This window comes from Microbacterium sp. LMI1x-1-1.1, from assembly GCF_040676205.1.
Classification (GTDB): domain Bacteria; phylum Actinomycetota; class Actinomycetes; order Actinomycetales; family Microbacteriaceae; genus Microbacterium; species Microbacterium aquilitoris.
The window spans coordinates 1,273,981-1,386,229 of the sequence record NZ_JBEGHM010000001.1 but is presented as its reverse complement, the minus strand read 5'-3'; the positions used below and the strand labels follow the sequence as shown (position 1 = coordinate 1,386,229).

The 112,249-nt window shown below is 70.2% G+C and carries 99 protein-coding genes, 3 tRNA genes and 1 other RNA gene (2 of these 103 running past the window's edge); 39 read left to right on the top strand and 64 right to left on the bottom strand.

Going from position 1 to position 112,249, the window contains the following annotated elements; translation table 11 throughout:
- Positions 1–718, top strand: the end of a protein-coding gene (locus tag MRBLMI1x_RS06740; protein WP_363457453.1) for a tripartite tricarboxylate transporter permease. Its footprint begins 812 nt before the window's first position; only the last 718 of its 1,530 coding nucleotides appear in the window; the start codon falls outside the window, past its left edge; it ends in the stop codon at positions 716–718.
- A gap of 56 nt (positions 719–774) precedes the next feature.
- Here MRBLMI1x_RS06740 and MRBLMI1x_RS06735 read toward each other — a convergent pair whose 3' ends face one another.
- The 5 genes from MRBLMI1x_RS06735 to MRBLMI1x_RS06715 form a co-directional block, all read right to left on the bottom strand.
- Positions 775–1,698 carry an SDR family oxidoreductase gene (locus MRBLMI1x_RS06735; protein ID WP_018187066.1) on the bottom strand — a complete coding sequence of 308 codons (924 nt, stop codon included), beginning with the start codon at positions 1,696–1,698 and terminating at the stop codon, positions 775–777.
- 17 nt (positions 1,699–1,715) lie between these two features.
- Positions 1,716–3,527 carry a glycoside hydrolase family 15 protein gene (locus MRBLMI1x_RS06730; protein ID WP_363457449.1) on the bottom strand — a complete coding sequence of 604 codons (1,812 nt, stop codon included), beginning with the start codon at positions 3,525–3,527 and terminating at the stop codon, positions 1,716–1,718.
- An 80-nt stretch (positions 3,528–3,607) separates the two neighbouring features.
- On the bottom strand, positions 3,608–4,795 hold the full coding sequence (locus MRBLMI1x_RS06725; protein WP_363457446.1) for a glycosyltransferase: 1,188 nt from the start codon (positions 4,793–4,795) through the stop codon (positions 3,608–3,610).
- A gap of 62 nt (positions 4,796–4,857) precedes the next feature.
- Positions 4,858–5,553, bottom strand: coding sequence for a DUF2510 domain-containing protein (locus MRBLMI1x_RS06720; protein WP_363457443.1), 696 nt, complete (start codon positions 5,551–5,553; stop codon positions 4,858–4,860).
- Positions 5,550–6,167, bottom strand: a complete 618-nt coding sequence (locus tag MRBLMI1x_RS06715) for an isochorismatase family protein (protein ID WP_363457440.1) — start codon at positions 6,165–6,167, stop codon at positions 5,550–5,552. The genes MRBLMI1x_RS06720 and MRBLMI1x_RS06715 overlap by 4 nt, the downstream gene beginning before the upstream one ends.
- 63 nt (positions 6,168–6,230) lie before the next feature.
- Between MRBLMI1x_RS06715 and MRBLMI1x_RS06710 the strand changes: the two genes are divergently transcribed.
- Complete coding sequence (locus MRBLMI1x_RS06710) at positions 6,231–6,620, top strand: DUF3054 domain-containing protein (protein ID WP_018187062.1); 390 nt, start codon at positions 6,231–6,233, stop codon at positions 6,618–6,620.
- Between the two features lie 9 nt (positions 6,621–6,629).
- Here MRBLMI1x_RS06710 and MRBLMI1x_RS06705 read toward each other — a convergent pair whose 3' ends face one another.
- The 12 genes from MRBLMI1x_RS06705 to MRBLMI1x_RS06650 all read right to left on the bottom strand — a co-directional run bounded on the left by MRBLMI1x_RS06705 (position 6,630) and on the right by MRBLMI1x_RS06650 (position 18,343).
- The gene (locus MRBLMI1x_RS06705; protein WP_363457437.1) at positions 6,630–8,864 is read right to left on the bottom strand and encodes an MMPL family transporter; all 2,235 of its coding nucleotides are present in this window, start codon (positions 8,862–8,864) and stop codon (positions 6,630–6,632) included.
- A gap of 36 nt (positions 8,865–8,900) precedes the next feature.
- Entirely contained in the window at positions 8,901–9,290 is a 390-nt protein-coding gene (locus MRBLMI1x_RS06700; protein WP_363457434.1) for a hypothetical protein, read from the bottom strand.
- Between the two features lie 17 nt (positions 9,291–9,307).
- A tRNA-Thr gene (locus MRBLMI1x_RS06695) sits at positions 9,308–9,383 on the bottom strand.
- Between the two features lie 68 nt (positions 9,384–9,451).
- A complete protein-coding gene (locus tag MRBLMI1x_RS06690; protein ID WP_363457431.1) occupies positions 9,452–11,005 on the bottom strand; it encodes an alpha/beta hydrolase in 1,554 nt (517 codons plus the stop codon).
- On the bottom strand, positions 11,002–12,156 hold the full coding sequence (locus tag MRBLMI1x_RS06685) for a DNA polymerase III subunit delta' (RefSeq protein ID WP_018187058.1): 1,155 nt from the start codon (positions 12,154–12,156) through the stop codon (positions 11,002–11,004). The genes MRBLMI1x_RS06690 and MRBLMI1x_RS06685 overlap by 4 nt, the downstream gene beginning before the upstream one ends.
- A gap of 30 nt (positions 12,157–12,186) precedes the next feature.
- Complete coding sequence (gene tmk / locus MRBLMI1x_RS06680) at positions 12,187–12,822, bottom strand: dTMP kinase (RefSeq protein WP_363457428.1); 636 nt, start codon at positions 12,820–12,822, stop codon at positions 12,187–12,189.
- Positions 12,819–15,482, bottom strand: coding sequence for a type I DNA topoisomerase (gene topA, locus MRBLMI1x_RS06675; RefSeq protein WP_363457425.1), 2,664 nt, complete (start codon positions 15,480–15,482; stop codon positions 12,819–12,821). Before topA ends, tmk begins: the two co-directional genes overlap by 4 nt.
- A 77-nt stretch (positions 15,483–15,559) precedes the next feature.
- A complete protein-coding gene (locus tag MRBLMI1x_RS06670; protein ID WP_363457422.1) occupies positions 15,560–15,886 on the bottom strand; it encodes an Rv3654c family TadE-like protein in 327 nt (108 codons plus the stop codon).
- Positions 15,886–16,224 carry a TadE family type IV pilus minor pilin gene (locus MRBLMI1x_RS06665; protein WP_414685566.1) on the bottom strand — a complete coding sequence of 113 codons (339 nt, stop codon included), beginning with the start codon at positions 16,222–16,224 and terminating at the stop codon, positions 15,886–15,888. The genes MRBLMI1x_RS06670 and MRBLMI1x_RS06665 overlap by 1 nt, the downstream gene beginning before the upstream one ends.
- The gene (locus tag MRBLMI1x_RS06660; protein ID WP_018187053.1) at positions 16,221–16,424 is read right to left on the bottom strand and encodes a DUF4244 domain-containing protein; all 204 of its coding nucleotides are present in this window, start codon (positions 16,422–16,424) and stop codon (positions 16,221–16,223) included. The genes MRBLMI1x_RS06665 and MRBLMI1x_RS06660 overlap by 4 nt, the downstream gene beginning before the upstream one ends.
- 39 nt (positions 16,425–16,463) lie before the next feature.
- Positions 16,464–17,357, bottom strand: coding sequence for a type II secretion system F family protein (locus MRBLMI1x_RS06655; protein WP_363457415.1), 894 nt, complete (start codon positions 17,355–17,357; stop codon positions 16,464–16,466).
- Entirely contained in the window at positions 17,354–18,343 is a 990-nt protein-coding gene (locus tag MRBLMI1x_RS06650) for a TadA family conjugal transfer-associated ATPase (protein WP_020098194.1), read from the bottom strand. The genes MRBLMI1x_RS06655 and MRBLMI1x_RS06650 overlap by 4 nt, the downstream gene beginning before the upstream one ends.
- 368 nt (positions 18,344–18,711) lie before the next feature.
- Here MRBLMI1x_RS06650 and acs point away from each other — a divergent pair, with 368 nt between their 5' ends.
- Positions 18,712–20,682: an acetate--CoA ligase gene (gene acs / locus MRBLMI1x_RS06645; RefSeq protein WP_363457412.1), complete on the top strand. Its 1,971-nt coding sequence runs from the start codon at positions 18,712–18,714 to the stop codon at positions 20,680–20,682.
- Positions 20,683–20,688: 6 nt separating this feature from the next.
- Here acs and MRBLMI1x_RS06640 read toward each other — a convergent pair whose 3' ends face one another.
- The 3 genes from MRBLMI1x_RS06640 to MRBLMI1x_RS06630 all read right to left on the bottom strand — a co-directional run bounded on the left by MRBLMI1x_RS06640 (position 20,689) and on the right by MRBLMI1x_RS06630 (position 22,426).
- Entirely contained in the window at positions 20,689–21,666 is a 978-nt protein-coding gene (locus MRBLMI1x_RS06640; protein WP_363457409.1) for a nuclear transport factor 2 family protein, read from the bottom strand.
- A 74-nt stretch (positions 21,667–21,740) separates the two neighbouring features.
- On the bottom strand, positions 21,741–22,208 hold the full coding sequence (locus MRBLMI1x_RS06635; protein ID WP_116228306.1) for a RidA family protein: 468 nt from the start codon (positions 22,206–22,208) through the stop codon (positions 21,741–21,743).
- Positions 22,208–22,426 carry a DUF4177 domain-containing protein gene (locus tag MRBLMI1x_RS06630; RefSeq protein ID WP_018187046.1) on the bottom strand — a complete coding sequence of 73 codons (219 nt, stop codon included), beginning with the start codon at positions 22,424–22,426 and terminating at the stop codon, positions 22,208–22,210. Before MRBLMI1x_RS06630 ends, MRBLMI1x_RS06635 begins: the two co-directional genes overlap by 1 nt.
- Before the next feature lie 97 nt (positions 22,427–22,523).
- On the opposite strand from MRBLMI1x_RS06630, the gene MRBLMI1x_RS06625 reads away from it, so the two are divergent.
- The 4 genes from MRBLMI1x_RS06625 (at position 22,524) to MRBLMI1x_RS06610 (ending at position 27,051) form a co-directional block, all read left to right on the top strand.
- Complete coding sequence (locus MRBLMI1x_RS06625; RefSeq protein ID WP_363457405.1) at positions 22,524–25,163, top strand: transglycosylase domain-containing protein; 2,640 nt, start codon at positions 22,524–22,526, stop codon at positions 25,161–25,163.
- Positions 25,160–26,119, top strand: coding sequence for a metallophosphoesterase (locus MRBLMI1x_RS06620; protein WP_363457402.1), 960 nt, complete (start codon positions 25,160–25,162; stop codon positions 26,117–26,119). The genes MRBLMI1x_RS06625 and MRBLMI1x_RS06620 overlap by 4 nt, the downstream gene beginning before the upstream one ends.
- A gap of 16 nt (positions 26,120–26,135) precedes the next feature.
- Positions 26,136–26,209 (top strand) — tRNA-Pro (locus MRBLMI1x_RS06615).
- A gap of 86 nt (positions 26,210–26,295) precedes the next feature.
- Entirely contained in the window at positions 26,296–27,051 is a 756-nt protein-coding gene (locus MRBLMI1x_RS06610; RefSeq protein ID WP_363457399.1) for an HAD-IIB family hydrolase, read from the top strand.
- A gap of 3 nt (positions 27,052–27,054) precedes the next feature.
- Here the strand turns inward: MRBLMI1x_RS06610 and MRBLMI1x_RS06605 are convergent, their stop codons facing one another.
- The 4 genes from MRBLMI1x_RS06605 to sigJ form a co-directional block, all read right to left on the bottom strand.
- Positions 27,055–27,693, bottom strand: coding sequence for a thymidine kinase (locus MRBLMI1x_RS06605; RefSeq protein WP_018187042.1), 639 nt, complete (start codon positions 27,691–27,693; stop codon positions 27,055–27,057).
- A 9-nt stretch (positions 27,694–27,702) separates the two neighbouring features.
- On the bottom strand, positions 27,703–29,253 hold the full coding sequence (locus MRBLMI1x_RS06600) for a malate:quinone oxidoreductase (RefSeq protein ID WP_336123275.1): 1,551 nt from the start codon (positions 29,251–29,253) through the stop codon (positions 27,703–27,705).
- Between the two features lie 132 nt (positions 29,254–29,385).
- On the bottom strand, positions 29,386–30,456 hold the full coding sequence (locus tag MRBLMI1x_RS06595) for an aspartate-semialdehyde dehydrogenase (protein ID WP_018187040.1): 1,071 nt from the start codon (positions 30,454–30,456) through the stop codon (positions 29,386–29,388).
- A gap of 123 nt (positions 30,457–30,579) precedes the next feature.
- On the bottom strand, positions 30,580–31,485 hold the full coding sequence (gene sigJ / locus MRBLMI1x_RS06590) for an RNA polymerase sigma factor SigJ (RefSeq protein ID WP_256335362.1): 906 nt from the start codon (positions 31,483–31,485) through the stop codon (positions 30,580–30,582).
- A gap of 52 nt (positions 31,486–31,537) precedes the next feature.
- Between sigJ and MRBLMI1x_RS06585 the strand changes: the two genes are divergently transcribed.
- A complete protein-coding gene (locus tag MRBLMI1x_RS06585; RefSeq protein ID WP_020098185.1) occupies positions 31,538–32,281 on the top strand; it encodes an SDR family oxidoreductase in 744 nt (247 codons plus the stop codon).
- 4 nt (positions 32,282–32,285) lie between these two features.
- On the opposite strand, the gene MRBLMI1x_RS06580 is transcribed toward MRBLMI1x_RS06585, so the two are convergent.
- A complete protein-coding gene (locus MRBLMI1x_RS06580) occupies positions 32,286–33,572 on the bottom strand; it encodes an aspartate kinase (RefSeq protein WP_018187037.1) in 1,287 nt (428 codons plus the stop codon).
- A gap of 132 nt (positions 33,573–33,704) precedes the next feature.
- Here MRBLMI1x_RS06580 and MRBLMI1x_RS06575 point away from each other — a divergent pair, with 132 nt between their 5' ends.
- The gene (locus tag MRBLMI1x_RS06575; RefSeq protein ID WP_020098184.1) at positions 33,705–35,096 is read left to right on the top strand and encodes a threonine/serine ThrE exporter family protein; all 1,392 of its coding nucleotides are present in this window, start codon (positions 33,705–33,707) and stop codon (positions 35,094–35,096) included.
- A 19-nt stretch (positions 35,097–35,115) separates the two neighbouring features.
- The gene (locus MRBLMI1x_RS06570) at positions 35,116–35,514 is read left to right on the top strand and encodes a DMP19 family protein (protein WP_116228298.1); all 399 of its coding nucleotides are present in this window, start codon (positions 35,116–35,118) and stop codon (positions 35,512–35,514) included.
- Positions 35,515–35,516: 2 nt separating this feature from the next.
- On the opposite strand, the gene recR is transcribed toward MRBLMI1x_RS06570, so the two are convergent.
- Genes recR through MRBLMI1x_RS06550 form a run of 4 tightly spaced genes read right to left on the bottom strand, consistent with a single transcriptional unit; the run spans position 35,517 to position 40,689 of the window.
- On the bottom strand, positions 35,517–36,110 hold the full coding sequence (recR, locus tag MRBLMI1x_RS06565; RefSeq protein ID WP_018187034.1) for a recombination mediator RecR: 594 nt from the start codon (positions 36,108–36,110) through the stop codon (positions 35,517–35,519).
- Between the two features lie 3 nt (positions 36,111–36,113).
- A complete protein-coding gene (locus MRBLMI1x_RS06560) occupies positions 36,114–38,231 on the bottom strand; it encodes a DNA polymerase III subunit gamma and tau (protein WP_363457389.1) in 2,118 nt (705 codons plus the stop codon).
- Positions 38,228–39,190 (bottom strand): asparaginase, encoded by a 963-nt coding sequence (locus MRBLMI1x_RS06555; protein WP_363457386.1) that lies wholly within the window; start codon positions 39,188–39,190, stop codon positions 38,228–38,230. The genes MRBLMI1x_RS06560 and MRBLMI1x_RS06555 overlap by 4 nt, the downstream gene beginning before the upstream one ends.
- Positions 39,187–40,689 carry an amino acid permease gene (locus MRBLMI1x_RS06550; protein WP_018187031.1) on the bottom strand — a complete coding sequence of 501 codons (1,503 nt, stop codon included), beginning with the start codon at positions 40,687–40,689 and terminating at the stop codon, positions 39,187–39,189. The genes MRBLMI1x_RS06555 and MRBLMI1x_RS06550 overlap by 4 nt, the downstream gene beginning before the upstream one ends.
- Positions 40,690–40,865: 176 nt before the next feature.
- Here MRBLMI1x_RS06550 and MRBLMI1x_RS06545 point away from each other — a divergent pair, with 176 nt between their 5' ends.
- Positions 40,866–42,263, top strand: a complete 1,398-nt coding sequence (locus MRBLMI1x_RS06545) for an aspartate ammonia-lyase (protein WP_363457383.1) — start codon at positions 40,866–40,868, stop codon at positions 42,261–42,263.
- Here MRBLMI1x_RS06545 and MRBLMI1x_RS06540 read toward each other — a convergent pair.
- Positions 42,229–42,942 carry a FadR/GntR family transcriptional regulator gene (locus MRBLMI1x_RS06540; protein WP_363457380.1) on the bottom strand — a complete coding sequence of 238 codons (714 nt, stop codon included), beginning with the start codon at positions 42,940–42,942 and terminating at the stop codon, positions 42,229–42,231. The two genes, MRBLMI1x_RS06545 and MRBLMI1x_RS06540, sit on opposite strands and share 35 nt — an antisense overlap.
- 91 nt (positions 42,943–43,033) lie before the next feature.
- On the opposite strand from MRBLMI1x_RS06540, the gene MRBLMI1x_RS06535 reads away from it, so the two are divergent.
- On the top strand, positions 43,034–44,143 hold the full coding sequence (locus tag MRBLMI1x_RS06535; protein WP_363457377.1) for an NAD(P)-binding domain-containing protein: 1,110 nt from the start codon (positions 43,034–43,036) through the stop codon (positions 44,141–44,143).
- A gap of 2 nt (positions 44,144–44,145) precedes the next feature.
- Here MRBLMI1x_RS06535 and MRBLMI1x_RS06530 read toward each other — a convergent pair whose 3' ends face one another.
- The 5 genes from MRBLMI1x_RS06530 to ffs all read right to left on the bottom strand — a co-directional run bounded on the left by MRBLMI1x_RS06530 (position 44,146) and on the right by ffs (position 51,098).
- A complete protein-coding gene (locus tag MRBLMI1x_RS06530) occupies positions 44,146–46,752 on the bottom strand; it encodes a glycoside hydrolase family 65 protein (protein WP_363457374.1) in 2,607 nt (868 codons plus the stop codon).
- 71 nt (positions 46,753–46,823) lie between these two features.
- Complete coding sequence (locus tag MRBLMI1x_RS06525) at positions 46,824–47,546, bottom strand: HAD family hydrolase (RefSeq protein ID WP_363457842.1); 723 nt, start codon at positions 47,544–47,546, stop codon at positions 46,824–46,826.
- Positions 47,547–47,568: 22 nt separating this feature from the next.
- Positions 47,569–48,792, bottom strand: a complete 1,224-nt coding sequence (locus MRBLMI1x_RS06520; protein WP_363457371.1) for an acetate/propionate family kinase — start codon at positions 48,790–48,792, stop codon at positions 47,569–47,571.
- Positions 48,789–50,927, bottom strand: a complete 2,139-nt coding sequence (gene pta, locus MRBLMI1x_RS06515) for a phosphate acetyltransferase (protein WP_116228292.1) — start codon at positions 50,925–50,927, stop codon at positions 48,789–48,791. Before pta ends, MRBLMI1x_RS06520 begins: the two co-directional genes overlap by 4 nt.
- A 74-nt stretch (positions 50,928–51,001) precedes the next feature.
- Positions 51,002–51,098: signal recognition particle sRNA small type (gene ffs / locus MRBLMI1x_RS06510), an RNA gene on the bottom strand.
- Between the two features lie 91 nt (positions 51,099–51,189).
- Here ffs and MRBLMI1x_RS06505 point away from each other — a divergent pair.
- Genes MRBLMI1x_RS06505 through MRBLMI1x_RS06495 form a run of 3 tightly spaced genes read left to right on the top strand, consistent with a single transcriptional unit; the run spans position 51,190 to position 55,715 of the window.
- Complete coding sequence (locus MRBLMI1x_RS06505; protein ID WP_363457368.1) at positions 51,190–52,221, top strand: AAA family ATPase; 1,032 nt, start codon at positions 51,190–51,192, stop codon at positions 52,219–52,221.
- A gap of 13 nt (positions 52,222–52,234) precedes the next feature.
- Positions 52,235–53,482, top strand: a complete 1,248-nt coding sequence (locus MRBLMI1x_RS06500; RefSeq protein ID WP_363457365.1) for a DUF58 domain-containing protein — start codon at positions 52,235–52,237, stop codon at positions 53,480–53,482.
- The gene (locus MRBLMI1x_RS06495; protein WP_018187021.1) at positions 53,472–55,715 is read left to right on the top strand and encodes a transglutaminaseTgpA domain-containing protein; all 2,244 of its coding nucleotides are present in this window, start codon (positions 53,472–53,474) and stop codon (positions 55,713–55,715) included. Before MRBLMI1x_RS06500 ends, MRBLMI1x_RS06495 begins: the two co-directional genes overlap by 11 nt.
- Positions 55,716–55,793: 78 nt before the next feature.
- Here MRBLMI1x_RS06495 and MRBLMI1x_RS06490 read toward each other — a convergent pair.
- From MRBLMI1x_RS06490 to MRBLMI1x_RS06480, 3 genes are all read right to left on the bottom strand, one after another.
- Positions 55,794–55,882: transfer RNA gene (locus MRBLMI1x_RS06490), tRNA-Ser, on the bottom strand.
- Positions 55,883–55,954: 72 nt separating this feature from the next.
- Complete coding sequence (locus MRBLMI1x_RS06485) at positions 55,955–56,731, bottom strand: isocitrate lyase/PEP mutase family protein (protein WP_018187020.1); 777 nt, start codon at positions 56,729–56,731, stop codon at positions 55,955–55,957.
- A 73-nt stretch (positions 56,732–56,804) separates the two neighbouring features.
- Entirely contained in the window at positions 56,805–57,251 is a 447-nt protein-coding gene (locus tag MRBLMI1x_RS06480; RefSeq protein WP_020098170.1) for an SRPBCC family protein, read from the bottom strand.
- Positions 57,252–57,396: 145 nt separating this feature from the next.
- Between MRBLMI1x_RS06480 and MRBLMI1x_RS06475 the strand changes: the two genes are divergently transcribed.
- Positions 57,397–58,194 carry a hypothetical protein gene (locus MRBLMI1x_RS06475; protein ID WP_363457360.1) on the top strand — a complete coding sequence of 266 codons (798 nt, stop codon included), beginning with the start codon at positions 57,397–57,399 and terminating at the stop codon, positions 58,192–58,194.
- A gap of 4 nt (positions 58,195–58,198) precedes the next feature.
- Here the strand turns inward: MRBLMI1x_RS06475 and MRBLMI1x_RS06470 are convergent, their stop codons facing one another.
- The gene (locus MRBLMI1x_RS06470) at positions 58,199–58,717 is read right to left on the bottom strand and encodes a GNAT family N-acetyltransferase (RefSeq protein ID WP_363457357.1); all 519 of its coding nucleotides are present in this window, start codon (positions 58,715–58,717) and stop codon (positions 58,199–58,201) included.
- 148 nt (positions 58,718–58,865) lie between these two features.
- On the opposite strand from MRBLMI1x_RS06470, the gene MRBLMI1x_RS06465 reads away from it, so the two are divergent.
- The 5 genes from MRBLMI1x_RS06465 to MRBLMI1x_RS06445 all read left to right on the top strand — a co-directional run bounded on the left by MRBLMI1x_RS06465 (position 58,866) and on the right by MRBLMI1x_RS06445 (position 66,375).
- Positions 58,866–60,044, top strand: coding sequence for an ROK family transcriptional regulator (locus MRBLMI1x_RS06465; RefSeq protein ID WP_020098167.1), 1,179 nt, complete (start codon positions 58,866–58,868; stop codon positions 60,042–60,044).
- A 109-nt stretch (positions 60,045–60,153) separates the two neighbouring features.
- A complete protein-coding gene (locus MRBLMI1x_RS06460) occupies positions 60,154–61,515 on the top strand; it encodes an extracellular solute-binding protein (protein WP_363457354.1) in 1,362 nt (453 codons plus the stop codon).
- Between the two features lie 4 nt (positions 61,516–61,519).
- The gene (locus MRBLMI1x_RS06455; RefSeq protein ID WP_018187014.1) at positions 61,520–62,464 is read left to right on the top strand and encodes a carbohydrate ABC transporter permease; all 945 of its coding nucleotides are present in this window, start codon (positions 61,520–61,522) and stop codon (positions 62,462–62,464) included.
- Entirely contained in the window at positions 62,461–63,336 is an 876-nt protein-coding gene (locus MRBLMI1x_RS06450; protein WP_363457350.1) for a carbohydrate ABC transporter permease, read from the top strand. Before MRBLMI1x_RS06455 ends, MRBLMI1x_RS06450 begins: the two co-directional genes overlap by 4 nt.
- Positions 63,337–63,381: 45 nt before the next feature.
- Complete coding sequence (locus tag MRBLMI1x_RS06445; protein WP_363457347.1) at positions 63,382–66,375, top strand: alpha-mannosidase; 2,994 nt, start codon at positions 63,382–63,384, stop codon at positions 66,373–66,375.
- A gap of 6 nt (positions 66,376–66,381) precedes the next feature.
- Here the strand turns inward: MRBLMI1x_RS06445 and MRBLMI1x_RS06440 are convergent, their stop codons facing one another.
- Genes MRBLMI1x_RS06440 through MRBLMI1x_RS06425 form a run of 4 tightly spaced genes read right to left on the bottom strand, consistent with a single transcriptional unit; the run spans position 66,382 to position 69,610 of the window.
- Positions 66,382–67,461, bottom strand: a complete 1,080-nt coding sequence (locus tag MRBLMI1x_RS06440; protein ID WP_363457344.1) for a DNA glycosylase AlkZ-like family protein — start codon at positions 67,459–67,461, stop codon at positions 66,382–66,384.
- Between the two features lie 32 nt (positions 67,462–67,493).
- Positions 67,494–68,225: a sulfurtransferase gene (locus MRBLMI1x_RS06435; protein ID WP_116228283.1), complete on the bottom strand. Its 732-nt coding sequence runs from the start codon at positions 68,223–68,225 to the stop codon at positions 67,494–67,496.
- A gap of 41 nt (positions 68,226–68,266) precedes the next feature.
- A complete protein-coding gene (locus MRBLMI1x_RS06430; protein ID WP_363457340.1) occupies positions 68,267–69,205 on the bottom strand; it encodes an aldo/keto reductase in 939 nt (312 codons plus the stop codon).
- Between the two features lie 42 nt (positions 69,206–69,247).
- Entirely contained in the window at positions 69,248–69,610 is a 363-nt protein-coding gene (locus MRBLMI1x_RS06425; RefSeq protein WP_363457337.1) for a winged helix-turn-helix transcriptional regulator, read from the bottom strand.
- Positions 69,611–69,718: 108 nt separating this feature from the next.
- On the opposite strand from MRBLMI1x_RS06425, the gene MRBLMI1x_RS06420 reads away from it, so the two are divergent.
- The 3 genes from MRBLMI1x_RS06420 to MRBLMI1x_RS06410 all read left to right on the top strand — a co-directional run bounded on the left by MRBLMI1x_RS06420 (position 69,719) and on the right by MRBLMI1x_RS06410 (position 72,580).
- Positions 69,719–70,579, top strand: coding sequence for an SDR family oxidoreductase (locus MRBLMI1x_RS06420; protein WP_363457334.1), 861 nt, complete (start codon positions 69,719–69,721; stop codon positions 70,577–70,579).
- A 76-nt stretch (positions 70,580–70,655) separates the two neighbouring features.
- A complete protein-coding gene (locus tag MRBLMI1x_RS06415; RefSeq protein ID WP_363457331.1) occupies positions 70,656–71,696 on the top strand; it encodes an LLM class flavin-dependent oxidoreductase in 1,041 nt (346 codons plus the stop codon).
- A gap of 41 nt (positions 71,697–71,737) precedes the next feature.
- A complete protein-coding gene (locus MRBLMI1x_RS06410; protein WP_363457328.1) occupies positions 71,738–72,580 on the top strand; it encodes an alpha/beta fold hydrolase in 843 nt (280 codons plus the stop codon).
- Here MRBLMI1x_RS06410 and MRBLMI1x_RS06405 read toward each other — a convergent pair.
- From MRBLMI1x_RS06405 to MRBLMI1x_RS06385, 5 genes are read right to left on the bottom strand one after another with little or no spacing between them, the layout of a single operon-like run.
- The gene (locus MRBLMI1x_RS06405) at positions 72,547–73,392 is read right to left on the bottom strand and encodes a siderophore-interacting protein (protein ID WP_363457325.1); all 846 of its coding nucleotides are present in this window, start codon (positions 73,390–73,392) and stop codon (positions 72,547–72,549) included. The genes MRBLMI1x_RS06410 and MRBLMI1x_RS06405 overlap by 34 nt on opposite strands.
- On the bottom strand, positions 73,389–74,204 hold the full coding sequence (locus tag MRBLMI1x_RS06400; RefSeq protein WP_363457322.1) for an ABC transporter ATP-binding protein: 816 nt from the start codon (positions 74,202–74,204) through the stop codon (positions 73,389–73,391). The genes MRBLMI1x_RS06405 and MRBLMI1x_RS06400 overlap by 4 nt, the downstream gene beginning before the upstream one ends.
- Positions 74,197–75,243: a FecCD family ABC transporter permease gene (locus MRBLMI1x_RS06395; protein WP_018187002.1), complete on the bottom strand. Its 1,047-nt coding sequence runs from the start codon at positions 75,241–75,243 to the stop codon at positions 74,197–74,199. The genes MRBLMI1x_RS06400 and MRBLMI1x_RS06395 overlap by 8 nt, the downstream gene beginning before the upstream one ends.
- Complete coding sequence (locus MRBLMI1x_RS06390) at positions 75,243–76,247, bottom strand: FecCD family ABC transporter permease (protein WP_363457318.1); 1,005 nt, start codon at positions 76,245–76,247, stop codon at positions 75,243–75,245. The genes MRBLMI1x_RS06395 and MRBLMI1x_RS06390 overlap by 1 nt, the downstream gene beginning before the upstream one ends.
- A complete protein-coding gene (locus tag MRBLMI1x_RS06385; RefSeq protein WP_363457315.1) occupies positions 76,244–77,161 on the bottom strand; it encodes an iron-siderophore ABC transporter substrate-binding protein in 918 nt (305 codons plus the stop codon). The genes MRBLMI1x_RS06390 and MRBLMI1x_RS06385 overlap by 4 nt, the downstream gene beginning before the upstream one ends.
- A 117-nt stretch (positions 77,162–77,278) precedes the next feature.
- On the opposite strand from MRBLMI1x_RS06385, the gene MRBLMI1x_RS06380 reads away from it, so the two are divergent.
- A complete protein-coding gene (locus tag MRBLMI1x_RS06380) occupies positions 77,279–78,103 on the top strand; it encodes an HAD-IIA family hydrolase (protein ID WP_018186999.1) in 825 nt (274 codons plus the stop codon).
- A 24-nt stretch (positions 78,104–78,127) separates the two neighbouring features.
- On the opposite strand, the gene MRBLMI1x_RS06375 is transcribed toward MRBLMI1x_RS06380, so the two are convergent.
- Positions 78,128–78,625 (bottom strand): DUF427 domain-containing protein, encoded by a 498-nt coding sequence (locus tag MRBLMI1x_RS06375; RefSeq protein ID WP_363457311.1) that lies wholly within the window; start codon positions 78,623–78,625, stop codon positions 78,128–78,130.
- A 73-nt stretch (positions 78,626–78,698) separates the two neighbouring features.
- On the opposite strand from MRBLMI1x_RS06375, the gene MRBLMI1x_RS06370 reads away from it, so the two are divergent.
- On the top strand, positions 78,699–79,322 hold the full coding sequence (locus tag MRBLMI1x_RS06370) for a helix-turn-helix transcriptional regulator (protein WP_018186997.1): 624 nt from the start codon (positions 78,699–78,701) through the stop codon (positions 79,320–79,322).
- Between the two features lies 1 nt (position 79,323).
- On the opposite strand, the gene MRBLMI1x_RS06365 is transcribed toward MRBLMI1x_RS06370, so the two are convergent.
- Positions 79,324–81,435: a serine hydrolase gene (locus MRBLMI1x_RS06365; protein WP_363457308.1), complete on the bottom strand. Its 2,112-nt coding sequence runs from the start codon at positions 81,433–81,435 to the stop codon at positions 79,324–79,326.
- A gap of 190 nt (positions 81,436–81,625) precedes the next feature.
- Between MRBLMI1x_RS06365 and MRBLMI1x_RS06360 the strand changes: the two genes are divergently transcribed.
- Genes MRBLMI1x_RS06360 through cydC form a run of 4 tightly spaced genes read left to right on the top strand, consistent with a single transcriptional unit; the run spans position 81,626 to position 87,416 of the window.
- Positions 81,626–83,053: a cytochrome ubiquinol oxidase subunit I gene (locus MRBLMI1x_RS06360; RefSeq protein WP_018186994.1), complete on the top strand. Its 1,428-nt coding sequence runs from the start codon at positions 81,626–81,628 to the stop codon at positions 83,051–83,053.
- A gap of 9 nt (positions 83,054–83,062) precedes the next feature.
- Positions 83,063–84,097 carry a cytochrome d ubiquinol oxidase subunit II gene (gene cydB, locus MRBLMI1x_RS06355; RefSeq protein ID WP_363457304.1) on the top strand — a complete coding sequence of 345 codons (1,035 nt, stop codon included), beginning with the start codon at positions 83,063–83,065 and terminating at the stop codon, positions 84,095–84,097.
- 20 nt (positions 84,098–84,117) lie between these two features.
- Positions 84,118–85,755, top strand: coding sequence for a thiol reductant ABC exporter subunit CydD (gene cydD, locus MRBLMI1x_RS06350; RefSeq protein WP_363457301.1), 1,638 nt, complete (start codon positions 84,118–84,120; stop codon positions 85,753–85,755).
- Positions 85,752–87,416 carry a thiol reductant ABC exporter subunit CydC gene (cydC, locus tag MRBLMI1x_RS06345; RefSeq protein WP_363457298.1) on the top strand — a complete coding sequence of 555 codons (1,665 nt, stop codon included), beginning with the start codon at positions 85,752–85,754 and terminating at the stop codon, positions 87,414–87,416. Before cydD ends, cydC begins: the two co-directional genes overlap by 4 nt.
- 18 nt (positions 87,417–87,434) lie before the next feature.
- On the opposite strand, the gene MRBLMI1x_RS06340 is transcribed toward cydC, so the two are convergent.
- Positions 87,435–88,973, bottom strand: a complete 1,539-nt coding sequence (locus tag MRBLMI1x_RS06340) for an SDR family oxidoreductase (protein ID WP_363457295.1) — start codon at positions 88,971–88,973, stop codon at positions 87,435–87,437.
- A gap of 190 nt (positions 88,974–89,163) precedes the next feature.
- On the opposite strand from MRBLMI1x_RS06340, the gene MRBLMI1x_RS06335 reads away from it, so the two are divergent.
- A complete protein-coding gene (locus MRBLMI1x_RS06335; protein WP_363457292.1) occupies positions 89,164–90,594 on the top strand; it encodes an MFS transporter in 1,431 nt (476 codons plus the stop codon).
- Here MRBLMI1x_RS06335 and MRBLMI1x_RS06330 read toward each other — a convergent pair.
- The 3 genes from MRBLMI1x_RS06330 to MRBLMI1x_RS06320 are packed head-to-tail and all read right to left on the bottom strand — an operon-like array spanning position 90,589 to position 93,759.
- A complete protein-coding gene (locus MRBLMI1x_RS06330; RefSeq protein ID WP_363457289.1) occupies positions 90,589–91,194 on the bottom strand; it encodes a GNAT family N-acetyltransferase in 606 nt (201 codons plus the stop codon). The genes MRBLMI1x_RS06335 and MRBLMI1x_RS06330 overlap by 6 nt on opposite strands.
- The gene (locus MRBLMI1x_RS06325) at positions 91,191–93,098 is read right to left on the bottom strand and encodes a helicase HerA-like domain-containing protein (RefSeq protein ID WP_363457286.1); all 1,908 of its coding nucleotides are present in this window, start codon (positions 93,096–93,098) and stop codon (positions 91,191–91,193) included. The genes MRBLMI1x_RS06330 and MRBLMI1x_RS06325 overlap by 4 nt, the downstream gene beginning before the upstream one ends.
- A gap of 4 nt (positions 93,099–93,102) precedes the next feature.
- On the bottom strand, positions 93,103–93,759 hold the full coding sequence (locus MRBLMI1x_RS06320; RefSeq protein WP_018186986.1) for a phosphatase PAP2 family protein: 657 nt from the start codon (positions 93,757–93,759) through the stop codon (positions 93,103–93,105).
- Between the two features lie 179 nt (positions 93,760–93,938).
- On the opposite strand from MRBLMI1x_RS06320, the gene MRBLMI1x_RS06315 reads away from it, so the two are divergent.
- Positions 93,939–94,649: a DUF3105 domain-containing protein gene (locus tag MRBLMI1x_RS06315; protein ID WP_363457282.1), complete on the top strand. Its 711-nt coding sequence runs from the start codon at positions 93,939–93,941 to the stop codon at positions 94,647–94,649.
- On the top strand, positions 94,646–95,329 hold the full coding sequence (locus MRBLMI1x_RS06310; RefSeq protein ID WP_363457279.1) for a DUF305 domain-containing protein: 684 nt from the start codon (positions 94,646–94,648) through the stop codon (positions 95,327–95,329). The genes MRBLMI1x_RS06315 and MRBLMI1x_RS06310 overlap by 4 nt, the downstream gene beginning before the upstream one ends.
- 67 nt (positions 95,330–95,396) lie before the next feature.
- Here the strand turns inward: MRBLMI1x_RS06310 and MRBLMI1x_RS06305 are convergent, their stop codons facing one another.
- The 3 genes from MRBLMI1x_RS06305 to MRBLMI1x_RS06295 all read right to left on the bottom strand — a co-directional run bounded on the left by MRBLMI1x_RS06305 (position 95,397) and on the right by MRBLMI1x_RS06295 (position 99,141).
- A complete protein-coding gene (locus tag MRBLMI1x_RS06305; protein WP_018186983.1) occupies positions 95,397–96,368 on the bottom strand; it encodes a carbohydrate ABC transporter permease in 972 nt (323 codons plus the stop codon).
- Positions 96,368–97,705, bottom strand: a complete 1,338-nt coding sequence (locus tag MRBLMI1x_RS06300; protein ID WP_018186982.1) for a carbohydrate ABC transporter permease — start codon at positions 97,703–97,705, stop codon at positions 96,368–96,370. Before MRBLMI1x_RS06300 ends, MRBLMI1x_RS06305 begins: the two co-directional genes overlap by 1 nt.
- 110 nt (positions 97,706–97,815) lie before the next feature.
- Complete coding sequence (locus MRBLMI1x_RS06295) at positions 97,816–99,141, bottom strand: ABC transporter substrate-binding protein (protein ID WP_026302873.1); 1,326 nt, start codon at positions 99,139–99,141, stop codon at positions 97,816–97,818.
- 266 nt (positions 99,142–99,407) lie between these two features.
- On the opposite strand from MRBLMI1x_RS06295, the gene MRBLMI1x_RS06290 reads away from it, so the two are divergent.
- Positions 99,408–100,463: a LacI family DNA-binding transcriptional regulator gene (locus MRBLMI1x_RS06290; protein WP_363457274.1), complete on the top strand. Its 1,056-nt coding sequence runs from the start codon at positions 99,408–99,410 to the stop codon at positions 100,461–100,463.
- Between the two features lie 79 nt (positions 100,464–100,542).
- Here MRBLMI1x_RS06290 and rplL read toward each other — a convergent pair whose 3' ends face one another.
- The 7 genes from rplL to MRBLMI1x_RS06255 form a co-directional block, all read right to left on the bottom strand.
- Positions 100,543–100,923, bottom strand: coding sequence for a 50S ribosomal protein L7/L12 (rplL, locus tag MRBLMI1x_RS06285; protein WP_018186979.1), 381 nt, complete (start codon positions 100,921–100,923; stop codon positions 100,543–100,545).
- Positions 100,924–100,973: 50 nt separating this feature from the next.
- Positions 100,974–101,462 (bottom strand): 50S ribosomal protein L10, encoded by a 489-nt coding sequence (rplJ, locus tag MRBLMI1x_RS06280; protein WP_018186978.1) that lies wholly within the window; start codon positions 101,460–101,462, stop codon positions 100,974–100,976.
- 316 nt (positions 101,463–101,778) lie between these two features.
- A complete protein-coding gene (locus MRBLMI1x_RS06275; protein ID WP_363457269.1) occupies positions 101,779–102,120 on the bottom strand; it encodes a hypothetical protein in 342 nt (113 codons plus the stop codon).
- Positions 102,099–102,797, bottom strand: a complete 699-nt coding sequence (locus tag MRBLMI1x_RS06270; protein WP_363457266.1) for a hypothetical protein — start codon at positions 102,795–102,797, stop codon at positions 102,099–102,101. Before MRBLMI1x_RS06270 ends, MRBLMI1x_RS06275 begins: the two co-directional genes overlap by 22 nt.
- A gap of 198 nt (positions 102,798–102,995) precedes the next feature.
- The gene (locus tag MRBLMI1x_RS06265) at positions 102,996–104,000 is read right to left on the bottom strand and encodes a sugar phosphate isomerase/epimerase family protein (protein ID WP_363457263.1); all 1,005 of its coding nucleotides are present in this window, start codon (positions 103,998–104,000) and stop codon (positions 102,996–102,998) included.
- 36 nt (positions 104,001–104,036) lie between these two features.
- Positions 104,037–105,182: a Gfo/Idh/MocA family protein gene (locus MRBLMI1x_RS06260; RefSeq protein WP_018186975.1), complete on the bottom strand. Its 1,146-nt coding sequence runs from the start codon at positions 105,180–105,182 to the stop codon at positions 104,037–104,039.
- Between the two features lie 81 nt (positions 105,183–105,263).
- A complete protein-coding gene (locus MRBLMI1x_RS06255; RefSeq protein WP_018186974.1) occupies positions 105,264–106,310 on the bottom strand; it encodes a substrate-binding domain-containing protein in 1,047 nt (348 codons plus the stop codon).
- 320 nt (positions 106,311–106,630) lie between these two features.
- On the opposite strand from MRBLMI1x_RS06255, the gene MRBLMI1x_RS06250 reads away from it, so the two are divergent.
- The 5 genes from MRBLMI1x_RS06250 to MRBLMI1x_RS06230 all read left to right on the top strand — a co-directional run.
- Positions 106,631–108,106 (top strand): sugar ABC transporter ATP-binding protein, encoded by a 1,476-nt coding sequence (locus MRBLMI1x_RS06250; RefSeq protein WP_020098132.1) that lies wholly within the window; start codon positions 106,631–106,633, stop codon positions 108,104–108,106.
- Entirely contained in the window at positions 108,103–109,170 is a 1,068-nt protein-coding gene (locus MRBLMI1x_RS06245) for an ABC transporter permease (protein WP_116228255.1), read from the top strand. Before MRBLMI1x_RS06250 ends, MRBLMI1x_RS06245 begins: the two co-directional genes overlap by 4 nt.
- Before the next feature lie 116 nt (positions 109,171–109,286).
- Positions 109,287–110,465, top strand: a complete 1,179-nt coding sequence (locus MRBLMI1x_RS06240; RefSeq protein ID WP_363457257.1) for an ROK family transcriptional regulator — start codon at positions 109,287–109,289, stop codon at positions 110,463–110,465.
- Positions 110,466–110,532: 67 nt separating this feature from the next.
- A complete protein-coding gene (locus tag MRBLMI1x_RS06235; protein ID WP_020098129.1) occupies positions 110,533–111,210 on the top strand; it encodes a YqaJ viral recombinase family protein in 678 nt (225 codons plus the stop codon).
- A gap of 143 nt (positions 111,211–111,353) precedes the next feature.
- On the top strand, positions 111,354–112,249 hold the 5' portion of the coding sequence (locus MRBLMI1x_RS06230; protein ID WP_363457253.1) for an MDR family MFS transporter. Its footprint extends 790 nt past the window's final position; only the first 896 of its 1,686 coding nucleotides appear in the window; the start codon lies at positions 111,354–111,356; the stop codon falls past the right edge of the window.

Sequence of the window (112,249 nt, the reverse complement as noted above, 5' to 3'; positions counted from 1 at the left end):
TGGGTCGGAGATCCCGACCTTCCTGGCCTACGGCCTCGAGAAGCGACTCGACAAGCGCCGCAAGAACCCCATGTTCGGCAAGGGTGCGATCCGGGGGCTCGCCGCGCCCGAGGCCGCCGGCAACTCGACGACCGGCATGGCGATGGGCGCCCTGCTGGCTCTCGGCCTGCCGATCTCGGCGACCGCGGCGATCATGCTCGCGGCCTTCCGCCAGTACGGCCTGCAGCCCGGTCCGCTCCTGTTCGACCGCGCTCCCGAGCTCGTCTGGGCCCTGCTGGCGAGTTTCTTCATCGCGATGGTGGTCCTTCTCATCCTGAACCTGCCGTTCGCGATGCTCTGGGCGAAGCTCCTGCTGATCCCCCGCCCCTACCTCTACGCCGGCATCACGCTGTTCTGCGGGCTCGGCATCTACGCCACGTCGGGCTCGACGTTCGACCTCGTGATGCTGCTCGGTATCGGGCTGCTCGGCTTCCTGATGCGGGCGCTCGACTTCCCGCTCGCGCCGCTCATCATCGGCATGGTGCTGGGGCCGCTGGCCGAGACGAGCCTTCGGGACGCCGCGATGAGCGCCAACGGCGACTTCTCGGTGCTCGTGCAAGGACCCATCTCGATCACGCTCTACGCGCTGCTCGCCGCGGTCCTGGTGTTCTCGATCCGCGGCAAGGTCGTCGCGCGTAAGCGCGCCAAGGCCGCGGCGAAGGAGCTCGTCGACGCCTGATCCGAACATGACGAAGGCCCCGGTGCGTGTGCGCCGGGGCCTTCGTCATGCGATCGTCAGGGCGTCGGCATCCCGCCGTTGACGTTGAGCGTCTCACCGAGCACGTAGCTCGACTCCGCCGACGCGAGGAACACATACGCCGGGGCGAGCTCGGCGGGCTGGCCCATGCGTCCGAGCGGAGTGTCCTCGCCGAACTGCTCGAGCTTTTCGGGCGGCTGCCCGTCGGTCACCTGCAGCGGCGTCCAGATCGGACCGGGAGCCACCGCGTTGACGCGGATGCCCTTCGGCGCGAGCTGCTGGGCCAGGGCCTTCGTGAACGCGTTGATCGTCGCCTTGGTCGAGGCGTAGTCGACGAGCGTCTCCGACGGGGAGTACGCCTGGATCGACGTCGTGTTGATGATCGTCGACCCCGCAGGCAGGTGCGGCAGTGCCGCCTTCGTGATCCAGAACATCGCGTCGACGTTCGTCGAGAACGTGTCGTCGAACTGCTGGTCGTCGAGCGTGGTCAGATCCTTGTTGTAGATCTGCTTCCCGCCGTTGTTGACGACGATGTCGAGTCCGCCGAGCGCCTCGACGGTCTTCGAGACGAGCTCGACGCAGTAGTCCTTCTGCTTCAGGTCGCCGGGGAAGGTGAGGACGGTGGCGCCGGCCTCACGGAGGATGCCGGCGATGCGCTGCGCGTCCTCCTCCTCTTCCGGCAGGTACGACAGCGCGACGTCGGCGCCCTCGCGGGCGAAGGCGATCGCCGTGGCCGCGCCGATGCCCGAGTCGCCGCCCGTGATGAGCGCCTTCCGACCCGTGAGGCGGCCGGTGCCGCGGTAGCTCTCCTCACCGAGGTCCGCCTTCGGCGCGAGATCCGCGTCGAGGCCGGGCTCCTCCTGGTGGCCCTTGCGAGGTTCGATCTCCGAGTAGAGCTCCACCGGATTCGTGAACGTGTACTGGTCGCGTGCCATCGTGCTCTCCTTCTTCGTGGTGGTCATAGTGGTCGTGATGGTCGTCAGCGGGCGTCGGCGTCGTCGCCGACCAGATCGCGGATCGTGAGTGCCGCGCGGATGAGCGCGAGGTGGCTGAGTGCCTGCGGCAGGTTGCCGAGGAACGCGCCGTCGTCGGGGTCGATCATCTCGGCGAACATGCCGACGTCGTTCCCCGCAGCGACGAGCTCGTTCATCGCCGCGATGCCCTCGTCGTGCCGGCCGACGCAGACGAGCGCGGCCGCCCGCCAGAACGAGCACGCGACGAACGTCGCCTCCTCGTCGCGCATCCCGGTGTAGCGGAACAGGTGCGGTCCTTCGCCGAGTTCTCCCGTCAGCGCGTCGATCGTGCGCGACATCCGCTCGCCCCGGTCGAACCCGCTGAGCGAGTGGAGCAGGACGGACGCGTCGAGGTCGCGGCTGCCCTGCGCCATGACGTAGGCCCCGCGGGATTCCGACCACCCGTGCTCGTCGACCCAGGCGCGCACGAGAGATGCCTCGGCCGCCCACCGCTCGCTGCTCCCGGGGATCTGGCCGAGCTCCGCGAGGGCGACGGCGTCGTTGAGAGCCTGCCAGCATCCCATCTTCGACGAGGTGTAGTGGCGTTCCTCGGGGAGCTCCCACATGCCGGAATCGGGGTTCCGCCACGCGTCGCACACCTTGTCGGCGTACATCGACAGCATGCGGCCGGTCTCGACGTCGAGCGCGTTCCCCGCCTCGACGTAGGCGCGGCAGATGGCGAACAGGTCGCCGTACACGCCGAGCTGGACCTGCTCGCGGGCGGGGTTGCCCGTGACGACCGGGCCGACGCCGCGCCACCCGGGCACGTCGTACTCGGTGACGTGCCCGTCGAGCTCGCCGTCGAGGGTGTACATAACGTGGAGCTCAGGCCCGTGTCGGCGGATCGTGCGCAACAGCCAGGAGATCGCCGCGTGGGTCTCCTCCCGCAGCCCGAAGCCGATGAGGGCATCGACGGTGTATGCCAGGTCGCGCACCCAGGCGAGCCGGTAGTCCCAGTTCTTCCCGCCCGTGAGGTCCTCTGGGAGGGACGTCGTCGCAGCGGCCGCGATCGCGCCGGTGGGACTGTGGATGAGCATCTTGAGCATGAGGGCGCTCCGCTGCACGTCGCGCGCCCAGGGCCCCTCGTACGAGAACTCGCGCGACCAGGCGCGCCACGCCTCGATCGTCCGGTCGATCCCGCGGTCCACGTTGTCCGGGTCGGGGAAGTGGATGGGCTCGTCGTGCGTGCCGACGATGATCAGCAGGTGGCGGCTGCCCTCGGCGGTCGTGAAGCCGCCCGCCAACCCCGTCGCGATGCCGTCCGCCGACGCCGCGGGCTCCGGACCGTAGTCGCGTCCGGTCACGCCGATCGTCGTGAGCCCCGACCGCAGGATGCTGCGATCGTTCGCGCGGTCGTGCCAGGGCGCGGCGGTCTTCAGCGAGGTGCCGGGCTGCACGCGCCAGCGGAACGCGATCTCGCCCGTGACCCCGTCGACGCGGCGGGCGAGCTCGGCCCACGGCAGCCGTCCCGCGACACCCGTCACGAGAGCGTCGGTGACGGTGGCCGTGCCCGACGCGGTCGTGAACGTCGTGACGAGCACGTTGGTGCGCGGCAGGTACCGCCGCCGCACCTGGTACTCCTCGACGGGTTCGAGCTCGATGCAGCCGCCGGCGTCATCGTCCAGCAGCCGCCCGAAGATGGGCAGGTCGTCGATGCCGGGGATCGGCATCCAATCGATCTGTCCGCGGAGCCCGATCAGCGCGATCGTCCGACCGTCGCCGATCGGTGCGTAGCTGCGCAGGTCCTGGCCGGGGCCAATGTCGTCGAGGGATGCCACTGCTCGAGTCTCGCTGGGGCCGCGAAGGATGGGATGCCGGTTGACACCCCGTCGACGATGTGTGACGGGAGCTGGGGACGTCAGGCCGCCGCTTCGGCGCGCTCGGCGAGACCGTCGATCGCACCGCGGTACTCGTCGAGCATGCGGTCCGCCCCCATGCGCGGACGCGCCGCCAGCGCGGCCGCGCGATAGTCCGGCCGGCGCGCGATGACCCTCGTCCACGCGGACGCGATCGCCTGCGCGTCGTGCGACGTGACGAGTCCGATGCCCGCCACCACCTGGGCGGAGTCCCCCACTGCCGTCGTGACCGGGGTCGCTCCGCTCGCGGCGCCTTCGATCAGGCAGAGCGGCGACGCTTCGCCGAACGCACTCGTCAGTGCGACGATGTCGGCCGCGCGGTAGACGCGGGGCATGTCGTCGCGGATCCCCAGCAGGTGGACGCGCTCGGCAGGAGCCCCCGCCTCCGCGATCGCCGCCGTCAGGGCGGCGTTGTCGGCGGTCATCCCCGCGCCGCACATGACGTACTGAGCGCGGCTGTCCCGCGCCGCGTGTGCACCGACGGCGCGGAGGAAGAGCCCGGGGTCCTTCATCGCGTCGAAGCGTGCGGCGAGGAGGATCACGGGGACGTTCGGCGCGATGCCGAGACGGGTGCGCAGCGGCATCCGCTCATGGGGCTTCGGGCGGTAGCGAGCCAGGTCGATGCCGTTCGGGATCACGAACCTCTCCACGGACGGCGGCGTGAAGCGGGCGTAGGCGTCGCTCGTCGATTCGGCGCACGAGATGGTCGAGGTGAGGCGACCGGATGCCGCCAGCTCCCCCAGCCAGCGCATGGCGGGGCCCGAGTGGGTCGGGTCGGACCTGTGGAGGCACGCGGCGATCGGGACATCGGGAAGGAGACCGCGGGCGTCGAGGGCGAGGAGGAGCCCAAGCGGCTGCTCCTTGAGCGTCAGAATCACGTCGGCGCGGGAGACGACGGCGGCCGCGACGTCGAGCTCGGCGTCCGAGAAGCTCTCGGGGTCCGGCGGGAGGGCGCCCGCTTCGCGCCCGAGGTCGGACACCTCGATGCCCGCCTCGCGCAGCCACCGGTACCTCGGGTCGTCGCTCATCGGCTGCAGCGCACCCTCGCGGCGGGCCTGCGACGCGATCGAGAGGACCGCGTGCTCGTGCGATCCGTCGAGGTGGAGACCGGTGATGACGTTCGTGTGCAGCACCCGCGCACCACCGGCGAACAGGCCTTCGTACAGCGACAGGACGCGAGGACGGCTCATCCCCCCATGCTCAGGGGATGCCGTGCGGAGCCGATGAACCCCAGATGTCCATCACGTGAAGTTCAGCGCGACGTGGTGACCGCGACCCACGCCGCCTCTGAGAACCCTGCGATCCACACGGCGAACACGACGAGGCCGACGACCGTGACGGCGGCCCACGTCCACAACGGTGCGAGACCGCCGCCCGTGCGGCGGTGCACGACGACGGTGCGCCCGACGACGTAGACCCCCAGGGTGAGGACGAACGCGAGCGCCGCCCACCCCCACGCGAAGGGCGCATCGATGCCGCGGCCGCGCAGAGCGCGGTGGTCGAGGCACGCGAAGAGGACGGCGGCCGCGACGAGGACGACGTCGATCACGACGAGGAGGGCGAGAGCGGCGGCGATCCAGCCCGCGGGGGTGAGCCCGCCAGACGGACCCCCGAGCCGCACGATCGTCCGGGCGTCGAGGAACACCCCGGTGTACAGGGGCAGAGCGGATGCCGCGATGGCGAGCCAGATCCAGACGGTGCTGCTCGACGGGGTTCCGCTCCGGGCGGCACCGGCGGGAGCTGACCGGGGCGTCGCGGCGGGGGCGGCGGGCGCGGCTGATTCTGCCGGCTGTGCCGACGGTGCCGGCGGCGTCGTGATGGCCGGGGCGGCATCGGGCGCGGGGGTCGGCGCGACCGTGTCGGCAGCCCAGTCGGAGCCGTCCCACCACCGCAGCTGTCCGGGCTCCCCCGGATCGGCGTACCAGCCCGCGGGCGCCTGACGGCTCACCGCTCGCCCTCACCGACGTCGGCGGCGGGGCGGTCGCCGTCGCCGGTTGCCACGAGCTCCGCGCCGGCGTGGGCGAGCTCCGCCAGGGCCGCCTGGCTCGGCGCGGGCGCGACGCCGGCGATCAGGTCCGTGAGGATCCGCACGCGCCGGCCGTGCGCGATCGCATCGAGGGCCGACGCGCGCACGCAATGGTCGGTCGCGATGCCGGCGACATCTACCTCGACGACGCCGTGGGCGGTCAGGATGTCGGCGACCGTCTCACCGGCATCCGTCACGCCCTCGAAGAGCGAATAGGCGGGGATCCCCTGCCCCTTCTTCACGTGGTGGGTGACGGCGGAGGTGTCGAGGCCGGGGTCGTAGTCCGCGCCGGGCGTCCCGGCGACGCAGTGGACCGGCCACGAGTCGACGTAGTCGGGACTCGTCGAGAAATGCCCGCCGTTGTCTCCGTCACGGTCGTGCCAGTCGCGCGAGGCGACGACCACGTCGTACTCCTCGGCGTGTCGCGCCAGGTGGGCCGTGATCGCGGCGGCCACCGCGTCACCGCCGTCGACTCCCAGGGCCCCGCCCTCGGTGAAGTCGTTCTGCACATCGACGATGAACAGCGCTCGGGTCATGACTCGAGGGTACGACCAGTTGAGCGCGACGAGGACGGCGGATGCCGCGACTACCCTGGCGGCATGGACTCCCCCGCCCGCCAGACCACCACGACCGGCGGGATCCTCGCCGCATTCGGGATCGACGCCGTCCTCGTGACGGTCTTCGCCGCGATCGGTCGCGCCAGCCATGATGAGGCGGCGTTCGCAGGGCTGGCGACGACGGCGGGGCCCTTCCTGCTCGCGCTGATCGTCGGGTGGCTGGGCGTGCTGGCGTGGCGCGCGCCGCTGGCGGTGCGGCGCACCGGCATCCCGCTGTGGATCGTCACCGTCGCCGGCGGCATGCTCCTGCGGGTGTTGACCGGTCAGGGGGTGCAGGTGGCCTTCGTCATCGTCGCGGCATCCGTCCTGCTCCTGATGCTCGTGGGCTGGCGCGCCGTCGCCGCACTCATCGTGCGGCGACGCGCCCGCTGACCCCGCGCGTCAGGGCTCGAGCGTCCGCCGGTACTCGGCGCGCGACATCTCCTCGGTGACGGGTGGCTCCGGCGTCTCGTCGACGCCCGAGCGCGCGAGCTTCGAGGGCCACCAGATGGTCCTGCCGATGTCGTACGCGAGGGCGGGGACGAGGAGGGAGCGCACGATGAACGTGTCGAGCAGAACCCCGAAGGCGACGATGAAGGCGAGCTGCACGAGGAACAGGATCTGGATGACGCCGAGGGCGGCGAACGTCGCGGCCAGCACGAGCCCCGCCGAGGTGATGACCCCGCCCGTGGCGACCAGACCGCGGAGGATGCCGCGGCGCGTCCCGTGTCGGACCGACTCCTCCCGCACCCGCGACATCAGGAAGATGTTGTAGTCGATGCCGAGCGCCACGAGGAAGACGAAGCCGTAGAGGGGCACGGCCGGGTCTCCGCCGGGGAAGCCGAAGACCTCGGTGAAGACGAGCGCGCTGACACCGAGGGCGGCGGCGAACGACACGATGACGCTGAGGATCAGCAGGACCGGCGCGAGGATCGACCGCAGCAGGAGCATGAGGATCAGCAGCACCACCACGAGGATCACGGGGATGATCACCGTCCGGTCGCGGATCGACGTGTCGTTGGTGTCGAGGTCGACGGCGGTGGTGCCTCCCACGACCGCGTCGAGCGTGCTCCCGGCGACCGCGTCGCGGAGGTCCCGCACGGTCTGCTCCGCCGCGAGCGAGTCCGCCGCGTCCGAGAGCGTCGCGACGAGCATCACGTCGCCGCCGTCGACGGTGGCCGTCGGCGCCGGAGCCCCGGGCGGGCCCTGCGCCGTGAGCACGAGCTCGCCGTCCTCGACGGTGGCGTCCGCCTGCCCGGCGGGAGCGTCCGCCGACACGACACCGACCGACTCGACCCCGTCCTGATCCGCGACGAGTTCGGCGGCATCCGGAGCCTCCGCCTCGGGGACGATCACGTACAGCGGACTGCCCGATCCCGCCGGGAAGTGTTCGGCGAGCACCGCCTGACCGTCTCGCGCCTGCGACGCCCCGAGGACCAGCTCGCTCGCCGGAACGCCGTCCGCCTTCAACTGTGTGACGCCGACGGATGCCGCCAGCAGCACCACGGTCGAGACGATCCACACGATCCGCGCGCGGCGCGCGACGAACCGAGCGAGACGTGCCCACAGGCCGCGCGCGGGCTGCGTCAGGTCGATCGGGAGCTCGGTCATGCCCGCCTTGGGGATGAACGGCCAGAAGGCCGCACGTCCGACGAGGGCGAGCAGAGCGGGGAGGAAGGTGAGCGCCGAGAGCATCGCGAACGCGATGCCGATCGAGGCGATGGGCCCGAGTGCGCGGTTGCTCGCGAGGTCGCTGAGCAGCAGGCACAGGAGGCCCGCGATGACGGTACCGCCCGAGGCGAGGATGGGCTCGACCGATCCCCGCCAGGCTGCGGTCGCGGCATCCCATCTCCTCCGGCCCTCCCCGATGGCCTCGCGGAAGCGGGCGACGTAGAGCAGCGCATAGTCGGTGGCGGCGCCGATCACGAGGATGAACAGGATGCCCTGCACCTGCCCGTTGAGGACGACGATGCCTGCCTTGGCGAGCCACCACACGCTCAGCAGCGCCACGCAGAGGGCGAACACCGAGGTCAGCAGCACGAGGAGCGGAAGAAGCGGCGATCGGTAGACGATGACGAGGATGACGAACACCGCGCCGAGGGCGACCAGCAGCAGGAGCCCGTCGATCCCGGTGAAGCCCGTGGCGAGGTCGGCGGTGAAGCCCGCAGGCCCGGTGACCCACGCTCTGACGCCGTCGGGCGCATCGGCGGCGACCAGCTCGCGGACCTCGCCCACGATGTCGGTCACCTCGCCGCCGGAGTCGATCGAGACCACCACCTGCGCCGCCTCGCCGTCTTCGGACGGGATCGCCGGTGAGACCTCCTGGACGCCCGTCAGATCCGCGATCCGGTCGGCGATCGTCTGGACGGCGTCGAGCTGAGGCCCGTCGAGAGCGCGGCCGGCATCGAACACGACGAGCGCCGGGATGGCGTCCCCGCCGAGGAAATCGCCCAGACGCTCCTGCACCTGCGTCGACTCCGCGCTCTGCGGCAGGAAGCTCGATTGGTCGTTCGTCGAGACCTCGTCGACCTTGCCGAAGTACGGTCCGCCGAGCGACCCTCCGGCCAGCCAGATGACGACGAGGACGAGCGGAAGCGCGATGCGCAGCCATCGCGAGGGCGTCGATGCAGGAGACATATACCTAGATTAGCTAGATATACGCTTTTTCAGCAATCAGGACCGAACGAAGAACACGATGATGGATGCCACGGTGGCGGCGATCCCGAGGGTCGCGCCGCCGAGGGCGAGACCCGTGAGAATGTTCAGCGCGGGCGGGCGCCGGGTGAACCGCATCCGGTCGTGCCATCCGTGGCGGTACCAGATCTTCGCCGTGTGGTCGGCCCCGATGCGGCTGCGATCGGACTCGTCGAGAGGAGCCGAGTTGACGTCTCCCTCGCTGTCGATCCAGCGGAGCGTCCGTCCGTCCTCGTCGAGATAGGCCTCGGCCGCGAGCCAACTCCCGTCGGAGGCCCACACGACCACGGCGACGATTCCGAGGACGACGGCAGCGCCGAATCCCACCCAGGTGAAGATCTCGAGAATCGCATCGAGGGCTTGTGTCACCCGTGTGTCCTCTGTTCTGGAGCCACCTAAGGGAATCGAACCCTTGACCTATTCATTACGAGTGAATCGCTCTGCCGTCTGAGCTAAGGTGGCGCGCTTCGCTCGCGCGTTGCACGATCATCGATCCTACAGGGTCTGAAGCGATGCTGCGAACGCAGGGATCAACCGGCCTCGCAGCGCACGTCACCGTCGGGCACCGTGCCCTCGTCGAAGTACGCGACGACCGTGTCGTCGATGCAGGCGTTGCCCTTGTTGAAACCGGTGTGCCCCTCCCCCACACGGGTGAGCAGGATGCCGGAGCTCAGCTGCTTCGCGAGCGCAGCCGACCACTCGTACGGCGTCGCGGGGTCGTTCGTCGTCCCGATCACGAGGATCGGCGCGGCACCGTCGGCGTGGATCTCGTTCCGGGTCCCGGTCGGCGGGTACGGCCAGGCGTCGCAGAGGTCGACGTCCGACGTCCAGTACGGCGCGAAGGTCGGCGCGTCCTTCGCCACCTCCGCGTTCGCCGCCGCGACGACGTCGTCGGAGTCCGGCGGGTAGTCCATGCAGTTGTAGGCCGAGAAGGCCTCGGTGGAGTTGTCGAGGTACCGCCCGTCGTAGCGGTTGTAGTACCGGTCGACGAGCTCGAACATCTCGTCGGCGTCACCCTGCAGGACCGCGGCGAGGGCCGATGAGAGCGTGCTCCAGTTCCCCTCGCTGTAGAGCGCCGACACGATGCCCATCACGAGGGCGTCCGAACCGAGCTTCCGTCCATCGGTCGCCGTCAGCGGTGCGGCGTCGACGGCGGCCAGTGCGTCGGAGAGCTGCTGCTGGGCGTTCGCGACCGGTCCGTCGAACGGGCAGTCGGATCCCTCGATGCAATTCTTCAAGAAGGCGTCGAGGGCGGACTGGAAGCCGACGGCCTGCCGCGCCCCGACGACCGCGCCGGGGATGGAGGGGTCCAGACCGCCGTCGAGGACGACGCGACCGACGTTCTCGGGGAACAGCTCAGCGTAGGTCGCGCCGAGGAACGACCCGTAGGAGTACCCGAGGTAGGCGAGCTTCTCATCGCCGAGGACCCCGCGCAGCAGGTCGAGGTCCCGGGCGGCGTTCTGAGTCGTGACGTAGGGCAGCAGGCCGTCGCTGTTGACGTCGCAGGCGCGGGCGAAGGACCCGGCCGACGCGCGCTGCTCGGCGGATCGCTCCGGCGTACCCCGGGGGGCCGCCGGGATGTCGAAGAGGTAGTGGTCCATGGCCGTGGCGTCGAAGCAGCGCACGGGCGTCGACCGTCCGACGCCTCGCGGGTCGAACCCAACGACGTCGTAGCTGTCCAGCAGATCGCTGCCGACGGCGAACTCTGCCGCCTGCTGGACCAGGTCGACACCGCTCGCTCCGGGGCCGCCGGGGTTCACGAACAGCGATCCCTTCGACGTCCCGCCCGAGGCGAGGCGCACGATGATGGACAGCTGGATGTCGCCGCCGTCCGCGTCCGTCCAGTCCCGGGGAGCCGTCACGGAGGCGCAGTAATAGTCACCCTCGCCGATCCCCCGGCACTTCTCCCAGTCGACCTTCTGCCCGTAGTACTCCTCGAAGCCGGCCGGAGCCCCCTGCGTGATCGGGGTCCGGTCGGGACCGGGGCGAGCGGGAGCGGTGGGCGTGCACGCCGCGAGCAGTGCCGCGACCGCCCCGGTGGCGAGGAGAACGGATGCCGCACGGCACCAGAACCCGCGGGTCACTGCGGGCGCCCCGTCGCGACCGTGATGAGCATGCTCTCGAGGGCGAGTGCAGGGGCGGCGTTGCCCTGCAGGTTCGTGCGTGTCAGCGCGATGGCGTCGAGCACCGTCAGGGTGTGCTGCGGTGTCCAGGCGGCGGCCATGGCGTCGATCTCCGGTGTCAGTTCGCGGTTGATGAGGTCGGTGTCCCGACCGAACTGGCGCATGAGGGTGTCGCGATAGAGGGATTCGAGATCGGTGAGCACCCGATCGATCCCGTCGCGCAGGCTGCGCGTGGCGCGCCGCTTCTGCTCGTCCTCCAATGCGCTCACCTGGCTCCGGACGGCGGGGGGGACGGCGCCTCCGGGCGCGACCCCCAACGTCCGCAGGAGGGCCTCGCGCTCCCCCTCGTCACGGGTCGCCGTCAGCGCCTTGGCGTCATCGGTCGCGGACTGAACGATCGAGGCGGCCACCTCGACGGCGTCGCCGACCCCGCGCACGCGGAGGACTCCCCGGAGGGTTCGATCGCGACGCTCGCGGGACGCGGCATCCGTCGCCAGCCGCTGCGCCATGCCGATGTGGCGCTGGGCGAGCCGCGCGGACTGCTCCGCGATCGCCTCGTCGACGCCTGTGCGCTGGACGATCAGCCGCGCGACGTCGGCGACGTCGGGCTCGCGCAGCCGAAGGATGCGCACCCGCGAGCGGATCGTGGGGAGGAGGTCGGCGTCGCTCGGCGCGCAGAGGATCCAGACGGTCTGCTCGGGCGGCTCTTCGAGGGCCTTGAGGAGGACGTTGCTCGTGCGCTCGACCATGCGGTCGGCGTCTTCCATGACCATGACGCGGTACCGGCCGAGGGAGGGCGAGAAGTACGAGCGCTCGACGAGCGAGCGGGCGTCCTTGATCGAGATGATGACGCCTTCGGTGCGGAGCGCCGCCAGGTCGGGGTGCGTGCGCGCCATGACCTGGCGCATCGCGTTCTCGTCGCCGGGCTCGGCGATGAGCGCCGCGGCGAAGGCGTAGGCGAGGGTCGAGCGGCCCGATCCGGGCGGGCCGGTGATGAGCCACGCGTGGGCCAGCTGCGACGGATCGGATGCCGCGGCCCGCAGCTGAGCGACGGCCTCGTCCTGGCCCCAGACCTCGCCCCACGGGAGCGTGTCGACGGTGGTGGAGGTCATGCGGTTCAGCCTACGAGGTGCCGGCGACGCTCAGGACGAGGGTGTGGACAGCCGCTCGGACACCCGCGTCCGGATGGCGTCGGCGATCTCGTCGATCGGCTGCGTGGCGTCGACGACGAGGAAGCGCTTCGGCTCGGCATCCGCCAACGCGAGGAAGGCGGCGCGGACCCGCTCGTGGAACGCGCTCTTCTCGGCTTCGAGTCGGTCGAAGGGCTTGTCGGCGGCATCCAATCGTTCCCGCGCGGTCGCCGGGTCGACGTCGAGGAGGACGGTGACGTCGGGCAGCGCACCTTCGGCGGCCCACAGCGACAGGTCGCGGATCTCGCCGCCGTCCAGCACCCTTCCGGCACCCTGGTAGGCGACGGAGCTGTCGAGGTAGCGGTCCTGGATGACGACCTCGCCGCGCTCGAGCGCGGGCCGCACGAGCGTCGCGACGTGGTGCGCCCGGTCGGCCGCGTAGAGGAGTGCTTCGGCGCGCGGGGCGATGTCGCCGCGGTGGTGCAGCACGATGTCGCGGATGAGCACGCCGACCTCGGTGCCGCCGGGTTCGCGTGTGCAGACGACGCTGCGACCCTGCTCACGGAGCCACCGCTCCAGCAGGGTCGCCTGCGTCGTCTTACCCGAGCCGTCGCCACCTTCGAGGGTGATCCAGAGCCCGGAGGTCACTTCTTCTTCGCCGCCGGCTTGCGTGCGGCGGGCTTGCGGGTCGTGCGCTTGGGCGCCGGCCCCTTCGCCCGCTTCTCGGCCAGCATCTGCACGGCGACCTCGAAGGTGATGTCGTCCGCCGTCTGCCCACGCGGGATCGTGACGTTGGTGGTCCCGTCGGTGACGTAGGCGCCGAAGCGGCCGTCCTTGATGCGGATCGGCTTGCCGCTGACCGGATCGGCCTCGAACTCCTTGATGGAGGTAGCGGCGCGGTTCGCGTACTTGGGCTGCGAGTAGATCTCGAGGGCCTGCTCGAGCGTGATGTCGAAGATCATGTCCTCGCTGGCGATGCTCCGCGAGTCGGTGCCCTTCTTGATGTAGGGACCGTACGGGCCGTTCTGCGCCGTGATGACGGTGCCCGACTCGGGGTCGGTGCCGACTTCGCGCGGAAGCGACAGGAGCTTCAGCGCCGTCTCGAGATCGATCGTCTCGGGCGACATGCTCTTGAACAGTGACGCGCGCTTGGGCTTGGGTGCGACGACCTTCTTCGCACCGCGCTTGGGCTTGACCTCCTCGGCCGGCGCCTCCTCTTCGGGGAGGACCTCTTCGAGGTAGGGGCCGAAGCGGCCGTCCTTGATGACGACGTCGCGCCCGTTCTCGGGGTTCTGTCCGAGGACGCGGTCGCCGCCGACCGGCGCGTCGATCAGCTCTCGCGCCTTCTCCGGGGTGAGCTCATCGGGCGCGAGATCCTCGGGCACGTTGATGCGGCGCGGGGTCTCGGGGTCATCGCCCGGCACCTCGAGGTACGGCCCGTACCGACCGAACCGCAGGACCGCGACGTCGCCGATCTTCGTCGAGTTGATCTCGCGTGCGTCGATGTCGCCGAGGTTGTCGACGATGTTGCGCAGACCCACGTGGTCCTTCGAACCGAAGTAGAACTCGCGCAGCCACGCGGCGCGGTTCTGTTCTCCGCGGGCGATGGAGTCGAGGTCGTCCTCGAGCGCGGCCGTGAAGTCGTAGTCGACGAGGTCGGCGAAGTGCTCTTCCAGCAGGCGCACGATGCTGAAGGCGAGCCAGCTGGGCACGAGTGCCTGGCCGCGCTTGGACACGTACCCGCGGTCGAGGATCACGTCGATGATGCTCGCGAAGGTCGACGGACGACCGATGCCGTGCTCCTCGAGCGCCTTCACGAGCGATGCCTCGGTGTAGCGCGGCTTGGGGCTCGTCGCGTGCCCCTTCGGCTCGACGTCGGTCAGCGTCAGAGCATCGCCGACGGCGAGCGACGGCAGCGACTGGTCGTCGGCGCGGTCGTTGTCGCTGCGCTTCTCGTCGCGGCCCTCTTCGTAGGCCTCGAGGAACCCCTTGAAGGTGTAGACGGTGCCGGATGCCGTGAACGTCGCCGTCTTGCCGGCGGCATCCGCGTCGATCGTCACGGTCGTGGTCTCGTACTTCGCGTCGGCCATCTGGCTGGCGACTGTGCGCTTCCAGATGAGCTCGTACAGGCGGAGTTCGTCGCGGTCGAGGCCGGAGGTGACCTCCTTGGGCGTCCGGAAGGTGTCACCCGAGGGACGGATCGCCTCGTGTGCCTCCTGCGCGTTCTTGGCGTTGTTGCGGTAGCTGCGCGGGTTCGCGGGCACGGCCTTGTCGCCGTAGAGCGCGACCGCCTGGGTGCGCGCAGCGGTGACCGCCTGCGCCGACAGAGCGGTCGAGTCGGTGCGCATGTAGGTGATGTAGCCCTTCTCGTAGAGCCGCTGCGCGACGCCCATGGCGTGCTTGGCGCTCATCGAGAGCTTGCGACCGGCCTCCTGCTGGAGGGTCGAGGTCGTGAACGGCGGCTTCGGGCTGCGCGTGCCGGGCTTGGCCTCGACGCTGACGACGGATGCCGCGCCCGACGCCTCGAGCGCTGCCGCCAGCTCGCGCGCCTGGTCCTCGGTGAGGACGACGACGGCCTTCTTCAGCGAGCCGGTGTCGTCGAAGTCGGTGCCGCGGGCCAGCGGTGCGCCGTCGAGACGGGCGAGCCGGATGGCGAAGGCATCCGATCCCTTGACGGCGGTGGAGTCGACGTCCCAGTACGAGGCGGAGACGAACGCCATGCGCTCGCGTTCCCGCTCGACGACCATGCGGGTGGCGGCGGACTGGACGCGGCCGGCGCTCGTGCCCTGGCCGACCTTGCGGCGGGTGACGTCGGAGACGTCCCAGCCGTAGAGGCGGTCGAGGATGCGTCGGGTCTCCTGGGCATCCACGAGGGCGTGGTCGAGCTCACGGGTGTTCTTCACCGCGGCCTGGATGGCGTCCTTCGTGATCTCGTGGAAGACCATCCGCTTGACGGGGACCTTGGGCTTCAGGGTCTCGAGGAGGTGCCATGCAATGGCTTCGCCCTCGCGGTCCTCATCAGTGGCGAGGAGGAGTTCGTCGGCGTTCTTCAGGGCTCGCTTGAGCTCGGTGACCGTCTTCTTGCCGCGGTCGCTCTCCACATAAAGAGGAGTGAAGTCGTTCTCGATGTCGATGGAGTACTTCCCGACGGAGGTCTTCTTCAGATCCGCGGGGATGTCCTTCTTGTCGGCGAGGTCGCGGATGTGTCCGACCGAACTCATGACTTCGTAACCGTCACCCAGGTATCCCTGGATCGAGCGCATCTTCGTCGGAGACTCGACGATGACGAGCTTCTTGCCCTGTGCCACGTGGCGTCCTTTCTTCGTTGCACACCATACACACCGAGTTGTCAAGAGCGCGCTGAGAGCCCCGCCGTCCCGAGCCCTCAGGGCGACCCGGGTGGTGGCCCCGCGCGGGCACGCGCCCGCGCGTTCAGGGGGCCGACGTCGATCGAGACCTCCACGGTCGCGATGAGTCCGTCGATCCGACACGCGGTGAGCGACGCGCCGTTCCTCGCCGCGACGTCAGCCGCACTCACGCACGGTTCTCCCGGCACGAGTCCCGACGCCGTGTCTGCGGCGGCGAGGGCCGCGGCGTCGGCCGCTCCCGCCGCCCGCGCCGAGGATGCCGCGGCCGCTCCGGCGGCGACGAAGCCGACGGCCAGGGTGGCCGTGACCGCCAGGACCCCGACGGTCGTCGCAGCGCCCGCCATCAGTCGATCTCCGGGGCGGCGAGCGCGCACGAGGATGCGCGGAGGTCGGGCAATGGCAGCGGCACTCCCGGCGCGGCGGAGAGGTCCGCGCACACGAGATCACCCTCGCGGCGAATCGTGACGGCCGCGCCCGAGGCGAGGGCGGATGCCGCAGCCCGCACCCGCTCGGCGGGCTCCTCGCGGGCGGCGTACCGCGCAGCCTGGGCCGCGGCGTGCTCCAGCCGCACCTGCCGAGCCCCCACCGACAACGCGGAGACCGCCAGAACGATGACGAGGACGACGGCGGGGACCGTCACGGCGAACTCCGCCGCAACCGATCCCCGCTCGTCCCGCCTCATGAGACGGTGAGGGCGCGCCGGACCAGGTCGGTGAGGATGCCGCGCACCTCGTCCGAGCGCATGATGATCACCAGCAGCCCGGCGAAGGCGACGGCCGCCATCGTCGCGATGGCGTACTCCGCTGTCGCGGCGCCGGACTCGTCGGCGAACAGGTCGGCCGCGCGGCGGCGGGTCAGGGTGGGCAGGTCGTGGGATGTCATGATCTCCTCCGGTGTTTTGGGTGATGGGCACGTCTGGGCTCACAGCGTGAGCGGGGTCGAGGTGAGGACCGAGAGCAGCATCGGACCGACGCCGAGCAGCAGGAACGCCGGCAGGGTGCACACTCCGAGCGGAAGCAGGAGCCGTCCAGAGAGGGATGCCGCCCGCAGCCGCCCGTCGGTGCGCGCCGCCTGGCGGCGGGACGCGGCATCCGCTCGCAGCAGTTCGACGGCGGGCGCGCCCGCGGATCGGGAGAGGGCGAGGACAGAGGTGGTCCCAGCGGTGGGTTCGAGACCCGAGGCCGCCGCGACGACCTCGAGCGCCCGCGGGATCGAGACGCCGCCCGACAGGGCGATCGCAATCACCTCGGCATCGAGTCCGGGGATCTCGTCACCGGGCTGCGCCCGTGCGACCAGTGCACGCGTCCACCGATGGGTGAGGAACATGAGCAGTCCCCCCGCGACGAGGCACACGGCGCCCGGCGGGGTGGCCAGGACTGAGAACGGGTCGAACCCCAGGGCGGCGCCGAGGCCGAGGGCCACGAGAGGGAGCCACGAGATGAGCCGCGCGGTCGTCTGCGGTTCGGCGAGAGCGGTGCGGACGTCGTCGCGCGCCTGATGAGCGTCGCGGAGCGCCTCGGCGAGACCTCGGAGACTCATCGCCAGCGGGGCTCCGACGACCGTCGCCACCTGCCAGGCGACGCCGATCTGCTGCCACATGCCGCCGCGCTCGGCGAGGGCGGATGCGGCTGATCCCCCGGCATCCAGTCGTTCGCACACCGCCGCGGCCGTCTCGTCACCGGCGTGGGCGAGGTGGCGCCAGGCGGCGGCCGGCGCGATGCCGGCCTGCAGGAGGACGGCGAGGCGCTGGACGACGCCGGCGACCCCCGCTGCGTCGGACGCAGCGCTGGCCTGGGCGGCTTTCCGCGCGTTCATGCGACGGCCTCGATGCCGAGGCGGTCGTCGCGCACGACGGGGCGCGCGATCCCCGTCACGCGGCGCACTCCGTCGCGTCCGCGCTCGATGTGGACGACGGCTCCGATCGCGCTGGCCGTCTGGCGCGCGAGCGCTCGATCATCCATCCCGGCGAGCGCACCCAACGCCTCCAGGCGGGCCGGGACCTCGGCGAGCCCGCTCGCATGCACCGTCCCCGCGCCGCCGTCGTGACCGGTGTTCAAGGCGGTGAGGAGCTCGCGGACCTCCTCACCCCGGCACTCACCCACCACGAGTCGGTCGGGCCGCATCCGCAGGGCTTCGCGCAACAGACGCCCGAGCGCGATCGCCCCGACGCCTTCGAGGTTGGCCTGCCGGGCTTCGAGACGCACGTGGTGCGGGTGGGCGATCCGGAGCTCCGCGACATCCTCGATCGTGACAATCCGCTCCGACACGGGAACGCGTCCGAGCAGTGCGGCGAGCAGCGTCGTCTTCCCGGCGCCGGTGGCTCCCGTGACGAGGACGTTGGCACGCTGGTCGACGAGCCGTTCGAGTCGGGCGCCCATCGCCGCGTCGAACGCGCCGCGGCGACCGAGGTCGTCGAGATCGGGCATTCCGGTACCCGGGAGGCGGATCGAGATCGTCGCCCCCGTGCACGAGATGGGCGGCAGGACCGCGTGGACCCGCACGCCGTGCTCCCAACGCACGTCCGCACAGGGCGTCGCGTCGTCGAGGTGGCGGCCCCCGAGCGCGATGAGCCCGACGGCGAGCTCACGCACGGCTTCTTCATCGAGCGCCCAGTCCGGGATGCGCTCCGGTCCGCCGCCCCGGTCGACGTAGAGGCCGTCGGTGCCGTTGACGAAGACGTCCGTGACGCCGGGGTCGGCGAGGTACCGGCGCAACGGTGCGACCACCGGATGCCGCGGCACCGGTCGCGGCATCGCGGCGACTCCGGTGCCTCGAGGGGCGGCGATGAACGGATGCGGCATGCCCGGAACGCTAGGCGGACGCCTCCGGCCCCGGACCTTCGACGTCGCCGGGCGTGGACGGAACGACGGTGTGAACGCGTGTGCAGAAAGCGACGACCGCGACCGTGAGGGAAAAGAGAAGGGCGGCACCCATTGGGGGAAAGGGTGCCGCCCACGCAACCGCGCTTCAGGGGGGATCAGCGCGATCGCGAAACCGAATCGATGTTCGGGCGATAACGATCTTACGCTCATCCTGGCTGGGATTGTGCCGCACACATGCCCAGCGCGCCGCACCCACTATCGGCGGTAGTCGCGCTCCTTGAGCCGAACCTAGAGTTGCCGCATCGCCGCACGAGGCCAACGACGGCCTGCACGCAAAGGAGCGCCGCATGAGCAGCCAGATCGACCACCTCCTGAACGAGACCCGACGGTTCGCGCCGTCCGCGGACTTCGCTGCCGCAGCGAATGCGCATGCGGACCTCTACGAGGCCGCCGCGGATCGCGAGGCGTTCTGGGCGGAGCAGGCCCGCAACCTCCACTGGCACACTCCCTTCACGCGCACGCTCGACTGGTCGAACCCGCCCTTCGCGACCTGGTTCGAGGACGGCGAACTCAACGTGGCGTACAACTGCCTCGACCGCCACGTCGAGGCGGGCCTCGGCGACCGTGTCGCCCTGCTGTGGGAGGGTGAGCCCGGCGACGAGCGTCGCGTCACCTACGCCGAGCTCACGGACGAGGTGAAGCGTCTGGCCAACGTGCTGACCGACCTCGGCATCGACGCCGGCGACCGGGTCGCCATCTACCTGCCGATGATCCCCGAAGCCGTCGCCGCCATGCTGGCCGTCGCGCGCATCGGCGCCATCCACTCCGTCGTCTTCGGCGGGTTCTCGGCCGACAGCCTGCGCTCCCGGATCGACGACGCCGGCGCGAAGCTCGTCATCACGAGCGACGGCGGGTACCGCAAAGGCAAGGCATCCCCACTCAAGCCGGCCGTCGACCAGGCACTCGGCGACCGCGGACACGGACCGCAGGAGACCGTCGAGCACGTCCTCGTCGTCAAGCGCACCGGCACCGAGGTGAACTGGGAGGACGGACGCGACCTGTGGTGGCACGATCTCGTGCCGGCGGCATCCGCTGATCATGTCGCGCAGCCGTTCCCGGCGGAGAACCCCCTCTTCATCCTCTACACCTCGGGGACGACGGGGAAGCCGAAGGGCATCCTGCACACGAGCGGCGGCTACCTCACGCAGGCGGCGTTCACGAACAAGGTCGTCCACGACCTGCACCCCGAGACCGACGTCTACTGGTGCACCGCCGACATCGGGTGGATCACGGGACACACGTACGTCACGTACGGTCCGCTCGCCAACGGCGCGACGCAGGTGATCTACGAGGGCACCCCCGACACCCCGCATCCGGGTCGATGGTGGGAGATCGTGGCGAAGTACGGGGTGACGATCCTCTACACGGCGCCCACCGCCATCCGCTCCTTCATGAAACTCGGCAGGAGCATCCCCGAGCAACACGATCTGTCGTCGTTGCGCCTGCTCGGCAGCGTCGGCGAACCCATCAACCCCGAGGCGTGGATGTGGTACCGCCACGTCATCGGCGGGGATCGGACGCCCATCGTCGACACCTGGTGGCAGACCGAGACGGGCGCGATTATGGTGTCGGCGCTGCCCGGGGTGACCGAGACCAAGCCGGGCAGCGCGCAGGTGCCGCTTCCCGGCATCGGCCTCGACGTCGTCGACGATCAGGGCCAGGAGGTCGGCAACGGCAACGGCGGGCTGCTCGTGCTGACCGAACCCTGGCCGAGCATGCTGCGCGGCATCTGGGGCGACCCGGACCGCTTCAAGGAGACCTACTGGGACAAGTTCGCCGACAAGGGCTACTACTTCGCCGGTGACGGGGCGCGCCTCGACGAGGACGGCGACGTCTGGTTCCTCGGTCGCGTGGACGACGTCATGAACGTGTCGGGCCACCGCCTCTCGACGACCGAGATCGAATCCGCCCTCGTCGGCAACGAGGCCGTCGCCGAGGCGGCCGTCGTCGGAGCCTCTGACGAGACGACCGGGCAGGCGGTCGTCGCGTTCTGCGTCATCAAGGAGTCGTACATGAAGGCGAACTCCCTCGACGGGCTCGTCGACACGCTCCGCGCGTGGGTGGGCGACCAGATCGGTCCGATCGCGCGTCCGCGCGACGTCTACATCGTGACCGAGCTCCCCAAGACCCGCAGCGGCAAGATCATGCGCCGACTGCTGCGCGACGTCGCGGAAGGACGCGAGGTCGGCGACACGACGACCCTCGCCGACACCATGGTGATGTCCACGATCAAGGGGCAGGTGACGAAGAAGGACTGACCGCGCTCACCCCGCCGTGGCGGCGGGGACGACATCCCAGTGCTCGCGGATCAGTCCTCCGTCGACGCGGAAGATGTCGAGCGCGGTGTAGGGATCACCGGGCGTGGCTCCGACGGCCTGCGACAGCGTCCACACGAGGTCGCCGTCCGCCAGCGACACGGTCGACTCCGTGGGCGGGAAGGACGCACCCCCGCTGAAGAACTGCTTGAGGGCGGCCGTCCCGTTCGGGGCGACGGGATTGTGCTGCAGGTAGTTCGGATCGAACGCACGGTCGAGGATGCTGACGTCGCGGTCCTTGAACAGCGTGTCGTACGCGTCGATAGCGGACACCCGATTCTTCTCCTCCTGCGTCTCGGTGGGTGCCGGCGACGGCGTGGCGGGCTTGTAGAGATCGCTGAACATCGAGTTCGTGTTGCCGCTGGCGGCCTTGCCCTGCGTGACGGGTTGCTCGAAGGCCCAGCGCTCGACGATCTTGCCGCCGGCCAGACGGAAGACGTCGGCGGCCGCGAGCCCGGTGCGCTCATCGTCAGGGTCCGCGGTGATCTGATAGTGGACCGCGACCAGATCGCCGTCCGCGGCCGTGTGCTTGATGACGACCTGTGCGCCGGGAACGCTCTTGTGCGCCGCGGCGAACTGGGCGAGCAGGCCCGCGGGCCCCGTTTCGGCGTTCCCGCCGTGGGTCACGGCGTCCTTCGCGACGCTCACGGCAGCGGCAGCCTGAGCCTCCGCCGAGTCGGGGTCGGCGAAAGCCGCGGAGAAGAGCCGCGTGACCGCGGCCAGGTTGGTCCCCTCGGTCGCGGGGTCATCGCGGTCCGCCCGCGCACCGCCTGCGGTCGCGGATGCCGCCTGAGCGGAGGGTCCGACGTGGGGTGTGCCCGCAGCGGCCGCAGGTCCTCCTGCGGCGCACCCGGTCAGCAGAGCGGCACCGGTGAAGACGGCGGCCGTGCGGAGGAGAAGGGACGACGCGACGCGTGAGCTGGTCATGGCGACAGCGTGACGCGGGCGTCTGAGTGCACGTTCCCGACGAGGTATCAGCTCGCTGGGAAGATGCACTCGGTTCAAGAAAGCGAGAAGACGACCTCGACCTCGACGGGGCTGTCGATGGGCAGAGCCGCCACACCGACGGCGGAGCGGGCGTGTCGACCCGCGTCGCCGAAGATCTCACCGAGCACGGTGCTCGCTCCGTTGATGACGGCGGGGTGACCGGTGAACTCCGGTGCGGATGCCACGAACCCCGTCACCTTCACGACGCCGGTCAGCCGGTCGACACCGCCGACCGCGGCGGCCGCGGCGGCGATTGCGTTCAGCGCGCACTGGCGCGCGAGCGAAGCGGCCTCGTCCGCGGACACGTACCCCTCGCCGTCGCCCACCTTGCCCGTCGCGGGCATCGCGCCATCGACCATGGGGAGCTGACCGGACGTGTAGACGAGGTCGCCGTGGACCTTGGCCGGGATGTACGCGGCAAGCGGCGGGACGACGGAGCCCAGCTCGATACCCAGCTCGGCGAGGCGTGCGGTGACCGACATCAGCCCTGACCGAACTGACGAGCGGCCACAGCCGCGGCATCCAGTCCCGCGTTGGCGGAGCCGTCGCCGCCCGAGGGACGCTTGAAGTAACCGACGAGACCGCCTTCGGGGCCGGTCACCACCTGAACGAGCTCCCAGCCCTGCTTGCCCCAGTTGTTGAGGATCGCCGCGGTGTTGTGGATGAGCAGCGGCGTGGTCATGTACTCCCACGTGGTCATTCGGGTCTCCCGGAGGTCGTGACTCGCGCGCCCGGACGGGCTCGACACAGGGACGGTCACCAAGGCATCGCCCAGCAATCTCCCTTACGATCAGCCTATGCCCCACTCGAAACGTACGGCCACCGGTGTGCTCGGAGGCCTGATGGGCCTCGTCGGCTTGAGCACCGTTGCGGGTCTCCTCGTCACGGCAACGATCACCCCGGCGATCGCGGTGTCCGGGTATGCGGCGTCGAGCGCGATCGAGATGTTCGACAAGATGCCGAGCTACCTCAAGATCGAGAAGCTCATGCTTCCGACGACGATCTACGCCAAGAACGACGACGGCAAGGACGTCAAGCTCACCGAGTTCTACGACCAGAACCGCATCCCGGTGACGTTCGATCAGGTCGCCCCGGTCATGTACGACGCGATCCTCTCGAGTGAGGACAAGAACTTCTACACGCACGGCGGCATCGACCTGCTGGGCACGCTCAGCGCGCTGGCGCGCAACGCGAGCTCGGGATCAAACCGCGGTGGCTCCTCGATCACGCAGCAGTACGTCAAGAACGTCCTCCAGCAGTCGTGCGAGGCGGAAGCCGTGGGCGCTGAGCAGGTTCGCGCGTGCTACGAGGAGTCGACGGCGAACAAGGGCACGCAGGGCTACCAGCGCAAAATCCAGGAGATGCGTTACGCGATCCAGCTGGAGAAGGAGTACTCGAAGGACGAGATCCTGATCGGGTACCTCAACATCGCGCACTTCGGTGGCACCGTCTACGGCATCGGCGCCGCGGCTCGCCACTACTTCGACACGACGCCCGACAAGCTCACGGTCGCTCAGGCGGCCGTCATCGCCGGCATGGTGCAGGAGCCGAACACGCTCCGCATCGACAAGCCGGGCGGCACGCTCACTGCGAAGGACGGCTCCCCTGTCAACGGCGAGGCCGACGGCTACCGCCTGACGAAGATCCGACAGGACTACGTCCTCAACCGCCTGCTGAAAGACAACAAGATCACGAAGGCTGAGCACGACGAGGCCATCAAGGCCCCGATCACCCCGAAGCTGACGTCACGTCCCCAGGGCTGCTCGGAGGCGAAGGGCGAGGAGTTCTTCTGCGCCTACGTCACCTCGATCATCCGGACCGACCCGGCCTTCGGTGAGACGAAGGAGGACCGGCTCGCGGCGCTTCGTCGTGGTGGTCTCAGCGTCTACACGACGCTCGACACCTCTCTCCAGTCGGCCGCGAACAAGGCCATCTCCGTCGTTCCCGGAAGCGTCTCGTACATGAACCTCGGCGCATCAGGTGTGCAGGTGGAGGTCGGAACCGGCCGCGTCCTGTCGATGGTGCAGAACCGTCCGTGGAGCGACCAGGCGGACGACAAGACAACGACCCAGGTCAACTACAACGTCCCCGTCAAGAACGGTGGCGGCAGCCACTCGGCGGGTTCGACCTACAAGGTGTTCAGTCTCATCAACTGGATGCAGCAGGGCCACTCTGTCAACGAGGTACTCAACGGACGCGTCGGCGAGAAGACAGTGCTGACCGGCTGTGAGGGGGGTACGCAGGAAGTCAAGACCGGTGAGGGCAAGGGCGCGATCGGAAACTTCGAGGGGAACCGTGGTTACACCGGGACGGTCGCCCGATTCACAAAGGACTCGCTGAACTCCGGCTTCCTCACGATGGCTGAGAAGATCTCCGTCTGCAGCACCAACCGCGTCGCCGGAGACCTCGGAGTCACCCTCGGCGACGGAAAGCCGCTGGATCAGTTCAACAACCCCTACGACGTCCTCGGGTCGCAGGCCGTCGCCCCGATCGACATGGCGAACGCCTATGCGGCGATCGCCTCGAACGGCACCCTGTGCGCCGCGAAGGCCATCGATCGCGTGGTCGACGCCAACGGCGATGAGCGTCCGATCCCTGACACGAAGTGCGAGCGCAAGATCAGCGAAGACGTGGCTGCCACGGCCGCATACGTGCTGCAAAGCGTGATGAGCGCCAGCGGCACCGGAAGTGGTGCGCGGACGTTCGACGGAGTACCGATCTTCGGAAAGACGGGCATCCACCAGTTCCTGCACACGTGGATGATCGGCTCCAGCACGAAGGTGACGACAGCGGTCTGGGTCGGCAACGTGGCGGGAGACGAGCGTCTCGAGAACCACTATGAAAGCGGCTACCGCCTGTCCCGCATCCGTAACTCCATCTGGCCCGCCATGCAGCGCGCCGCCAACTCGGAGTTCGGCGGCGGCGAGTTCCCGAAGCCGGCGAGCGAACTGACCAAACGTTCGTACGCGGATCTGCCGAGTGTCGTCGGACTGGACGTCGACGCCGCTCGCCAGCGGATCGAGGACGCCGGCTTCAGCGTCAGCGTCGGCGACCCGGTGCCGTCTCCCGAGGCCGAGGGCACGATCGTCGAGCAGTCGCCCGGCGCCGGTCGTGTCGTGTCGGGAACGACCGTCACGATCAGCCCGAGTGACGGCAAGGGCGTCGTCGTCCCCGGCGTCAGCGGCAACCCGAAGGACGCCACCGCTGCGCTGAACGCAGCCGGGTTCTCGAACGTCACGCTGAGTTGTACCGACGACCCGGGCGCGCCGACGCAGGGCGTGGTGACCGGAACGGATCCCGCCGCCGGCGAAACCGTCGCACGAGACGCCGCCATCACCCTCAACTACCAGGCCAAGGCCTGCGACGGCGGGGGCGGAAACGACGGCCCGGGCAACGGTAACGGCAACGGCGGCCCCGGCAACGGCAACGGTCCGTGAGGCCCGCCGCACAGACCGCCCTCACTGCGCTCGGCGCGGTGGGGGCGGTCGGCGTCGCCGCCGGCGTCTGGGGCGTCGGCATCGAGCGCTACCTCTTCACGCTCCGCCGCCATGACCTCCACGTCCTGCCGCCGGGCAGCCCGTCGGTGACCGTCCTCCACCTGTCCGACGCGCACATGGCGCCGTGGCAGCACCGCAAGCAACGCTGGATCGCAGAGATCGCCGACACGGTGCAGCCCGACCTGGTGATCAACACGGGCGACAACCTCGGTCATCAGGACGGGCTTGGCGGCATCCGTGCGGCCTTCGCCCCCCTGCGCGGCGTGCCGGGCTTCTTCGTCCACGGGTCGAACGACAAGATCGCCCCGAGCGCCCGCAACCCCTTCAAGTACTTCGAGGGACCGTCGACGCACGTCGAATTCACGCCCTCGCTCGACACCGACGCGCTCGACGACTTCCTCACCGGACTCGGCGAGACACTGATCGACAACACGGCCGCCAGCATCCGTGTCGGCGGAGTCCGGATCAATGCGCTCGGCGTTGACGACGCCCACCGCGAGCTCGACGACCTCGACGCGGCATCGGCCGCCTTCCGCGCGCTCGGTGACGACGCGAGCGTCCGCCTCGGGGTAACGCACGCGCCCTACCAGCGGGTGCTCAACGCGTTCACGGATGCCGGTGCCGACCTGATCCTCGCCGGGCACACGCACGGCGGTCAGGTCCGCATCCCGTTCGCGAAGAAGGCCCTCGTCTCGAACTGCGACATCCCCCTCGATCAGGCCCGCGGCCTGACGCGGTGGTCGCACGATGGACGGACGGTGCCGCTCAACGTGAGCGCGGGTCTGGGCCATTCGATCTACGCCCCGGTGCGCTTCGGGTGCCGGCCAGAGGCATCCGTCCTGGTCCTCCGCGCCCGACGCGCCGACGATTCGCCCGAGGGGCGGTCGGCAGGGTAAGCTTGGAGGGTTGCCACGGGGTGTGGCGCAGCTTGGTAGCGCGCGTCGTTCGGGACGACGAGGCCGCAGGTTCAAATCCTGTCACCCCGACCGCAGAGAGGCTCCGCCGGATACCGGCGGGGCCTTTCGCATCCCTCCCCGGAGGGGCCATCTCACCTCCCTCGAAACGGAGCATCATGACCTCTCCCCGCCTCGTCGCGTTCGACCTCGACGACACGCTCGCTCCGTCGAAGACGGCCATCGATCCGCGCATGGGCGACCTGCTCCTGCGTCTCGCGGAGCGCGTCGAGGTGGCGATCATCTCGGGCGGTCAGTTGCAGCAGTTCCATACCCAGGTGGTCGACCGGCTCCCCGAGACGGATGCCGCGACCCTCGACCGTCTGCACCTCATGCCCACGTGCGGCACGCAGTACTACCGCCTCACGACGGACGGCATCGAGACGGTCTACGCGCTCTCCCTGACCGACGACGAGAAGTCCCGCGCCCTCGCCGCGGTCGAGGAAGAAGCGACGCGCCTCGGCCTCTGGGAGAGCGAGACCTGGGGTCCGATCCTCGAGGACCGGGGCTCGCAGATCACCTTCTCGGCGCTCGGTCAGTCCGCTCCCCTGGACGCCAAGACGGCGTGGGACCCCACCGGCGAGAAGAAGAACACCCTGCGCGACGCCGTGGCCGCCCGCATCCCGGACCTCGAAGTCCGTTCCGGCGGCTCGACGTCGGTCGACATCACGCACCGCGGTATCGACAAGGCCTACGGCATGCGCAAACTCGCGGAGCAGACCGGCATCCCCCTCGAGGACATGCTCTTCGTGGGCGACCGCCTCGACGAGCACGGCAACGACTACCCCGTCCTGGCCATGGGTGTGACCTGTCACGCCGTGGAGGGCTGGGAGGACACCGCCGCGTTCCTCGACGAGCTGATCCCGACCCTCTAGGCCTCAGCGCAGGCGTCCGCCCGATTCGCGCAGGTAGCAGCGCGCGCACATCGACTCGTACGTGACCCGGTCGGGCGACAGCTCGTCGATCGCGACCTGGTCGCCGTCGAAGACGAAGCGCCCGCTGACCAGGCGCGCGTTGAAGAGCGCCTTGCTGCCGCAGCGGCAGATCGTCTTGAGCTCTTCGAGGCTGTGCGCGAGTTCCATGAGTCGCGCCGACCCCGGGAAGGCCCGGGTCTGGAAGTCCGTGCGGATGCCGTAGGCGAGCACCGGGATTCCGTCGCTCACCGCGACCCGCAGGAGGTCGTCGATCTGCTCGGGCTGGAGGAACTGCGCCTCGTCCACGAGCAGGCAGGCCACGTCGGTGCGGACGTCGGGCACGAGAGCCGCCTCGGCCTCGCGCTGCACGCGACGGCGGTGCTCGGCGAACAGCTCGCGGGCGTCGTCGTCCGGACCGATGAGGAAGTCGACCGTGCGCTCGACGCCGAGCCGGCTCGAGATCTGGTCGGCACCCTTGGTGTCGATCTCGGGCTTCGCGAGAAGGACGTGCTGGCCGCGCTCCTCGTAGTTGAACGCCGCCTGCAACAGGGCCGTCGACTTACCCGAGTTCATCGCGCCGTAGCGGAAGTACAGCTTCGCCACGGGCGCGACTCAGACGTTGATCTGCAGCGCGGCTGCCGTCTTCTGCAGCACCACGTGAGCGGTGTCAGGAGCACTGTTGAGCGTCTGACCGTACGTCGGAATCAGCTCCTTCAACGTCGGCTCCCACGCGGCGAGGCGGTCAGGGAAGCAGGTCTTCAGAAGACCGAGCATGATCGACGCACCGGTGGAGGCACCCGGGGACGCACCCAGGAGGCCCGCGATCGAGCCGTCGGCGGAGCTGACGACCTCGGTGCCGAACTGCAGCACGCCGCCCTTCTTCGGGTCCTTCTTCATCACCTGCGCGCGCTGGCCGGCCTGCAGCAGCTCCCAGTCCTCGTCGCGCGCGCTCGGCATGAAGTCGCGGAGGGAGTCGACCTTCTTGCCGTGACCCTTCAACAGCTCGCTGACGAGGTACTTGATGAGGCCGGGATTGTCGATGGCGACCTTGAGCATCGGGAGGATGTTGCCCGGGCGCACCTGGGCGACGATGTCCGTCATCCGGCCGTTCTTCAGGAACTTCGGGCTGAACGTGGCGAACGGACCGAACAGGAGGGATGCCTCACCGTCGACGACGCGGGTGTCGAGGTGGGGGACAGACATGGGGGGCGCGCCGACGGAGGCCTGCGAGTAGACCTTCGCCTTGTGCTGCGCGACGAGCTCGGGCTTCGAGGTCTTCAGCCACTGGCCGCCGATCGGGAACACGCCGTAGCCCGAGATCTCGGGGATGCCGGAGCGCTGCAGGAGCTTGATGGCCCAGCCGCCCGCACCCACGAAAACGAACCGCGCCCGCACCTTCCCGGGGGTCCGGCCGACCGTCTGGCGGTAGGTGACCTCCCACGTGCCGTCTTTCTGGCGCTTGAGGTTCCGTACCTCTCGGTTGGTCTCGACATCCACGCCGGAGGCGGCGAGGTGCTCGAAGAGCTGGCGGGTGAGCGAGCCGAAGTCGACGTCGGTGCCCGCGGGGACGCGGGTGGCCGCGAACGGCTCGCCCTTGCGACGCTTCTGCATGAGCAGCGGCGCCCACTCGTTGATGACGCGCGAGTCCTCGGAGTACTCGATGCCGGCGAACAGAGGCTGCTCCTTGAGCACCTCGTAGCGCTTCTTGAGGAACGCGACATCCTTCTCGCCGCGGACGAAGGTCATGTGCGGCGTCGCGTTGATGAAGGTGGACGGCTCGTCGAGGACGCCGCGCTCGATGAGCGCGCTCCACAGCTGACGCGACTGCTGGAACTGCTCGTTGATGCCGATCGCCTTCGAGGGATCGATCGTGCCGTCGGAGGACTCGGGCGTGTAGTTCAGCTCGCAGAGGGCGGCGTGGCCCGTCCCCGCGTTGTTCCACGCGTTGGAGGACTCCTGCGCGACCTCGGAGAGGCGCTCGAAGACGCCGATCTTCCAGTCCGGCTCGAGCTGCTGCAGCAGGGTGCCGAGGGTGGCGCTCATGATGCCGCCGCCGATGAGCAGCGCGTCGTACGTCTCCGTCGGACTCACTGCGGCGGGGCTGGTCGCCGCGGCGTTCTCTGCGGCGTGATCGTCTGCTCCGGGATTGTCAGTCACGGTCATCCAGTCTACGTCGCCGCTACGGTCCGGGTCGCCGCTCGCCGCCGGTCGAGGCGGCAGGAAAGCGTGTTCTTTCCCCTGATGAAAGGCGGATGCCGGGCGCCCGACCGCGCGCGGCGGGACCCGGCATCCGTCTCAGACGCGGGCGGCCAGGTCGGCGGCGACGAGCTCGGCGATCTGGACCGCGTTGAGCGCGGCGCCCTTGCGGAGGTTGTCGTTGCTGATGAAGAGCACGAGACCCTTGCCCTCGGGCGCGGACTGGTCGGCGCGGATGCGTCCGACGAGGCTCGGGTCGGCTCCGGCCGCCGCGAGCGGGGTCGGGACGTCGGCGAGGGCGACACCCGCGGCATCCGCGAGGACCTCACGGGCACGGTCGGGCGTGATGTCCTCGGCGAACTCGGCGTGGATCGAGAGCGAGTGGCCCGTGAACACGGGGACGCGCACGCACGTGCCGGCGACACGGAGGTCGGGGAGCTCGAGGATCTTGCGGCTCTCGTTGCGGAGCTTCTTCTCCTCGTCGGTCTCGTTGTCGCCGTCCTCGACGAGGTTGCCGGCGAACGGGATGACGTTGAACGCGATGGGGGCGACGTACTTCTCCGGTGCCGGGAAGTCCACGGCGGAACCGTCGTGGACCAGGCCGATCGCCCCGCCCTGAGCGACGACCGACTCGACCTGGCCGAGGAGCTCCTCGGCGCCGGCGAGGCCGGAGCCCGAGACCGCCTGGTACGTGCTGACGGTGAGCCGGACGAGGCCCGCCTCGACGTGCAGCGGCTTCAGGACGGGCATCGCCGCCATCGTCGTGCAGTTCGGGTTGGCGATGATGCCCTTGGGCAGGTCGTGGATCGCGTGCGGGTTGACCTCGCTGACGACGAGCGGCACCTCGGGGTCCATGCGCCAGGCGCTCGAGTTGTCGATGACGACCGCGCCGGCCTCCGCGAAGCGGGGAGCGTGGGCGCGCGATCCGGTCGCCCCCGCCGAGAAGAGGGCGATCTGGATGCCGCTGGGGTCCGCCGTGGCGACGTCCTCGACGAGGATCTCCCGGCCGTCGACCACGATCGTGGAGCCCGCCGAACGTGCCGTCGCGAACAGACGCAGCTCGCGGATCGGGAAGGCGCGGTCGACGAGGATGTCGCGCATCACCGTCCCGACCTGGCCGGTGGCGCCGACGACGGCGACGGAGAATCCCGATTCGGAGAAGACGGTCATGGTGCGGTTCCTCGAGGGTGCGGCGCCGCGCGACGGGACGTCGCGGCAGGGCGCAGGAGAGCGGGTTCCGGCGATTCTACCGGCGCACCGGGTACCGCGATCCGCATGTGTCGCCGCGGGACGTCACACCCACGCGCTGAGCTTCTCGGGGTTCCGCATCATCCAGACATCGGTGATCCGCTCACCGTCGGTGGCGAAGGTGACGGCGGCGACGATGACGCCGTCGACCCGGATCGCATAACCGAGCCCGTCTCCGGTGATGGCCGGTTCGTAGGTCGCGGTCGGCTGCTTCGCCGCGAGCCCGAGAAGGAAGCGCGCGACGTGGTCTGCCCCGCGGACCGGCCGCCGCGCGGCGGACACGATCCCGCCACCGTCGGAAACCAGGACGACGTCGGGCGCGAGCACACGGACGAGGGCGTCGAGACTCCCGCTCGCACTCGCCGCCGCGAAGGCTGCGATCAGTTCGTCGTGACGACTCCGCGGGACGCCGGCCCCCGCGCGGCGTCCGACGTGACGACGAGCGGATGCCGCCAGCTGGCGGCACGCGGCCGCGGACCTCCCCAGCACCCCGGCGATCTCGGCGAACGGCACCGCGAACACCTCGTGCAGCACGAACGCCACGCGCTCGGCGGGGGTGAGCGTCTCCAGCACCAACAGCAGCGCCGTGGACACTTCCTCCGCCCCGACGACGACGGCGGCGGGGTCGCCGCTCGCCGTGCCGACCGGAATCGTCTCGGGCAGCCACTCCCCCACGTACGTCTCATGCCGGACTCGCGCGGAGCCGAGGACATCGAGACAGATCCGCCCCGTCACGCGCATGAGCCAGCCGCCGGGGTTCTCGATGGCCTCGCGCTCGCCCGCGTCCAACCGGAGCCACCGGACGTAGGCCTCCTGCGCCGCGTCCTCGGCGTCGGCCAACGTCCCGAGCATGCGGTAGGCGGCGGCGACGAGCGTACGGCGGTAGGCGTCCACGTCGCCGATCCGGCGGGTCGCGGCATCCGTCATGACGATCTCCGTCCCGGGCCTCACATTCGCGGAGGCTGCGTCGTCACCACAGTGACACACCTTCGGAAGGGACGACATGAAGATCGCAGTGGCAGGCGGGACCGGCACAGTGGGACGACTCGTGGTGGAGCGGGCACGGGAGGTGGGGCACGACGTCGCCGTCCTCTCGCGTGCCGCGGGGGTGGACCTGCGGGACCGCGCAGCCGTCGAGCGCACACTGGCGGGGGCGGATGCGCTCATCGACGTGGCGAGCGTCGGCACGACCAGCGCGGCAACGGCGACGGAGTTCTTCTCCGCGGCATCCCGCGCCCTTCTCCACGCGGCGGCGCGCACCGGGGTCGAACACGCGGTACTGCTGTCGATCGTCGGCATCGACCGGAATCCGAACGGGTATTACGCCGGCAAGGTCCTGCAGGAGCGCTTGTTCAAGGAGAGCGCGGTGCCGTGGAGCATCCTGCGGGCGACGCAGTTCCACGAGTTCGCAGGGCAGGTCGCCTCGCAGGCCCGTCTCGGGCCCGTGCAGCTGGCACCGCGGGCGCGAGCGCAACCGGTGGCCGCGGCGGCGGTCGCCGCGCGGCTCGTCGACCTCGCGGTCGCGGGCCCGCAGGGGCGGGTACCGGACCTCGCCGGTCCCCGCGAGGAACGCCTGGACCGGATGATCCGGGCCTGGATTCGCCGGGACGGATCTCGGCGGCTCGTCGTCCCGGTGAGCATCCCGGGCGCTCAGATGCGCGGCATGCGCGAGGGCCTCGCCCTGCCGGGACCGGGCGCCACCATCGCCGGGCCGAGCTTCGACGAGTGGCTCGACTCTCAGCGCTGACGCGTCAGCGACCGGTGCCGGCGTGGACGACGGCTTCGGTGTCGCCGTCGAGTCCGTAGGCGGTGTGCACGACGCGCGCCGCCTCGGCGAGGTCATCGCCTCGGACGACGACCGAGATGCGGATCTCCGAGGTCGAGATCATCTCGATGTTGACGCCCGTCGTCGACAAGGCCTCGAACAGCGTCGCCGAGACGCCCGAGTGCGTACGCATGCCGGCGCCCACGACCGAGAGCTTGCCGATCTGGTCGTCGTGGACGAGCTTGTCGAAGCCGACCGCGCTCTGCTCGACCGAGAGCGCGCGCAGCGCCGTCGACGCCTCGGCCTTGGGGAGAGTGAAGGAGATGTCGGTGCGGCCGGTCGCGGCAGCCGACACGTTCTGCACGATCATGTCGACGTTCGCGCCGGACTTGGCGACGATCTTGAAGATGTCGGCGGCCTTGCCGGGGACGTCCGGGACGCCGACGACGGTGATCTTGGCCTGGCTGAGGTCGGTGGCGACACCGGTGACGATGGGCTCTTCCATCTCTTCTCCCTCTTCGTGGTCGGGGGCGGTCATCCCCGCACCGAGAACATAGGTGCCGATGCCCGAACTGAAGGTCGAGCGGGCGTGAATCATGACGCCGTGGCGGCGGGCGAACTCGACGGCGCGGATGTAGAGCACCTTCGCCCCGTTCGCGGCCAGCTCGAGCATCTCCTCGGACGTGACGGTCGCGAGCTTGCGTGCCTTCGGCACGACGCGGGGGTCAGCCGTGAAAATGCCGTCGACGTCGCTGTAGATCTCGCAGACGTCGGCGTTCAGCGCGGCGGCGAGGGCGACGGCGGTCGTGTCGGACCCGCCGCGGCCGAGCGTCGTGATGTCGCGGGTGTCGCGACTGAACCCCTGGAAGCCCGCGACGATGACGATGGCTCCCTCGTCGAGCGCCTCGCGGACGCGAACCGGAGTGACGTCGACGATGCGCGCGGCTCCGTGGGAGCTGTCGGTGATCATCCCGGCCTGGCTGCCGGTGAACGAGCGCGCCTCGAAGCCCATCGAGTTGATCGCCATCGCCAGCAGCGCCATCGAGATCCGCTCGCCGCTGGAGAGCAGCATGTCGAGCTCGCGCGGCGCCGGCAGGGGCGAGACCTGGGAGGCCAGGTCGAGCAGCTCGTCGGTCGTGTCGCCCATCGCGCTGACGGCGACGACGACGTCGTGACCGGCACGTCGGGCGTCGACGATCCGCTTCGCGACGCGGCGGATGCTCTCGGCGTCGGCGACGGACGAACCGCCGTACTTCTGGACGATCAGGGCCATGTCGGATACTCCCGGGTGGATGCCGGGCGCAGCCGGCGGGCGGTGACGCACGCCCGCTCCCATCCTAGGGAGGACGACGTACGCGCTCGGCCATGTGACGCCCGCCGGAGCACCTCATTTAGGCTGGATGCCATGGGACGACGCCAGTTCTTCACGTCGCTGCAGGCGCTCGTCCGGTCCCCCGAGAACTCGGCGCCGCACACCGAGATGCTGCCGGTGATCGACGACGCCTTCGCTGTCGGAGTCCTCGATCTCAGCATCCGCATCGGGGAGTCGATGCTCGCCTCGGGGGCGCCCGCGAGCGAGGTCACCCTCACGATCGTGCGGGTCGCCGGCGTCTACGGACTCGACCCGGTCCACGTCGATGTCAGCTACAACTCGATCACCGTCGCGCACCACCGGAGCGGCGCCGACAAGCCGATCACGCTCATGCGCGTCGTCCGCAGCCAGGCCCCCGATCACGCCCGCCTGCAGCGACTGCAGGCCCTCGTCACCCAGATCAGGGGCGGGATGCCGGTCGAGGCCGCCCGCGCCGAGTTCCGCATCGTGCGCCGCACGCCCTTCGCCTACCACCCGCCCGTCATCATCGCCGCGCAGGCGCTCCTCGCGGTCGGCGTGGCGGTGATGTTCGGCGCCAACTGGCTCGTCATCCTCCTCTCCTTCATCGCCGCAGGAGGTGCCGCGATCACGCAGTTCCTCCTCGGCCGGGTCCACGTTCCCTTCTTCTTCAGCCAGGTCGCCGGCGCGTTCGTCCTGACGCTCATCGCCGCCGTCGCTCCGAGCCTCGAGGCGACGGGGTGGCCGGTCGCGCAGGACATCAAACCGACGGTGATCGTCGCGTCGGGCATCGTGCTGATGCTCGCGGGGCTCACCGTGGTGGGCGCCGCGCAGGACGCGATCGACGGTTTCGCCCTGACGGCGACGGGCCGCATCCTCGAGCTCATGACGCAGACCCTGGGCGTCGTCCTCGGCATCCTCGCGGGACTCGAGACCGCCCGGGTGGTCGGAGCCGGGATGGACGTCCCCAACGACTCGCTGCCGTTCGGCCCCCTTCCGCTGCAGTTCGTCGGCGCGGCTCTCATCGCCGTCTCCGTCACGATCTACAACGGAGCAGGACTGCGCGTCGTCGCGGTCAGCGTGGGCCTCAGCGTCGTCGCCTGGGCGGGGTACACCGCGGCATCCGGTCTCGGCTTCGAGACGGCGGCCGCCAGCGGCGTCGGCGCCTTCGCGGGGAGCCTCGTCGGCATTCTCGCGGCCTACCGGCTGCACGTGCCGTCGGTCGCGATCACGACGGCGGCGATCCTCCCCATGGTCCCCGGAGCCGCCGTCTTCCGCGGTCTCCTCGGCGTCGTCGAATCGGGCAGCAGCACCGCCCTGCTCCTGTCGGGGTTCACGACCCTCGCGTCGGCAGCGACGGTGGGGATCGCCCTCGCGGTCGGCGCATCGCTCGGCATCTACGTCGGTCAGCCGCTGCGCGCCTCGCTCGGCACCGTGATCCGTGCCCGGGCACGTGAGCGCTCCTGACCTCCCCTAGGCTCGCCGCATGAGCTCTGCGAGTGACGAGATCTGGAACCGTGCCGTCGACCTCGACGAGCCCATCTCCCTGCCCGGCGACCTCGCCGTCCGAAGGGTCCTCACCTTCCACGCTACGGTCCAGGGCAGCGGCTTCTGGAACGCGATCGAAGCGCACTCCGCAGATGAGGAGTTCCCGCTCGACGCCGTGGCCGAGGGCTACCGCACGCTGGGTCTCGAGCCGACCGCCGAAGCCGTCGACCGCGCCGCAGCCGAGTACGACGAAACCGCGGGCATCGGCGACGACGATGCGTGGCGCGAAGCCGAGGAGCGCGTCACCGAGGAGTACCGCATCGAGGACGAGGACATCGCAGCCGCCGTCGAGCGTACGCTCGCGCAGGAGCCGGAGCTGTTCGCCCCGACCGACTGAGCTCAGACCGCGCGGCGACCCTCGAACGCACGACCGAGGGTGACCTCGTCGGCGTACTCGAGGTCACCGCCGACCGGAAGACCCGATGCAAGCCGGGTGACGCTGATCTCGAGCGTCCGAAGCAGGCGACTGAGGTACGTCGCCGTCGCTTCGCCTTCGAGGTTGGGGTTGGTCGCGAGGATGACCTCGGTCACCGTGCCGTCGGCGAGTCGCTGCATGAGCTGCGCGATCCGCAGATCGTCGGGGCCGATGCCCGCCATCGGACTGATCGAGCCGCCGAGCACGTGATACAGCCCGTGGAACTCACGGGTGCGCTCGATCGCCGAGACGTCCTTGGCGTCCTCGACGACGCAGATGAAGGTGCGGTCGCGGCGCGGGTCGCGGCAGATCGAGCACTGGGTCTGCTCGGAGACGTTGCCGCAGATCTCGCAGAACCGCACCCGTTCGCGGAGCTCGGACAACAGCTGCGCCAGTCGGGACACGTCGAAGGACGGGGTCTGCAGGATGTGGAACGCGATGCGCTGCGCCGACTTCGGTCCGATGCCGGGGAGGCGTCCGAACTCGTCGATCAGGTCTTGGACGATGCCGTCGTACATGGGTCAGTTGAACCTCGTCGGAGGGGTGTACGGCTCTTCTCGGACGAAGCGCGCACCCAGGAGCTGGCGGACGGCGGCCTCGCCGACCCTCTCGATCCCTCCGGGACGGGGTCCGCGGGGCGGTTCCGGCGCGAGCCGGGGAGGCGGCGTCCGCACGGGGACCGGCGCGTCGGCGTCCACGGGAGGCGGCACGTCGTCCTCGTCGTCGTCGGTCGGCGCCTCGGCGGGAAGGACATCGCCCTCGCGCTCCACGGTGAGCGTACGGACCGGCGACGGTGCGGCATCCTCGGGCTCGTCGTCCACGGGGAACTGGGCGGACGGAGCGCCGTCGTCGGTGGGAATCGGGGCGACCGCCCACTCGGTGACGGGCGCTGCCGCAGCCGGCGCGGACCGGGGCGCCGAGGCGGGACGGGATGACGCGGCAGGGGTGACCCCGTACCCGCCCTCAGGTGCGTCGGGCTCGGGGGGCACGTCGGGACCGACGCCCCCGGGCGGGGGCGGGGTCGGATCGGTGTCGTGACGGGTGAGGTACTTCACCCGCACGCCGAGCACCGACAGGATCGCGGTGCGAAGATCTTCGCTCGGCCCCTTGCCCGCGGAGAGCTTTTTGAACGATTGCACGTCGGAGTGGCTCTGGAACGAGAGGGTCAGGATATCGCCCTCGGCGTACGCGACCGGGCGCGAGGCCGTCGCGATCATCCACGAGGTGCGACTGATGTCCTCGAGCCGGCGGAGGATCTCGGGCCAGGAGTCGCGGATCTGCTCGAACGTGACGGGCCCGGTGGGCACCGCCGGCTCGGGAGCGGCGGCGGGCGCGGGCGACGCGGGTTCGGCGACAGCGGAGGACGCGGGAGCCTGCGCGACGGCCGGAGCGGGTGCCGTGGCCGGCGCGTGGGCGACGGCTGGTGCCTGCGCAACGGGAGGTGCCGCGACGGGAGGTGCCGTGGCGGGAGGGGGTGACTGCGCCGGAGCCGCCGCCTGCACCGGTGCAGCGGGAACGGGCGCTGCGTGAGCCCCGGCATCCGTCGCCGCGAGGACGCGCGCGACGAGGAGCTCCAATTGCAGGCGGGGCGAGGTCGTACCCGTCATGTCGTCGAGGGCCGTCACCACGAGATCGGCGATCCGCGAGAGCCGATCGGTGCCGAAGGCCGCCGCCTGGCGGGCCATGCGCTCAAGCTCGTCGACCGGCACGCCGCGCAGCACGGCGCGGGCGCCCTCGCCGGTCGCGGCCACGATGATGAGGTCGCGCAGGCGCTCGAGCAGGTCGTCGACGAAGCGTCGCGGATCCTGCCCCGTCTGCACGACACGGTCGACGGCGCCGAACGCGGCCGCGGCGTCATGGGACGAGAAGGCGTCGACGACCTCGTCGAGAAGCTCGGCGTGCGTGTATCCGAGCAGCGCGACGGCACGCTCGTAGCCGACGGCACCGTCCTCGGACCCGGCGATGAGCTGATCGAGCAGCGACAGCGTGTCACGCGGCGACCCGCCGCCCGCACGGACGACGAGGGGCAGGACGCCCGGCTCGACCGAGACGCCCTCGGTCTGGCAGAGCTGCTCGACGTACTCGAGCATCGCGGCAGGCGCGACGAGGCGGAACGGGTAGTGGTGGGTGCGCGAGCGGATCGTCCCGATGACCTTCTCGGGCTCGGTCGTCGCGAAGATGAACTTGACGTGCGCGGGCGGCTCCTCGACGAGCTTGAGCAGCGCGTTGAAGCCCTGCGCCGTGACCATGTGGGCCTCGTCGAGGATGAAGATCTTGAAGCGGTCGCGGGCGGGCGCGAACACCGCGCGCTCGCGCAGATCGCGGGCGTCGTCGACGCCGTTGTGGGATGCCGCGTCGATCTCGACGACGTCGAGGGAGCCGCCCCCGCCGCGGCTGAGCTCGACGCACGAGTCGCATGTGCCGCACGGGGTGTCGGTGGGGCCCTGCGCGCAGTTGAGGCAGCGCGCGAGGATGCGCGCCGACGTCGTCTTGCCGCAGCCGCGCGGACCCGAGAAGAGGTAGGCGTGACCGACGCGGTCGCTGCGGAGCGCCGTCATGAGGGGCTCGGTCACCTGGCTCTGCCCGATCATCTCGCCGAAGGTCTCCGGGCGATAGCGGCGGTACAGAGCGGTGGTCACCACAACAGACTACGGCGTGGCACCGACATCCGATCCGGCGCCCGCCCGTCGACCGCGGCGGCGATCGCGTCGCGGTCGGCACCCGCGGCCAGCATCGCGGCCAGGAGGATGCGCGCCTGACCCGGCCGGAGGGTCGGCGAGTGCACGGCGCCCGCTGCGGCGAGGTCGGCTCCGCCTCCTCCCCCGCCGTACGACGGGACGAGCACCCCCCGCGGCACGCGGCTCGACACGATGACCGGGATGCCGCCCGCCACCGCATCGCGGACCGCCGCCACGACCGTGGGGGTCGTGTTCCCCGACCCGAGCGCTTCGAGGACGATCCCGTGGGCGCCGGCGGCGAGGCTCGCCCGCAGGTGCACGTCGTCGGCACCCGGCGGGAGCGCGACGACGTCGACCCGGAGCCCGGAGACGTCGCCCGTCGCGTGCGGCGGCGCCCCGGCATCCCGCCGTGCGTAGCCGAAGGCGTCGGCGCGGTCGGTGGTCAGCTTCGACAGCCCCCACGTCGAGAGGATGCGGCCGCCGAAAGCCACCCACACGCCGGGGACCGCGGCCCGGGTCGCCGCCAACGCGACCCGGATGTTGTCGGGGCCGTCGGACGCGGGGTCGTCGGCGGTGAACTGGGCGCCGGTGAAGACGACGGGGATGCGCGGGGCGCCGACCTGGATCGCCGCCAGGAGCGAGGTCTCCTCCAGGGAGTCCGTCCCGTGCAGGACCAGGACGCCACGCACCGCGTCGTCGGCGACGGCGTCGGTCACCGCGTCGACGATCAGCTGCATGTCCGCGAGGGTGAACGTCGCCGAGTCCGCGGCGAGCGCGTCGACGAACCGGACGTCGTCATCGGGGGCGAACCCGTGGAGGAGAGCGCCCCCGCCGAGGACGGGAGCGCTCGATCCGTCCGGCGACCGGCGGCTCGCGATGGTGCCGCCGGTCGCGATGACGACCAGGTGCTGTGCGCTCACGCGCCGCTCTCGTCGGTGCGCTGCAGCGCGGCGAGGGTGCCGGTCTGCTCGGCCGCCAGCATCCGGATGCGGTCGCGCAGCAGGAACCATCCCCCGATGAGCGCCGGCACGATGACGATGAGCGAGCCCACGGTGAACGTCCCGATCGGGAAGTCCAGCGCCATGAGGACGATGACCGAGACGAGGAACACGAGCGTGATCCATCCCGTGTAGGGCGCCCCCGGCATCCGGAACGAGGGGCGTTCCATCACTCCGGCCCGCGCCAATCGCTGGAGCTTGATCTGGCAGAGGATGATGACGCCCCAGGCGCTGATGATGCCGAGCGCCGACACGTTCAGGGCGATCTCGAACGCCTGGGAGGGCACGACCGCGTTCAGGACGACCCCGAGCAGGGTCACGGCCGCGGTGACCGCGATGCCCATGTAGGGGACGCCGGCGCGGTTCATGCGCATGAGGGGCGCGGGAGCCGAGCCCGTCACGGCCATCGAGTGGAGGATCCGGCCGGTGGAGTACAGCCCGGCGTTCAGCGACGAGACGACGGCGGTGAGGACGACGAGGTTCATGATGACGTCGGCGCCCTCCACTCCGATCGAGCCGAAGAAGGTCACGAAGGGGCTCTCCCCCGACTTGTAGCTAGTGAACGGCATGAGGAGCGTGAACAGCAGCACCGAGCCGACGTAGAAGACCGCGAGGCGGAACACGACGGCGCGGATCGCCTTCGGCATGATGGTGCGCGCGTTCTCGGTCTCGCCGGCGGCCGTGCCGACGAGTTCGATCGACGCGTAGGCGAAGACGACGCCCTGCACCACGATGAGGGCGGGCAGGATGCCGTTGGGGAAGACTCCGCCGTTGTCCGCGATCAGGTGGAAACCGGGGGTCGTCCCCGCGACGGGCGTACCGGTGACGACGAAGAAGATGCCGACGACGAGGAAGGTCACGAGCGCGGCGACCTTGATGATCGCGAACCAGAACTCCAGCTCGCCGAACACCTTCACCGACAGGAGGTTCATGGCGAGGACGAGGACCAGCGCGACGAGGGCGAAGACCCACTGCGGGATGCCGGCGAACGCTGGCACGTACTGCTTGAAGAAGTTCATGTAGAGCGCGACGGCGGTGACGTCGGCTACCGAGGTCATGGCCCAGTTGAGCCAGTACATCCAGCCGGCGGCGAACGCCATCTTCTCGCCGTAGAACTCGCGGGCGTACGAGACGAACGACCCCGTCGACGGGCGGTGGAGGATCAGCTCGCCGAGCGCGCGCATCACGAGGAACGCGAAGACGGCGCAGACCGCGTAGACGAGGACGAGTGCGGGGCCCGCCGTCGCGAGCCGGCCGCCGGCCCCCATGAACAGGCCCGTGCCGATCGCGCCGCCGATGGCGATCATCTGGATCTGACGCGGCCGGAGGCCCTTGTGGAAGCCCGCGCCCTCGGCCTGCGCGATCGAGGCCGTGCGGAGCATCGCGGCATCCGTCTTCGGGGAGGTCGACTCCGTCGTCATGGGTTCTCGCTTTCGTTGCCGCGCGGCGCCGTCGCCGTTCGGTATGTGATATCTGCCTTACAGGTTTGGGAACACTGAACACCCGGGACGGCGGATTCGTCAAGTTCTCGTCGTGAAGAATGTCTAATCTGTCTGATAGGTTTGCGGCGTTCGGCCACCTCGAGGAAGAGAGCGACATGACGACGACGCGCACCGAGCACGACCTTCTGGGCCCTGCGGAGATCCCTGCAGACGCGTACTGGGGGGTTCACACTTCGCGGGCCCGCGACAACTTCCCCGTGACGGGCGTTCCCATCGGCACCTACCCGTTCCTGCTGCGAGGGCTCGCCTTCGTCAAGGAGGCGGCCGCGCTCGCCAACCGCGACCTGGGCCTGCTCGACACCGCTCGCGCCGACGCCATCGCGGCAGCCTGCCGCGAGATCCGGGGCGGCGCCCTCGCGGACCAGTTCGTCGTCGACGTGATCCAGGGCGGCGCCGGGACCTCGACGAACATGAACGCGAACGAGGTCATCGCCAACCGCGCCCTCGAGCTCCTGGGTCACGCGAAGGGCGAGTACGCGTACCTGCATCCCAACGACCACGTGAACCTGAGCCAGTCGACCAACGACGCCTACCCCACGGCGATCGACGTCGCCCTCGTCGAAGGCGTCGACGGACTGGATGCCGCGATGGGCGTCCTCCACGACGCGTTCGCGGCCAAAGCCGCCGAGTTCGGCGGCTACGTGAAGATCGGCCGCACGCAGCTGCAGGATGCCGTGCCGATGACGCTCGGGCAGGAGTTCGGTGCGTTCGCGGTCATGCTCGACGAGGACCGCCTGCGCCTTCGCGAATCGGCCCGGCTGCTGCTCGAGGTCAACCTCGGCGCGACGGCCATCGGCACGGGACTCAACGCGCCGGCCGGCTACGGACCGCTCGCCGTCTCGCACCTCGCCGCGCTCACCGGGCGCCCGTTCACCCCCGCGACCGACCTGATCGAGGCCACCCAGGATCCCGGCGCCTTCGTGCACCTGTCGGGCATGCTCAAGCGCATCGCGGTCAAGCTCTCCAAGACGTGCAACGACCTGCGGCTGCTGTCGTCGGGGCCGCGCGCCGGCCTCGGCGAGATCACCCTCCCCGCCCTCCAGGCGGGCTCGAGCATCATGCCGGGCAAGGTGAACCCCGTCATCCCCGAGATGGTGACGCAGGTCGCGTACACGGTGATCGCCGACGACCTCGCCGTCACCCTCGCCGCAGAGGCAGGCCAGCTGCAGCTCAACGCCTTCGAGCCCGTGATCGTCCGGGCCCTCTCGCAGACCATCGCGCACCTGACCGCCGCGTGCCGTCTGCTCGCCGAGCGGTGCGTCAGCGGCATCCAGGCCCGTCCCGACGTCATGGCCGCGCGCGTGACCGAGTCGATCGGACTCGCGACCGCGCTGAACCCGCTCATCGGTTACCGCGCGGCGACCGAGGTCGCCGGCGAGGCGCTGCGCTCGGGACGTTCGGTTCCCGAGGTCGTCCTCGAACGGGGACTCCTCGACCCGGCCGCGCTCGCGGCGGCGCTCAGTCCCGAGAAGCTGGTTCCGACAGCGGGCTGACGACGCGCTCGACGGCACCGAGGTGCGCGCGCATGGCCTCGCGCGCCTCGATCGCCGAGCCGATGCCGATGGCTTCGGCGATGGCGCGGTGCTCGCGCGAGGACGGCTCGCGGCGGTGGGCGATGAGGTTCACGACGCCCGACTGGTGGCTGAGGGCGTCACGGATGTCGCCGACGGCGCGGGCGAAGACCGCATTGCCGGATGCCTCGGCCACGAGCACGTGGAAGCGCGAGTCCAGCTCGACCCACTCCCCCGGGTCGGTGGTCGCGTCCATGCGGTCGCAGAGCGCGACGAGGTCGGCGCGCTGCTGGTCGGTCCGGCGTTCCGCCGCGAGACCCGCCGCCGGCACCTCGATGTGAGGACGTGCCTCGCTGAGATCGCGCGGCGAGAAGTCGCCGTAGCCGAGCGAGAATGCGGGGCGGTCGGAGGCGACGTAGGTTCCGCTCCCGGTGCGCGTGCGGGTGAGTCCGAGCGCCTGCAGCGAGCGGAGGGCTTCGCGCACGCTCGGGCGGCTGACGCCGTACTGCTCGGCGAGCGCGGCCTCGGAGGGCAGCCGCTCGCCGACCGCGAGCCGACCGGCGACGATGTCCTCGCGGAGCCCGTCGAAGACCCCGTCGGCGGCGCGGGCACCGACCGACGCCGAGCTCATCGAGCTCCCCCGGTCTGCCTCGTCACGCATGCCATCCGGTCAGCCTAACGGGCGCGCCGTCGGGGCGGCCCGGGCGACCGCGAGGGGGAACAGCGCGGGCACCGCGCGCGTTGCAGCGGGCATGCCCCCCACCCCCGTCGACGTCCTCGTCATCGGCGCGGGCCAGGCGGGGCTGAGCGCCGCGTACCACCTGCGCCGCCGCGGGTTCGTCCCGCTCCGCGACGCCGCCGCCGACGGCTCCCCCACCTTCCTCGTCGTCGACGCCGACGCCGATCCCGGTGGCGCCTGGCAGCACCGGTGGCCCACCCTCCTCATGGGGACGGTCAACGGCATCCACGAACTGCCGGGCTACGCTGTGCCGCCCGCCGATCCGGAGGCCCCCAGCCGCGAGGTGCTGCCCGCCTACTTCGCCGCCTACGAGGACCGGTACGACCTGCGGGTGCGGCGGCCCGTCCTCGTCCGCGCCGTCCGACGCCCGGACGACGACCCGCACGGACCGCTGACGATCGAGGCGGAGGATGCCGGGACGCCCGTCTCGTGGTCGGCGCGGTACGTCATCAACGCGACCGGCACGTGGCGGAAGCCCTTCTGGCCGACCTACCCCGGACAGGGATCGTTCGCAGGACGACAGCTGCACGTCCACGACTACCGTTCCGCCGAGGAGTTCCGGGGCCGACGGGTCGTCATCGTGGGCGCCGGGGTCTCGGCGATCCAGTTGCTCGACGAGATCTCGCGGGTGACCGACACCTTCTGGGTCTCGCGCGCCGAGCCGCAGTGGGACGCGACGGGCTTCGACACGGCCGCCCGCATCCAGGCCATCGCGGGTGTCGAGGAGCGCGTGCGGCAGGGCCTCCCGCCGGGGAGCGTCGTGTCGGTCACCGGAGCCCACTGGTCGCCGTGGGCGCAGGCGGCGAAGGACCGCGGGGCTCTGGTGTGGCATCCGATGTTCACCGCTGTCGAACCGGACGGGGTGCGGATGCCGGACGGCACCCTCGAGCCCGCGGAGGTCATCCTGTGGGCCACCGGGTTCCGGGCCGACATCGCCCACCTCGCCCCGCTCGGGCTGCGCACCGCCGCCGGAGGCGTCCGGGTGCGCGACACCCGCGCGATCGACGAGCCGCGCCTCTTCCTCATCGGCTACGGCCCGTCGCAGTCGACGGTCGGCGCCAATCGGGCCGGACGCGAGGCCGTCCGCGCCATCTTCCGCGAGCGGGTGGCCGCGGGGGTCTGAGGTCAGACCCTCGCGGTCACGTCGCCCGCGTCGATCGCGAGGATCTGCTGCGTCCGGGTGTCGGGTTCGCCCGCGGCATCCGTGTTCTCGGAGTCGGCCGTCACGATGGGGATCGTTCCGGTGTGGACGGGGACGGAGGTGGCGGCGGTCGCATCGGGCACCGATGCCGACAGCAGCGTGCCGTCCTCACGGAGCTGCTCGCCGATCTGCTTCAGCGTCGGACGACCCGCGATGACGGGGCCCTGGCCCTGCAGCGGCACCGTGACCGTCTCGCCGCCCGCGACCGTGTAGCCGGCGCCGCGGACCGTGAACGAGACCCCCGGTCCGTCGCCCGCTGAGACGACCATCTCGTCGCGGCGGACGGTGATCTGCAGGCGGGTGCCGTGCCAGTGCAGCGTGTACGACAGCGACGGCCAATCCGCCGGCAGACGCGGGTCGAAGCTCAGCGCACCGCGGTGGTCGCGCATCCCGCCGAACCCGGCGACGAGGGCCGTCCACACGCCGCCGGCCGAGGCCACGTGCACGCCATCGGACGCGTTGCTGTGCAGGTCGCCGAGATCGACGAAGGCGGATTCGCGGAAGTACTCCAGCGCGAGGTCCTGGTACCCCACCTCGGCGGCGAGGATCGCCTGGACGACCGCGGACAGCGTCGAATCCCCCGTCGTCAGTGCGTCGTAGTACTCGAAGTCGGCGAGCTTCTCAGCAGGGGTGAACTGGTTGCCCTGCAGGTACAGCGCGAGCACGACGTCGGCCTGCTTGAGCACCTGGTACCGGTAGATCACGAGCGGGTGGAAGTGCAGCAGCAGCGGGCGCTGCTCCTCGGGGGTGTTCTCGAGGTCCCACACCTCGCGCTCGAGGAAGACCGCGTCCTGCGGGTGGATGCCGAGGGCTTCGCTGTACGGGATGTGCATGGCTTCGCCGGCGCTCTGCCAGGCGGCCGGCTCCGCCTCGTCGAGGTCGAGCCGCTCCGCCATCGCCCGATAGGACTCGGGCTGGTCGATCGCCATCTCGCGGACGACCCTGGCCGCGTACCGGAGGTTGTAGCGGGCCATGACGTTCGTGAACAGGTTGTCGTTGACGACGGTCGTGTACTCGTCGGGACCCGTCACGCCGTGGATGTGGAAGCTCTCGGGGTCACCGGTCTCGGTGAACCGCCAGAAGCCGAGCGTCGCCCACAGGCGCGCGGTCTCGACGAGGATGTCGACGCCCTCCCGGTAGAGGAAGTCGGTGTCGCCGGTGGCGCGGACGTACTTGCCGAGGGCGAAGGCGATGTCGGCGTTGATGTGGTACTGCGCGGTCCCGGCGGCGTAGTAGGCGGACGCCTCTTCGCCATTGATGGTGCGCCAGGGGAACAGCGCTCCCGCCTCGTTCAGCTGGCCGGCGCGCTTCCGCGCAGCGGGGAGCATGAGGTACCGCATCCGCAGCGCGTTCCGCGCCCAGAGCGGAGTCGTGTAGGCGAGGAAGGGCAGGACGTAGACCTCGGTGTCCCAGAAGTAGTGGCCGCTGTAGCCCGATCCCGTGACGCCCTTGGCGGGCACGCCGAGCGAGTCCGCCCGGGCGGCCGCCTGTGCGAGCTGGTACAGGCACCAGCGCGTCGCCTGCTGGAGGTCGTCGTGGCCCTCGATGACCACGTCCGAGCGCTCCCAGAACGCCGAGATCCAGGCCTCCTGGCGATCGAAGAGGTTCTGGATGCCCTCGTGCTCGACCCGGTCGAGGGTGCGACGGGCTCGCTCGACCAGTTCCCGCGCGGGGACGCCGCGGGACGTGTGGTACGCCACGGCCTTCGTGATCGTGACGGGCACCCCCTGGCGCGCCTGCACCCGGAAGACGTTCTTGGCGATGTCGGGCTCGACGAGGGAGCGGGACGAGTACTCGTTGTCGGTCTCGACGAGGTGGTCGGCGACGACGGCCACCGTCATGCCCGATTCGCTCACCTTGTAGGACAGCGCGGCGCGGTCGCCGTCCTGCCAGTAGTCCTCGGGCTGCAGCACGCGGTCCTGGAAGCCGTCGGCCTTGCGCGGGTCGAAGCCGGCCGAGGCCTGCTTTCCCAGGCCTCCGCCGCCGTAGACGTCCTGACCGTCCTGCCGGTTGATCAGCTGACAGCTGACGGTGACGGGCGCGTCGGCGTTGAGGACGGTGACCGAGATCCGCATGACGGCGACGTGCCGCTCCTCGAACGAGACCAGCCGCTCGTAGTCGATCACGACGTCCTTGCCGCTCGGTGTCATCCATCGGATGTGGCGGGTGAGGACGCCCCGGCGCATGTCGAGGGCGCGCTCGTACTCCCGGAGGTCGGCGATGTCGAGCGAGAGGGGCTCGTCGTCGACGTAGACGCGCATGACCTTGCTGTCGGGCGCGTTGATGATCGTCTGACCGACCTCGGCGAACCCGAACGCGCGCTCGGCGTGGCGGATCGGGAAGACCTCGTGGAAGCCGTTGAGGAAGGTGCCGTGCTCGTGGGCGTGGCGGCCTTCGGGGTGGTTGCCGCGCAGACCCAGGTAGCCGTTCCCCTCGGCGAAGAGGGTCTCGGTGACGCCGGGGTCGTCCAGCGAGAACGACGTCTCGACGAGACGCCACGGGTCCACGGGGAAGCGCTGACGATCGATCATGAAGGGTCCTTCTTCGGGTGGCAGGACGAGAAGCGGGGGGGGTGCCGGTGGCGCGGGCGCGCCGGGGCGGATCAGACGAAGACGGCGAGGTCGTCGACGACGACGTGAGCGCCGGCCTCGCGCAGGGCGGCTTCCCCTGCGCCGCGGTCGACACCCACCACGAGACCGTACCCGGCCGCGGCGGCCGAGCGCACGCCGGAGTGCGCGTCCTCGACGGCGGCGCTGTGCCGAGGGTCGACGCCGAGCATCTCGGCCGCGCGGGCGAAGACGTCGGGGGCGGGCTTGGAGTCCAGGTGCTCGGCCTCGGCGACGACGCCGTCCATGACGACCGGGAAGCGGTCGATGATGCCGGCGGCGGTGAGGACCTCGCGGGCGTTCTTCGAGCTGGAGACCACCGCGATCGGGACGCCGGCTGCCTGCAGCTTCTCGACGAGGGCGAGCGAGCCCGGGTAGGCGGCGATGCCGTCGGCGCGGAGGACCCGCTCGAAGACGACGTTCTTGCGGTTGCCGATCCCGCACACGGTGTCGGCGGACGGGTCGTCGGAGGGATTGCCCCAGGGGACCTCGACGTCGCGGGAGCGCAGCAGGCTCGCGACGCCGTCGTAGCGCTTCTTGCCGTCGAGGTGCTCGAAGTAGTCGCCCTCGGCGTAGGCCGGTTCTATGCCCCAGGCCGAGAACAGCTCGGTGAACATGCTCTCCCAGGCGTGCATGTGGACCTCGGCGGTCGGCGTGAGCACGCCGTCGAGGTCGAAGAGGACGCCGTCGAAACGGGTGAGGTCGGGGAGCTCGGCCATCGTCACGCCTCCAGCGTATCCGTCACGCCGTCGCGACCGTGTGGGCCTGGCGGGCGATCTCGAGTTCCTCGTCCGTCGGGACGACGAGGACGGTGACGGGCGAGTCGTCGGTCGAGATGACACGGATGCCGCGCTCGCGGGAGGCATTGCGCTCGGCATCCACTCGCACCCCGGCGAAGCCGAACGTCTCGAGAGCCGCCGCCCGCACCACGGCGGAGTTCTCGCCCACGCCCGCGGTGAACGAGATGACGTCGGCACCGCCGAGCTGAGCCAGATACGCGCCGATGTACGCGCGGAGCCGGTGGATGTAGACGTCGAACGCGAGCGTGGCGTCGGCATCCCCCGCCTGCCGACGCGCGTCGATGTCGCGCATGTCCGAGGCGCCGGCGAGACCGAGGAGCCCGCTCCTCTTGTTCAGGAACGAGTCGAGCTCGCCCGGGGCCATGTCCTCGCGTCGGGCGAGGACGCCGAGGACGGAGGGGTCGATGTCGCCCGAACGGGTCCCCATCACGAGGCCCTCGAGCGGGGTGAGGCCCATGGACGTGTCGACGGATTCGCCCCCGCGGATGGCGGTCGCCGAGGCGCCGTTACCCAAGTGCAGCACGATCTGCGAGAGCTCCGCGAGCGGCCGCCCGAGGAAGGCGGCTGCGGCCTCGCTCACGAACTTGTGGCTCGTACCGTGGAAGCCGTACTTGCGGATGCGGTGCTTCTGCGCCATCTCACGATCGATGGCGTAGGTGTACGCCGCCGCCGGCATCGTCTGGTGGAAGGCGGTGTCGAACACGGCCACGTGCGGGACGTCGGCGAAGGCCGCCCGCGCCGCGCGGATGCCCTGGAGCGCGCCCGGATTGTGGAGCGGCGCGAGGGCCGAGAGCTCGTCGATGTTGATCTCGACGAGCGGGGTGACGAGGGTCGGCTCGAAGAAGCGCGCACCGCCCTGGACGACGCGATGGCCGACGGCGACGGGCCGTGCCCGATCGAGCGACGGACCCTGAGCGCCGAAGGCCTCGAGCATGACCGCGAAGCCGGTCGTGTGATCCGGGATCGGGCGTTCGATGCGCGTCGTCGCCTTCGTCGCGGTGACGCCGGCCCCCTCCTCGGCGAAGAAGACGGTGTGCGTGGCGACGCCGGTCGCCTCGCCGATCCGCTCCACGAGCCCCGAGGCCAGGGCTCGCTCGGTCTCGACGTCGACGAGCTGGTACTTGAACGACGACGAGCCGCTGTTGATGACGAGGACGGGGGTCATGCGCGGGTCTCCGGGGCTGCGGCATCCGCCGCATTCTGGGCTTGGATCGCGGTGATCGCGATGGTGTTGACGATGTCTTCGACGAGCGCTCCGCGGGAGAGGTCGTTGATGGGCTTGTTGAGGCCCTGCAGGACCGGGCCCATCGCGACCGCGCCGGCCGAACGCTGCACGGCCTTGTACGTGTTGTTGCCGGTGTTGAGATCGGGGAACACGAACACGGTCGCCCGGCCGGCGACATCCGAGCCCGGCATCTTCGTCGCGGCGACCGCGGCGTCAGTGGCCGCGTCGTACTGGATGGGGCCTTCGACGAGCAGCTTCGGGGCGCGCTCGCGCACGAGCGCGGTGGCCTCGCGGACCTTCTCGACGTCGGCGCCCGAGCCGGACTCCCCCGTCGAGTAGGACAGCATCGCGACCCGCGGCGAGATCCCGAACTGGTCCGCCGTCGCGGCCGACGAGACGGCGATGTCGGCGAGCTGCGGGGCGGTCGGATCGGGGATCACGGCGCAATCGCCGTAGACGAGGACGCGGTCGGCGAGCGCCATGAGGAACACGCTCGAGACCACGTCGACGCCCGGCTTCGTCTTGATGATCTCGAACGCGGGACGGATCGTGTGCGCCGTCGTGTGCGCGGCACCCGAGACCATGCCGTCGGCGAGCCCCAGGTGCACCATCAGCGTGCCGAAGTAGGAGACGTCCGTGACGGTGTCGGCGGCCTGGCGGAACGTGATGCCCTTGTGGGCGCGGAGGCGCTCGTACTCCCGGGCGAACTTGTCGACGTGGACGGCGTCGAACGGGCTGAGGACCTCGGCGGCCTGGATGTCGAGACCCAGCTCGAGCGCACGGGAGCGCACCTCGATCGGCTCGCCGAGGATCGTGATGTCGGCGATGCCGCGGGCGAGGGCCGTCGCCGCGGCGCGGAGGATGCGGTCGTCGCTCCCCTCGGGCAGCACGATGCGCCGGCGCTCGCTGCGCGCACGCTCGATGAGGCCGTACTGGAACATGAGGGGCGTGACGACGCTCGAGCTCGCGAGCCCGATGCGACGCAGCAGATCATCGGTGTCGACGTGCGTGTCGAAAAGCGCCAGCGCGGTGTCGTAGCGTCGCTGCGAGTGCGCCGCCAGTCGACCGCGCGCGCTCATGATGCCGCGGACGGTCTCGTACGTACCCTGATCGGTCGCGAGGATCGGGAGGTTCGAGTCGAGCCCGTCGATCAGCCGCTCGACGTGTTCGGGGAGCTCGAACGGACCGTAGAGGACGATGCCCGACAGCGACGGGAAGGTTCCGGACGCATTCGCCAACAGTGCCGCGAGGAGCACTTCGGTGCGGTCGGCTGCGACGGCGAGGATCGCCGCCTCTTCGAGCCGCGGCAGGACGTTGTTGAGCGACATCCCCGCCACGACGACGTGCAGGACTTCGCGGTCGAGAAGGGTCTCGTCGCCCTTGACCAGGCTCGCCCCGAGCGAGCGGGCGACGTCGCCCACGGACGGAGCCACGAGGTAGGCGTCCTCCGGGATCGCCCAGACGCCGATGTCGCCCGCCGCGGCGGGGACCTCCCGGACGGCTGCGACGATGTCGTCGAGGCGCTCCGGGTCGGCCCGGTTGACGACGACCGCGAAGATCCCCGCACGCTCGTGCTTGAGCTCCGCCAGGGCGAGAGTCGCGAGGTTCCCCACCTGCTCGGGCGACAGACCCCCGGCATCCGGCGAACGCTCCCCGTCGGCGGGCTGACCGGCCAGTACGACGAGCACCGGAGCGCCGAGGTTCGCGGCGATCCGGGCGTTGTACCCGAGCTCGGCGGGACTGCCCACGTCGGTGTAGTCGCTGCCGACGATGACGACGGCGTCGCACTGCGCCTCCACAGCCTTGTAGCGCTCCACGATGCGGCCGAGAGCGGCATCCGGATCGGCGCGGACCTCGTCGTAGGTGGCGCCGATGCACTCGTCGTAGCCGAGGTCGACACCGTCGTGGTCGAGGAGCATCTCGAGCACGTAGTCGCGTTCCTCGGTCGAGCGGGCGATCGCTCGGAAGACCCCGACGCGTGGCGACCGACGGCTCAGGGTGTCGAGGACACCCAGGGCGATCGTCGACTTGCCGGAGTGACCTTCGGCTGAGGTGATGTAGATGCTCTGAGCCACGCATCCAGCCTAGGCTCGCGGGTCGATGACCGGGCTGGGAGCCGAGGCTGCGGTCGAAGCGGGTACCCCTGCAAAAATAAGACTCTCCGCGAACCCGGCAGAGCCCGGTTACCCTTGCTACGTTTCCGTCCTGGGGGAGTTGGCCTGGGTGCCGTCTCGCGGAGAGCTGCTGCAAGTCTACCCGACGTCGGGCGCCCGCCTACGACGGCCGGGTTAGCATCGGTCCGGGCGCGCTGCTGCGCCGACCGCGTGAGGGGGACGGATGACCGAAGACCAGACGACCATGACGGCGCCGGGGGGCGGGACCGCGACGCGGTCCACCAGCCGGGTCGATGCGACCGTGTTCGCCGAGACGACGACCGCACTCGTCGAGTCGGTGTCGAAGGTCATCGACGGCAAGCCGCACGCCGTCCGTGCCGCTCTGGTCTGCCTGCTGGCCGAAGGTCATCTGCTGATCGAGGACGTCCCCGGCGTCGGCAAGACGATGCTCGCCCGCGCGCTGGGCTCCTCGATCCGGGCGACCGTGCGCCGCATCCAGTTCACTCCCGACCTGCTGCCGAGCGATGTGACCGGCGTGAGCGTCTACGACCAGTCCGAGAGTCGGTTCGACTTCAAGCCGGGCGCGATCTTCGCCCACATCGTGATCGCCGACGAGATCAACCGCTCCTCCCCTAAGACGCAGTCCGCACTGCTCGAGGCGATGGAGGAGCGCCAGGTGACCGTCGACGGCACGAGCCGAGGTCTGCCGGATCCGTTCCTCGTCGTCGCGACCCAGAACCCTCTCGAGATGGAGGGAACCTACGCGCTCCCCGAAGCGCAGCGCGACCGGTTCATGATGCGCATCTCGATGGGGTACCCGGATGCCGCGAACGAAGCGCTCATGCTGCGCCAGCGCGACAGCGCGAACCCCCTCGACGCGATCCGTCCGGTGATCACCGCCGAGAGCGTCGCCTCGCTCATCTCCTGGGCACGGACGGTCCACGTCTCGCCCGCCGTCGAGGAGTACGCCGTCGCGCTGTCGCGGGCGACGCGCGAGCACTCGGACCTGCGACTCGGCGCGAGCCCCCGCGCGACGCTGCAGCTCATCCGCGCCGCGAAGGTGTGGGCCGCCCTCGAAGGACGCGAGTACGTCATCCCCGACGATCTCGTGGCGCTGATCGAACCCGTCTTCGCCCACCGGCTGATCGCGGCCCGCGGCGGGGCGGTGTCCCGCGGACGGGGCGGGGCAGACCTCGTCGCCGCCGCACTCGAGCAGGTCGTGGGCTCGGTGCGCGTCCCCGTCGCCGCGCGCTGACCGGTCGCCCGTCATGACGCGATGGCCGCTGACTCCTCGCGGCACGGGAGCGGTCCTCCTGGGCCTCGCCTCCTTCGTGCTGGCGCCGATCGTCGGCGTGCCCGCGCTCGTGTTCTTCGGCGTCCTCCTCGTGGCGGTCGTGGGGCTGTCCTTCGCATCGTTGTGGCTCGGTCACCGGGCCGACGGCGTGCATCGCTCCTTCGCCCCGGACGTGGCCGCCGTGGGCGGCGAGGTGGACGTCCGGGTCCGGGTCGATTCGCGCTCCATGCTGCCGACGGTCGTGGGAACCTGGCACGACAGGCTGCCCCGGGGTGTCGAGGGCGAGCCGACCGGCGTCTATCCGGCGCTCCGCTCGGGGCTCGCCGCGGGCAGCCACCGCGTGGACATCGCCTACCGTGTGCATGCGCGGCGGCGAGGCGTGCGCCCGATCGGTCCGCTCGTCGTCGAGACCACCGATCCCTTCGGTCTGACGCGCCGGCTGCAGCAGCTCGGCGGGAGCGTGCCCCTCACGGTGACCCCTGCCTTCATCCCGCTCGAGGTCCTCGACGACCTCCCCGGCGCCGCCGGCGGCACGATGCAGTCCACCACCGACCGGCTCGGGCAGGGTGCCGACAACCTCATCCCCCGCGCGTACGCTCCGGGCGACTCGATGCGCCGCATCCACTGGCGCGCCAGCGCGCATCGCGGTGAGCTCATGGTCCGGCAGGAGGAGCGCGAGTCCAATCCCGAGGCCGTCATCGTGTTCGATCGGACCGCCGCCCGGTGGACCAGCGAGGCCCTGCGCTCCCCGGGCGAGGATCCCGGCTTCGAGGCGGCGGTCTCGACGGTGGTCTCGGCGGCGGCGCGATTCGTTCGCGAGGGCTACAGCGTCGCGGTCATCGACGTGGACGGCGCCGAACTCGTTCCGGGGCTCGAGGGGGGCGACACCACGGCGCTCGAGGCGATGACGACGGCTTTCGCGACCCTCACGGCTCGGCGCGACGGTTCGCTCCGGGATCTCGCGCCGCTGTTCGCGGGATCCACGCTCGGCCCGGTCGTCGTCGTGACCGGTGAGGTGGACGTGACGGATGCCGCCTCCCTCGCTCCCGTCGTGACGCACAGCAGCATGCCCGTCCTGTTCGTCGAGGGCAGCGGGGATGCCGCGCTGCGGACGGCGCGGGAGGCCGGGTGGCGCGTGCACCGCCTCGAACCCGAGGACGAGCTCGACTCGCTGTGGCCGGGCGGGGTCGGCACGGAGGGGATGCGCGCTCATGCCGGCTGAACCGCAGGGCGCCGCGCGCCCCCGCTACGACGGGCCGTCGACCGTCGCGCTCCTCCTCGGTCTCGTGGCCGCCCTCGTCCCGCTGTTCAGCGTGATCGCCGGCGGCGCGTGGGCTGCGCTCGCCTTCGTCCTCGCCGGTCTGCTGCTCGGCGCCGGGTACCTGCTGCGCCGGCTCCGGCTCGGTGCGCTCGTCGTGACCCCGTCCCTCCTGGCGATCTGGATCGCGACGATGACGGCCGTGTTCTTCTCGGATGTCGCCTGGTTGTTCGTCATCCCCTCGGGTGAGGCGTTCGCCCGGGTGCCGCGACTGGTCGAGATCGCGAGCTCGGACATCGCCGTCGGCGTCGCGCCGCTCGAGGCTTCGGCCTCCCTCACGTTCCTCATCGTCGGCGCCGTCGGCTTGCTCGCGGTCGCCCTCGACCACGTCGTCCTGACGGCGCGGATGCCGCTGCTCGCCGGTGTCGCCCTGATCGCCGTCTGGCTGATCCCGACGCTGGCCGTGCCGCAGGTGATGGACCTGTGGGCCTTCGCGTTCCTCGCGGTCGTCCTGCTGTGGCTGCTGCGCGCAGAGACCCGCGCCCGCCACCGTGCGCGGTCCGCCGACGCACCGCGCGGCGGTGTCGGCGCCGTCGCGGCCGTGATCGCGGCATCCGCCATCGTCATCGCCGTGATCGCCGCGCCGGCGCTGCCGACGCCGGCCGCCCCCAGTGGCGGGTTCGGCGGGGGCACATCGATCGACGCGTCGCTGAACCTCGGCGACGACCTGCGCCGACCCGCGGAGATTCCCGTGGTCCGGCAGTGGAGCGCCGCGGCGGCCCCGGCCTACCTGCGCGTCGCGACCCTCACCGAGCTGGAGGGGAACTCGTGGCAACCCGACCGCAACCGCTCCGTGCCGATCGATGAGTGGGCGCCCGAGGACTCCGCCGCCGACGGCATCGAGATCGTGGAGGACCGGCGCACGGTCGAGGTCCTCGACCTCTCCTCTGCGCAGCTGCCCGTCCCCGCGGACGCGGTCTCCTTCGACGGGGTGACCGGGAGCTGGCGGATCACCGCTGCGAACGGAACGGTCGCCTCGCCCACCTCCGCCGCACGCGGCCAGACGTTCGAGGTCGTGAGCCGGACGCCGCGGCCCACCCTCGAGCAGGCGCGCGCGGCCGAGGCCCGCGGCGGCCCCCGCGAAGCGGTGGAGCTCCCGGCCGACACCCCGTCGCAGATCGCCGATCTGGCGACGGAGGTGACGGCCGACTCCTCGAACGACTACGACCGTCTGCTCGCCCTGCAGTCGTGGTTCCGCGGGCCGAGTTTCGACTACTCGCTCTCGGCTCCGGTCGAGGAGGGCTTCGACGGCTCCGGCGTCGAAGCCGTCGAGCGATTCCTGCAGGTGCGGTCGGGGTACTGCGTCCATTTCGCGTCGGCATTCGCGATCATGGCGCGGACCCTCGACATGCCCTCCCGCGTCGTCGTGGGATTCCTCCCAGGCCTCCCGACCGGCGACGTCGAGGGCGACGATCGCGTCTATCAGGCCACGACCGCCCAACTGCACGCCTGGCCCGAGGTCTTCTTCGCGGGCATCGGCTGGGTCGCCTTCGAACCCACCAAGAGCCTCGGCGCCGCACAGAGATTCGCCTCGGAGGACGACGGCTCGAACGAGCCCGAGCCCGAGCCGTCGGCGACCGCCACGCCGCAGCCGACCTCGACCGCGTCGGCGGCACCGCGACCCGACGAGGACCCCACCGCGGGCGCCACGCCCACGACGACCTTCTCCGTCGTCACCGTGCTGCCGGTCCTGGGGATCGTGGCCGGCGTCATCCTCCTGCTCTCCCTTCCCGGTCTCGCCGGCGCGGTCGTCTCCCGCCGACGCCGGTCGCAGGCGCGACGCGGCAGCGCCGCTGCGGCGTGGCGTCTCGTGCAGGACACGGCGCTCGACCTCGGCATCCCGGTGCCCGAATCGGAGTCGCCGCGGGCGTTCGGCGAGCGGCTCCAGGCCGACCACGGCGGTCCGCCGGTCGCGCTGGACCGGCTCGTGGGCGCCGTCGAGCGCTCGAGCTACGCGCAGCCTGGTTCGTTCGGCGACGCCGACGGTGACGAGCTCGTGACGGATGCCGCCGCGATCCGCGCCGGGCTGTTCGCCGCCGTGTCGGTGCCACGTCGCCTTGCGGCGCGTCTGCTGCCGCGCTCGCTCGTCGTCCACCCGGGGTCGACCTTCGCCGAGGCGATGCCGCTGCAGCGCTGAGGTCCCGGCAGCGCTGAGGACCCGGTAGCTCCGGGAACGACGAAGCCCCGCACCATCAGGTGCGGGGCTTCGTTCCGGCGGAAGCGACAGGATTTGAACCTGCGAGACGAGTTACCCCGCCTACATGGATTCCAGCCATGCTCCTTCGGCCGCTCGGACACGCTTCCAACGGGAGAGCCTACCACGCAGGCTCCGCCCGCCCTGTCGAAGGTCGCGCTCCGGCATCCGTCCCGCTGCCGTCAGTTGAGAGCTCGGGTGCTGTCCGGGATCACGCCGTCCCGGTACAGATCGGCGGCGAGATCCTGGTACGCCGTCAACGCGACGCGCTGGGTGAGCGGGCCGTAGGAGATGCGGGCGACGCCGAGCTTCTCGTATTCGGCCGCGCGGAGGGCGCCGGGCAGTCCGATCACGCTGACCCGGCCGATGCCCTCGACCAGGCGGGCCGTAGTGTCGGCGTCGAGCGCTCCGGGCACGAAGACGACGTCGGCGCCCGCGTCGAGGAACGCGCGACCGCGCGCGATGGCATCGGCGATCGACTCCTCGAGCGGGCGGTCCCCTGCTCTGGCGATGGCGTCGGTGCGGGCGTTGAGCGCGAACGGGACACCCTCGGACTCGGCTGCCGCGACGGCGGCGGCGACCCGCGCGACGGCCTCGTCGAAGGGCCGGAGACGGTCTTCCATGTTGGCGCCGACGATGCCGACGCCGATCGCCCGGCGGATCGTGTCGCCGGTGTCCTCATACCCGTCGTCGAGGTCGGCCGACACGGGGACGTCGCCGGCGGCCTCGACGATCCGGCCCACCATGTCGAGCGTCGTCTCGAGGGGGATCGTGCCGTCGTCGTAGCCGAAGGATGCCGCGATCGAGTGGCCCGCGGTCGCGATCGCTCGTGTCTCGGGCAGAGCGAGCACGGCCTTCGCCGAGATGACGTCCCACACGTTGATGACGCGGAGGATCTCGGGGGCGGCGTGCAGGTCGCGAAGGCGGCGAGCGCGGCCTTCGAGGGAGAGAGTGGTCATGTTCCCACCGTGCCACGACGGCCCGGTGGAATGCACCACCGGGCCGTCGCGAGCAGTCGGACGCGCCGACCGCTCAGCCCACGTCGCCTCTCCAGGCACCGGTTTCAGCGCCGCGGGATTCGATGAATTCCTTGAACTTCTGCAGGTCCTTCTTGACCGCGTGGTCGTCGACGCCGATGGCGGCGCCGACGGTCTCGACGAAGCCCTCGGGCTTCCAGTCGAGCTGCACCGTGACGCGCGTCTCCGTGTCGCTCAGGCGGTGGAAGGTCACGACGCCGGCGTGATCCTCGTCGACGCTCTTCCACGCGACGCGCTCATCCGGATGCTGCTCCGTGATGTGCGCGGTGAACTCACGCTCCACGCCGCCGATCTTCACATTCCAGCGGTTCGTCGTGTCGTCGATCTGCGTGATCGACTGGACGTAGCTGAGGAAGTGGGGGAAGGACTCGAACTGGGTCCACTGGTTGTACGCGGTCGACACCGGCACACTGACATCGACCGTTTCGATGATGCTGGCCACGGTTCTCCTCTCGTCGCGATGTGCCGTCCATGATCGGCGGCGTTCCGGATGCCGCCCCAGGGGCTTGCGCCAGTGGCATCCGATTCGATAGACGGCCCGAGTAGGCTCGACGACGACTCCCGCCACGTCGACGCAAGGAGCTCCCGTGCGCACTCCCGTCCTGCCCCTGTCCATCGCGGCCGTGGCGGCGGTCCTCGCCCTGACGGGATGCACCGGGCCCGCCGAACCGGGCCCCACCGATCCGCCGTCGACGGCGACGACCACCCCGACGGAACCCGGCACGCCCTCGTCGACCCCCACGGCGGCTGCGCCGGTCGTCGAGAAGCCGGTCGAATGCGAGACCCTCGATCTCACCGCGACCACCGTCACCGGCGGAGACCTCGGCCCCTGCATCCAAGCGGTCCTCGTCCGCTACGACAGCGGCACGCTGACGATCTCGGGCGACGAACTGGCCGGGAAGATCGTCTATCACTACGACCCGATGTTCGAGTTCCGGGGCGAGCTGGAGACCGGTGCCGGCCCGGCATCCATCAGCTTCGTCGACGGCGCGATGCTCCTCGACGACGGGGACGGACCGGTCGTCGCCGACGTGGACTCGGCGGATGTGTCGCAGCAGGAGGCCGGGTCGACGGCGGAGATCTACCGCGTATTCTCCGACCCCGGCTTCATGGGCGATCTGATCGGCGCCGGCGAGACGTGGCAGGTCTCCCCCGAGCCCGAGGACGTTGAGACGCCCGACGGCACCGTCGAGGCCTACCGGCTCGTGAGCGCGGCACCGTACACGTGGTACGACATCCCGGTCGAGTCCTACACCCTCTGGATCACGACCGAAGGACTGCCCGTGGCCGCCGAATCCACCACAGGGTTCCTCGGACGCACCGCGACGATCACGCAGAAGCTGTCAGGGCTGGGCGACCCGGTGACGATCTCGCCGCTGTCCTGACCCGTCAGCGCCGCGCGAGCGCTGCGAGCGCGTCGCCGGCCATCCGCTGCGTCGTCCACTCCTCCATGCCCTCGGCACCGATCGAGCGATAGAAGCCGACGGCCGGCGCGTTCCAGTCGAGCACCGTCCATTCGAGCCGCGGGTAGCCGCGCTCGAGGGCGACGGCCGCCAGCGAACCCAGGAGCGCCGTGCCGTACCCGCGCCCGCGATCGGTCTCGTCGACGAACAGGTCCTCGAGCCAGATCCCGTGGCGTCCCGTCCAGGTCGAGAAGGTGAGGAACCACACCGCGATCGCCCGGATGCCGCCGTCCCGCTCGATCACGTGGGCGAACGCCTTCGGGTCGTCGCCGAACAGCGCGGCGGTGAGGTCGCCGACCGTCGTGCGGACGGCATCCGGCTCCCGCTCATAGGCCGCGAGGGCGTGGATCGCGGCCAGGATGCCGGCTTCGTCGCCGGGCCGCGCGACGCGCAGCACAGCGCCGTCTTCGAGGGTGCGGGCGGCCAGAGGTGAGGGCGAGGACATGCCACGAATGTAGCGGGCCCGGCAGGGGATCGCCGGTCGCCGCGGGGCGCGCTACGCTCGATCAACCGCCCCTCGGAGCAAAGCAGGTTCACCCATGGCCAGACGCGGCGCAAATCAACCCAGCGTCGGTGGTTACAACGAAGCGGTCGTGCTGGACCAGATCCGTCGTTCGCACGGCCACAGCCGTGTCGAGCTGGCCGACACCACCGGCCTGTCCGCGCAGACCGTCTCGAACATCGTGCAGCGACTCCTCGACGCGGGGATCGTGGAAGAGGCGGGGCGCACCAGTTCCGGCCGGGGCAAGCCGCGCACGACCCTGCGCCTGGTCGGCAGCAGCCGCTACGCGATCGGCGTGCACCTCGATCCCGGTCTCATCACCGTCGTCGTCCTCGGGATCGACGGCGACGTCGTCAGCCGCCACGCGCGAGCGACCCCGACGGCGCAGGACCCCTCCGACACCGTCGACGTGCTCATCCAGGACATCGAGATGGTCCTCACCGAATCGGGCATCGACCGCACTCGCATCGTCGGCCTCGGCATCGCCGCCCCCGGTCCCATCGACGTGCACCGCGGCATCGTGCTGGATCCGCCCAACCTGGCGGGGTGGCACCGCGTGCCCCTGCGCGACGCGATCGCCGAGGCGACGGGCCTTCCCGTCGTGCTCGAGAAGGACGTCACCGCCGCCGCGGTGGCCGAGAAGTGGACGGACGAGGCCGACGGCGCGCAGAACTTCGCGTTCCTCTACCTCGGCACCGGTCTCGGCGTCGGCCTCGTCATCGGCGACGAGGTCGTCCGCGGCGGGTCGGGCAACGCGGGCGAGATCGGCCACATCGTCGTCGACCCGGACGGCCTTCCGTGCGCGTGCGGACTGCGCGGCTGCATCGCCGTCAGCTGCGCACCGCTTCCCCTGATCGAAGAGGCCGAGCGACGCGGAGTCATCCCCGCCGAGCGCCCCGACGACCACCCGACCGGGGTGGACGCCGCGATGACCCGACTCGTGGCGCTGGCAGAGGCGGGCGACCAGGGTGCCGACGAGCTCTTGCGCCGGTGCAGCGAGCATGTGGCGCGGGCATTGGCCGTGGTGTCGAACCTGCTCGACGTCGACCGGATCGTGATGGGCGGACCGCTCTGGGACCGCGTCGGCCAGATGTTCACCGACACGATCCCGGCCCGGCTCGACGAGCTGCGTGCGGCCCGGGGCGTGCACCCCGTGACGGTGTCCGGAACCGTCCTGGGATCGGACGTCGGAGCGATCGGAGCGGCCTGCCTGATCCTCGACGAGGCGCTCACCCCGCGGACGACGTCGCTGCTGGTTCCGTCGGCGTGATCCCAATCACGTCACGGTCTCCGGTGCGCCTTGACTCACGTAATTCCAGCCATTTGACTTACGGGGTCCGGACATCGGGTACGGGCGTCATGGTCAGCAAGGGGGCCCCGTGAGAATTCGCACCGCCATCACGTCCATCGCCGCAGCAGCCGCTGCCGTCCTCGTTCTCGGGGGGTGTTCCGCGGATCCCGGCGGATCCGAGGGCGACACCGTGACGGTCGTGTACGTGAAGACGAACGCGTTCACCGCGATGGACACCCTCATGAAGACGGCGAAGAAGGAGTTCGAGGCATCCCACGACGGGATCACCGTCGACCTCGAGCCGATCACCGCGAGCGACGACGACTACAAGACACGTCTGCAGCTCTCGCTCGCCTCCCCCGACACGGCACCGGATGTGTTCTACGAGGACTCCTTCTCGGTCCGCAGCGACATCGAAGCGGGCTACCTGCTGGACCTCGACGACAAGGTCGGCGCGTGGAAGGACTGGGAGCAGTTCGACGAGAACGCCCGCACTGCCGGCGAGGGCGCCGACGGCAAGGTCTACGCGCTGCCCCTGGGCACCGACACCCGCGTGATCTGGTACAACAAGGACGTCCTCTCGAAGGCCGGCATCGCGTTGCCATGGCAGCCCGAGAGCTGGGACGACATCCTCGCCGCCGCGGCGCAGATCAAGAAGAGCCAGCCCGACGCGGTGCCCTTCAACATGTACGCCGGAACCGGCACGGGCGAAGGCACCGTCATGCAGAGCTTCTACGAGCTGCTCTACGGCACTGGCGACGGGACCGGCCTCTACGATGACGAGTCCGGCAAGTGGGTCGTCGGCTCGCAGGGCTTCGTCGACTCGCTGACCTTCCTGCAGACCCTCTACGACGAGGGCTACGCCGTCAGCCCCGACAAGGCGCTCGACCCCAACGTGTGGCAGTCGGTCTTCGGAGACATGTTCCCTAAGGCGACCCTCGGCGCGACGGTCGAAGGCTCGTACACGCCGTCGTTCTGGGCGGAGGGCGGCGACTTCGCGTGGCCCGAATACGCCGACAAGATGGGCGTCGCGCTGTTCCCGACACAGGACGGTCAGGAGCCGGGAGGCGTGAGCATGTCGGGCGGGTGGACGCTCGCGGCCTCGGCCCAGACCGACGTCCCCGACCTCGCGTTCGAGTTCATGACGACGGTCGTCAACGAGAAGAACGCGCTCTGGTACGCCGTCAACAACTCGCAGATCGCCGTCCGAAAGGACGTGGCCGCGGACCCGGAGTACCTCGAGGCGAATCCGTTCGTGAAGGCGGTGACGGATGCCGTCTCGGTCACCCACTTCCGCCCCGCCAACAGCGACTACCCGCAGATCTCCGTCGCAGCCCAGGAGGCCACGGAAGCCGTCATCACCGGACAGCAGTCCCCCGCCGAGGCAGCCGCCGCATACGACGACGCCGTCCGCAAGATCGCCGGCGACGACGGAGTCGTCACCGGGTGAGCGTATGACGACGACCCTCGCACCGCCCCCCGACCCGGCCGTGCCCGCCCGCCGGCGCGCGCGCACGCGGGTCGGGTCGCGTGCGACACCGGCACGAGCCGTTCCCCTGCTGCCCGCCGTCGGCCTGCTCCTGGTCTTCCTGGCCGGACCGATCGTGTGGGCCGTGGCGGGCTCTCTGACCGATCGCGCCCTCACCGGGGTGAGCGCGGCGAAACCAGAGTTCGTCGGCCTCGACAACTTCACGCGGCTGTTCGCCGATCCGGTCCTGCCCTTGTCGGTCCTGCTGACCGTCGTGTTCGTCGTGGGGTCGGCGATCATCGGACAGAACGTCCTCGGGATGCTGCTCGCCGTCCTCTTCCGCGCCGGGAGCCGGGCCGTCGCCGGCACCGTCGGTGTGGTCGTCGTGACCGCCTGGGTCCTGCCCGAGATCGTCGCGGCGTTCGTCAGCTACGCGTTCCTCTCGGCCGACGGCACGCTCAACGGAGTGCTGTCGCTCGTCGGCATCCAGGGCCCGAACTGGCTGTACTCGCTGCCGCTGCTCGCCATCATCCTGGCCAACACCTGGCGCGGCACGGCGTTCTCGATGATGATCTACCGCGCGGCCCTCGACGACGTGCCGCCCGAGGTGACCGAGTCGGCCATGATCGACGGCGCCGGCACCTGGAAGCGACTCCGGTTCATCACCCTCCCCATGATCTCGGGCACGATCTTCACGAACCTGCTCCTGACGACCCTGCAGACCCTGTCGGTGTTCACCCTCATCTGGGTGATGACCAAGGGCGGCCCCGGCGACCTGTCGTCTACGCTGCCGGTGTTCGCCTACTCCCAGGCGTTCTCGTTCGGCGACATCGGCTACGGCAATGCGATCGCGATCGTCATGCTGGCCCTCGGCGCGGTGTTCTCGCTCGCGTACGTCGTCTCGCTCCGTCGACGGGGCGGCGTCGGGTGAGCGCCGCGACCGCGACGCGCCGACCGCGGCGGGCGCCGAGCGTGGCCTCGCCGCGCCGTCGTGCCACCCGGTTCTGGGCGAACCTCGTCCTCATCGTCATCGGCCTGCTGTTCGCCGCGCCTCTCGCGTGGGTCATCCTGGCTTCGATCGACTCCGCGGCGACCTACCGGGTCGCCTGGCCGGCACAACCGACGCTCGACAACTTCACCGACGTCCTGACGCCGGAACTCACGCTGCGCCCTCTCGTCAACAGCCTGCTGCTGTCGACGGGAGCAGCCGTCGTGACCGTCGTGACGGCCGTCCTCGCCGCCTATCCGCTGTCGCGCTACCGGTCCCGCTTCAACGGGCCGTTCCTCTACTCGGTGCTCTTCGCGAGCTGCCTGCCGATCACGGCGATCATGGTGCCGGTCTACAGCCTGTTCGTGCAGCTGCGCCTGATCAACCAACCGTGGGCGGTGACGCTCTTCCTCGCGGCCAGCGCACTACCGATGGCGCTGTGGATGACGAAGAACTTCATGGACTCCGTCCCGGTCAGCTTGGAGGAGGCCGCCTGGGTCGACGGCGCCAGCGCGATGCGGGCCCTGTTCACGGTCGTCGTCCCCCTCATGCGGCCCGCTCTCAGCGTCGTCTTCGTGTTCGTCTTCCTGCAGGCGTGGGGCAACTTCTTCGTCCCCTTCGTGCTGCTCCTGACCCCCGACTGGCAACCCGCCGCCGTGTCGATCTACGCCTTCTTCGGGCAGTACGGCGCCGTCGCCTACGGCCGTCTGGCCGCCTACTCGCTTCTGTACTCGGTCCCCGTCCTCGGCCTCTACCTGATCGTCACCCGCGGTCTCGGGGGGGCGTTCGCGCTCTCGGGTGCCGTCAAGGGCTGACCAGCACAGCCCCTCCTCCCGCCGCCTCTCTCCCGAAGGAACCCCATGCACCGCAACGACCGCCTGGCCCTGCAGCGCATCGACCGACTCGCCGGCGACCGCCTGCCGCCCGCCCTCTACCGCGAGACCGCTCCGCTCACGATCACCGCGTGGGAGGTGCCGGGCGAGCCCGTCCCGTTCGCCGAGGCGATCCGGCAGACCTACGATCCGGTGTCGGTGGGCGTGGCGTGGGGACGTCCGTGGGGCACGGTGTGGTTCCACGTCACCGGGAGCGTCCCGGCGTCCTGGCGGGGGACGAGCGGGACGCATCCCGAACTCGTCGTCGACCTCGGCTTCGACGCGTCCGGTCCCGGCTTCCAGGCCGAGGCGCTCGTCTTCCGCCCGGACGGCTCGATCGTCAAGGCCATCGAGCCGCGGAACGCCTCGGTCCCCGTCGAGGGCGACGAGATCGACCTCTGGATCGAGGCCGCCGGCAACCCCAGCGTCGCCGGCACCTTCACGTTCGCGGCCACTCCGCTCGGCGACCGGCGGACCGCGGGAGACGAGCCCATCTACCGGCTGCGTCGGCTGGAGCTCGGCCTTCTCGATGAGACCGTGTGGGAGCTGCAGCAGGACATCTGGACGCTCCGCGGTCTCGTCGACCAGCTCGAGCCGAACCGTACGCGTCATGCCCGGGTCCTGGCCGCCCTCGGCCGCGCCGTCGACGCCGTCGACCCCGACGACGTCACGGGCACCGCCGAGGCGGGGAGGGAACAGCTGCGCGCGGTGCTCGCGGCCCCGGCATCCGCCTCGTCGCATCAGCTGACCGCGGTCGGTCACGCGCACATCGACTCGGCCTGGCTCTGGCCCATCCGCGAGACGGTGCGCAAGGTCGCCCGCACCTTCTCGAACGTCCTCGACCTCATCCGCACCGAGGACGACTTCGTCTTCGCCGCGTCATCCGCCCAGCAGTACGCCTGGATGAAGGAGCACTACCCCGAGCTGTTCGGACGGATGAAGGATGCCGTCGCCGCCGGACGCTTCGCCCCGGTCGGGGGCATGTGGGTCGAATCCGACACGAACATGCCGGGCTCCGAAGCCCTCGCCCGCCAGTTCGTCGAAGGCAAGCGGTTCTTCCTCGAGGAGTTCGGCGTCGAGCCGCTCGAGGTGTGGCTGCCGGACTCGTTCGGCTACTCCGCGGCACTCCCCCAGATCATCCGGGCCGCCGGGTCGCGGTGGTTCCTCACGCAGAAGATCTCGTGGAACGAGACCAACCGGATGCCGCACCACACCTTCCTCTGGGAAGGCATCGACGGGACCCGCGTGTTCACACATTTCCCTCCGGTCGACACGTACAACTCCGAGCTGTCGGCCGCGGAACTCGCCCTCGCCGAACGCCAGTTCGCCGAGAAGGCGGATGCCTCGCACTCCCTCGTCCCGTTCGGGTGGGGCGACGGCGGTGGCGGGCCCACCCGCGAGATGATCGCCGCCGCGCGCCGTACGGCCGACCTCGAGGGGTCGCCGCGCGTGCACCTCGGATCACCGTCGCAGTTCTTCTCCGAGGCCGAGGCCGAGTACAGCGACCCGCCGGTGTGGTCGGGCGAGCTGTACCTCGAATACCACCGGGGCACCTACAGCGCCCAGGCGCGCACCAAGCGGGGCAACCGCCGCAGCGAGCACCTGCTCCGCGCGGCAGAGCTGTGGGCGACACTCGACACCGTCCGCACCGGAGCCGCCTACCCCGCCGAGCGCCTGCGCTCGCTGTGGCAGACGGTGCTCCTGCACCAGTTCCACGACATCCTGCCCGGCACGTCGATCGCCTGGGTGCACCAGGAGGCCGAGGCGACCTACGCACGCGTCGCGGCGGAGCTGCAGGAGATCATCGACACCGCCCTGCGCTCGCTGACCGGCGAGGGCGATCGGCAGCTGACCGCGAACGCGGCGCCGATGTCGCTGGCGGGCGCGCCGGCGCTCGCGGTCGCGGACGAGGCATCCGTCCTGCCCGTGGTCCCGGAGCCTGACGGTGACGGGTGGGCGTTCCGGCACGAGCGGTTCCACTGGGCGATCGACGCGCGGGGGCTCGTCGTGGGCGCGGTCGACCTCACGACGGGCCGCGAGCTCATCGACCCGGCCTTCCCGGGCGGCGTGCTGCAGCTGTTCCGCGACACCCCTCGCGAATGGGACGCCTGGAACATCGACGCCGAGGACGGCGCCCTCGGGACGACCCTCACGGATGCGGATGAGGTGGTCGTCGACGGTGCGGACCTCGTCGTGCGGCGGCGCTTCGGCGCGTCGGAACTCGAGCAGCGCTACCGCGTCGACCCGTTCTCGGGCGCCCTCGAGATCGCCCTGCGCCTCGAGTGGCGGGAGCGGCAGAAGATGCTCAAGATCGCCTTCCCGCTGCGGGTGCGCGGCGAACGCACGGAGTCCGAGATCCAGTTCGGTCACCTCTCGCGCCCCGTCCACGCGAACACGACGTGGGATGCCGCGAAGTTCGAGACCGTGGCGCACCGGTGGATCCGCGTCGTCGAGGGCGACTACGGCGTCGCGGTGGCGAACGACTCCTCGTACGGCCACGACGTGCAGCGCGCACCCGGCCCCGACGGCGGAGCCCGGACGGTCGCGCGCGTGACACTCGTGCGCGCGCCCCTGTTCCCCGACCCCGAGGCAGACCAGGGCGCGCACGAGTTCCGACTCTCCGTCCTGCCCGCCGCGACCGTTGCGGGTGCGATCGGCGAGGGCCTCCGCCTCAACCTGCCTCCCTTCGCGGTGCAGGGTGCGGGCGAGGTCGCGCCGCTGCTCACGATCGACGACCCCGGTGTGATCGTCGAGGCGGTCAAGCTGGCGGACGACGGCTCCGGAGACGTCATCGTGCGTCTTTACGAAGCGCTCGGCTCGGCACGGTCGGCGCAGCTGACGGCGGGCTTCGAGACCTCGACGGTCACGCAGACCGACCTGCTCGAGCGCGGGATCGAACCGACCGCGCTCCGCGCGTCATCGGGGACGGTCCGGCTCGACCTGTCGCCGTTCCAGCTCGTCACGCTGCGTCTGGCGCGCTGACCCGGATCACTCCAGCCCGCGGACCGGGACCCCGAGCCACTCGCCGAGGTCTCGGATCTCGGCGTGCACCATCTCGCGCTCGTCCTCATCGATCGGGGCGAGCTCGTGGACGGCGGCGACCACGAGGGTCTCCTTCTTCTTGTCGAGCGCCGCGTCGAGGAGGCCGACGAAACGATCGCCGACGAGGATGGGATGCGCGAAGTAGCCGTAGACCCGCTGGTGCTTCGGCTTGAACTGCTCGAGGACGAAGGTGAAGTCGAACAGTTCGGTCAGCCGCGGCCGGTCGAAGAGCATCCGGTCGTACGGGTTGAGGATCGCCGCACGGCCTCCGGGATCGGCATCGAGCGCCGCGATCGCTTCGGGGTCGACGCGCCAGCGCCATGAGCTCCCCTCCACCTCGGCCTCGTCACCGGCCGTGCCGACGCCCGACCAGGACGATTTCTGCCGTGCGATGCCGAGCGCCTGCAGGCGGCGGCCCATGAGCACCTCTTCGGCGTCGGTGGGGCTCATCGCGGCATCCGTCCCCGCATAGACCCGCTCGGGCAGGTCCCACACCCGCTGGCGTCCGACTCGCCCGCTGATCGCGACGTCGCCGAGGTACGACAGGAGTTCCAGCATCCGAGGCACCTGATTCGCCCCGTACCAGCCGCTCTCGTTCTTCGCCTGGACCGCGCTCGTGTCGGGGATCTCCGACGCCTGCAGCGGGCCGTCGCGGTCGAGGCGCCGCAGGATCTCGGCACGGAAGTCGGCGTTCGCATCGAGGTACTGTCGCGTCGCGCCGCCCAGCCTGCGTGTCGGCATGATCGCCCGGAGCGCGGGGAGGAGGGATGCCGGGCGGAAGTGCCCGTCGTACTCGAACAGCAGGCGGTCCGTCTCCACGGCTTTGGACAGCTGTCCCGGCTCGTACGCCCAGCCGATGCGCGACCAACAGATCGACTGCTCGCTGGGGGCGATGACGGCCGTCGGGTCGATCTTGATCGCGGCGATCTGCTCGGCGACCTCGACGACGTCGCCGGGCCGCTCGGCGTCGAGCAGCTGCGCGCGCACCGCGATGCGGCGGGCCTCGTCCCTCGTGAGCCGGTGCATGGGATGAGGCTAGCCCCGACCTCCGACGCGGGTCAGCCCGTGGGCTGCAGCGACGCGTCGACGGTGCGGCGCTCGTCGAAGACGAAGCAGTCGCCCTCGAACCCGTCGGCGCCGACATGCTCGAAGTAGCCGAGGATGCCGCCCTCGAGCTGGCGGGCGTCGATCCCGTCCTCGCGGAGGACGAGCGCAGCCTTCTCGCACCGGATGCCGCCGGTGCAGAAGCTGACGACCGTCTTGCCGACGAGCTCGTCGCGGTGGGCCGAGGCGGCTTCGGGGAACTCGGTGAACTTCTCGATCCGCCAGTCGAGCGCGCCCGAGAAGGTGCCGTGGTCGACCTCGAACGCATTACGGGTATCGAGCAGAACGACCTCGCGCCCGTCGTCGTCGACCCCCGCGTCGAGCCAGCGTCGGAGCGTCGTCGGGTCCACGGCGGGGGCTCGACCGACTTCGGGTCGGATCGCGGGACGATCCATCCGGATGATCTCGCGCTTGTGCTTGACGAGCATCTTGCGGAACGGCTGCTCGTCCGACCAGCTCTCCTTCGTCGTGAGCGCGGCGAAGCGCTCGTCCTCACGGAGCTCGTCGACGAATCCGCGGACGTCCTCGGCCGGTCCGGCCAGGAAGAGGTTGATGCCCTCCTCCGCGAGGAGGATCGTGCCGCGGAGTCCCCGAGCCTCCGTGCGCTCCTTCAGCACAGGACGCAGCGACGCGGGGTCGGCGATGTGCGTGAAGAGGTAGGCGGAGATGTTCAGGACGGATGCCACCCCACCAGGGTAATCGCGGGGCGGCATCCGTCCTTCGGAACTCAGCCGACGAACGGGGCGGAAGCCGCGTCGAGGGCGGCGACCTCGTCGGCGGTGAGGTCGATCGTCGCGCCGGCGATGAGAGCGTCGACCTGGTCGACCCGCGACGCCGACGCGATGGGGACGGTGCCCTTCGCGCGCAGCCAGGCGAGGGCGACGGATGCCGGTGCGACGTCGTGCGCCGCTGCGACGTCGTCGAGCGCCGAGAGCACGGCGAGTCCGTCGGGGGTCGCGTAGGCCGCGGCCGATCCGGCACGCGGCGAGGACTGACCCGACGCGTCGGTGGAGCGGTACTTGCCCGTGAGGAACCCGCTGGCCAGGGCCGAGTACGGGACGACCGTGAGGCCGAGCTCCTCGGCGACGGGCTTCACGTCGCGCTCGATCGCGCGGTCGACGAGGTTGTACCGGGGCTGGGTGACGATCGGCTCCGCGACGCCCTGTTCGCGGGCCAGGCGCACCCACTCACGGGTGTTCTCGGCGGAGAAGTTCGAGATCGCCGGGTAGCGGATGAGGCCGTCGGAGACGAGCGCACCGAACGCCGCCACGGTCTCTTCCAGCGGGGTCTCGTCGTCCTCTGCGTGGGCGTAGTAGACGTCGATCGTGTCGACGCCGAGCCGCGTGAGCGACGCCTCGGCTCCGGCCCGCACGTTGGCCGCCGACAGACCGGGGAACTCGGGGTGCTTCGAGACCTTCGTGGCGATCACGACGCCGGACGGTCGTCGCGCGGCGATCCACTCGCCGAGGATCGTCTCGCTCTCGCCGCCGGAGTTGCCCGGCGCCCAGGCGCTGTAGACGTCCGCCGTGTCGACGAAGTCGCCGCCGGCAGCGGCGAAGGCGTCGAGGACGGCGAAGGAGGTGTCGCGGTCCGCCGTCCATCCGAAGACGTTGCCGCCGAAGGACAGGGGGAACACGGTCAGGTCGCTCGTACCGAGAACAGTCATGGTCACGATCCTGACACGATGACGGATGCCCGGGGCCGGACCTCAGCGACGGACGATGTCGTCTGCGTTCACCTGGATCCACGTCATGAGCGGCATGACGCGCTCCATCAGCTCGAGGCCTCGGGGGGTCAGGGAGTACTCGACCCGCGGCGGGACCTCGGGGTACGACGTGCGCGCGACCAGGCCGTCAGCGGCGAGGGTGCGGAGGGTCGTGGCGAGCATCTTCTCGCTGATGCCGTCGACGCTGCGACGCAGTTCACCCCAGCGAAGCGTGCCGTCGGTGAGCGAGAGGAGGACGAGGATGCCCCATTTGCTCGTGATGTGGTCGAGCACAGTGCGGGTGGGGCAGGCCTCCGTAAAGATCCCCGGCGACTCCTGCTGCATCTGCGCGTAACTGACGGACATGTCAGCAGCTTACCTGAAGGTGGGTACCCCCCTTGAGGAATGTTTCGGGTCCCGATGCGGGTTCCCTCTCGTGTCGCGCATCTCGCTCGATCACCGAAAGGACTCGCCATGACCATCCTCGTCACCGCCGCCAGCGGACAGCTCGGCCACCTCGTCGTCGACGCCCTCCTCGCCCGCGGCGCCTCTCCCGACAGCATCGTCGCTGGTGCCCGCACCGTGGCGAGGGCCGCCGACCTCGCCGACAAGGGCGTCCGCGTCGTTCCCCTCGACTACAGCGCACCGGAGTCGATCGACGCCGCACTCGAGGGCGTCGACAGCGTCCTGCTGATCTCGGGCTCGGAGCCGGGCAGCCGCCTGGCCGGGCACACCAACGTGATCGACGCCGCGGCCCGCGCCGGCGTGAAGAAGCTGGTCTACACGAGCGTCTCGCACGCCGACACCGTCGATCTCGTCCTCGCCCCCGACCACAAGGCGACCGAAGAGGCCATCGCGGCCAGCGGCATCCCCGCCGTTCTCCTCCGCAACAACTGGTACATCGAGAACTACGCCGGCGACCTCGCCGGTGCCGCCCAGACCGGCGTGCTCTCGGCTGCCGTCGGCGACGCCGCGGTCGCTGCCGCCGCCCGTGTCGATTTCGCCGAGGCGGCCGCGGTCGTCCTGCTCGAGGACGGCCACACCGGGCGGACCTACGAGCTCGCCGGCCCCCGCGCGACCTACGCCGACATCGCAGCCGCGATGGGCGAGGTCCTCGGTCGCGAGGTCGCCTATGTACCCGCGACGCCCGAAGAGCTGTCAGCCCGCTTGGCCTCGTTCGGGCTCGACGAGGGCACGGTCGGCTTCGTCGTCGCCCTCGACGCCGGGATCGCCGGTGGCGCCCTCGACGTGTCCGAGACGGACCTGACGGACCTCATCGGACGCCCGACCACGTCCTGGGTCGACGCCCTGCGCGCGGTCGCTCCCACGAGCTGACGCGCTCCGCACGTTCCGCGGCCGCGGCATCCATATTCAAAGGAATGGATGCCGCGGCCGCGGCGTTGTCACCGGTATGCAGAGTTTCGGAACGCTGTCCTTCGGCCATTACGGTCCCCTCGGCGGGGGCCGCGAGCTCACCGCCGGCGATTCGCTGAAGCAGGCGATCGACCTCGCGCAGGGCATGGACGAGCTGGGTGTCAACGGCGCCTATTTCCGCGTCCACCACTTCGCGCGCCAGCAGGCGTCGCCCATGCCGCTGCTCGCCGCGATCGCCGCACGGACCTCGCACATCGAGGTCGGGACCGGCGTCATCGACATGCGCTACGAGAACCCGCTGTACCTCGCCGAAGAGGCGGCGGCCCTCGACCTCATCAGCGATGGGCGCCTGGCCCTCGGCGTGAGCCGTGGCTCACCCGAGAGCGTCGTCCGCGGTTACGAGACGTTCGGCTACACCGGTTCGGAAGACCCCCGCGGTGCCGACCTCGCTCGTGAGCACTTCGACCTGTTCCTGCGCGCGATCGACGGGGAGGGTCTCGCCGAGAGCGACCCGCACAGCCCGTTCGGCGGCGGACAGGGGCTGCAGCGGATCGAGCCGCACTCCCCCGGGCTGCGCTCGCGGGTGTGGTGGGGAGCGGGCAACCGCGACTCGGCCGAGTGGGCGGGTCGGATGGGCGTCAATCTGATGTCCTCGACTCTCCTCACGTCGGCGGACGGGCGACCGTTCGACATCCTGCAGGCAGAGCAGATCGACGCCTTCCGCACGTCGTGGCGCGAGGCCGGTCACGCCGGTACGCCTCGGGTCTCGGTGAGCCGCAGCATCTTCCCGATCACCACGGCGGAGGACGCCATGTACTTCGGCGGACGCTCGGACGGTGACCAGATCGGCATCATCGATGGGATGCGCTCGACGTTCGGCAAGACGTACGCCGGCACGCCCGACGAACTCGTCGAGCAACTGCAGCACGACGCCGCAGTGCGAGAGGCCGACACCCTCATGCTGACCATCCCCAGCCAGTTGGGTGTCGCCTTCAACCTGCGCCTCGTCGAGTCGTTCGCACGCCACGTGGCTCCGTCGCTGGGCTGGGTCCCGACGAACGCGGTCGCCACCGCCTGACGTCGAACCCCGTGCAGGACCGCATCGGCTAGCGTGACCCCGTGGCGATCACCCGGCGGACCGTGTCTCGCGGCGACGTCGATCTGTCCGTCCTCGACGCGGGCGGAGAGGGTCGACTTCTCATCCTTCTCCACGGCCTGGCCGGGAGTGCGACCGAAATGATCGCGACAGCCGACGCACTCACGGATTCCTTCCACGTCGTCGCCCTCGACCAGCGCGGGCACGGACGGAGCACGCGACGACCGGCGGACCTCTCGCGCTCCGCGTTCGTCGATGACGTCGTTGCAGTGATCGACCTGTTCTCGGCCGCGGAGCCGGCGACGCTCGTCGGTCAGTCGATGGGCGCGCACACCGCGTTCCTGACCGCTTCGGCCCACCCCGATCGCGTCTCGGACCTCGTCATGCTCGAAGGTCATGCGCAGGGAGGACGCCCCGGCGACGCTGCGGCCGTCGGCACCTTCTTCGCCTCCTGGCCGACACCGTTCGCCGACCCCGCCGCCGCGCTCGCGTTCCTCGGCGACTCACCCCTTTCCTGCGCCTGGATCGCCGACCTCGTGGATGCGGACGGTGGCCTTTCTCCGCGATTCGACGCGGACGTCATGGCGACCACCCTCGAGGACGTCCATCGACCTCAGTGGACGGCGTGGGAGAGCCTGACCGTGCCGACCCTCGTCGTGTTCGGGAGGGACGGCATGTTCAGCGCGGCGCAGCGCGACGAGCTGATCGCCCGCCGCCCGCAGACACGTCGTGCCGACCTCACACGGGGAAGTCATGACGCGCACCTCGATGCGACGGACGAGTGGATCGCCGCCCTTCGCCGGCACCTCGTAGGCGTCCACCCCTCCCCCGCTCAGCCGACGAGCGGGCCGCCCTCGCGCCAGTAGCCGAGGAACGACATCCGATCCTTCGGCACACCGAGGCGGCCGGTGAGCAGGCGCCGGAGCGAGGTGACCGTGCCGGACTCGCCGGCCAGCCAGACGTAGACCTCGCCGCTCGGCAGATCCGCCGTGGCACCCGCCCACGCCGCGACGGCACGCGCGAGACCCCCGGCATCGTCGCGGTCGATGCGCTGAGCGCGGTGAGGTGCGGCGACGTGCGGTGACAGCAGGTCGTCCGCCGGAGCCGCGGCATCCACCATCACGTCGGCGACGACACCGTCGGGCAACGCCGACACGATGTTGCGCGCCGCGGGGTACGCGGTCTCGTCCGCGACGAGCAGCACCCGACGTGCCGAACCCGGATGCCAGTGCAGGCCGTACCCCGTCCACCCCATGCGGCGGTCGGGTCCGGTCACGACGAGGCGGTCGCCGGGGCGAGCAGACGCAGCCCACGCAGACGCCGGCCCTGCCGGGGTGTGCAGGTAGACGTCGACGTCGATCTCGCCGTCGTCTGCTCGGATCGCGGCGGGGGTGTACGTCCGGAGCACGTTCCGCTCGGTCTCGTCGAGCTCCTTCCACCGCGTGTACCAATCGGAGGGGTGCGGCGTCGGCTCGTCGAGCAGGCCGAAGTCGGCGAGGCCGCCACCGGGGAGCGGCAGGACGAGCTTGATGCGCTGATCGAGACCCCACTCCGCGAAGTTCCGCAGTGCGTCGCCTCGCAGCGTGATCCGGATGAACCTCATGCTCAGCCGCACGGTCGCGGCGACCTCCACCTCGAAGGCGCTGTACGCCCAGGGACGCTCGAGGACTGCGGTCATGGTCGGACCTCCGTGACGTGGGGCGCACGGAGCGGGACGACGAGCGGCCCTCCCGTGACGGGATCGGGGATGACGGTGTTGGCGAGGCCGAAGACGGCCGACACGTTCTCGCTCGTGACGACCTCGGCAGGCGGCCCTTCGGCGATGACCCGCCCGTCGCGCATGGCGACGACGGTCGTCGCGTAGCGCGCCGCCTGGTTGAGGTCGTGCAGGACGGCGACGATCGTCCGACCCTGCTCGTGGAGGGCCGCAAGGAGTTCGAGCAGTTCGACCTGATGCGCGACGTCGAGGTACGTGGTCGGTTCGTCGAGGAGAAGAACCTCGGTCTGCTGCGCGAGGACCATCGCGATCCACACCCGCTGGCGCTGCCCGCCCGACAGTGCGTCGACCGGCCGGTCCGCCAGCTCGGTCGTCCCGGTCGCGGCGAGCGCCTCGACGACGGCCGACTCATCGGCGGGCGACCAGGGTCGCAGCATCCCCCGATGCGGATACCGGCCCCGCGAGACGAGGTCGCGCACCGTGATCCCCTCGGGCGCGACCGCGGTCTGCGGCAGAAGCCCCATCCGCCGCGCGAGCGTCTTGGCGGGGATTTCGGCGATCGACCGGCCGTCGAGGACGACCTGCCCTTCCTCTGGTGCGAGCAGGCGCGCGAGACCGCGCAGAAGCGTCGACTTGCCGCACGCGTTCGGGCCGATGACGACGGTGAACGAGCCCGGTTCGATCTGCAGCGAGAGCTGGTCGACGATGCGGGTGTCGGCATAGGCGAAGGAGGCCTGCTCGACGGTGAGGGAAGCGGGTGGGCGATCAGGCACGGCGACGGAGCTCCAGGACGATGACGGACAGAAGGTAGAGGCCGCCGACCGAGACGGTGACGACGCCGACGGGGAGGGGCGCGGGCAGCGCGTGCTGCGCGACGAGGTCGGAGGCGAGCAGGACCGCGGCTCCGAGGAGGGCCGACAGTCCGAGCGGCAGCGACGGCGTGCGCGCGAGGCGGCGGGCGATCTGCGGAGCCGCCAGGGCGACGAAGGCCACGGGGCCTGCGACGGTGGTCGCCGCCGACACGAGGCCCACCCCCGCGAGCAACGCCAGGGCCCGGACGGCGTGCGGACGCGCCCCCGTGGCCGCGGCGAGATCGTCCCCCAACTCGAGCTGTCGCATCCGTGGGACGAGGCAGAACGCCCCCACGACGATCGGCACAGCGGCCACGAGCGCCCCGGTGACGGGGCCTGCGGAGACGCCGTTGAGCGATCCGGCACCCCACGCCGATGCGAACATCGCGGTCTCGAGTTCGACCTGCAGCAACAGCCAGGTGTTCAGCGACGCCAGCATCGCCGAGACCCCGATGCCGACCACGACGATCCGAAAGCCCTGCAGTCCGTCGCGCGAGGCCAGCATCTGGATGACGAGTGCCGTCACGAGCCCGCCGACCAGCGATCCGGCGACGAGAGCCTGCCAGCTCGCGGACACGAGCACGAGCGTCAGGAGCATGCCGCTGAAGGCACCGCTCGAAAGTCCCAGGATGTCGGGACTCGCGAGCGGATTGCGGGTGACGGTCTGGAACAGCGCACCCGCGATGCCCAGGAGCGCCCCCACCCCGACCGCGGCGATCACGCGCGTCAGCCTCCAGTCGACGACCACGGTGTGTTCGATCCCTTCGCCGCCGCCCGCCAGGATCGTCGGGATCCGCTCGAGCGGGACGGGGAAGTCCCCGAGGATCAGACCCAGGGTGACCAGCACGACCAGCACGACGGATGCCGCGACCCCCACCGCGAGCACGCGCCGCCGCCCGGCGGCGACGGACCGAGCCGGTCGCCCCACTCGGCCCGCACGGTCCACGACGGTCGCGACCATCACAGGGCCCTCGCCGTCCGTCGACGCGCGAGCGCGATGAGGAGCGGGGCTCCGACGAAGGCGACGACGACCCCGACCGGGACCTCGGCGGGGGCGATCACGACGCGGCCGAGGATGTCGGCGGCGAGCACGACGACAGGGCCGGCCAGCAGCGACAGCGGCAGAACTGCACGCTGATCGGGTCCGACGATCCACCGCACGACGTGCGGGATCATGAGGCCGACGAACGAGATCGGCCCCGCGATCGCGGTGGCAGCCCCGGCGAGGAGGGTGACCGCCAAGATCACTCCGATCCGGATGCGGCCGACGTTCACTCCCTGCGAGCGCGCGACGTCGTCGCCGAGCGCCATCGCGTTGAGTCCGGGGGCGAGCGCGAACGCGAGGACGGCACCCGCGGCGACGAAAGGGGCGATGGCGCCGAGGTCGTCCAGCCCTGCTCCGAGCAGGGACCCCGCGTTCCATCCGCGCATCCGGTCGAAGGCTTCCGGGTCCGTCAGCGTGATGGCGGTCGTGATGCCCGACAGAACGGCGCCGAGCGCGACACCCGCGAGGATGAGGCGAACCGGTCCGCCCGGCCCGCTCGCACCGATCACGGAGACCGCCATGGTCACCAGCAGCGCGCCGGCGAAGGCGGGCCAGACGACCTCTCCCGGGTCGGACAATCCGAACAGGGACACGCCGAGCGCGACGGCGAACGCCGCCCCCGCACCGACCGCGAGGAGCCCGGGATCGGCGAGGGGGTTGCGCGTGAACGCCTGCATGAGCGCTCCGGCCGCGCCGAGCGCCGCGCCGGCGATGAGGCCGACGACCGTGCGCGGCACCCGCAGGTCCCAGACGACGAAAGACGTCTCCCTCGTCCCCCTGCCGGCGAGCGCGTCGATCACCGCCGGCGGGGCGAGCGGGTTGGCGCCGAGCGCGAGCGACGCGATCACGGCGACGGCGAGGATCGCCGCGACGACACCGACGCTGAGGATGCCTCGACCCGGGCGCGTGGTGACGGTCACCGGTTCGCGGAGAGGTACCGCTCGATGTCGCCGAGGACGGCCTCGGCCCCCTTCGGGCCGACGCCGGACACCCACGTGCTGGTGTCGACCAGCGTCGCATCGGGGAACGCGCTGGCGACCGCAGCGGGGATCGCGGAACGGTCGTCGACGTCCGCCGCCGTCACGAAGACGTGATCCGCCGTCGCCGACGCGATGTTCTCTGGCGACAGGTCCGCCTGCAGGCCGTCCTCCCATTCCCGGTCGGGGATGGTGAAGCCGACGCATTCGAGCAGGCTGCCGGCGAACGAGACCGGGCCGTAGAGGCTGAGCGTCGTCTCGTCGCGCGGGCGGATGAGCTGCACCGTCTGACCGTCGAGCGCGTACTCGCTCTTCAGGCGCGCGCATTCATCGTCGACACCGGTGAGGAGGCCGGCGACCTCGTCCTCACGGCCCAGCGCCTCGCCGATGAGCGTGGCGTTCTCGCGCCACGGGTCGGCCTGCGAGGCGATGAAGACCGTCGGGGCGATGGCGCTCAGCTGCTCGTAGAGTTCTGAATGCCGCGACTCGGTGCCCAGGATCAGATCGGGCTTCAGCGCCGCGATCGCCTCGAGGTCGGGCTCGGGGACGGTCCCGACGGGAGCGACGTCCGAGACCCCGAGGTACGAGGGCAGTTCCGTCACGTTCCCCGCGACGGCCGCACCCACGGGCGTGATGCCGATGGCCACCGCCGTGTCGAGCTCGAGCGGCTCGAGCGTCACGACGCGCTCCGGCTGGTCGGGCACGTCGGCCGTGCCGCGGGCGTGCTCGACGGATCGCGTTCCCGGGGCCGCGGATCCGCCCGCCGATTCGGGCGCGGTGGCGGCGGTGCATCCGGCCAGGGCGAGAGCGATCATCCCGGCCGCGGAGGCGAGGACCAGTCGTGAGCGTGGGGACATGGTGAGCAGGGGCCTTTCCTTGGAGCTAAGTAAGGACAGCCTAACCAAAGTCGAGCCATGGACCGGACCGCCATCCCCCTACCCGGGCCGAACGAGCCGCGGGCGTAGGGTGAAGGCATGCGGACCCGGGCGGACATCGAGTGCTGGCTGACCGACATGGACGGCGTCCTCGTCCACGAGAACACGCCGATCCCGGGCGCCGCGGAGCTCCTCGAGCAATGGCGCGACGACGGCACCCCGTTCCTCGTCCTCACCAACAACTCGATCTTCACGCCGCGCGACCTCAGCGCACGGCTCCGCGCCTCGGGCCTCGTGGTCCCGGAGGAGTCGATCTGGACGTCGGCCCTCGCCACCGCGGACTTCCTCGCCTCGCAGAAGCCCGGCGGCACGGCTTTCGTCATCGGCGAAGCAGGTCTCACGACCGCGCTCCACGAGGCGGGCTTCATCATGACCGAGACGAGCCCCGACTACGTCGTCGTCGGCGAGACGCGGAACTACTCGTTCGAGGCGATCACCAAGGCGATCAGGTTCATCGGTGCCGGGTCGCGGTTCATCGCCACCAACCCCGACGCAACCGGGCCCTCGACCCAGGGGGTCCTGCCCGCGACCGGCGCGATCTCGGCGCTGATCACCAAGGCGACCGGCAAAGAGCCCTACGTCGTCGGCAAGCCGAACCCGATGATGTTCCGCTCGGCGCTCAACCGCATCGGCGCCCACTCCGAGAACACCGGCATGATCGGCGACCGCATGGACACCGACGTCGTCGCGGGCATCGAGGCGGGGCTCCACACGGTGCTCGTCCTCACCGGCATCAGCGACAGCGCCGAGATCGAGCGCTACCCGTTCCGTCCCGACGAGATCCTGGGCTCCGTGGCCGATCTCGTCCGGCAGGAGCCGCGCGAGAGCGACTCCCCCGACGCGCAGCCGTCGCTCGGGCTCTGACCGCCGGGGTCGCTCAGGGAGGGGTCACCACCCCATCGACCCCGCGATGCCCTTAAAGGGTCCCACCACCTGAGCGGTGATCCACCCGCCGTAGAACCGCCCCGGCTGCGGAGTGACGACCTCGCCGGCGACAGTGCACTCGTCCATCTCCTGCGCGTACACCGCCACGCGATCGGCGAGCTCTTCGTAGCCGAGCTCGGGGTTCGGATAGTTCCACGCCGCGCCGGGCACAGTCCGCCCGCCCCCGTGGACGTCGAGGTAGCGCGCGGCGCCCTTGAACTCGCAGAACGACGCTCCCGGCGCCCGCGTCAACGCGCCCGGGACGAAGTCAGCGATGGGCAGGTAGTAGACGGGCGGATGACTCGTCTCGAGGACCCGCAGCGCTCCCTTCGTGGCGACGATGCGTTCGCCGCCGAGGGTGATCGTCACGGTCCCGCGGACCGGCTCGACGCGAGGGGGTCGGGGATAGTCCCAGACGCTCTCCTGTCCCGGGCCGACGGGGTCTGGAGTGGGGTGCCGCATGCCCTCCAGATTAAGGGCGGAATCTCATCCTGGGGCCGCCTCCGAGCACCGGGCATCCCGCGATAATGGAGCCATGACGGCCCGGCGCCCGACGGCCTACAACGCGATCTCCACGTCCTCGCGCGTGGCGATCCTCCATCTGCTGCAGACGACTCCGCAGCAGACCGTCGGCGAGCTCGTGAAAGCCACCGGACTGCACCCCAACACCGTGCGCGAGCACCTGCAGCGCTTGATCGAGCGCGGCTTCGTGGCCACCGAGGTCGAGAATCGCACCATCCGCGGACGCCCCCGCGTGTTCTACCGCGCGGTCGACGGTGCGAGCGTGTCGAGCCCCGAGCACCGTCGCAAGGTGCAGGCCGCGGTCGAGCGCGGCGACCTCATGCGCCGCGTCATGCCCGAGACCGCGGGGACCCTCACGGGCGAGGAGCAGCATCAGCTCGATGCGCTCGTCGAGCAGCTCCTCGACGGCGGGTTCGATCCGGAGATCGACGAGGACGGCCTCACGATCGATCTCACTCCGTGCGCCCACGCCGCCGACCAGGCAGATCACCGCGAGACCCTGTGCGAGGTCCACCTCGGGCTGATGCAGGGGGCGCTCCGCGAGGCGGGCGGACCGCTCGCCGTGGACGGCATGCGTTCGTCCTGCGACCCGCAGCAGTGCGTCATCCAGCTGCTTCGCCGGCGCCCCGACGCGTGAGTCAGTAAGCGAGGTTGCTGCGCACGGACGAGTACCAGATCCACGCGTAGCCGCCGCGGTAGTGCATCTTGTACCAGTGCCGCTTCGAGTCCGAGACCTGCAGCGGTGTGCCGACGGGCACCGTTCCGCCGACCGCGCCGCCCGCGCTCTTCCGCCACGTCGCGTTCTTCGTGGTCCGCACGTGCAGGTCCGAATGGTTCGCGGCCGCGCCGAAGGAGCCGTTGACGTGCGAGTAGACGGTGCGCGCGATGTCGCGGATGCCGGCCTTCGACGATCCGGCGTCACCGATGACCGTGAGCACGAAGGTCCCCTTCGGGCCCCGGATGATCGCCGTGTCCGCCTGGAGCAAGCCGCCCTTCACCCAAAGGGAGCCGGGCTTGGACGCCTGCCATGCGGAGGCGGGTATGCCGTTCGGGATGCGGGAGCGGAACAGCTGCGTGTGCATGAGGTCGAGCATGAGCGCCCTGCTCGACGCGCTCAGGAGCTGCTTCTTCTCGATCCGCGACAGCAGCAGGCTGAGGTCGTTGGACGTCGTGCGGTTGCCGCCGTAGAGGACGTCCTGCCCTTTGAGGACGCGCCCGTAAGAGGTCTGGCCGTACCCGCCGGCGGCGATCTGCTTGTTCAGGTTGGAGATCCCGATCCAGTGGACGAGGTCGGTGTGGCAGTAGTTGTCCGACATCCAGATGAGCTCTCGCAGGCACTCCTTCACGGTCAGCCCCGAGGACAGCTTCGTCGACAGCGACGCCTGCTTCTTGTCCACCCGGGTCAGAGCCGCCCAGGCGACGAACAGCTTCATCATGCTGGCCGGCTCGCGGCGGGTGGCACCGGTCACTCCCGACACGACCTCCAGCCCGCCGATCTGCCGCACGGTCACGGCGTACGACGATGACGGATGCCGCTTGGTCGCCGCCGTGATCTTCGCGCGCAGCGTGTCGGCGGCAGCGGTCCGGACGGCCGTGCACCCGTCGCCGGAGATGACCGTCGCGTTGAGCCGGCTCGTCGAGCCGATCGCGAGGACGGAATCCTTGCGCCGGTCGAGCATCGCTGCGGCGGCATCCGATACGCACTCGGTGCGGGCGTAGAGGAAGGGCTGGCGGAGCGCACCGGCGACCGCCGCCGCCGTGCCGGTCTCATAATTGGGCGCGTCCGCGCCCGAGACGACGACGGCGCGGGTGGTCGTGGCGGGGTACTCTCCGGCGGCCGAGACGGCCATCGCCTCGTTCGTCCCGCCGGGAAGGCGCCGGACGCTGATGCCTGCGGCCCTGATCTTGTCGACGAAGTTCCGACCCATCATCGACATCACGTTCGTGAGGACGACCTCCTTCGCCCCCACCGCCCGGAGCGCGTCCATCGTCGCGGTCGACGCCGTCCCGCGGCCGTCGACCGCCATGAAGCCCGCGCCGGTGGCGTTCGCGGCCGCAGCGGCGATCGGAGCGGTGCCCATCGTGCGACCGTCGGCCATGTACACCCGCTTCACCGGGCCCTGGAATCGGAGGACCGCTCGCGACAGCGCGTAGGTGTCACCGCCGGCGATCCGCTCGACCGGAGCGATGGCGCCGAGCAGGCCCGCCACCTTCGTCCCGACGGAGGCCGTCGACCCGACGACGAGGATGCGGGTGGGCCGCAGCCGCTTCAGTTCGGCCGTGATCGCGGCGGGGATCGCATCGGGCGCGACGTAGAGGAGGGGTGCGCGGCGGGCGCCGGCGAGGTAGGCCGCGGTCTGCGCGTCGTGACGCTTGGCGGCCGAGACGACGACCTCCGTGCTGCCGTCGGGGAAGAGCGTGCGGCTCGCTGTGATCGTCTGGTCAGCGGCCGTCGGCGCGCTGATCCGCGTGATCGAGGGCATGCGCGGGGCCGGGGGCGCTGCCAGGCGTGCACCGGCATCCGGCGAAGGTGCGGGGGTCGGCGTCGGCGTGGGCGACGGCGACGGCTTCGGGGTCGGAGCGACCGTCGGCTTCGGGGTCGGCGTCGGCGTTGGCGTCGGCGTCGGCGTCGGAGTCGGGCTCGCGGTGGGAGTGGGGGTCGGCGACGGGGTGGGGACGGTCCCGGCCGCGGCCGGTCCCGCGGTGAGGATCAGCACCGCGGTCACCCAGACCGCCGTGAGCGCTGTCATCCGCCGCATCATCGCGGGAACACGGGAGGATTCGCCACGAGTCATGTGGCCCACCGTAGGGGGCGGAGACCGCTCCCACCATGGGGGTGGTGCGGCGCGGCGGCATCCGGGTGTTTTGCACGGCCCGATCCGATCCCGCGATCGGGACCGCGTCGTACCGTCGGAACATACCCGTGGAAGGACCAAGCCCGTGGACTTTCTGGACCCGCTCATCCTGGCTCGCCTGCAGTTCGGACTGACGACGCTCTACCACTACCTGTTCGTGCCGCTCACGCTCGGCATGGCGCTCACCGTCGCGATCTTCCAGACGATCTGGCACCGCACGGGCGACGTGAAGTGGCTGCACATCACGCGCCTGTTCGGCAAGATCTTCCTGATCAACTTCGCGATGGGCGTGGTCACCGGCATCGTGCAGGAGTTCCAGTTCGGCATGAACTGGTCGGACTACTCGCGCTTCGTCGGCGACGTGTTCGGCGCTCCGCTCGCCTTCGAGGGCCTCATGGCGTTCTTCTTCGAGGCGACCTTCATCGGCCTCTGGATCTTCGGATGGGACAAGCTGCCGCGCCGCATCCACCTCCTCACCATCTGGGCGACCGCATTCGGCTCGATCCTGTCGGCCTACTTCATCCTCACCGCGAACGCGTTCATGCAGAACCCGGTGGGCTACACGCTGAACCCCGAGACCGGGCGAGCCGAACTGACGAACTTCTTCGCGCTGCTGACCAACCCGGTCGCCCTCGCCGCCTTCCCGCACACGATCTTCGCGGCGTTCATGTTCACCGCGGCCGTCATCATCGCCGTCGCCGCCTACCACCTGCGCCGCGGCCAGCATCTCGAGACGATGCGTCCGGTGCTCCGGTACGGGATGTGGTTCATGATCATCTCGTTCGTCGGCACGGCGATCAGCGGCGATCAGCTCGGCCTCGTGATGGTGCAGACGCAACCGATGAAGATGGCGGCCGCCGAGGCGCTCTGGAAGACCGCGTGCGGGGCGGACGCATCCTTCTCGATCTTCTCCATCGGCACCCCCGACGGCACGGCCGAGGTCTGGTCGCTGCGCGTCCCGTACCTGCTGTCGTTCCTCTCGACGCACACACTCGACGGCTGCGTCGAAGGCCTCAACAACCTGCAGGCCGATTACACGGCGCGCTTCGGCTCCGGCATCGACTACATGCCCGAGATCTGGGTCACCTACTGGTCGTTCCGCTGGATGATGGGCTTCGGCGGCATCGCCACCCTCATCTCGGTCGCAGGTCTCTGGGTCACCCGCAAGAAGGCCACGCGTCCCGTCGCCGGCTGGATGTGGCGCGTCGCCATCTGGTCCGCCCCGCTCCCGCTGTTCGGCAGCCTCGTGGGCTGGATCTTCACCGAGATGGGTCGCCAGCCCTGGATCGTCTTCGGTCTCATGCACACCGCGGACGGGGTCTCCCCCAACGTCCCCGCCTGGACCGTGCTCATATCGCTGGTCGCCTTCACCGCGATCTACGCGTCGCTCGCGGTCGTCGAGTTCCGCCTCATCCTCAAAGCCGCGCAGCAGGGTCCCGACCCGCTGCCCGGACCCGATGACCCCGACCCGCGGGACCTGCCGGTCGACCAGACCCCCTCGACGGTCTACTAGGAGCACGCCATGGATCTCGCCTACCTCTGGTTCTTCATCGTCGGTGTCTTCTTCGTCGGCTACTTCGTCCTCGACGGGTTCGACTTCGGCGTCGGGATGAGCCTGCCGTTCCTCGGCCGAGACGAGGTGTCGCGGCGCCAGGTCATCAACACGATCGGTCCCGTGTGGGACCTCAACGAGACCTGGGTCATCGTCGCCGGAGCCTGCCTGTTCGCCGCGTTCCCGGAGTGGTACGCCACCCTGTTCAGCGGGTTCTACCTGCCGCTGCTGCTCATCCTGCTCGCCCTCATCCTGCGCGGCGTCTCGTTCGAATACCGACACCAGCGCGAAGGACTCGCGTGGAAGCGCGGCTTCGACCGGATGATCGTGATCGGCTCCGTGATCCCGGCGCTTCTGTGGGGCGTCGCGTTCGGCAACATCGTGCAGGGCGTCCCGATCGACGCCGAAAAGAACGTCACGGGCTCGCTTCTGACGCTCCTGAACCCCTACGCACTGTGCGTCGGGGCGACCACGCTCCTCCTCTTCTTCCTCCACGGGCTGTACTTCGTGGGACTGAAGGCCGACGGCACGGTCAAGGAGGAAGCGCACCGCCTGGCACGTCGCGTCGCCCTCCCGACGATCGCGTTCGCCGCCGCGACCGTCGTCTGGACCACGGTCATCGCGATGGATCGCGAGGCACCGGCACTGGCGGCGGTGATCGGATGCGGCGTCGCCGCCGCGCTCGCGCTGCTCGGGTCGGCCGTCGCGAACCTCCGTCGCCGCGACGGGTGGGCGTTCGCCCTCGGAGCGGTCACGATCGTCGGCGCCGTCCTGATGCTGTGGTTCGCCCTGTTCCCCTACGTCATGCCGTCCTCCACCGATCCGGCGAACTCGCTCACGATCGAGAACGCCTCGAGCACCGACTACACGCTCGGCGTCATGACCTGGGCGGCGGTCATCTTCCTGCCCGGCATCCTCGCCTACCAGGCCTGGACCTACTGGGTGTTCCGCAAGCGCATCTCGCGGGTGCAGATCGAGAAGGCGGATGCCGCGGCTGCTCACTGAGCCCGCGGGAGGATCGAGCCATGCCTGACGAGACCGAGCCGCGGCAGCCGCCGGTGGACCCCCGCCTGTGGCGGTACGCCGCGGCATCCCGATCGTTCTTCGTCGTCATCGCCCTGCTGTCCCTCCTGCAGACGGCGGTCATCGTCGGCTTCGCCTTCTTCACGACCCGAGCGATCGTCGATGCGATCGCCGGGGCCGACCTGGCCGGGACCCTTCTCGCCCTCGCGGGCATCGTCGTCGCCCGCTCGGTGCTCGCGCTGATCCGTGAACGCGTCGCCGCGCGCGCGTCGGCACGCGTCGAGTCGCAGCTGCGCGCGGCCGTGCTCGACGGCGTCGCGCAGCTCGGCCCGGAGTGGACGGCGTCGCGCAGCACGTCGCACCTCGCCCTCGTGGCGGGGCGCGGACTCGACGCCCTCGAACCGTACGTCGGGCGCTATCTGCCCCAGCTCGTGCAGACCGTGATCGCGACGCCGATCCTCGCCGCGGCGATGTGGTCGGCCGACGCGATCTCGGGCCTCACGGTCCTCCTCACCCTTCCCCTCATCCCGATCTTCATGATCCTGATCGGCCTGGCGACGCGCTCCGTGCAGCGCCGCCAGTGGGAGACTCTGACCCGGCTCGCGACCCGGTTCTCCGAGACGGTGCAAGGACTGTCGACGCTCACCGTCTTCGGCCGTCAGCGTCGCGCCGCCGACGCGATCGAGCGAGTGACGGACGACTACCGCCGCGAGACGATGACGGTGCTCCGGGTCTCGTTCCTCTCGGGCTTCGCACTGGAGTTCCTCGCCTCGATCTCCGTTGCGATCGTCGCGGTCGCGATCGGGTTCCGCCTGATGGACGGCTCCCTCACCCTGAGCGTCGGCCTGTTCGTCCTCCTCCTCGCACCGGAGGCGTTCCTGCCCCTCCGTCAGGTCGGCGTGCAGTTCCACGCCGCGAGCGAGGGGGTCGCGGCCACGCGGGACGTCTTCGCTGTGCTCGATGATGCCGCCGCGGCATCCGCAGACACCGCGCCGGCAACCGCGCCGACCGGGCCGGACCACGTGCTGCGCGTGCAGGACGTGCGTGTGCGCGATCTGCCGCCCGTGACGCTGGACGCGCGCTCGGGCGAGATCGTCCTGATCGAGGGGCCGAGCGGTGCCGGCAAATCGAGCCTGCTCCACGCGCTCCTCGGATTCGCCCCCGCGACCGGACGCATCGAGTTCGACGGCGTCGCGGCAGCCTCGCTCGCGCCGTCGGCCTGGCTCGGATGGGCGGGACAGCGCGCCGGTCTCGCCGCGGGCACGGTCGCGCAGAACATCCGCCTCGGCGACGACGACATGCCGGAACGGACGGTCCGCGAAGCCCTGGCGCTCGTGGGCCTCGGCGCCCTCGACCCCGCCCGGATGCTGGGCGTGCAGGGCGCGGGGCTGTCGGGCGGGCAGGCGCAGCGCGTCGCCGTCGCCCGCGCCCTCGCCCGGCACCTCCGCGGCCACGCTCCCGTGCTCGCCCTCGACGAGCCGTCCGCGGCCCTCGATGCCGACGCCGAGGCCCACCTGTGGCGTTCCCTGCGTCAGGTGGCGGATGCCGGGGCCCTGATCGTCCTGGTCTCGCACCGTGAGAGCGCCCGGGGCATCGCCGATCGCGTCGTGCGCCTGAGCGGTGCGGAGGTCACCGCATGACGACCATGCGTGACGTCCTCCGCGACGCGGTCCCGACACCGCGGAGATTCTGGCCCGCACTCGCGTCCGGGTTCCTGTCCGAAGCGTCGGCCGTCGCGCTCCTCGCCGTCAGCGCGTGGCTGATCGTCCGCGCCTCGGAGCAACCGCTCGTCATGTACGTCACGATGGCCGTCGTCGGTGTCCGCGCTTTCGCCCTCTCCCGCGCGTTCTTCCGCTACACCGAGCGCCTGTCCAGTCACGACGCCGTCCTCCGGCAGCTCGCCCGGACGCGGACCGATCTGGTGCGGCGGCTGCTCCCCCACGCCCCCGCGGGACTCGCCTCGTCATCGCGCGGTGACGCCTCTGCGGCCCTCGTCGACGACGTCGACGAACTGCAGAACCTGTCGCTCCGCGTGATCCTCCCGCTCGTCTCGTCGGCCACGGTGGCGATCGGATCGGTGCTCCTGGTCGCACTCGTGTGGTGGCCGGCCGCCCTCACCCTGCTCGCCTGCCTCCTCGGCGCCGCGGTCGCCGCCCTCGCGTGGGGCTGGGTGGCGGGGGCGCGGGCGGAGCGATCGATCGCCCCGCTCCGTGCGCGACTGCGCGACGCGGTCCTCGATCATCTCTCGCGGCTCGACGTCCTCGTCGCCTTCGGGGCGGAGTCCGCCTCGCGCGCTGCCGTCCGGAACGCGGATGCCGCCCTCCGCCGTGCCGTTCTCCGTCGGGCGGGCGCGCAGGCGGGGACGGCCGCCCTCGTCTCCCTCGCCGCGGGCGTCGCGACGGTCGCGGCCCTCCTCGTGGCCGCCCCGGCCGTCGCGGCCGGCGGCCTCTCGGGCCCCGCGCTCGGCGTGGCCGTCCTCGTGCCGATGGCGGTGTTCGAGGTCTTCACGGCCGTCCCGCTCGCCGCGTCCGCCTGGCGGCAGGTGCGGGCCGCGGCATCCCGTGTCGCCGGCGTCGTGCCCGAAGAAGTCCCGAGCGAGATACCGGCAGAAGGGACTCCGACCGGCGAGGCTCCATCACTCGGCGACGGGCTCCGGCTGCGCGGCGTCGACGTGCGCTGGCCGGGCGCCGCGGCGCCTGCGCTGACCGGCGTCGACCTCGACGTGCACCCCGGCGAGCGCCTGCACATCGTGGGTGCGAGCGGCGCCGGCAAGTCGACGCTCGCTCACGCCCTCGTGAGGTTCCTCGCCGTCACCGGCGAGTACTCCATCGGCGGACGCTCGGTCGACGAGATCGCGCCCGACGACCTGCGCCTGACCGTGGGACTGTGCGAGCAGCATCCGATGCTCTTCGACGAGGACATCCGGCAGAACCTCCTCTTCGCTCGCGACACCGCGACCGACGCGGAGCTCGAAGCCGTGCTGGAACGGGTCGGGCTCGGCGACTGGCTCCGCGCCCGCGGGGGGCTGGGCGCGCGGGTCGGCGAGCGCGGCGCCCTCGTCTCGGGCGGGCAGGCCCAGCGCATCTCCCTGGCGCGGGCGTTGCTCCGCGGGTTCCCCGTGCTCATCCTCGACGAGCCGACGGCAGGGGTCGATCCGGCCGCCGCCGACGCGCTCCTGACCGATCTGCTGGGCGCCGTCGACGGGTCGCACGCGGTCGTGCTGATCTCGCACGCCGGGGTCCCCGCATCCCTCGTCGATCGCACCGTGCGCGTCGCGGGCGGACGACTGACGCCCGCCTGAACCTCAGCGCGCCGTGGTTCAGGTCGTCGGGGCCTCGCGCTCCGCCGCCGCCGCGATGCGGTTCGCCATGCCCTTGAAGATGAATCCGTGGAAGGGCAGGACGGCGAACCAGTACAGCCGGCCGGCGAGCCCGGTCGGGAAGAAGACGGCCCGCTGCTCGTACCGCGATCCCGAGCCCTCGGGCTTCGCGCGCAGCTCAAGCCAGGCGAGCCCGGGCACCTTCATCTCGGCGCGCAGGCGCAGCAGGCGGCCCTCCTCGACGGCCTCGACGCGCCAGAAGTCGATCGCGTCGCCGGCGGCGACCTTGCCGCGGCTGCGGCGACCGCGCTGCAGGCCGACACCGCCGACGAGGCGATCCATCCAGCCGCGGACGGCCCAGAGGAACGGCGACGAGTACCAGCCGTTCTCCCCGCCGATCCCGACGATGACGCGCCACAGCTGCTCGGGGCTCGCCGACGTCGTCGCGGACTGCTCGTCGGTGAAGACGAGCCGGCCCGCCCACTCGGGGTCGCTGGGCAGCGGGTCGCTCGGCACGGAGGAGACCTCGGCGTCCTGCCAGCTGGTCTCGACGGCGTCGGCTTCGACCTTGCGGAGGGCCAGCCGCACGGACTCGCGGTACGGCGTCAAGCCGCCCTCGGGACGCGGCAGCAGGTCGTCGACGGAGTGGTCGTCCATGATGCACTCGTTCTGCAACGAGGCGATCAGCGGGCGGGCGATCGCCCGCGGCACGGGCGTCACGAGGTTCACCCAGTGCGAGGCGAGTCCGGGAGTCAGCACCGGCAGCGCCGCGATCGCGCGTTGGCGGAGCCCGGCTTCGACCGCGTACCCGTTCATCATCTGGCCGTAGCGCAGTACGTCGGGGCCGCCGATGTCGACCGCCCGATTGACCTCCGGATCCACGTGGGCCGCAGCGAGCAGGTAGTGCAGGACGTCGCGGACGGCGATCGGCTGGATGCGGTTGCGCACCCACTTCGGCGCCGGCATGTACGGCAGCACGTCGGTCAGGTGACGGACCATCTCGAACGAGGCCGACCCCGATCCGATGACGACACCGGCCTGGAGGACGAGCGTCGGCGCCCCGCTGTGCAGCAGCGTCTCGCCCACCTCGACCCGCGAACGCAGGTGAGGACTCAGCGTCACACCCGCCGGGTGCAGCCCGCCGAGGTACACGATCCGACCGACGGATGCCTCGGCCGCCGCGTCGGCGACCGTCTCCGCCGCGCGCAGGTCCTTCGTCTCGAAGTCGTCGCCCCCGCCCATCGAGTGGACGAGGTAGTAGAGCACGTCGACGTCGTCGACCGCCCGGGTCACGGCATCCGCGTGCTCGGCAGCACCTTCCACGACCTCGACCTCGCTCCCCCACACGAACGCCGCGAGTCGCGCCGGGGTGCGGACGAGGACGCGCACCCGGTACCCCGCCGACAGAAGCCGTGGGACGAGCCGCCCGCCGAGGTATCCGGTGGCTCCGAGGACGAGTGCGCGCGGCGCGGAACCATCCGGTCGAGGCTGTGCAACGAGGGCCGGTTCGCGGCCGGTGGGGGCGGAGAGCTCGCTCATGTCGCCACGATAGACCGGTCCCGACGGGGGTCGGGCCCTGCTCAGCCCGTCGTGTTTGTCAAGAGACACGCCCCGGGATGCGAGGGTCCGATCGACTACGTAACGTGGAGAGATGGCCAGGTCATCTCGCCCCTCGGTACCCCCGTCCTCCGAAGCACTGACCCGCTCCGCGCCACCTCCGCGGCTGGGCGTGGACGACGTCGTCGTGGTCGACACCAAGCGCGTCCGGACAGCGATCGGCGGCACCGTCGTCGGCAACTTCATGGAGTGGTTCGACTTCGGGATCTACGGCTACCTCGCCGTGACGATCACCGCGGTGTTCACGGCAGACCTCCCCGAACCATGGGGTCTGCTGGCCACCCTCTTCGGGTTCGCGATCTCGTTCCTGGTCCGCCCTATCGGCGGGCTCGTTCTCGGTCCGCTCGGCGATCGCATCGGACGCCAGAAGGTCCTGTTCTTCACCATGGCGATGATGGCTCTGGCAACCGCTCTCATCGGCGTGCTGCCCACGAGCGCTCAGATCGGGCTCTGGGCGATCATCCCGCTCTATGTCTTGAAGATGATCCAGGGCTTCTCCACCGGTGGCGAATACGCGGGCGCGACCACCTACGTCGCGGAGTTCTCGCCCGACAAGCGGCGAGGTTTCTGGTCGTCGTGGCTCGATCTCGGCTCGTACGTCGGCTTCGCCGCCGGTGCCTCCGTCGTCGCTCTCACGACGATCATCACCGAGTCGGTCTGGGGCGAGACCGCGATGACGGACTTCGGGTGGCGCATCCCGTTCCTCGTCGCAATCCCGCTCGGCATCGTGGCGATCTGGTTCCGCCTCAAGATCCCCGAGACCCCCGCCTACGAGAACACCGCCGGAACCGACGAGGAGCCGGATCGCGATGATCCTCTGGCACGCCATGGCATCGTCGGCATCCTCCGTCACCACTGGCGTGAGGTGCTCATCGGCATCGCGATCGTGGCAGCGACGAACACCGCAGGCTACGCGCTCACCAGCTACATGCCGACCTACCTCGAGAAGGAGGTGGGGATCTCCAACCTGGGCGCTGCTGTCGCCACTGTGCCCGTGCTCCTGGTCATGTCGGCGTGCCTGCCGTTCATCGGCGGGCTGAGCGACCGCATCGGGCGTCGACCGGTGTACATGATCGCGGCCGGCTCGACGATCGTCCTCATGATCCCGGCCTTCGCGGTCATGCAGATCGGTCAGGAATGGGCTGTGTTCATCGCCCTCGGAATGGTCGCCATCCCTGTGGCGTTCTACGTCGCCGTTTCGGCGTCGACACTGCCTGCACTCTTCCCGACGGCGTCGCGGTTCGGCGCCATGGCGATCGCCTACAACGTCTCGGTCTCCCTGTTCGGCGGCACGACGCCGCTGTTCAGTCAGGCGCTCATCGATCTGACCGGCAACACCTTCATGCCGGCGTTCTACATCATGTTCTTCGCCGCGCTCGGCGGCGTCGCCCTGCTGTCGATGAAGGAGACCGCCAAGCGTCCGTTGCTGGGATCCGTTCCCACCGTCGAGACGCGCGAAGAAGCCATCGAAGTCGTCGCTCGTCAGGACGAGGACCCGCTCATCGACACGTCGACGATGCCGATCCCCGTCCACCGGTCATAGCCGCATGCCGTACGCGCTCGACCCCGGCGATGACGGCAGCGCCGCGAAGCCCAGACGGGTGTAGAACGCCATCGCGCCGGTGTTCTCCGCCGAGGCGACGAGGTGGAGACCGGCGACGCCCCGTTCCCGCAAGGCGGCGAAGAGCGTCTCGATGAGTCGGCGCCCTGCCCCCTGCCCCTGCGCCTGCGGCAGCAGGTCGATGTGCAGGTGGGCGGGGAAGTCGGCCGCGTACCGCTCGGGCTTCTCGCCGCGGCCGTACGCGTAGAGCAGCGTGCCGTCCTGACGCGTGACCTCGGCCTCGGGCTTCGGCCAGCGGTTCGCGAACCGCGGCCACCACTGCGTCCGGAACCACTCCTCGAACCCGTCCGTATCGTCGGTCGCGACGACGTATCCCATCGGCGTCCCGTTCTCGTCCTCGACCACGAAGGCGAGGTCCGGGTGGCGTTCCACATAGGGCAGCGCCCAGATGTGGCCCCAGATCGCGTCGTCCTCGAAGATCCCGGTCGCATCGCTCCCGGCATCCGCGGTCCGCAGGCAGATCTCCGAGAGCGCCGGCTCATCGCCGGGACGGAACGGACGGATGCCTCCCGCCGCGGTCATCGCCGGCGTCCGTTCCCGAACACTCCGCGGATGACGCTGCCGATGATCGACTGGGTCGTCTTCGACCCGAGGATCTCCTCGAGAGGGGATGCCTCGCGCGTGCGGCTCGTCCGGGTGCTGCCGCCGGTGGTCCGGAGGATCCGCTCGTACTCCCGCTGGGCATCGCGCTCGGCCTTCTGCTGCGCCTTGTCTGCAGCGGCCTTCTGCTTCGCGTACTCCGCGTCGGCCTTGGCCTTCTCGGTCGCCGCCTTCGCCGCATCCGCCGCGGCATCGGCGGCGGCCATCTTGGCGCCGAGGATCTCGCGCGCGGATTCGCGGTCGACGGGTGTCCCGTAGGTCGCGAGGAGCGGAGACGCGGCGACGACGGCCTGCACGGCCGCCGCGGGCGTCGGGGACATGAGGCCCTGGGGGGCGCGCAGGCGCGTCCACGCGACCGGGGTGGGGGCGCCCTTCTCGTTCATGACCGTGACGATCGCTTCGCCCGTTCCGAGCTCCTGGAGGACGCGTTCGAGGTCGTATCCCGAGGTCGGGTACGTACTCACCGTCGCGCGGAGGGCCTTCGCATCATCGGGCGTGAAGGCACGGAGCGCGTGCTGGATGCGCGAGCCGAGCTGACCGAGCACGTCCGCCGGCACATCCTTGGGGGTCTGCGTCACGAAGAAGACGCCGACGCCCTTCGAACGGATGAGCCGCACGGTCTGCACGATGGCGGCGGTGAACGCCTTCGAGGCGTCGCGGAAGAGCAGGTGCGCCTCGTCGAAGAAGAACACCAGCTTGGGCTTGTCGGCATCCCCCACCTCGGGGAGGATCGCGAAGAGCTCTGCCAGCAGGTACATGAGGAAGGTCGAGAACAGTTCGGGCTTGTCGGCGATCCCCGGCACCTCGAGGAGAGAGATGACACCCCGCCCGTCGGGTGCCGTCCGCAGGAAGTCGTGGACATCGAACTCCGGTTCGCCGAAGAAGACGTCCGCGCCGCCGTCGGCGAAGGTGATGAGTTCGCGGAGGATCACGCCCGCTGTCGCGGGCGACAGGCCGCCGAGGTCCTTCAGCTCGGGCTTGCCCTCGTCGCTCGTCAGGTAGGTGAGCACCGCCCGGAGGTCCGAGAGGTCGACGAGCGGCAGGCCGTGGGCGTCGGCGTAGTGGAAGACGAGGCCGAGACTCGACTCCTGCGTCTCGTTGAGCCCCAGGACCCGGCTGAGCAGGAGCGGACCGAACCCGGTGACGGTCGCCCGCACGGGGACCCCGGTGCCGATGCCGCCGAGGGCGAAGTACTCCGTGACGGATGCCGCCGGTTCCCATGCCTGCCCGATCGCCTCCGTGCGGGCCAGCAGCTTGGGGTTCGGCTCCCCCGCCGTCGCCACGCCGGTGAGGTCGCCCTTGATGTCGGCGGCGAAGACCGGCACCCCCTTCGCCGCGAGCTGCTCGGCCAACCCCTGGAGCGTGCGGGTCTTACCCGTGCCGGTGGCACCCGCGACGAGGCCGTGCCGGTTGGTCATGGCGAGCGGGATGCGGATCTGCGCGTCCGGGAGGGGGGCACCGTTCATGAGGGCCCCGAGGTCGAGGGTCGCCTCGTCGAAGGTGTACCCCTGGGCGATGCGGGCGACCTCGCCGTCGTCCAGCGGGCCCCCGGCGGGAGGGGCCGCAGCGGGCTGAGCGGATTCCGCGGCCGGAGCCTCGGCGGGTGGCTCCGCCGCCGCGGGCTCGGCAGACGCGGGCTCGGCGGGTGGCTCCGCCGCAGCGGGCTCGGCAGACGCGGGCTCGGCGGGAGCGGCATCCGTCGTCACCGCCGCGGCACGGGCGGCCGCGAGGGCGGCCTGCGCGCGCGCGAGTTTCAGTTCCGCCGCGGCGGCAGCGGCTTCCGCTTCGAGGCGGGCGAGTTCGGCGGCGGCTTCATCGGCGCTCATGTCGTCAGCCTAGCGAGAGGCGTCGCTCGCGCTCCCTGACGATGGGAATCGTCAGGGCGGCGGCGACGAGCATCGTCGTGGCGACTCCGAGCACGGTCCCGCCGAGTGTGTCCGTGAGCCAGTGCGCGTGCACCTGGGTCCGACTGAAGGCCATCAGCAACGCCCAGGCGAGGCCCACGACCGCGACCCACACGCGGGGGAAGAGGATGACGGCGACCGTCGCGATCACGGCGGCATTCGCCGTGTGCCCCGACGGGAACGACCCATGATCCGAGATGACGAGCATCTCCTCGGGGCGCACCCGCCCGAACAGCCCCTTCAGCAGCTGCACGACGAGGGCGCCGACGATCGATGCCGCGAGGAAGAACACAGCACCCCATGGCCGGCGTGCCAGCGCGAGCAGCGCGGCGCCGACGAGCGGGACGACGTAGGTCCCGACGACTCCTGCTCCGAGGATGTTCATGAGGAAGGAGATCGGACGGATGCCGGGCAGGAACGTCGTCACGTACGTGTTCCACCACGCATCCAGGTCGATCAGCTCCGAATCGGTCGATTCGACCGCGATGCCGGTCGCGACGGCGACCACGAGGAGGATCGCGCCGATGACGGCCAGGCGCAGGCCGATGCCGATCTCGTGTTCATGCGTGGGCACTCTCGTCATGCGCTCATCCTGGCCGACATCCCGCCGACGAACCTGCCCCTTGCGCTCGCGGCAGTGGACGGTCGCAGGGTCACGGGAACCTATGAACGACGCCCATCCAGGGCCTCCGCAGATGCAGGCGAATAAACTCGAACCGGCGCGCCCGCGCCCTCCCCACCCCGACCGACGAGGCCACTCCCATGACCCCGAACGACCCTGCCGGAAAGCGGACGAGCGGCAACCCCGCGACGCAGGCCCAGCTGAACCTGACCGTCAAGCAGCAGCGCGAGCAGCAGAAGCAGCAGAAACTCGCCGAGTACCAGCGTCAGCTCGCCAAGCGCCGCCGCACCAAGGCCACCTGGTGGATCGTCGGGTCCACCGCCGCGGTCCTCGTGGTGGGTCTCGTCGTGGCCTCGTTCCTCCTGACACCCCGCCCCGTGTCGATCGCCCGGGGAGACGGTGACGGCAGCGGCATCCGCGGCGTGCAGACCTTCGACCACACGGCCACCCACGTCGAGGGCGCCGTCGATTACGAGCAGACCCCGCCGGCCGGCGGCGACCACAACGCCGTCTGGCTCAACTGCGGCGTGTACACGCAGCCGGTGCCGAACGAGAACGCGGTCCACGCCCTCGAGCACGGCGCCATCTGGATCACCTACGACCCGGCCCGTGTCGACGAGGCGGGCGTCGCGGCGCTCGATGCGCAGCTGCCCAAGGACTACACGGTCCTCTCCCCCTACGAGGGCATGGACAGCCCGATCGCCGTCAGCGCGTGGAACGCGCAGCTGAAGGTCGACTCCCCCGACGACGAGCGCATCGGCGAGTTCGTCAAGGCCTACTGGCGCAACACCAACGGTCCCGAGCCCGGCGCGGCGTGCACGGGCGCCCTGGACGCCCCCGGCAAGCAGTGACGACCGAGACCGTCGGCGACGAGCCGGGCACCCCGCGCACCCTCCCGCCGTGGTGGGTGGTGCTGCTGGTCGGACTCGCCGTCGCCGCGGTCGCGTTCTCGATCGGCCGCTTCTCGACCTTCGGCATCGCCGGATCCACGCCCGCCGAAGGCTCCGCGGACGCCGGCTTCGCCCGTGACATGCAGGTGCACCACGCGCAGGCGGTCGACATGGCGATGACGATCTACGCGGAGACGGACGACGAGGAGCTCCGGGCCCTCTCGTACGACATCGCGACGGGACAGTCGTCCCAGCGGGGCGAGATGCTCGATTGGCTCGTCCAGTGGGGGCTCCCGCAGTACGGTGACGCACCGATGGCGTGGATGTCGGCATCCGGTTCCGGTCACGCCCATGGAACGGCCTCGGACGCGCCGCAGACCGACGAGCAGGTCCGTGAGGCGATGGGCATGGCTTCGGACGACGAGCTGGCCGCCCTGCACAGCACGACGGGCAAGACCGCGGACTGCATGTTCCTCTCGCTCATGATCCGCCACCACGAGGGCGCGATCCCGATGGCCGAGGCCGTTCTCGAGCTCGGCACCGACGCGCGCGTGAAGACGGTCGCCGCGAACATGAAGAAGGGTCAGACCTTCGAGATCGAGGCCATGACCTCGATGCAGCAGCGCCTCGGCTGCAGCTGACACGCACGAACGAGAAGAGGGGGATGCCGGTGGCCACCGGCATCCCCCTCTTCTGTCGTTTCGGCGATCAGCCCTTCGTCGCCCCGGCCAGGAGGCCGCGGACGAAGAAGCGCTGCAGCGCGAAGAACACGATCAGCGGGACGAGGATCGAGATGAACGTACCCGCCGACTGCAGGAACCACTTGTTGCCCCAGGTCCCCGACAGGGAGTTGAGGGCCTGCGTGATCGGCAGTGCACCCGGCGAGGCGAAGATCGTCGCGACGAGCAGGTCGTTCCAGACCCAGAGGAACTGGAAGATGCCGAACGACGCGATGGCGGGAGCGGCCAGCGGCAGGATGATCCGGAAGAACACCTGGCCGTGTCCGGCACCGTCGACGCGCGCGGCTTCGATGATCTCGCCCGGGATCTCGGCGATGAAGTTGTGCAGCATGAACGTCGCCAGCGGCAGCGCGAAGATCGCGTGCGCGATCCACACGCGGGCGAAGCTGTAATCGACCTCGTTCAGACCGAAGCCGGGGAAGATCGGCACGTCATTGATGCTCAGGCCGTCCGAGAACAGGCTGAGCAGGGGCACGAGGGCCATCTGCAGCGGCACGATCTGGAGCGCGAAGACGAACACGAACAGCGCGCTGCGCCCCTTGAAGTCGATCCACGCGAACGCGTAGGCCGCGAGGGCCGCCATGACGATCGGGAACACCGTCGCGGGGATCGTGATCGCGAGCGAGTTCACGAAGGCCGAGGCGAGCGTCGTGGACGTCCCGCCCGAGTTCAGCGCCTGCATGTAGTTGTCGAGCGTGAACTTCGGATCGGTGAACGCCGTCCACCATCCGCTCGTCTGCGTGTCGCTTCCGGGGCGGAACGAGGTGACGAACAGACCGAAGGTCGGGATCGTCCAGAAGATCGCGATGATGGCCGCCGCGATCGTGGCGCCCTTCGACGTGAGCTTCTTGTGGGCGATCGCCTCGTTGCGGCGGGTGTCGCGCGCGACCTGGCGCGCGGTGCGGTTGTCGACCGGCGTGGTCGGGGCTGCCACGGTCATCAGCGGATTTCCTTCTGCTTGGCCATCGATCGGGCGTTGTAGACGATCAGCGGCAAGACGAACAGGAACAGCACGACGGCCAGCGCGGACGAGTGTCCGAAGCTCTGGAACCGCTGCTGCTGGTTGACCATCTCGAACCCGAGGACGGTCGTGTCGTCGCGACCACCGGTCATGACGGCGACGATGTCGTAGACCTTCAGCGAGGCGATCGTCACGGTGGTCAGCACGACGATCAGCGACGAGCGGATGCCGGGCACCGTGACGTTGCGGAAGCGCTGCCACGCGTTGGTGCCGTCGAGCTCGGCGGCCTCCATCTGCTCGACCGGGACAGCCTTGATCGCGGCCGAGAGGATCACCATCGCGAAACCGGTCTGCGTCCAGATGAAGACGACCAGCAGCATGAGCGTGTTGATGACCGGCTTGATGGCGAGCCACTGCACCGGATCGCCGCCGAAAGCGGTGACGATCGCGTTGAGGAGGCCGATCTGGTCGCCCTGGCGGGCGTCGTACATGAACTTCCAGATGATGCCGGCGCCGACGAACGAGATCGCGACGGGCATGAACACGAGGACCTTCAGCAGCTTCTCGCCCCGGGCCCGGTCGATGAAGACCGCGTAGGCGAGACCGATGACGACCGAGATCGTCGGCGCCAGCAGCGCCCACAGGATCGTGTTGACGATCGAGGCCGTGCCGGTGGGGTTCGTGAAGACCCAGATGTAGTTCTCGAGGCCCACGAACTCATCGCCCGTCTTGTCGAAGAACGATTTGAAGATCGTCGCGATCGCCGGGTAGACGAGGCCGAGGATCAGCATGATGCTCGCCGGGGCCATGAAGAGGATGAGCTGGAACAGGTATCCCGCGCCCTGACGGGAGCGGAAGTCCGCGAAGAAGAGCAGCGCCCCGACGAGGAGCGCGATGGCCACCACGTAGACGACGGCGTTGGCGTACGGACGCAGCAGCAGGAAGGCGAGCACCGGGATCACGAGACAGGCGACCAGCCGCATGATGAAGTAGCCGCGCCCGGGGCGCGGCGCGAACTCGATGAGCACCAGGATGATCGCCACCACGAGGCCGAAGACCAGCAGGATGACGGGGATCTGGATGAGCGGGTTCAGCGCGCCGAGCCACAGGAAGAAGCTGTTGAGCGAGAAGCCGATCGTGATGCGCGCCGATTCCTCGGTCGAACCGGTGAAGGCGAGCAGGAAAGCGACCAGAGCGATGAGGATGAAGCCTGCGGCGACGACGATCTTCGTGATCGATCGACCCCTCGGGTCTTGAGCGTGGGTGGTGACGGCAGGTTCGGTGTCGACGGGCCTGTCGACGGTCGTCTGCGACATGCGGGTTCCCTTCTGGGTACAGCGGCGTACCCGTGCGGTACGGACGGGAGAAGCGGGGCCGGGCTTTGGAAGCCCGACCCCGCTCGGCTCAGCCGATCGTCAGGCGACGATCAGTTCTCGTAACCGGCCTGGATGTCGGAGAGCACCGTGTCGGTGTCCTTGCCGTCGATCCAGTCGACCATGCCCTTCCAGAACGAGCCCTGACCCACCGTGGCGGGCATCAGGTCGGATGCGTCGAAGCGGAGGACCGTGGAGTCGTCCTGCAGCGTCGTCATCGCTTCCTTGAGGAACTCGCTCGAGGCGAGGCTGGGGTCGGCCTTCTTGTTGGCCGAGATGACGCCACCGAGCTCGACGCGAGCGTCAGCGAACTCGGGCGATGCCATGAATTCCAGGACCTTCTGCGTCGACTCGTCGTCCGAGAAGCCGGCGACGAACTCGCCGCCGCCCTCGATCTGGAGCTCACCCTCGGTGTAGCCGGGCATGATGAACGCGTAGACGTCACCGTCGGGCGCGACCTCGGGGGTCTTGCCGTCCGCGGTCTTCACGTCGAGGAAGTTCGCCGACAGGAACGAGGCCTGGTGGGTGAGGGCGCAGTCGCCGCTCGCCACGGCCGCCGCGACATCGCCGAACGCCGTCGAGTTGATGCTCTTCACGTCGCCGTAGCCGGCGTTGACGTAGTCGGGGTTGAGGAGGATCTCGCCGACCGCGTCGAACGCCTTCTTGATCTGCGGGTCGGTGAACTTCACGTCACCGGCGACCCACTGGTCGTAGACGTCGGCACCGGACTGGCGCAGGACGAGGTCCTCGACCCAGTCGGTGCCCGGCCATCCGGACGCCGCCTCGGACGAGAAGCCGGCGCACCACGCGGGCTTGCCGGTGGTCTCGACGATCTTGTCGGAGAGGGCGATCATGTCGTCCCACGTCTTGGGGACCTCGACACCCCACTCCGCGAACTGCTTCGGCGAGTACCAGACGTACCCCTTCAGGTTCGCGAGCATAGGTGCCGCGTAGAAGGTGTCGTCGAAGGTGCCGTACTTCTTCCAGTCGGGCGACCAGTTCTCGTCGACGGCCTTCTCGACCGCTTCGGGAGCCTTGAGCACCTTCCCGGTGTCGACCAGGGTCTTCAACAGACCCGGCTGCGGGACGACCGCGATGTCGGGGGCGTCGCCACCGGTCACCTTGGTGACGATGTTGCCCTCGAACGACTTGTCGCCGACGTACTCGACGGTGATGCCGGTGTCCTTGGTGAACTGGTCGAAGGACTTGTTGAGGGCGTCTGCCTCGCCGCCCGTGATGCCGCCGGAGATGCGGACGGTCTTCTTCGCCTCGCCGCCGCCGTTTCCGCTGCCACCTTCCGCACACCCTGCCAGCATCAACGCTGCCGCGCCGAGAAGGGCGACGGGGGCAAGAAGACGGTATCGCTGTGACAATGCCATGTACTTCTCCTCTTTCGGGATCATCGTCCGCCCAGAGGAGCCTTGGCCGCATCCTTGGGGAACCGATTCCAGGACAACCTACTTGGCCGAACACTCTCCGCACAACTGCGAAATATCAAGGTTCTGCAACCATTGTGCTTTCGGTTATGATCCGCATGGGATCGCTCCCATGAACTGAGGATGGAACCGGTTCCCTTCGCGGCCGCCACCGACTACGCTGAGTCCTCGACCACGGGGACAGGTCATGACGGGGTCGAGGAGGACCGATGAGCACCATCGCCGACGTTGCACGCGAAGCCGGCGTCTCCAAGGCGACGGCCAGTCGCGCCCTGACCGGCAGCGCACAGGTGTCCCCGGCCACACGACAGCGGGTCCACGAGGCCGCACAGCGCCTCGGTTACGTCCCCTCGACCAGCGCCGTCAGCCTCGCCACGGGGCGAACCCGCAACATCGGCGTCGTGCTCCCCCACGTGAACCGGTGGTTCTTCGCCGAGGTCCTCGAGGGCATCCAGGCATCCCTGTTGGAACGCGGGCTCGACCTGACCCTCTACGACGCGACGCCCGGCAGCGCCGGCCGTCGGCGCGTCTTCGACGACTTCCTCTCCCGCAAGAGGTTCGACGGCCTCATCGCCGTCGGCCTCGAACCCGCCGCGAGCGAGACCGAGGCGCTGCTGGCCCTCGACCGACCCGTCGTCAGCGTGATCGGCACCGAGCAGACCACGAGCCTCGTCACGCTCGACGATCGGCTCGCCGCCGCCCTCGCGACATCCCATCTCATCTCGCTGGGACACCGGCGCATCGCCTTCCTGGGCGGCACGTCCTCGAGCCACTGGCCTCACGTCGAGTCCGCCCGCTTCGACGGATATGCGCGGGAGATGCACGACTCCGATCTCGGCGCGCAGGTCACCCGCACACCGGCGGAACTGTCGATGCCGGCCGGCTACGAAGCAGCCGTCGACCTCCTCAGCGATCCGTCGGAGCGCCCGACAGCCATCGTGGGGGCCTGCGACGAAGTGGCGATCGGGGCCATCATCGCGGCGCGACGTCTCGGCATCCTCGTCCCGTCCGAGCTCAGCGTCATCGGCATCGACGACCACGTCAACGCCGAGATGTTCGCCCTCACCACCCTTCGCCAGGTGCCCCGCGAACAGGGGGCGACGGCGGTGGAACTGCTCATGCGCCACATCGAGGACGCGACGCTCGACCCCGTCACCGTGATGATCCGGCCGCGCCTCGTCGTCCGCAACTCGACGGCGCCGCGCTCGGGCGCGACCGCCGCTGCGGTCCGCGACTCAGGGCTCTCCCGCATCGCCGAGTCCTGACGGTTCACCGCCGGGCCGGTTAACGCCGGAAGGCTCCGGATGCCGCGGCATCCGGAGCCTTCCAGTGAAGGGATTCGCCTTACTTGACGGAAACCGTCGCGCCGGCGGCCTCGAGGGCCTCCTTGGCCTTGTCGGCAGCTTCCTTGTTCGCGCCCTCGAGCACGGCCTTGGGAGCACCGTCGACGACGGCCTTGGCCTCGCCGAGGCCGAGCGAGGTGAGCTCGCGGACGACCTTGATGACCTGGATCTTCTTGTCGCCGGCAGCCTCGAGGATGACGTCGAAGGAGTCCTTCTCCTCAACCTCTTCAGCAGCAGCGCCACCGCCGGCACCGGCAACGGCGACGGGGGCAGCAGCGGTGACGTCGAACTTCTCCTCGAACGCCTTCACGAACTCGCTGAGCTCGACGAGGGTGAGGCCGGCGAACTGCTCGAGCAGCTCCTCGGTGGAAAGCTTCGCCATGATGTATCTCCTAGATAGATGGGGTTTGTGTAAAAGAGCTCGCTCGTCGCTTACGCGGCGTCAGCGGTCTCCAGCTTTTCGCGAAGCGCGTCGATGGTGGCGGCAGCCTTGCCCATCGTCGCCTTCATCATGCCCGCAGCCTTCGCCAGCAGAACCTCACGGCTCTCGAGCGAGGCGTACTTGTTGACCTCGTCGGCAGTGAGGGCGTTGCCCTCGAAGATGCCGCCCTTGATCACCAGAAGCGGGTTGGCCTTGGCGAAGTCACGCAGAGCCTTGGCAGTGGCGACGAAGTCACCGTGCACGAAAGCGACGGCCGAGGGGCCCTTGAGGTCCTCGTCCAGAGCCGTGATCCCCGCGCTGTTCGCGGCGATCTTGGTCAGCGTGTTCTTCACCACGGCGTACTGCGCGTCCTGACGGATGTTGTTGCGCAGCTCCTTGAGCTGGGCAACCGTCAGACCGCGGTACTCGGTCAGCAAGACGGCGTTCGAGTTCTCGAAGTTCTTCGTGAGCTCGGCGACCGATGCATCCTTCTGCGCCATGGTCACTCCTTGATGTGTACGAGACGTCCCGCGGCAGCGGGACATCGACCTCGACGGTCGGGCTGCATGAGAAAAGCTCCGGCGCAAGCGCACGGAGCTTTGAGCCCGGTTTCCCGGAAGTCTGTCGTACACCTGCGTGGGCCCCTGCGATGCAGAGCTTCGATCGCATGCGCGGACGCACGACGATGACCGACGGTCTTTGGCTTGTGCCCCAGTGTACGTGCCGCCGCCCGGCGCGCCAAATCCCGGCATCCGCGCCCGTGTGTGCGCCGCGCGCCCGGGACGCGAGAGCGCCGCTTCGTGCCGAGTGCGCCTGCTATTGCCCGGCAAGAAGGGGCCTTCTCGGCAAGAAGAGACGCTCTCGCGAGGTGGGGAGGGTGATGCGGAAGGCCCGCAGGCGGTCAGCGAGCGCATCGGGGGTGACGACGTCGCGGCTGGCGCAACGCAACACCCGTCGGCCCGTGACGCCACGCACCCAGTCCTCGCGTTCCTTCTCCGCCAGAAGGATGCCGCTGAGCGGGCGCCCGGCGGTGAGCGCGGGGTCCGTGTACTTGCCGTCGCCGTCGCACTCGAGGAACGCGTCCGCCTCGACGAGTTCAAGGTCCATCCAGTATGTGCCGGTGCCGGCGGGCACCTTCACCTGGAGGCCGGGCTGCATGAAGCCCAGCCGCCGCACCTGAACTTCGTCACCGACTCGAGCGGCAGCTCCGATCTGCCGTCGAGCACCTCGACAACGTCGCGCGCCGCCCGCACTCCCCGCTTTCCGGAGCTGCGCCGCAGCCGCTCCCGCAACCGCTCTCGAAAAGCATCTCCGCCCGCCACGTCATAGCGCCGCGGCGGGCCGGCCACACGTTGCATCGCCGCGTCGGCCGCCGCCACGGCCACTTCGAGGCTCGCGCCGCGCAGTAGATCGCTGACCGTCCGCTCGAGACTCGTGCACGGGAGTCCGTCCACCGTGACGATGTCCACATCGTCGACCGCGTCACGATGTCCGACCGTGGGTCCGCTGTGCCGACCCACCCCGGCGTCGACCGCGTGCACGCGCTGGACGAACAGCCGGTAGAGAGGCAATCCGTGGAGGACCGCGGCCGAGGTGAACGAGAAGACCGGCGGCGCCCCGGCATCCGATGACACCGCGGCGATGTGGAGGCGGTGCTGCGATTCGGGCCACAGGTCCCGCCAGGTCCCGCCGTCGCAGTACCACCCCCTGCGCACCCGCACGAGGGCGCCGCCCCGGAGCGCGTCGTCGATGTCGCGTCTGCTCCACCCATCGAGGACGAGGTCGTCTCGACGCCGCAGCGCCGACGCGGCGGCAGCCAGGTCCAGTTCTCGCATCCCCCGAGCGTGCCGCCCGGTCCGCCCGGACGACACGCGCACGTCGCCCTTCCGGACAGCCCCGGTCGCCTCGCCCGTGTGGAGGAGGCACGAAAGTGCGTCCCCGTACCGAAAGCGAGGGCGGATGCCGCGCCACAGCCGACGCGCTCGACAGGACCGCGCGCTCTCGGGCCCCGGCGCTGCGCCCGCTCGCGCCGCTCAGCGCGTGCTGAACGCGGCGTCGAAGGCGGCGGCGGACGGCTCGTAGGTCGACAGCCGCCGAACGAAGGCGAGAGCCTCGGGGGCGCCGACCAGGCGGTCCATGCCCGCGTCCTCCCACTCGACGGAGAGCGGACCGGTGTACCCGATCGCGTTCAGCATGCGGAAGGCGTCCTCCCACGGCACGTCGCCGTGGCCCGTGGAGATGAAATCCCACCCGCGCCGCGGATCAGCCCAGGCGAGGTGGGACGACAGCCGACCGTTCCGACCGTTGCCGAGTCGCTTCTTCGTGTCCTTGCAGTGGACGTGGATGATGCGGTCGCGGAAGTCCCACAGGAACGACACGGGGTCGAGATCCTGCCACACCATGTGGCTCGGGTCCCAGTTGAGTCCGAATGCCTCGCGGTGCCCGATGGCCTCGAGCGCGCGGTGAGTCGTCCAGTAGTCGTAGGCGATCTCGGACGGGTGCACCTCGTGGGCGAACCTCACGCCGACCTCGTCGAAGATGTCGAGGATCGGGTTCCAACGCGCGGCGAAGTCCTCGTAGCCCGCATCGACCATGTCCTGGGATGCCGGCGGGAACATCGCGACGTACTTCCAGATCGACGACCCCGTGAATCCGGTCACGATCTTCACGCCGAGCTTCGCCGCCATCCGGGCGGTGTCCTTCATCCCCTCGGCCGCACGCCGCCGCACCCCCTCGGCCTCGCCATCACCCCACACCCGGTCGGAGAGGATGTCGCGGTGCCGCTGGTCGATCGGATCGTCGCAGACCGCCTGCCCGCCCAAGTGGTTCGCGATCGCATGCGCCTGCAGGCCGTTGCGTTCGAGGATGTCCCGACGACTCCGGACGTACTCCGCGTCGTCCCAGCGGGAGACGTCGAGGTGGTCACCCCAGCAGGCGATCTCGAGTCCGTCGTACCCCCACTCCCCGGCGAGGCGCGCGACCTCCTCGAACGGCAGGTCGGCCCACTGGCCGGTGAACAGGGTGATCGGTCGCGCCATTGCAGATCCTTTCGTGGATGCGGGTCGCCCCGCGGGTCAGTCGTTCGTCGGCACCCAGCGACTGCCCGCCGCCGAACTGCGTTCCACCGCGTCGAGGACGCGCTGCACATGGAGACCGTCCGCGAACGAGGGTCGAGGCGCGACCCCCTCGGCGATCGCCGTGGTGAAGTCCCGCACCTGATGCGAGAACCCGTGTTCGTATCCGAGGATGTGCCCCGTTGGCCACCACGGCTCGAGGTAGGGATGACCGTGTTCAGTGACGAGGATGCGGCGGAAGCCGAGCTCGGTCTCGGCGGCGGTCGCGTCGTAGAACTCGAGCTCGTTCAGCCGCTCGAGGTCGAAGGCCAATGCGCCGCGGGTGCCGGACACCTCGACCCGGAGGGCGTTCTTGCGCCCGGTCCGATACCGGGTCGCCTCGAAAGAGGCGAGGGCGCCGGAGCTGAGCCGGCCGGTGAACAGCGCGACGTCGTCGACGGTCACCCGTCCGCGCTCGGCGCTCGCGGTCCCCGACAGCCCGATGCCCTCACCCAGGAGCGGCCGTTCGTGGACGAGCGTCTCCACGATGCCGGACACGCTGTCGACCGTCTGTCCCGTGATGAACTCGGCCAGGTCTACGGCGTGCGCACCGATGTCGCCGAGCGAGCCCGAGCCGGCCTTCTGCTTGTCGAGTCGCCAGGTCATCGGCGCCTCGGCATCCATCAGCCAGTCCTGCAGATACTCGGCGCGCACCTGGCGGATGTCGCCCAGTCGACCTGCGGCGACCAGGTCGCGGGCGAACGTCGCCGCCGGCACCCGCCGGTAGGTGAAGCCCACCATCGAACGGATGCCGCGCGCCTCGGCGCGAGCCGCGGCCTGCGTCATCGCCTCGGCCTCGGCGACGGAGTTGGCCAGCGGCTTCTCGCAGAGCACGTGCTTGCCCGCCGCGAGCGCGGCGATCGCGATCTCGGCGTGGGTGTCGCCGGGGGTGACGATGTCGACCACGTCGACATCATCCCGGGCGATCGTCGCGCGCCAGTCGGTGGAGGACTCCGCCCAGCCCCATTTGGCCGCCGCCGCCGCCGTCGACCCGGCGTCGCGGCCGGTCACGACGTGCAGGACCGGGTCGAGCGGCAGGTCGAAGAACCTCGGCGCGACCCGCCAGCCCTGTGAATGGGCGGCACCCATGAAGCCGTGGCCGATCATCGCGACCCGGAGCCTTGTCGTCATGACGGTGTCCTCTCGAAGAAGGTGGGGGCGCCCACGCACCGGGCGCCCCCGTGGTGATCACTCGAAGGCGAGGTCGATGTACTGGTCGACGTTCTCCTTCGTGACGACCGGCGCGTCGAGGACGATCCGGTTCGGGATGCCGGGGGTCACGATGTCCCCGAGGGTCTTGCTCTGCGCGATCAGACGGGCCAACGCCACGCCGTCCGCAGCCTGCGTGGACGGGTAGATGACGGTCGCCTTAAGGACACTGTCGTCCGCTTCGATGGCCTCCATGGCCGCCTTGCTGCCCGCGCCGCCCATCATGAAGAACTCGTCGCGGCCCGCGGAGGCGATGGCGGCGAGGACGCCGATTCCCTGGTCGTCGTCGTGATTCCAGATGGCGTCGATCTTCGGGTTGGCCGAGAGCAGCTGCGATGCCGCGGACTCGCCACCGGCGACCGTGAAGTCGGCGGCGACCCGGGCGGAGACGTCGAGTCCGCAGTCCTTCAGCGCGTCGGCGAACCCCTGCGACCGGTCCTGCGTGAGGGGTAGCGAATCGATGCCGGCGATCTCGGCCACGACGGCGTCGGTCTTCCCGTCGAGCTGTTCGCAGATGTAGGTGCCCGCAGAGACTCCCATGCCGTAGTTGTCGCCGAGGACGGTGGCCCGGGCCGCGAAGGGGCTCGAGAACTCGCGGTCGACGTTGATGACGGGGATGCCCGCGTTCATGGCGGCGATCGCGGCCTCGGTCAGGGCCGCACCGTCGGTCGGCAGGAGGACGATGGCGTCCACCTTGTCGTTGACGAACGTCTCCACGGCGGCGATCTGCGCGATGGGGTCGTTGGTTCCTTCCGCCGTTTTCAGCTCGACGTCGTCGAAGCTGGCGGCGGCGTCTGCGGCGCCGGAGTTGATGGCGCCGAGCCAGCCGTGGTCGGCTGCGGGACCGGAGAACCCGATCGTGACGGTGTCCCCGCTCTCCGCGTTCTCCTCCGACGTGGTGCCCTGCCTCTCGGCACCGTTCTCGTCGGCTCCGGTCCCCGTACAGCCGACCAGCAGGCCGACCGAAGCGGCGGCGGCGACGCCGGTCAGGATGAGGCGCGTGCGCGCCGTCATGCGTGAGCGCATGTCTTCCTCCTTGAATGTGATGCAGCTCTGGTGTGAAGCGACCAGCGCACCTCTCGGCCTCGAGAACGCACACGAGGAGGGTCAGCGCTGACGGGATGAACATAACAGAACGGATGTCGTGTCCGTCAACTTTTGTTTTTCTATCGTCAGAAGTACCGGCGCCAGAATCCTGAACGTAACTGGCGGAATCTCGGGCGAGATGCTTCGGAGAGACTGCTGATACCTCGGCGCTGTGCCCCTCGCCAAAGGCTTGACGCGCATGTTATGTTCGCGACGTGATCAAAGATGACCATGAACCGTCATTACTCGAGGTGCGAGGAGTGACGAAGTCCTTCGCCGGTGTCCGCGCCCTGCGCGGAGTGGACCTCGACGTCCGCCCCGCCGAAGTGCACTGCATCCTCGGACAGAACGGTGCCGGCAAGTCCACCCTGATCAAGACCCTCGCCGGCGTGCACAGACCCGACGCGGGAGAGATCCGGTGGGACGGCGCGATCGTCGACATCCCCGACCCGGATGCCGGTCTCGCCCTCGGCATCGCGACGATGTACCAGGAGCTCGACGTCGTCGACGGGCTGACGGTGGCCGAGAACATCTTCCTCGGCCACGAACTCTCCCGGGGCGGATTCACCCGACGGGGCGAGGCGGCGCGGCGGACCCGCGAGCTGCTGCGACGACTCGGTCACGGTTCCCTCTCGCCGCACGCCGAGGTCGGGCAGCTGAGCGCGGCCAACAAGCAGATCGTCGCGATGGCGCGAGCACTCTCCCACGAGGTCAAGCTGATCATCATGGACGAGCCCTCCGCCGTCCTCGACAGCCACGAGGTGCAGAACCTGTTCGGTGTCGTGCGCGAGCTGACGGCGGCAGGGATCGCCGTCGTCTACATCACCCACCGCCTCGAGGAAATCCGCCAGATCGGCGACCGCATCACGGTCCTCAAGGACGGCCGGACGACGGCGACGGGACTCCCCGTCGCCGACACGCCGACGCCCGATCTGATCCGCCTGATGACCGGGCGCGACGTCGCGAACGTCTTCCCGCCGTCCTCCCCGCCCGCCGCCGACGCCCCGGTGGTCCTCGACGTCCGAGACCTGTCGCTGCGCGACGTGTTCGAGGACGTGTCCTTCCAGGTGCGCGCCGGCGAGGTCGTCGGTCTCGCCGGCCTCGTCGGATCGGGACGGTCCGAGATCCTCGAGACCGTCTACGGCGCCCGACGCGCGACCTCCGGCACCGTCACCGTCGCGGACCGGCCCCTGCGCCGGGGCTCGGTCGTCGACGCCGTCGCGGCGGGGGTGGGGCTCTCCCCCGAGGAGCGCAAGAGCCAAGGCCTCGTCCTGGACGAACCCATCGCGATGAACGTGACCCTGCCGTCGATGTCGAGGTTCTCGCGCGGTGGCTTTCTGGACTTCCGCGGCGAGCGCGCCGCGGCTCGCGAACAGATCGAGGCGCTCGAGCTCCGACCCGCCGACCCCGACCGGCCCGCACGCACGCTGTCGGGCGGCAACCAGCAGAAGATCCTGCTCGCCCGTTGGCTCGTGCACGGAACGCGGGTCCTCCTCCTCGACGAGCCGACCCGCGGCGTCGACGTCGGCGCGCGCGCCGAGATCTACGCCCTCATCCGCCGACTGGCAGCCGAGGGCAACGCGGTCGTCGTGGTCTCCAGCGAGATCGAGGAGGTGATCGGCCTCGCCGACACCGTGCTCGTCGTCGCGGAGGGCCGCATCCTCTCCACCCTTCCGTCCTCCGAGATCGACGAGCACGGCGTGCTCGACCTCGTCATGAAAGGAACCGCCGCGTGAGCGAGCAGACCACCGCCGGGGCGGACACCCCGCTGACCTCGACCGACGCACCTCCGACCACGTCGACCGTCACGGTCGAGGACGCACCCCTCTGGCGCCGCGTCCTGTCAGGGTCGGTCGGACGCAACATGGGCCTGGTGCTCGCGCTGCTCGTCCTCGTCATCGTGGGCGCGGCATCCGCCCCCGACACCTTCCTCGGCCTGTCGAACATCATGGTGATCCTGCGCCAGGCGTCGATCGTGGGCGTGATCAGCATCGGCATGACGCTCGTCATCATCGCCGGCGGAATCGATCTCTCGGTCGGGTCCGTCCTGGGCCTCGCATCGGTCGTCGGAGCGCTGGCTGCCGTCCAGGACCTCGCCGACCAGACCCACTGGATCGTGATGGTCATCGTCGCCCTCGCGGTCGGCGTCTTCGCGGGGTTCCTGAACGGGATCGTGATCGCCTACGGCAACGTCGTCGCCTTCATGGCCACTCTGGCCATGCTCGTCGGGGCGCGCGGGTTCGCCGAGATCCTCGCCAACCGCAGGACGCTGCAGGTCGGCGGACAGCGCGAGTTCATCACGTTCATGAACCTCGACATCCTCGGAGTCGACATGCTCATCTGGATCTTCCTGGTCGTGTCGGTCCTCGGCTGGGTGCTGCTGAACCGGACCACCTTCGGTCGCCGCACCGTCGCCATCGGAGGCAACCGCGAGGCGGCACGCCTGGCCGGCATCAACGTCAAGCGCCACGTCATGTACCTCTACGCGATCTCCGGCCTGTGCGCCGGAATCGCCGGCGTCATGATCCTCGGACGCACGACCGCGGGAGCGTCGGTCAACGGACAACTCCTCGAGCTCGATGCGATCGCGGCGGTCGTGGTGGGCGGAACGCTCCTCATCGGCGGCCGGGGCACCGTGACGGGGACCGTCTTCGGCGTCCTGATCTTCGCCACCCTGACCAACGTCTTCGTTCAGAACAACATGTCGTCGTCCGTGCAGGCCGTGGCGAAGGGCGTCATCATCGTCATCGCCGTGCTCCTGCAGCAGCGGTTCGCGCGACCTGCCGGCCGGACCTCCTGACGCCACACGCGCCGCAGGCCGACGAGGTCACATGCACGTCAGACATAGCGCGGCGGTGGAGAATCGACGGATGTCGAGGCGTGCGCCCGATCGCAGGACCCGGAAGAGATGATCCGATGACCGACTCCCCCGCCCTGGCTCCCGGAGCCAGCGAGCTTTTCCAGCTGCTCCGCGACGGGGCACCCCGCACCCGTGCCGAACTCGCCAAGTCGACGGGTCTCGCACGGTCCACGATCGCGGCGCGCGTCGAGGAGCTCATGCGGATGGGGCTGGTGACGGCGGTGGCGGACAAGGTCTCTACGGGCGGTCGCCCTCCGTCCCAGTTCGCCCTCAACCCGGCCGCCAAGGTCGTCATCGCCGCGGATCTGGGGGCCTCCCACGCGACGGTCGCTGTCAGCGACCTGGCCGGAGTGGTCCTCGCGCAGTCGTCGGAGCCCATCGACATCGCCGACGGCCCGGACTCGGTGCTCGCCTGGTTGCTCGACGTCGCGCGACGGCTCCTTGCGCAGGTCGGTCGCGACGATGCCTCGGTGGCGGCGATCGGCATCGGCGTGCCCGGACCCGTGGAGCACTCGAGCGGCCGGCCGTCCAACCCTCCGATCATGCCCGGCTGGGACCGGTTCGACATCCCCGGCCGCCTCCAGGAACACCTCCCGGTACCCGTCCTCGTCGACAACGACGTGAACACGATGGCCCTCGGCGAACGCGCCGCGGCATGGCCCGCAGTCGAGGATCTGCTCTTCGTCAAGATCGCGACGGGGATCGGCGCAGGACTCATCTCAGATGGGCAGCTCAGGCGAGGCGCCCAGGGCGCAGCCGGCGACATCGGCCACGTTCATGTGGCTCGCGGCGGCGATGTGCCGTGCACCTGCGGCAACCGGGGCTGCCTCGAGGCACTGGCCTCGGGACCGGCGATCGCGCGCGGACTCCGCGCGATCGGCGTCGACGCGCGCACCTCGAACGACGTCGTCGAACTCGTCAAGCGGGGAAACGTGGAAGCCATCCAGGCCGTCCGGCAGGCGGGTCGTGACATCGGCGAGGTCCTCACCACCTGCGTCAGCCTGGTCAACCCCTCGGTGATCGCCGTCGGCGGGTCGATGGCCCGCGTCGGAGAGCACCTGATCGCCGGCATCCGCGAGGTCGTGTACTCCCGATCCGCCCCGCTGGCGACGGCGCATCTGTCGATCGTCCAGTCCGCTACGGGCGCCGACGCCGGCGTTCTGGGCGCGGGGATGCTGGCGATCGAGCACGCGCTCTCGCACGACGTCCTCGCCTCGACGTCACTGAGGGCGTGAGCATCCTCGCCGTCGGCATCCGGCGGGTCGGGGCGAGCGTGCGGGAGGGGCGACTTAGGATCGACGGGTGACTCCCGAACTCGCTGCCCGGATCGTCGCGGACTCCCGCGACCGGGTCGCGTGGATGCGGGCTCGCTCCCGCGGGATCACCGCCACGGACGTCGCGTCGCTCACGAGCGAGCGCGCCATCGCCCGGGCGGCCGAGGCCAAGCTCAACGGGTCGGGATTCAGCGGCAACGCCTACACCGACCACGGCCGACGCCGCGAGCCCGAGATCGCCGCGTGGGTGGCGGCGACCCACGGCATCCTGCCCTCGTCCGCCCTGTTCCACGCCGAGGTCGAGAAGCGTCACCTCGCGACCCCTGACGGGATCATGGTGGATGCCGGGGGCCGCGTCGTTCTCGCGGAGATCAAGACGACCAACAAGACCTGGAAGTCGATCCCCCGCACCTACATGCGTCAGGTGTGGTGGCAGCAGCACGTCCTCGGCGCCGAGCGGACGCTCGTCGTATGGGAGGAGCACCAGGACTTCGTGCCGCTCCGAGACGAGCCGCGCTGCGCATGGATCGACCGGGATGAGGCCGAGATCGGCGCGCTCGTGCACCTGGCGACGTCGCTCATCGATGAGCTCTACCGCCGCACCACCGGCAACACCCCGCCGCGACGCGAGCAGCCTGCACCGGTCAGTCGTCGTGAGCAGTTGCGCGAGCGCGACATCTTCCGCGCGCTCGCCCTCGCGGACTGACCGCCGCATCACGTCCGGGCTGCGGCCCGTGTTCCCGGCGCGCCCGCGCGCCAGGCGTCTGCAGATAGTTGACACGGATCAAGCATCGGCATATAGTTGACTTCTCTCAATCTTTGATGTGAGTCAACCATCTGGAGCTGTACATGACCACCACCACTCCGACCCGGCGTCGGGTGCTCGTCCCGCTGTCGGGCCTTCTTCTCGGCATGTTCGTCTCGATGATCGCCTCGACCGTCGTATCGACCTCCCTTCCGGTGATCATCCACGACCTGAACGGCGACCAGGGCGCCTACACCTGGGTCGTCACCGCCACGCTCCTCACCACCGCGATCTCGACCCCGATCTGGGGCAAGCTCGCCGACCTCATGGGCCGCAAGACGCTCTACCAGATCGCCCTCGTGATCTTCGTGCTGGCGACCGCCGCCGCCGGATTCGCGCAGGACCCCGGCACGCTCATCGCCTTCCGCGCCGCACAGGGCGTCGGCGCCGGTGGCCTCGCCGCCCTCAGCCAGGTGCTGATGGCCGACATCATCAGCCCGCGCGAGCGCGGACGCTACATGGGCCTGTTCGGAGCCGTCATGGCCGTCGCCACGGTCGGCGGTCCGCTCCTGGGCGGTGTCATCACCGACGGTTTCGGCTGGCGCTGGAACTTCTTCGTCTCGCTCCCCGTCGCCGTCGCCGCTCTCCTCTTGGTGCAGCGCACGATCCCCGCCTCCGCCCCGTCGACGCGCCGACCGAAGATCGACTACATCGGCATCGTCCTCCTCTCGACCGCCGTATCGCTCCTGCTCATCTGGGTCACCAACGCGGGCCGCAGCTACGACTGGTGGAGCACGGAGACGCTCCTCATGGTCGGCGGCGCCGTCCTGGCCGCGATCCTGTTCGTCATCGTCGAGCTCCGCAGCTCGGAGCCCCTCGTCCCGCTGACCCTGTTCCGCGACCGCACGTTCACGCTCGCTGTGGTCGCCTCGATCGCCACCGGCATCGCGATGTTCGGCGCATCGGTCTTCCTCGGCCAGTACATGCAGATGGCCCGCGG

Excerpts from the sequence above, each read along its gene's own strand:
- MRBLMI1x_RS06425 (WP_363457337.1), bottom strand. The coding sequence starts at position 69,610 with ATGTCCGTCAGTTACGCGCAGATGCAGCAGGAGTCGCCGGGGATCTTT.
- MRBLMI1x_RS06495 (WP_018187021.1), top strand. The coding sequence starts at position 53,472 with ATGCCGGCTGAACCGCAGGGCGCCGCGCGCCCCCGCTACGACGGGCCG.
- MRBLMI1x_RS06660 (WP_018187053.1), bottom strand. The coding sequence starts at position 16,424 with ATGACATCCCACGACCTGCCCACCCTGACCCGCCGCCGCGCGGCCGAC.
- MRBLMI1x_RS06275 (WP_363457269.1), bottom strand. The coding sequence starts at position 102,120 with ATGCAGCCCGGCCTCCAGGTGAAGGTGCCCGCCGGCACCGGCACATAC.
- MRBLMI1x_RS06685 (WP_018187058.1), bottom strand. The coding sequence starts at position 12,156 with ATGACCTCCACCACCGTCGACACGCTCCCGTGGGGCGAGGTCTGGGGC.
- MRBLMI1x_RS06715 (WP_363457440.1), bottom strand. The coding sequence starts at position 6,167 with ATGACCCGAGCGCTGTTCATCGTCGATGTGCAGAACGACTTCACCGAG.
- MRBLMI1x_RS06705 (WP_363457437.1), bottom strand. The coding sequence starts at position 8,864 with ATGTCTCCTGCATCGACGCCCTCGCGATGGCTGCGCATCGCGCTTCCG.
- MRBLMI1x_RS06295 (WP_026302873.1), bottom strand. The coding sequence starts at position 99,141 with ATGGCATTGTCACAGCGATACCGTCTTCTTGCCCCCGTCGCCCTTCTC.
- MRBLMI1x_RS06330 (WP_363457289.1), bottom strand. The coding sequence starts at position 91,194 with ATGACCGCGGCGGGAGGCATCCGTCCGTTCCGTCCCGGCGATGAGCCG.
- MRBLMI1x_RS06385 (WP_363457315.1), bottom strand. The coding sequence starts at position 77,161 with ATGTCCCCACGCTCACGACTGGTCCTCGCCTCCGCGGCCGGGATGATC.
- MRBLMI1x_RS06530 (WP_363457374.1), bottom strand. The coding sequence starts at position 46,752 with ATGATCGATCGTCAGCGCTTCCCCGTGGACCCGTGGCGTCTCGTCGAG.
- MRBLMI1x_RS06540 (WP_363457380.1), bottom strand. The coding sequence starts at position 42,942 with ATGCGTGACGAGGCAGACCGGGGGAGCTCGATGAGCTCGGCGTCGGTC.
- MRBLMI1x_RS06455 (WP_018187014.1), top strand. The coding sequence starts at position 61,520 with ATGACGACGACCCTCGCACCGCCCCCCGACCCGGCCGTGCCCGCCCGC.
- MRBLMI1x_RS06340 (WP_363457295.1), bottom strand. The coding sequence starts at position 88,973 with ATGAGCGAGCTCTCCGCCCCCACCGGCCGCGAACCGGCCCTCGTTGCA.
- MRBLMI1x_RS06270 (WP_363457266.1), bottom strand. The coding sequence starts at position 102,797 with ATGCGAGAACTGGACCTGGCTGCCGCCGCGTCGGCGCTGCGGCGTCGA.
- MRBLMI1x_RS06665 (WP_414685566.1), bottom strand. The coding sequence starts at position 16,224 with ATGAGGCGGGACGAGCGGGGATCGGTTGCGGCGGAGTTCGCCGTGACG.
- rplJ (WP_018186978.1), bottom strand. The coding sequence starts at position 101,462 with ATGGCGCAGAAGGATGCATCGGTCGCCGAGCTCACGAAGAACTTCGAG.
- MRBLMI1x_RS06380 (WP_018186999.1), top strand. The coding sequence starts at position 77,279 with ATGCGGACCCGGGCGGACATCGAGTGCTGGCTGACCGACATGGACGGC.
- MRBLMI1x_RS06325 (WP_363457286.1), bottom strand. The coding sequence starts at position 93,098 with ATGAGCGCCGATGAAGCCGCCGCCGAACTCGCCCGCCTCGAAGCGGAA.
- MRBLMI1x_RS06375 (WP_363457311.1), bottom strand. The coding sequence starts at position 78,625 with ATGCGGCACCCCACTCCAGACCCCGTCGGCCCGGGACAGGAGAGCGTC.
- MRBLMI1x_RS06595 (WP_018187040.1), bottom strand. The coding sequence starts at position 30,456 with ATGACCGTCTTCTCCGAATCGGGATTCTCCGTCGCCGTCGTCGGCGCC.
- MRBLMI1x_RS06405 (WP_363457325.1), bottom strand. The coding sequence starts at position 73,392 with ATGACCGCAGTCCTCGAGCGTCCCTGGGCGTACAGCGCCTTCGAGGTG.
- MRBLMI1x_RS06445 (WP_363457347.1), top strand. The coding sequence starts at position 63,382 with ATGCACCGCAACGACCGCCTGGCCCTGCAGCGCATCGACCGACTCGCC.
- MRBLMI1x_RS06545 (WP_363457383.1), top strand. The coding sequence starts at position 40,866 with ATGACGACGACGCGCACCGAGCACGACCTTCTGGGCCCTGCGGAGATC.
- MRBLMI1x_RS06655 (WP_363457415.1), bottom strand. The coding sequence starts at position 17,357 with ATGAACGCGCGGAAAGCCGCCCAGGCCAGCGCTGCGTCCGACGCAGCG.
- MRBLMI1x_RS06440 (WP_363457344.1), bottom strand. The coding sequence starts at position 67,461 with ATGCACCGGCTCACGAGGGACGAGGCCCGCCGCATCGCGGTGCGCGCG.
- MRBLMI1x_RS06575 (WP_020098184.1), top strand. The coding sequence starts at position 33,705 with ATGGGACGACGCCAGTTCTTCACGTCGCTGCAGGCGCTCGTCCGGTCC.
- MRBLMI1x_RS06265 (WP_363457263.1), bottom strand. The coding sequence starts at position 104,000 with ATGGCGCGACCGATCACCCTGTTCACCGGCCAGTGGGCCGACCTGCCG.
- MRBLMI1x_RS06610 (WP_363457399.1), top strand. The coding sequence starts at position 26,296 with ATGACCTCTCCCCGCCTCGTCGCGTTCGACCTCGACGACACGCTCGCT.
- MRBLMI1x_RS06505 (WP_363457368.1), top strand. The coding sequence starts at position 51,190 with ATGACCGAAGACCAGACGACCATGACGGCGCCGGGGGGCGGGACCGCG.
- MRBLMI1x_RS06430 (WP_363457340.1), bottom strand. The coding sequence starts at position 69,205 with ATGACTGTTCTCGGTACGAGCGACCTGACCGTGTTCCCCCTGTCCTTC.
- MRBLMI1x_RS06710 (WP_018187062.1), top strand. The coding sequence starts at position 6,231 with ATGGACTCCCCCGCCCGCCAGACCACCACGACCGGCGGGATCCTCGCC.
- MRBLMI1x_RS06260 (WP_018186975.1), bottom strand. The coding sequence starts at position 105,182 with ATGATCGGCCACGGCTTCATGGGTGCCGCCCATTCACAGGGCTGGCGG.
- MRBLMI1x_RS06395 (WP_018187002.1), bottom strand. The coding sequence starts at position 75,243 with ATGGTCGCGACCGTCGTGGACCGTGCGGGCCGAGTGGGGCGACCGGCT.
- MRBLMI1x_RS06640 (WP_363457409.1), bottom strand. The coding sequence starts at position 21,666 with ATGACCAGCTCACGCGTCGCGTCGTCCCTTCTCCTCCGCACGGCCGCC.
- cydB (WP_363457304.1), top strand. The coding sequence starts at position 83,063 with ATGGATCTCGCCTACCTCTGGTTCTTCATCGTCGGTGTCTTCTTCGTC.
- MRBLMI1x_RS06420 (WP_363457334.1), top strand. The coding sequence starts at position 69,719 with ATGACCATCCTCGTCACCGCCGCCAGCGGACAGCTCGGCCACCTCGTC.
- MRBLMI1x_RS06535 (WP_363457377.1), top strand. The coding sequence starts at position 43,034 with ATGCCCCCCACCCCCGTCGACGTCCTCGTCATCGGCGCGGGCCAGGCG.
- MRBLMI1x_RS06320 (WP_018186986.1), bottom strand. The coding sequence starts at position 93,759 with ATGACGAGAGTGCCCACGCATGAACACGAGATCGGCATCGGCCTGCGC.
- recR (WP_018187034.1), bottom strand. The coding sequence starts at position 36,110 with ATGTACGACGGCATCGTCCAAGACCTGATCGACGAGTTCGGACGCCTC.
- cydD (WP_363457301.1), top strand. The coding sequence starts at position 84,118 with ATGCCTGACGAGACCGAGCCGCGGCAGCCGCCGGTGGACCCCCGCCTG.
- MRBLMI1x_RS06585 (WP_020098185.1), top strand. The coding sequence starts at position 31,538 with ATGAAGATCGCAGTGGCAGGCGGGACCGGCACAGTGGGACGACTCGTG.
- MRBLMI1x_RS06630 (WP_018187046.1), bottom strand. The coding sequence starts at position 22,426 with ATGACCACGTGGGAGTACATGACCACGCCGCTGCTCATCCACAACACC.
- MRBLMI1x_RS06365 (WP_363457308.1), bottom strand. The coding sequence starts at position 81,435 with ATGACAGCGCTCACGGCGGTCTGGGTGACCGCGGTGCTGATCCTCACC.
- MRBLMI1x_RS06290 (WP_363457274.1), top strand. The coding sequence starts at position 99,408 with ATGAGCACCATCGCCGACGTTGCACGCGAAGCCGGCGTCTCCAAGGCG.
- MRBLMI1x_RS06370 (WP_018186997.1), top strand. The coding sequence starts at position 78,699 with ATGACGGCCCGGCGCCCGACGGCCTACAACGCGATCTCCACGTCCTCG.
- MRBLMI1x_RS06305 (WP_018186983.1), bottom strand. The coding sequence starts at position 96,368 with ATGACCGTGGCAGCCCCGACCACGCCGGTCGACAACCGCACCGCGCGC.
- MRBLMI1x_RS06635 (WP_116228306.1), bottom strand. The coding sequence starts at position 22,208 with ATGTCGGTCACCGCACGCCTCGCCGAGCTGGGTATCGAGCTGGGCTCC.
- MRBLMI1x_RS06485 (WP_018187020.1), bottom strand. The coding sequence starts at position 56,731 with ATGACCACTCTCTCCCTCGAAGGCCGCGCTCGCCGCCTTCGCGACCTG.
- MRBLMI1x_RS06650 (WP_020098194.1), bottom strand. The coding sequence starts at position 18,343 with ATGCCGCATCCGTTCATCGCCGCCCCTCGAGGCACCGGAGTCGCCGCG.
- MRBLMI1x_RS06600 (WP_336123275.1), bottom strand. The coding sequence starts at position 29,253 with ATGACCGTGACTGACAATCCCGGAGCAGACGATCACGCCGCAGAGAAC.
- MRBLMI1x_RS06470 (WP_363457357.1), bottom strand. The coding sequence starts at position 58,717 with ATGTCCTCGCCCTCACCTCTGGCCGCCCGCACCCTCGAAGACGGCGCT.
- rplL (WP_018186979.1), bottom strand. The coding sequence starts at position 100,923 with ATGGCGAAGCTTTCCACCGAGGAGCTGCTCGAGCAGTTCGCCGGCCTC.
- MRBLMI1x_RS06550 (WP_018187031.1), bottom strand. The coding sequence starts at position 40,689 with ATGACGACGGAGTCGACCTCCCCGAAGACGGATGCCGCGATGCTCCGC.
- MRBLMI1x_RS06300 (WP_018186982.1), bottom strand. The coding sequence starts at position 97,705 with ATGTCGCAGACGACCGTCGACAGGCCCGTCGACACCGAACCTGCCGTC.
- MRBLMI1x_RS06415 (WP_363457331.1), top strand. The coding sequence starts at position 70,656 with ATGCAGAGTTTCGGAACGCTGTCCTTCGGCCATTACGGTCCCCTCGGC.
- MRBLMI1x_RS06670 (WP_363457422.1), bottom strand. The coding sequence starts at position 15,886 with ATGGCGGGCGCTGCGACGACCGTCGGGGTCCTGGCGGTCACGGCCACC.
- MRBLMI1x_RS06570 (WP_116228298.1), top strand. The coding sequence starts at position 35,116 with ATGAGCTCTGCGAGTGACGAGATCTGGAACCGTGCCGTCGACCTCGAC.
- MRBLMI1x_RS06520 (WP_363457371.1), bottom strand. The coding sequence starts at position 48,792 with ATGACCCCCGTCCTCGTCATCAACAGCGGCTCGTCGTCGTTCAAGTAC.
- MRBLMI1x_RS06500 (WP_363457365.1), top strand. The coding sequence starts at position 52,235 with ATGACGCGATGGCCGCTGACTCCTCGCGGCACGGGAGCGGTCCTCCTG.
- cydC (WP_363457298.1), top strand. The coding sequence starts at position 85,752 with ATGACGACCATGCGTGACGTCCTCCGCGACGCGGTCCCGACACCGCGG.
- MRBLMI1x_RS06735 (WP_018187066.1), bottom strand. The coding sequence starts at position 1,698 with ATGACCACCACGAAGAAGGAGAGCACGATGGCACGCGACCAGTACACG.
- MRBLMI1x_RS06725 (WP_363457446.1), bottom strand. The coding sequence starts at position 4,795 with ATGAGCCGTCCTCGCGTCCTGTCGCTGTACGAAGGCCTGTTCGCCGGT.
- MRBLMI1x_RS06240 (WP_363457257.1), top strand. The coding sequence starts at position 109,287 with ATGACCGACTCCCCCGCCCTGGCTCCCGGAGCCAGCGAGCTTTTCCAG.
- MRBLMI1x_RS06255 (WP_018186974.1), bottom strand. The coding sequence starts at position 106,310 with ATGCGCTCACGCATGACGGCGCGCACGCGCCTCATCCTGACCGGCGTC.
- MRBLMI1x_RS06580 (WP_018187037.1), bottom strand. The coding sequence starts at position 33,572 with ATGGCCCTGATCGTCCAGAAGTACGGCGGTTCGTCCGTCGCCGACGCC.
- MRBLMI1x_RS06315 (WP_363457282.1), top strand. The coding sequence starts at position 93,939 with ATGACCCCGAACGACCCTGCCGGAAAGCGGACGAGCGGCAACCCCGCG.
- MRBLMI1x_RS06525 (WP_363457842.1), bottom strand. The coding sequence starts at position 47,546 with ATGGCCGAGCTCCCCGACCTCACCCGTTTCGACGGCGTCCTCTTCGAC.
- acs (WP_363457412.1), top strand. The coding sequence starts at position 18,712 with ATGAGCAGCCAGATCGACCACCTCCTGAACGAGACCCGACGGTTCGCG.
- MRBLMI1x_RS06625 (WP_363457405.1), top strand. The coding sequence starts at position 22,524 with ATGCCCCACTCGAAACGTACGGCCACCGGTGTGCTCGGAGGCCTGATG.